The sequence below is a fragment of the Microbacterium sp. NPDC077644 genome (assembly GCF_040702785.1).
Taxonomy (GTDB): domain Bacteria; phylum Actinomycetota; class Actinomycetes; order Actinomycetales; family Microbacteriaceae; genus Microbacterium.
On the sequence record NZ_JBFBME010000002.1, the window covers coordinates 1 to 110893 of the forward strand.

General features: G+C 68.1%; 125 protein-coding genes, 2 tRNA genes and 1 rRNA gene (1 of these 128 cut by a window edge). 27 read left to right on the top strand and 101 right to left on the bottom strand.

What is annotated here, in order from left to right:
- From AB0269_RS06835 to gabT, 14 genes are all read right to left on the bottom strand, one after another.
- Positions 1-92, bottom strand: a 16S ribosomal RNA gene (locus AB0269_RS06835); the annotation flags it as partial.
- A 613-nt stretch (positions 93-705) separates the two neighbouring features.
- Complete coding sequence (gene rplA, locus AB0269_RS06840) at positions 706-1392, bottom strand: 50S ribosomal protein L1 (protein ID WP_366210522.1); 687 nt, start codon at positions 1390-1392, stop codon at positions 706-708.
- Positions 1393-1403: 11 nt separating this feature from the next.
- The gene (gene rplK, locus AB0269_RS06845; protein WP_175985292.1) at positions 1404-1835 is read right to left on the bottom strand and encodes a 50S ribosomal protein L11; all 432 of its coding nucleotides are present in this window, start codon (positions 1833-1835) and stop codon (positions 1404-1406) included.
- A 187-nt stretch (positions 1836-2022) separates the two neighbouring features.
- A complete protein-coding gene (nusG, locus tag AB0269_RS06850; RefSeq protein ID WP_366210523.1) occupies positions 2023-3042 on the bottom strand; it encodes a transcription termination/antitermination protein NusG in 1020 nt (339 codons plus the stop codon).
- A 45-nt stretch (positions 3043-3087) separates the two neighbouring features.
- Positions 3088-3351, bottom strand: a complete 264-nt coding sequence (secE, locus tag AB0269_RS06855; protein WP_175985287.1) for a preprotein translocase subunit SecE — start codon at positions 3349-3351, stop codon at positions 3088-3090.
- 40 nt (positions 3352-3391) lie between these two features.
- Positions 3392-3464: transfer RNA gene (locus tag AB0269_RS06860), tRNA-Trp, on the bottom strand.
- A 127-nt stretch (positions 3465-3591) separates the two neighbouring features.
- On the bottom strand, positions 3592-5316 hold the full coding sequence (poxB, locus tag AB0269_RS06865; RefSeq protein WP_366210524.1) for a ubiquinone-dependent pyruvate dehydrogenase: 1725 nt from the start codon (positions 5314-5316) through the stop codon (positions 3592-3594).
- A gap of 89 nt (positions 5317-5405) precedes the next feature.
- Positions 5406-6827 carry a GntP family transporter gene (locus AB0269_RS06870; protein ID WP_366210525.1) on the bottom strand — a complete coding sequence of 474 codons (1422 nt, stop codon included), beginning with the start codon at positions 6825-6827 and terminating at the stop codon, positions 5406-5408.
- A 60-nt stretch (positions 6828-6887) separates the two neighbouring features.
- A complete protein-coding gene (locus AB0269_RS06875) occupies positions 6888-7778 on the bottom strand; it encodes an NAD(P)-dependent oxidoreductase (protein WP_366210526.1) in 891 nt (296 codons plus the stop codon).
- 17 nt (positions 7779-7795) lie between these two features.
- Positions 7796-9196, bottom strand: a complete 1401-nt coding sequence (locus AB0269_RS06880; protein WP_366210527.1) for a four-carbon acid sugar kinase family protein — start codon at positions 9194-9196, stop codon at positions 7796-7798.
- 104 nt (positions 9197-9300) lie between these two features.
- Positions 9301-10008 (bottom strand): FadR/GntR family transcriptional regulator, encoded by a 708-nt coding sequence (locus AB0269_RS06885; RefSeq protein WP_366210528.1) that lies wholly within the window; start codon positions 10006-10008, stop codon positions 9301-9303.
- Positions 10009-10101: 93 nt separating this feature from the next.
- Positions 10102-11463 carry an NAD-dependent succinate-semialdehyde dehydrogenase gene (locus AB0269_RS06890; protein WP_366210529.1) on the bottom strand — a complete coding sequence of 454 codons (1362 nt, stop codon included), beginning with the start codon at positions 11461-11463 and terminating at the stop codon, positions 10102-10104.
- Positions 11464-11494: 31 nt separating this feature from the next.
- Positions 11495-12964: an NAD-dependent succinate-semialdehyde dehydrogenase gene (locus AB0269_RS06895; protein ID WP_366210530.1), complete on the bottom strand. Its 1470-nt coding sequence runs from the start codon at positions 12962-12964 to the stop codon at positions 11495-11497.
- A gap of 43 nt (positions 12965-13007) precedes the next feature.
- Positions 13008-14357 carry a 4-aminobutyrate--2-oxoglutarate transaminase gene (gene gabT / locus AB0269_RS06900; protein ID WP_366210531.1) on the bottom strand — a complete coding sequence of 450 codons (1350 nt, stop codon included), beginning with the start codon at positions 14355-14357 and terminating at the stop codon, positions 13008-13010.
- Between the two features lie 83 nt (positions 14358-14440).
- On the opposite strand from gabT, the gene AB0269_RS06905 reads away from it, so the two are divergent.
- On the top strand, positions 14441-15916 hold the full coding sequence (locus AB0269_RS06905) for a PucR family transcriptional regulator ligand-binding domain-containing protein (RefSeq protein ID WP_366210532.1): 1476 nt from the start codon (positions 14441-14443) through the stop codon (positions 15914-15916).
- A 67-nt stretch (positions 15917-15983) separates the two neighbouring features.
- On the opposite strand, the gene AB0269_RS06910 is transcribed toward AB0269_RS06905, so the two are convergent.
- Positions 15984-16814 carry a hypothetical protein gene (locus AB0269_RS06910; protein ID WP_366210533.1) on the bottom strand — a complete coding sequence of 277 codons (831 nt, stop codon included), beginning with the start codon at positions 16812-16814 and terminating at the stop codon, positions 15984-15986.
- Positions 16815-16903: 89 nt separating this feature from the next.
- On the opposite strand from AB0269_RS06910, the gene AB0269_RS06915 reads away from it, so the two are divergent.
- A complete protein-coding gene (locus AB0269_RS06915) occupies positions 16904-17326 on the top strand; it encodes a GNAT family N-acetyltransferase (protein WP_366210534.1) in 423 nt (140 codons plus the stop codon).
- Between the two features lie 31 nt (positions 17327-17357).
- Here the strand turns inward: AB0269_RS06915 and AB0269_RS06920 are convergent, their stop codons facing one another.
- Entirely contained in the window at positions 17358-18809 is a 1452-nt protein-coding gene (locus AB0269_RS06920) for a helix-turn-helix domain-containing protein (RefSeq protein ID WP_366210535.1), read from the bottom strand.
- A 173-nt stretch (positions 18810-18982) separates the two neighbouring features.
- Here AB0269_RS06920 and aceB point away from each other — a divergent pair, with 173 nt between their 5' ends.
- Complete coding sequence (gene aceB, locus AB0269_RS06925; protein WP_366210536.1) at positions 18983-20638, top strand: malate synthase A; 1656 nt, start codon at positions 18983-18985, stop codon at positions 20636-20638.
- Positions 20639-20740: 102 nt separating this feature from the next.
- Here the strand turns inward: aceB and AB0269_RS06930 are convergent, their stop codons facing one another.
- The gene (locus tag AB0269_RS06930; protein WP_366210537.1) at positions 20741-22465 is read right to left on the bottom strand and encodes an acyl-CoA dehydrogenase; all 1725 of its coding nucleotides are present in this window, start codon (positions 22463-22465) and stop codon (positions 20741-20743) included.
- Between the two features lie 111 nt (positions 22466-22576).
- Here AB0269_RS06930 and AB0269_RS06935 point away from each other — a divergent pair, with 111 nt between their 5' ends.
- On the top strand, positions 22577-23776 hold the full coding sequence (locus tag AB0269_RS06935) for a pyridoxal phosphate-dependent aminotransferase (RefSeq protein ID WP_366210538.1): 1200 nt from the start codon (positions 22577-22579) through the stop codon (positions 23774-23776).
- Between the two features lie 7 nt (positions 23777-23783).
- On the opposite strand, the gene AB0269_RS06940 is transcribed toward AB0269_RS06935, so the two are convergent.
- The 48 genes from AB0269_RS06940 to AB0269_RS07175 form a co-directional block, all read right to left on the bottom strand.
- Entirely contained in the window at positions 23784-24182 is a 399-nt protein-coding gene (locus AB0269_RS06940; protein ID WP_366210539.1) for a VOC family protein, read from the bottom strand.
- Positions 24183-24197: 15 nt separating this feature from the next.
- Positions 24198-25334 (bottom strand): UDP-N-acetylmuramate dehydrogenase, encoded by a 1137-nt coding sequence (locus tag AB0269_RS06945; RefSeq protein WP_366210540.1) that lies wholly within the window; start codon positions 25332-25334, stop codon positions 24198-24200.
- Positions 25334-25732 carry a MaoC/PaaZ C-terminal domain-containing protein gene (locus tag AB0269_RS06950; RefSeq protein WP_366210541.1) on the bottom strand — a complete coding sequence of 133 codons (399 nt, stop codon included), beginning with the start codon at positions 25730-25732 and terminating at the stop codon, positions 25334-25336. The genes AB0269_RS06945 and AB0269_RS06950 overlap by 1 nt, the downstream gene beginning before the upstream one ends.
- Complete coding sequence (locus AB0269_RS06955) at positions 25729-26190, bottom strand: MaoC family dehydratase N-terminal domain-containing protein (RefSeq protein ID WP_366210542.1); 462 nt, start codon at positions 26188-26190, stop codon at positions 25729-25731. Before AB0269_RS06955 ends, AB0269_RS06950 begins: the two co-directional genes overlap by 4 nt.
- A 28-nt stretch (positions 26191-26218) precedes the next feature.
- Positions 26219-27022: a sulfite exporter TauE/SafE family protein gene (locus AB0269_RS06960; RefSeq protein WP_366210543.1), complete on the bottom strand. Its 804-nt coding sequence runs from the start codon at positions 27020-27022 to the stop codon at positions 26219-26221.
- A 101-nt stretch (positions 27023-27123) separates the two neighbouring features.
- Entirely contained in the window at positions 27124-27825 is a 702-nt protein-coding gene (gene rplQ, locus AB0269_RS06965) for a 50S ribosomal protein L17 (protein WP_366210544.1), read from the bottom strand.
- 34 nt (positions 27826-27859) lie between these two features.
- On the bottom strand, positions 27860-28849 hold the full coding sequence (locus AB0269_RS06970; protein WP_175985241.1) for a DNA-directed RNA polymerase subunit alpha: 990 nt from the start codon (positions 28847-28849) through the stop codon (positions 27860-27862).
- A gap of 139 nt (positions 28850-28988) precedes the next feature.
- Entirely contained in the window at positions 28989-29387 is a 399-nt protein-coding gene (gene rpsK / locus AB0269_RS06975) for a 30S ribosomal protein S11 (protein WP_033106075.1), read from the bottom strand.
- A 30-nt stretch (positions 29388-29417) separates the two neighbouring features.
- Positions 29418-29792, bottom strand: a complete 375-nt coding sequence (gene rpsM, locus AB0269_RS06980; RefSeq protein ID WP_067354346.1) for a 30S ribosomal protein S13 — start codon at positions 29790-29792, stop codon at positions 29418-29420.
- A gap of 134 nt (positions 29793-29926) precedes the next feature.
- Entirely contained in the window at positions 29927-30043 is a 117-nt protein-coding gene (rpmJ, locus tag AB0269_RS06985; protein WP_005050492.1) for a 50S ribosomal protein L36, read from the bottom strand.
- Between the two features lie 65 nt (positions 30044-30108).
- Positions 30109-30330, bottom strand: coding sequence for a translation initiation factor IF-1 (infA, locus tag AB0269_RS06990; RefSeq protein ID WP_028496510.1), 222 nt, complete (start codon positions 30328-30330; stop codon positions 30109-30111).
- Between the two features lie 191 nt (positions 30331-30521).
- Entirely contained in the window at positions 30522-31184 is a 663-nt protein-coding gene (locus tag AB0269_RS06995) for a thioredoxin domain-containing protein (protein ID WP_366210545.1), read from the bottom strand.
- A gap of 176 nt (positions 31185-31360) precedes the next feature.
- Positions 31361-32389, bottom strand: a complete 1029-nt coding sequence (locus tag AB0269_RS07000; protein ID WP_366210546.1) for a hypothetical protein — start codon at positions 32387-32389, stop codon at positions 31361-31363.
- A gap of 158 nt (positions 32390-32547) precedes the next feature.
- Positions 32548-33375, bottom strand: coding sequence for a type I methionyl aminopeptidase (gene map, locus AB0269_RS07005; RefSeq protein WP_366210547.1), 828 nt, complete (start codon positions 33373-33375; stop codon positions 32548-32550).
- 29 nt (positions 33376-33404) lie between these two features.
- Entirely contained in the window at positions 33405-34001 is a 597-nt protein-coding gene (locus AB0269_RS07010) for an adenylate kinase (RefSeq protein WP_366210548.1), read from the bottom strand.
- The gene (secY, locus tag AB0269_RS07015; protein ID WP_175985230.1) at positions 33998-35320 is read right to left on the bottom strand and encodes a preprotein translocase subunit SecY; all 1323 of its coding nucleotides are present in this window, start codon (positions 35318-35320) and stop codon (positions 33998-34000) included. The genes AB0269_RS07010 and secY overlap by 4 nt, the downstream gene beginning before the upstream one ends.
- 102 nt (positions 35321-35422) lie before the next feature.
- Positions 35423-36073 carry a 50S ribosomal protein L15 gene (gene rplO / locus AB0269_RS07020; protein WP_366210549.1) on the bottom strand — a complete coding sequence of 217 codons (651 nt, stop codon included), beginning with the start codon at positions 36071-36073 and terminating at the stop codon, positions 35423-35425.
- Complete coding sequence (gene rpmD / locus AB0269_RS07025; RefSeq protein WP_017201575.1) at positions 36073-36258, bottom strand: 50S ribosomal protein L30; 186 nt, start codon at positions 36256-36258, stop codon at positions 36073-36075. The genes rplO and rpmD overlap by 1 nt, the downstream gene beginning before the upstream one ends.
- Complete coding sequence (gene rpsE, locus AB0269_RS07030; protein WP_175985226.1) at positions 36258-36962, bottom strand: 30S ribosomal protein S5; 705 nt, start codon at positions 36960-36962, stop codon at positions 36258-36260. Before rpsE ends, rpmD begins: the two co-directional genes overlap by 1 nt.
- The gene (gene rplR, locus AB0269_RS07035) at positions 36959-37318 is read right to left on the bottom strand and encodes a 50S ribosomal protein L18 (RefSeq protein ID WP_366210550.1); all 360 of its coding nucleotides are present in this window, start codon (positions 37316-37318) and stop codon (positions 36959-36961) included. Before rplR ends, rpsE begins: the two co-directional genes overlap by 4 nt.
- A gap of 2 nt (positions 37319-37320) precedes the next feature.
- A complete protein-coding gene (rplF, locus tag AB0269_RS07040) occupies positions 37321-37857 on the bottom strand; it encodes a 50S ribosomal protein L6 (protein WP_366210551.1) in 537 nt (178 codons plus the stop codon).
- Between the two features lie 6 nt (positions 37858-37863).
- A complete protein-coding gene (gene rpsH / locus AB0269_RS07045; RefSeq protein WP_366210552.1) occupies positions 37864-38262 on the bottom strand; it encodes a 30S ribosomal protein S8 in 399 nt (132 codons plus the stop codon).
- Positions 38263-38385: 123 nt separating this feature from the next.
- Entirely contained in the window at positions 38386-38976 is a 591-nt protein-coding gene (rplE, locus tag AB0269_RS07050; RefSeq protein ID WP_366210553.1) for a 50S ribosomal protein L5, read from the bottom strand.
- Positions 38976-39335 carry a 50S ribosomal protein L24 gene (gene rplX / locus AB0269_RS07055; protein ID WP_175985216.1) on the bottom strand — a complete coding sequence of 120 codons (360 nt, stop codon included), beginning with the start codon at positions 39333-39335 and terminating at the stop codon, positions 38976-38978. The genes rplE and rplX overlap by 1 nt, the downstream gene beginning before the upstream one ends.
- A gap of 2 nt (positions 39336-39337) precedes the next feature.
- Positions 39338-39706: a 50S ribosomal protein L14 gene (rplN, locus tag AB0269_RS07060; RefSeq protein WP_053097479.1), complete on the bottom strand. Its 369-nt coding sequence runs from the start codon at positions 39704-39706 to the stop codon at positions 39338-39340.
- Positions 39707-39732: 26 nt separating this feature from the next.
- Positions 39733-40041: a 30S ribosomal protein S17 gene (gene rpsQ / locus AB0269_RS07065; RefSeq protein ID WP_230103690.1), complete on the bottom strand. Its 309-nt coding sequence runs from the start codon at positions 40039-40041 to the stop codon at positions 39733-39735.
- Positions 40041-40358, bottom strand: a complete 318-nt coding sequence (gene rpmC, locus AB0269_RS07070) for a 50S ribosomal protein L29 (RefSeq protein ID WP_175985212.1) — start codon at positions 40356-40358, stop codon at positions 40041-40043. Before rpmC ends, rpsQ begins: the two co-directional genes overlap by 1 nt.
- Complete coding sequence (gene rplP, locus AB0269_RS07075) at positions 40358-40777, bottom strand: 50S ribosomal protein L16 (RefSeq protein ID WP_366210554.1); 420 nt, start codon at positions 40775-40777, stop codon at positions 40358-40360. The genes rpmC and rplP overlap by 1 nt, the downstream gene beginning before the upstream one ends.
- Positions 40777-41526 carry a 30S ribosomal protein S3 gene (gene rpsC, locus AB0269_RS07080; RefSeq protein WP_175985208.1) on the bottom strand — a complete coding sequence of 250 codons (750 nt, stop codon included), beginning with the start codon at positions 41524-41526 and terminating at the stop codon, positions 40777-40779. The genes rplP and rpsC overlap by 1 nt, the downstream gene beginning before the upstream one ends.
- The gene (rplV, locus tag AB0269_RS07085; protein ID WP_175985206.1) at positions 41526-41924 is read right to left on the bottom strand and encodes a 50S ribosomal protein L22; all 399 of its coding nucleotides are present in this window, start codon (positions 41922-41924) and stop codon (positions 41526-41528) included. The genes rpsC and rplV overlap by 1 nt, the downstream gene beginning before the upstream one ends.
- A 25-nt stretch (positions 41925-41949) precedes the next feature.
- A complete protein-coding gene (gene rpsS / locus AB0269_RS07090) occupies positions 41950-42231 on the bottom strand; it encodes a 30S ribosomal protein S19 (RefSeq protein ID WP_120229702.1) in 282 nt (93 codons plus the stop codon).
- A gap of 12 nt (positions 42232-42243) precedes the next feature.
- Positions 42244-43083: a 50S ribosomal protein L2 gene (rplB, locus tag AB0269_RS07095; protein ID WP_366210555.1), complete on the bottom strand. Its 840-nt coding sequence runs from the start codon at positions 43081-43083 to the stop codon at positions 42244-42246.
- Positions 43084-43104: 21 nt separating this feature from the next.
- Positions 43105-43428 carry a 50S ribosomal protein L23 gene (rplW, locus tag AB0269_RS07100; RefSeq protein WP_175985201.1) on the bottom strand — a complete coding sequence of 108 codons (324 nt, stop codon included), beginning with the start codon at positions 43426-43428 and terminating at the stop codon, positions 43105-43107.
- Positions 43425-44087: a 50S ribosomal protein L4 gene (rplD, locus tag AB0269_RS07105; RefSeq protein WP_366210556.1), complete on the bottom strand. Its 663-nt coding sequence runs from the start codon at positions 44085-44087 to the stop codon at positions 43425-43427. Before rplD ends, rplW begins: the two co-directional genes overlap by 4 nt.
- A gap of 3 nt (positions 44088-44090) precedes the next feature.
- Positions 44091-44750 carry a 50S ribosomal protein L3 gene (gene rplC / locus AB0269_RS07110; protein WP_366210557.1) on the bottom strand — a complete coding sequence of 220 codons (660 nt, stop codon included), beginning with the start codon at positions 44748-44750 and terminating at the stop codon, positions 44091-44093.
- Between the two features lie 10 nt (positions 44751-44760).
- Entirely contained in the window at positions 44761-45069 is a 309-nt protein-coding gene (gene rpsJ / locus AB0269_RS07115) for a 30S ribosomal protein S10 (RefSeq protein ID WP_085018734.1), read from the bottom strand.
- Positions 45070-45496: 427 nt separating this feature from the next.
- Complete coding sequence (locus tag AB0269_RS07120; protein WP_366210558.1) at positions 45497-45709, bottom strand: hypothetical protein; 213 nt, start codon at positions 45707-45709, stop codon at positions 45497-45499.
- Positions 45710-45860: 151 nt separating this feature from the next.
- Positions 45861-47051 carry an elongation factor Tu gene (gene tuf / locus AB0269_RS07125; protein ID WP_175985187.1) on the bottom strand — a complete coding sequence of 397 codons (1191 nt, stop codon included), beginning with the start codon at positions 47049-47051 and terminating at the stop codon, positions 45861-45863.
- 151 nt (positions 47052-47202) lie between these two features.
- Positions 47203-49317, bottom strand: coding sequence for an elongation factor G (gene fusA, locus AB0269_RS07130; RefSeq protein WP_366210559.1), 2115 nt, complete (start codon positions 49315-49317; stop codon positions 47203-47205).
- A gap of 98 nt (positions 49318-49415) precedes the next feature.
- Positions 49416-49886, bottom strand: a complete 471-nt coding sequence (rpsG, locus tag AB0269_RS07135) for a 30S ribosomal protein S7 (RefSeq protein WP_017201608.1) — start codon at positions 49884-49886, stop codon at positions 49416-49418.
- Positions 49887-49891: 5 nt separating this feature from the next.
- The gene (gene rpsL / locus AB0269_RS07140; protein ID WP_017201609.1) at positions 49892-50260 is read right to left on the bottom strand and encodes a 30S ribosomal protein S12; all 369 of its coding nucleotides are present in this window, start codon (positions 50258-50260) and stop codon (positions 49892-49894) included.
- A 217-nt stretch (positions 50261-50477) separates the two neighbouring features.
- Positions 50478-51125 (bottom strand): spermidine/putrescine ABC transporter substrate-binding protein, encoded by a 648-nt coding sequence (locus AB0269_RS07145; protein ID WP_366210560.1) that lies wholly within the window; start codon positions 51123-51125, stop codon positions 50478-50480.
- A 53-nt stretch (positions 51126-51178) separates the two neighbouring features.
- Positions 51179-51670 carry a hypothetical protein gene (locus AB0269_RS07150; protein ID WP_366210561.1) on the bottom strand — a complete coding sequence of 164 codons (492 nt, stop codon included), beginning with the start codon at positions 51668-51670 and terminating at the stop codon, positions 51179-51181.
- Positions 51671-51676: 6 nt separating this feature from the next.
- Positions 51677-52702 carry an ABC transporter gene (locus tag AB0269_RS07155; RefSeq protein WP_366210562.1) on the bottom strand — a complete coding sequence of 342 codons (1026 nt, stop codon included), beginning with the start codon at positions 52700-52702 and terminating at the stop codon, positions 51677-51679.
- 111 nt (positions 52703-52813) lie between these two features.
- The gene (locus AB0269_RS07160) at positions 52814-52984 is read right to left on the bottom strand and encodes a hypothetical protein (protein ID WP_175985178.1); all 171 of its coding nucleotides are present in this window, start codon (positions 52982-52984) and stop codon (positions 52814-52816) included.
- Positions 52985-53052: 68 nt separating this feature from the next.
- On the bottom strand, positions 53053-53943 hold the full coding sequence (locus AB0269_RS07165; protein WP_175985176.1) for a sugar ABC transporter permease: 891 nt from the start codon (positions 53941-53943) through the stop codon (positions 53053-53055).
- Position 53944: 1 nt separating this feature from the next.
- Positions 53945-55573 (bottom strand): ABC transporter permease subunit, encoded by a 1629-nt coding sequence (locus AB0269_RS07170; protein WP_366210563.1) that lies wholly within the window; start codon positions 55571-55573, stop codon positions 53945-53947.
- A 65-nt stretch (positions 55574-55638) separates the two neighbouring features.
- A complete protein-coding gene (locus AB0269_RS07175; RefSeq protein ID WP_366210564.1) occupies positions 55639-56871 on the bottom strand; it encodes a maltose ABC transporter substrate-binding protein in 1233 nt (410 codons plus the stop codon).
- Between the two features lie 194 nt (positions 56872-57065).
- Here AB0269_RS07175 and AB0269_RS07180 point away from each other — a divergent pair, with 194 nt between their 5' ends.
- Positions 57066-57554, top strand: a complete 489-nt coding sequence (locus AB0269_RS07180) for a YajQ family cyclic di-GMP-binding protein (RefSeq protein ID WP_366210565.1) — start codon at positions 57066-57068, stop codon at positions 57552-57554.
- Here the strand turns inward: AB0269_RS07180 and AB0269_RS07185 are convergent.
- From AB0269_RS07185 to AB0269_RS07205, 5 genes are all read right to left on the bottom strand, one after another.
- Positions 57541-58584, bottom strand: a complete 1044-nt coding sequence (locus AB0269_RS07185; RefSeq protein ID WP_366210566.1) for an alpha/beta hydrolase — start codon at positions 58582-58584, stop codon at positions 57541-57543. The genes AB0269_RS07180 and AB0269_RS07185 overlap by 14 nt on opposite strands.
- A 127-nt stretch (positions 58585-58711) precedes the next feature.
- On the bottom strand, positions 58712-60085 hold the full coding sequence (locus AB0269_RS07190) for an FAD-dependent oxidoreductase (protein ID WP_366210567.1): 1374 nt from the start codon (positions 60083-60085) through the stop codon (positions 58712-58714).
- 31 nt (positions 60086-60116) lie between these two features.
- Positions 60117-61178 carry a polyprenyl synthetase family protein gene (locus AB0269_RS07195; RefSeq protein WP_366210568.1) on the bottom strand — a complete coding sequence of 354 codons (1062 nt, stop codon included), beginning with the start codon at positions 61176-61178 and terminating at the stop codon, positions 60117-60119.
- Between the two features lie 21 nt (positions 61179-61199).
- Positions 61200-61955, bottom strand: coding sequence for a class I SAM-dependent methyltransferase (locus tag AB0269_RS07200; RefSeq protein WP_366210569.1), 756 nt, complete (start codon positions 61953-61955; stop codon positions 61200-61202).
- Positions 61952-62536: a hypothetical protein gene (locus AB0269_RS07205; RefSeq protein ID WP_366210570.1), complete on the bottom strand. Its 585-nt coding sequence runs from the start codon at positions 62534-62536 to the stop codon at positions 61952-61954. Before AB0269_RS07205 ends, AB0269_RS07200 begins: the two co-directional genes overlap by 4 nt.
- Before the next feature lie 58 nt (positions 62537-62594).
- Here AB0269_RS07205 and AB0269_RS07210 point away from each other — a divergent pair, with 58 nt between their 5' ends.
- Entirely contained in the window at positions 62595-63860 is a 1266-nt protein-coding gene (locus tag AB0269_RS07210) for a chorismate-binding protein (protein ID WP_366210571.1), read from the top strand.
- A 50-nt stretch (positions 63861-63910) separates the two neighbouring features.
- On the opposite strand, the gene AB0269_RS07215 is transcribed toward AB0269_RS07210, so the two are convergent.
- From AB0269_RS07215 to AB0269_RS07230, 4 genes are all read right to left on the bottom strand, one after another.
- Positions 63911-64765, bottom strand: coding sequence for a polyphosphate kinase 2 family protein (locus tag AB0269_RS07215; RefSeq protein ID WP_366210572.1), 855 nt, complete (start codon positions 64763-64765; stop codon positions 63911-63913).
- Between the two features lie 106 nt (positions 64766-64871).
- Positions 64872-66542, bottom strand: coding sequence for a 2-succinyl-5-enolpyruvyl-6-hydroxy-3-cyclohexene-1-carboxylic-acid synthase (menD, locus tag AB0269_RS07220; RefSeq protein ID WP_366210573.1), 1671 nt, complete (start codon positions 66540-66542; stop codon positions 64872-64874).
- A complete protein-coding gene (locus AB0269_RS07225) occupies positions 66539-66886 on the bottom strand; it encodes a PLD nuclease N-terminal domain-containing protein (RefSeq protein ID WP_366210574.1) in 348 nt (115 codons plus the stop codon). Before AB0269_RS07225 ends, menD begins: the two co-directional genes overlap by 4 nt.
- A 56-nt stretch (positions 66887-66942) precedes the next feature.
- Positions 66943-67015, bottom strand: a tRNA-Met gene (locus AB0269_RS07230).
- 108 nt (positions 67016-67123) lie between these two features.
- Between AB0269_RS07230 and AB0269_RS07235 the strand changes: the two genes are divergently transcribed.
- Positions 67124-67441 carry a DUF4229 domain-containing protein gene (locus tag AB0269_RS07235; protein ID WP_366210575.1) on the top strand — a complete coding sequence of 106 codons (318 nt, stop codon included), beginning with the start codon at positions 67124-67126 and terminating at the stop codon, positions 67439-67441.
- A gap of 1 nt (position 67442) precedes the next feature.
- Here AB0269_RS07235 and AB0269_RS07240 read toward each other — a convergent pair whose 3' ends face one another.
- Genes AB0269_RS07240 through AB0269_RS07250 form a run of 3 tightly spaced genes read right to left on the bottom strand, consistent with a single transcriptional unit; the run spans position 67443 to position 69122 of the window.
- Positions 67443-68411 (bottom strand): 1,4-dihydroxy-2-naphthoate polyprenyltransferase, encoded by a 969-nt coding sequence (locus AB0269_RS07240; RefSeq protein WP_366210576.1) that lies wholly within the window; start codon positions 68409-68411, stop codon positions 67443-67445.
- A 31-nt stretch (positions 68412-68442) separates the two neighbouring features.
- Positions 68443-68733, bottom strand: a complete 291-nt coding sequence (locus AB0269_RS07245; RefSeq protein ID WP_366210577.1) for a DUF4287 domain-containing protein — start codon at positions 68731-68733, stop codon at positions 68443-68445.
- Positions 68734-68759: 26 nt separating this feature from the next.
- A complete protein-coding gene (locus tag AB0269_RS07250) occupies positions 68760-69122 on the bottom strand; it encodes a cupin domain-containing protein (protein ID WP_366210578.1) in 363 nt (120 codons plus the stop codon).
- 45 nt (positions 69123-69167) lie between these two features.
- On the opposite strand from AB0269_RS07250, the gene AB0269_RS07255 reads away from it, so the two are divergent.
- A complete protein-coding gene (locus AB0269_RS07255) occupies positions 69168-70199 on the top strand; it encodes a DUF5937 family protein (RefSeq protein ID WP_366210579.1) in 1032 nt (343 codons plus the stop codon).
- A 3-nt stretch (positions 70200-70202) separates the two neighbouring features.
- On the opposite strand, the gene AB0269_RS07260 is transcribed toward AB0269_RS07255, so the two are convergent.
- The gene (locus tag AB0269_RS07260; RefSeq protein WP_366210580.1) at positions 70203-70655 is read right to left on the bottom strand and encodes an Lrp/AsnC family transcriptional regulator; all 453 of its coding nucleotides are present in this window, start codon (positions 70653-70655) and stop codon (positions 70203-70205) included.
- Between the two features lie 71 nt (positions 70656-70726).
- Here AB0269_RS07260 and AB0269_RS07265 point away from each other — a divergent pair, with 71 nt between their 5' ends.
- The gene (locus AB0269_RS07265) at positions 70727-72157 is read left to right on the top strand and encodes a DUF6421 family protein (protein ID WP_366210581.1); all 1431 of its coding nucleotides are present in this window, start codon (positions 70727-70729) and stop codon (positions 72155-72157) included.
- Between the two features lie 11 nt (positions 72158-72168).
- The gene (locus AB0269_RS07270) at positions 72169-72807 is read left to right on the top strand and encodes an SDR family oxidoreductase (protein WP_366210582.1); all 639 of its coding nucleotides are present in this window, start codon (positions 72169-72171) and stop codon (positions 72805-72807) included.
- A gap of 12 nt (positions 72808-72819) precedes the next feature.
- Here AB0269_RS07270 and AB0269_RS07275 read toward each other — a convergent pair whose 3' ends face one another.
- Both AB0269_RS07275 and AB0269_RS07280 read right to left on the bottom strand, forming a co-directional pair.
- Positions 72820-73431, bottom strand: coding sequence for a GNAT family N-acetyltransferase (locus AB0269_RS07275; protein ID WP_366210583.1), 612 nt, complete (start codon positions 73429-73431; stop codon positions 72820-72822).
- Positions 73432-73441: 10 nt separating this feature from the next.
- Positions 73442-74881 carry an MFS transporter gene (locus AB0269_RS07280; RefSeq protein ID WP_366210584.1) on the bottom strand — a complete coding sequence of 480 codons (1440 nt, stop codon included), beginning with the start codon at positions 74879-74881 and terminating at the stop codon, positions 73442-73444.
- 71 nt (positions 74882-74952) lie between these two features.
- Between AB0269_RS07280 and AB0269_RS07285 the strand changes: the two genes are divergently transcribed.
- Positions 74953-76023, top strand: a complete 1071-nt coding sequence (locus tag AB0269_RS07285) for a low specificity L-threonine aldolase (protein WP_366210585.1) — start codon at positions 74953-74955, stop codon at positions 76021-76023.
- Between the two features lie 97 nt (positions 76024-76120).
- Here the strand turns inward: AB0269_RS07285 and AB0269_RS07290 are convergent, their stop codons facing one another.
- Positions 76121-76720, bottom strand: a complete 600-nt coding sequence (locus AB0269_RS07290; RefSeq protein ID WP_366210586.1) for an NUDIX hydrolase family protein — start codon at positions 76718-76720, stop codon at positions 76121-76123.
- Between the two features lie 44 nt (positions 76721-76764).
- Between AB0269_RS07290 and AB0269_RS07295 the strand changes: the two genes are divergently transcribed.
- Positions 76765-77418, top strand: a complete 654-nt coding sequence (locus AB0269_RS07295) for an alpha/beta hydrolase-fold protein (RefSeq protein WP_366210587.1) — start codon at positions 76765-76767, stop codon at positions 77416-77418.
- On the opposite strand, the gene AB0269_RS07300 is transcribed toward AB0269_RS07295, so the two are convergent.
- Positions 77407-77742: a hypothetical protein gene (locus AB0269_RS07300; protein ID WP_366210588.1), complete on the bottom strand. Its 336-nt coding sequence runs from the start codon at positions 77740-77742 to the stop codon at positions 77407-77409. The two genes, AB0269_RS07295 and AB0269_RS07300, sit on opposite strands and share 12 nt — an antisense overlap.
- A 206-nt stretch (positions 77743-77948) precedes the next feature.
- Here AB0269_RS07300 and AB0269_RS07305 point away from each other — a divergent pair, with 206 nt between their 5' ends.
- Positions 77949-79559 (top strand): ATP-binding cassette domain-containing protein, encoded by a 1611-nt coding sequence (locus AB0269_RS07305; RefSeq protein WP_366210589.1) that lies wholly within the window; start codon positions 77949-77951, stop codon positions 79557-79559.
- On the opposite strand, the gene AB0269_RS07310 is transcribed toward AB0269_RS07305, so the two are convergent.
- Entirely contained in the window at positions 79552-79965 is a 414-nt protein-coding gene (locus AB0269_RS07310; protein WP_366210590.1) for a DUF6157 family protein, read from the bottom strand. The genes AB0269_RS07305 and AB0269_RS07310 overlap by 8 nt on opposite strands.
- Positions 79966-80035: 70 nt before the next feature.
- On the opposite strand from AB0269_RS07310, the gene AB0269_RS07315 reads away from it, so the two are divergent.
- The 4 genes from AB0269_RS07315 to AB0269_RS07330 all read left to right on the top strand — a co-directional run bounded on the left by AB0269_RS07315 (position 80036) and on the right by AB0269_RS07330 (position 86981).
- Positions 80036-84751, top strand: a complete 4716-nt coding sequence (locus AB0269_RS07315; protein ID WP_366210591.1) for a DEAD/DEAH box helicase — start codon at positions 80036-80038, stop codon at positions 84749-84751.
- A gap of 40 nt (positions 84752-84791) precedes the next feature.
- Complete coding sequence (locus tag AB0269_RS07320) at positions 84792-85706, top strand: EI24 domain-containing protein (RefSeq protein ID WP_366210592.1); 915 nt, start codon at positions 84792-84794, stop codon at positions 85704-85706.
- The gene (locus AB0269_RS07325) at positions 85699-86472 is read left to right on the top strand and encodes a DNA-formamidopyrimidine glycosylase family protein (RefSeq protein ID WP_366210593.1); all 774 of its coding nucleotides are present in this window, start codon (positions 85699-85701) and stop codon (positions 86470-86472) included. The genes AB0269_RS07320 and AB0269_RS07325 overlap by 8 nt, the downstream gene beginning before the upstream one ends.
- Before the next feature lie 101 nt (positions 86473-86573).
- Positions 86574-86981, top strand: a complete 408-nt coding sequence (locus AB0269_RS07330) for a transferase (RefSeq protein WP_227529377.1) — start codon at positions 86574-86576, stop codon at positions 86979-86981.
- Positions 86982-87116: 135 nt separating this feature from the next.
- Here AB0269_RS07330 and AB0269_RS07335 read toward each other — a convergent pair whose 3' ends face one another.
- From AB0269_RS07335 to AB0269_RS07345, 3 genes are read right to left on the bottom strand one after another with little or no spacing between them, the layout of a single operon-like run.
- Positions 87117-88949, bottom strand: coding sequence for an ABC transporter permease subunit (locus tag AB0269_RS07335; protein ID WP_366210594.1), 1833 nt, complete (start codon positions 88947-88949; stop codon positions 87117-87119).
- Entirely contained in the window at positions 88946-89842 is an 897-nt protein-coding gene (gene phnC / locus AB0269_RS07340; protein WP_366210595.1) for a phosphonate ABC transporter ATP-binding protein, read from the bottom strand. The genes AB0269_RS07335 and phnC overlap by 4 nt, the downstream gene beginning before the upstream one ends.
- 42 nt (positions 89843-89884) lie before the next feature.
- On the bottom strand, positions 89885-90826 hold the full coding sequence (locus tag AB0269_RS07345) for a PhnD/SsuA/transferrin family substrate-binding protein (protein WP_366210596.1): 942 nt from the start codon (positions 90824-90826) through the stop codon (positions 89885-89887).
- Positions 90827-90974: 148 nt separating this feature from the next.
- Here AB0269_RS07345 and AB0269_RS07350 point away from each other — a divergent pair, with 148 nt between their 5' ends.
- Positions 90975-91583: a LysR substrate-binding domain-containing protein gene (locus AB0269_RS07350; protein ID WP_366210597.1), complete on the top strand. Its 609-nt coding sequence runs from the start codon at positions 90975-90977 to the stop codon at positions 91581-91583.
- Here AB0269_RS07350 and AB0269_RS07355 read toward each other — a convergent pair.
- Complete coding sequence (locus AB0269_RS07355; RefSeq protein ID WP_366210598.1) at positions 91580-94117, bottom strand: ATP-dependent Clp protease ATP-binding subunit; 2538 nt, start codon at positions 94115-94117, stop codon at positions 91580-91582. The two genes, AB0269_RS07350 and AB0269_RS07355, sit on opposite strands and share 4 nt — an antisense overlap.
- A 116-nt stretch (positions 94118-94233) precedes the next feature.
- Here AB0269_RS07355 and AB0269_RS07360 point away from each other — a divergent pair, with 116 nt between their 5' ends.
- Positions 94234-94974, top strand: coding sequence for a GMP synthase (locus AB0269_RS07360; protein ID WP_366210599.1), 741 nt, complete (start codon positions 94234-94236; stop codon positions 94972-94974).
- Here the strand turns inward: AB0269_RS07360 and AB0269_RS07365 are convergent.
- Positions 94940-95398, bottom strand: a complete 459-nt coding sequence (locus AB0269_RS07365; protein ID WP_366210600.1) for a glutaminase — start codon at positions 95396-95398, stop codon at positions 94940-94942. The genes AB0269_RS07360 and AB0269_RS07365 overlap by 35 nt on opposite strands.
- Before the next feature lie 74 nt (positions 95399-95472).
- Here AB0269_RS07365 and purU point away from each other — a divergent pair, with 74 nt between their 5' ends.
- Positions 95473-96336, top strand: a complete 864-nt coding sequence (gene purU, locus AB0269_RS07370; protein WP_366210601.1) for a formyltetrahydrofolate deformylase — start codon at positions 95473-95475, stop codon at positions 96334-96336.
- Between the two features lie 101 nt (positions 96337-96437).
- Here the strand turns inward: purU and AB0269_RS07375 are convergent, their stop codons facing one another.
- Genes AB0269_RS07375 through AB0269_RS07390 form a run of 4 tightly spaced genes read right to left on the bottom strand, consistent with a single transcriptional unit; the run spans position 96438 to position 99340 of the window.
- Positions 96438-97166 carry an amino acid ABC transporter ATP-binding protein gene (locus AB0269_RS07375; RefSeq protein WP_366210602.1) on the bottom strand — a complete coding sequence of 243 codons (729 nt, stop codon included), beginning with the start codon at positions 97164-97166 and terminating at the stop codon, positions 96438-96440.
- A complete protein-coding gene (locus AB0269_RS07380) occupies positions 97163-98632 on the bottom strand; it encodes an amino acid ABC transporter substrate-binding protein/permease (protein ID WP_366210603.1) in 1470 nt (489 codons plus the stop codon). Before AB0269_RS07380 ends, AB0269_RS07375 begins: the two co-directional genes overlap by 4 nt.
- 55 nt (positions 98633-98687) lie before the next feature.
- The gene (locus tag AB0269_RS07385) at positions 98688-99086 is read right to left on the bottom strand and encodes a type II toxin-antitoxin system VapC family toxin (RefSeq protein ID WP_366210604.1); all 399 of its coding nucleotides are present in this window, start codon (positions 99084-99086) and stop codon (positions 98688-98690) included.
- The gene (locus AB0269_RS07390; RefSeq protein ID WP_366210605.1) at positions 99083-99340 is read right to left on the bottom strand and encodes a type II toxin-antitoxin system prevent-host-death family antitoxin; all 258 of its coding nucleotides are present in this window, start codon (positions 99338-99340) and stop codon (positions 99083-99085) included. Before AB0269_RS07390 ends, AB0269_RS07385 begins: the two co-directional genes overlap by 4 nt.
- Before the next feature lie 100 nt (positions 99341-99440).
- Here AB0269_RS07390 and AB0269_RS07395 point away from each other — a divergent pair, with 100 nt between their 5' ends.
- Positions 99441-100091, top strand: coding sequence for an alpha/beta hydrolase (locus AB0269_RS07395; protein ID WP_366210606.1), 651 nt, complete (start codon positions 99441-99443; stop codon positions 100089-100091).
- Positions 100092-100333: 242 nt separating this feature from the next.
- On the opposite strand, the gene AB0269_RS07400 is transcribed toward AB0269_RS07395, so the two are convergent.
- Entirely contained in the window at positions 100334-100645 is a 312-nt protein-coding gene (locus AB0269_RS07400; RefSeq protein ID WP_366210607.1) for a helix-turn-helix transcriptional regulator, read from the bottom strand.
- Positions 100646-100735: 90 nt separating this feature from the next.
- On the opposite strand from AB0269_RS07400, the gene AB0269_RS07405 reads away from it, so the two are divergent.
- On the top strand, positions 100736-100999 hold the full coding sequence (locus AB0269_RS07405) for a ribbon-helix-helix protein, CopG family (RefSeq protein ID WP_366210608.1): 264 nt from the start codon (positions 100736-100738) through the stop codon (positions 100997-100999).
- On the top strand, positions 100996-101235 hold the full coding sequence (locus AB0269_RS07410; RefSeq protein ID WP_366210609.1) for a toxin: 240 nt from the start codon (positions 100996-100998) through the stop codon (positions 101233-101235). Before AB0269_RS07405 ends, AB0269_RS07410 begins: the two co-directional genes overlap by 4 nt.
- Before the next feature lie 217 nt (positions 101236-101452).
- On the opposite strand, the gene AB0269_RS07415 is transcribed toward AB0269_RS07410, so the two are convergent.
- Together AB0269_RS07415 and AB0269_RS07420 are read right to left on the bottom strand one after the other, a co-directional pair.
- Positions 101453-101875, bottom strand: coding sequence for an NUDIX domain-containing protein (locus AB0269_RS07415; RefSeq protein WP_366210610.1), 423 nt, complete (start codon positions 101873-101875; stop codon positions 101453-101455).
- A 215-nt stretch (positions 101876-102090) separates the two neighbouring features.
- The gene (locus tag AB0269_RS07420) at positions 102091-102504 is read right to left on the bottom strand and encodes a hypothetical protein (protein ID WP_366210611.1); all 414 of its coding nucleotides are present in this window, start codon (positions 102502-102504) and stop codon (positions 102091-102093) included.
- A gap of 159 nt (positions 102505-102663) precedes the next feature.
- Between AB0269_RS07420 and AB0269_RS07425 the strand changes: the two genes are divergently transcribed.
- Positions 102664-103116, top strand: coding sequence for a GNAT family N-acetyltransferase (locus AB0269_RS07425; RefSeq protein ID WP_366210612.1), 453 nt, complete (start codon positions 102664-102666; stop codon positions 103114-103116).
- Between the two features lie 171 nt (positions 103117-103287).
- Here AB0269_RS07425 and AB0269_RS07430 read toward each other — a convergent pair whose 3' ends face one another.
- The 4 genes from AB0269_RS07430 to AB0269_RS07445 form a co-directional block, all read right to left on the bottom strand.
- A complete protein-coding gene (locus AB0269_RS07430; RefSeq protein ID WP_366211442.1) occupies positions 103288-103641 on the bottom strand; it encodes a nuclear transport factor 2 family protein in 354 nt (117 codons plus the stop codon).
- 1403 nt (positions 103642-105044) lie between these two features.
- On the bottom strand, positions 105045-105605 hold the full coding sequence (locus AB0269_RS07435; protein WP_366210613.1) for a hypothetical protein: 561 nt from the start codon (positions 105603-105605) through the stop codon (positions 105045-105047).
- A gap of 47 nt (positions 105606-105652) precedes the next feature.
- Positions 105653-105970, bottom strand: a complete 318-nt coding sequence (locus tag AB0269_RS07440; protein ID WP_366210614.1) for a hypothetical protein — start codon at positions 105968-105970, stop codon at positions 105653-105655.
- Between the two features lie 299 nt (positions 105971-106269).
- Entirely contained in the window at positions 106270-107304 is a 1035-nt protein-coding gene (locus AB0269_RS07445) for a DUF561 domain-containing protein (RefSeq protein WP_366210615.1), read from the bottom strand.
- Positions 107305-107349: 45 nt separating this feature from the next.
- On the opposite strand from AB0269_RS07445, the gene AB0269_RS07450 reads away from it, so the two are divergent.
- Complete coding sequence (locus AB0269_RS07450; RefSeq protein WP_366210616.1) at positions 107350-107637, top strand: DUF6412 domain-containing protein; 288 nt, start codon at positions 107350-107352, stop codon at positions 107635-107637.
- Positions 107638-107701: 64 nt separating this feature from the next.
- Positions 107702-108460, top strand: coding sequence for a membrane protein insertase YidC (gene yidC, locus AB0269_RS07455; protein ID WP_366210617.1), 759 nt, complete (start codon positions 107702-107704; stop codon positions 108458-108460).
- On the opposite strand, the gene AB0269_RS07460 is transcribed toward yidC, so the two are convergent.
- Entirely contained in the window at positions 108438-109346 is a 909-nt protein-coding gene (locus tag AB0269_RS07460; RefSeq protein ID WP_366210618.1) for an EamA family transporter, read from the bottom strand. The genes yidC and AB0269_RS07460 overlap by 23 nt on opposite strands.
- A 71-nt stretch (positions 109347-109417) precedes the next feature.
- Between AB0269_RS07460 and AB0269_RS07465 the strand changes: the two genes are divergently transcribed.
- Entirely contained in the window at positions 109418-110353 is a 936-nt protein-coding gene (locus AB0269_RS07465; RefSeq protein WP_366210619.1) for a LysR family transcriptional regulator, read from the top strand.
- An 87-nt stretch (positions 110354-110440) separates the two neighbouring features.
- On the opposite strand, the gene AB0269_RS07470 is transcribed toward AB0269_RS07465, so the two are convergent.
- Positions 110441-110893, bottom strand: partial view of an alcohol dehydrogenase catalytic domain-containing protein gene (locus AB0269_RS07470; RefSeq protein WP_366210620.1) — the 3' end only. 636 nt of this gene lie beyond the right edge of the window; the window shows 453 of its 1089 coding nt (coding positions 637-1089); the start codon falls outside the window, past its right edge; it ends in the stop codon at positions 110441-110443.

Genomic DNA, 110893 nt, shown 5'->3' on the forward strand with positions numbered 1-110893 from the left:
TCCACCCAGCAAGCTGGGCTTCATCGTTCGACTTGCATGTGTTAAGCACGCCGCCAGCGTTCATCCTGAGCCAGGATCAAACTCTCCGTAAAAAAACAAATAACAACCAAAACCGGAATAAGGTCAAGGCTGCGAGTTTGAAACTGACCAAAGAGATGACATCATTGCTGACTTCATCCGAATGCCAACCCCCGAAAGGGTTGGTCTTTGATCCAAAGGAATCTCACCCTGCCGAAGCAGAGACGAGGTTATTTGGCATTTGACAAGTGCACGCTGTTGAGTTCTCAAGGATCGGACGCACCCACGACCCGGCCATCACAACCAGGCCCGCAGGGCAACTTCTCAATCTTATCCGCCTCATCCGGCCTGTCAAATCGACGCGCCGACCGGATCTGAAATCCGCTGCGCGGTCGAGATGAACCGCAGAAGAGGTGGAAGCTCCCATTCTAGACGCAAGCGTCCAGGACTCTCAAGTGAGAGATTCGGGAGGTGGTTCTCCGCTTGAGGGGGGTGAGGCTCTGGGCCTCTCCGCTTCCCTGTGGGGCGAACAAGTAATAACTTACGCGGGATCCGGAGTCCCGGCAAATCGAGGCCGTTTCCCTGGCGTGTCGCGCTCGGCATCCGCGGATTCCCGGGCCCGCCGGCATCCCCCGGAACGACAACAGGCCCCCACCGGAACGGTGGAGGCCTGTCGTCGTATCAGCGTCAGATGGCGTTGACATCCAGCGGGATGCCGGGGCCGAACGTGGTCGACACGGCGCCCTTCTGGATGTAGCGGCCCTTCGAGCTCGACGGCTTCAGACGCACGATCTCCTCGAGAGCGGCGCCGATGTTCTCGTTCAGCTGCTCAGCCGAGAACGAGGCCTTGCCGACGACGAAGTGCACGTTGGCGTGCTTGTCGACGCGGAACTCGATCTTTCCGCCCTTGATCTCCTCGACGGCCTTGGCCGTGTTCGGGGTCACGGTGCCGGTCTTCGGGTTCGGCATGAGGCCACGGGGACCGAGCACCTTGCCGAGACGACCGACCTGACCCATGAGCTCAGGGGTCGAGACTGCCGAGTCGAAGTCGGTCCAGCCGCCGGCGACCTTCTCGATGAGCTCGGCGCCGCCGACCTCATCAGCGCCGGCGGCGATCGCAGCCTCGGCCGCGGGGCCGGTGGCGAAGACGATGACGCGGGCGGTCTTTCCGGTGCCGTGCGGGAGGATGACGGTGCCGCGCACCATCTGGTCCGCCTTGCGCGGGTCGACGGCGAGCTTCAGCGCGACCTCGACGGTCGAGTCGAACTTCGCCGAGCCGGTCTCCTTCGCGAGGGCGACTGCCTCGGTCGGGGTGTAGTAGCGGTCTGCCTCGATCTTCGCGGCGGCAGCCTGATAAGCCTTGGACTTTGCCATGATTATTCCCCTCAGCCCTCGACCGTGATGCCCATGGAGCGGGCGGTGCCGGCGATGATCTTCGAGGCGGCCTCGATGTCGTTCGCGTTCAGGTCGGCCTGCTTGGTCTCAGCGATCTGACGGACCTGGTCCTTGGTGATCTTGCCGACCTTGACGGTGTGCGGCGTGGCCGAGGCCTTCTGCACGCCTGCGGCCTTCTTGATGAGTTCTGCGGCCGGCGGCGTCTTCAGGATGAACGTGAAGCTGCGGTCCTCGTAGACGGTGATCTCGACGGGGATGACGTTGCCGCGCTGCGACTCGGTCGCGGCGTTGTACGCCTTGCAGAACTCCATGATGTTCACGCCGTGCTGACCGAGCGCGGGGCCGATCGGCGGCGCCGGGTTCGCGGCGCCGGCGTTGATCTGGAGCTTGATCAGGCCGGTCACCTTCTTCTTGGGTGCCATTCTCTGTTCCTTTCATCGAGCGGATGCCGGAGCATCCCTCTCCCGCGGATCCGGCATCTCCGGATCGCGGTGCTGCATGCGGGCGCGCCGAAACGCGCACACAAACCACGCAAGTCTACCTGATCCGGGCAGGATGCCGGAAACGCAGAACGGCCGCCCCGAAGGACGGCCGTTCCGAAAGCGTTGTTCAGATCATCTTCGTGACCTGGTCGAACGACAGCTCGACCGGGGTCTCGCGCTCGAAGAGCGACACGAGCACCGTGAGCTTGCCGCTCTCGGGCTTGATCTCGCTGATCGAACCGGGGAGCCCGGCGAACGAGCCCTCCTTGATCGTGATGGTCTCGCCGATCTCGAAGTCGACCTCGGCGACGGCAGGGCGCGCGACGGCGACCCCGCCCTTGGACTGGACGTTCTTCGCGGTCGGGACGTCCTTGACCTCGACGAGGGCCTTGAGCATGTTGAACGCCTCTTCGAAGCGCAGCGGCGTCGGGTTGTGGGCGTTGCCGACGAAGCCGGTCACACCCGGGGTGTGACGGACGACCGACCAGGTGTCCTCATTGAGCTCCATGCGCACGAGCACGTAACCCGGGATGCGCACGCGAGTGACCATCTTGCGCTGGCCGTTCTTGATCTCGACGACGTCCTCCATCGGGACCTCGACCTGGTAGATGTCGTCCTCGACCTCGAGCGTGGACTTGCGCTGCTCGATGTTGGCTTTCACCTTGCGCTCGAAGCCGGCGTAGGAGTGGATGACGTACCACTTGCCCGGCATCATCCGCAGGTCCATGCGGAAGGCCTCGTACGGGTCCTCTTCGGAGTCCTCCTCCGACGGACGGTCCTCGTCGCCGTTCACGTCGGGGCCGTCGTACGGGCTGACCTCGTCCGCAGCGGCGGCTTCGAGGTCGGCGGCCTCCTCGGCCGTCGAGTCGTTGAGGACTTCGGCGGCAGCTTCGGTTTCTGCCGTCTCGTCCAGGTTGAGAGCGTCGTTCACGATCGCGTCCGCCTCCGGGTCGTCGATGTCGATGTCTTCCGTGCCCTCATCGTCGGCATTCTCGTCGTCGCCCTCGATGTGCACGGCCTCGCGTTCAGCTGCGGAGGACGCCTTCTCCTCGGCGGAGAGGACGTTGCCCTCCTGCGCCTCGTCGTCCTCGCTGGACTGCTCCGCTGCGGTCGCCCAGTCGGCGTCGTCGGAATATCGTTCAGACACGTTGTTTCTTTCCATTCGGTGCGGACGGTGCCGCAGGAGCATCGCTTACTGCGGCACTCCGAAGACCTGTGACGTCAGCCACGAGAACGCGGTGTCCAGACCGTACACGAAGGCCATGACGATCACGACGAACACCAGCACCACCGCAGTGAACTTGAACAGCTCCTTGCGGGTCGGCGTGACGACCTTGCGCAGTTCGCCGATGACCTGGCGGAAGAACAGTGCGATCCGCCCGAAGAAGCCGAGCCTCTTCACACCGGCGGCGCCGCCTGCCGCGACGATCTCGCCGCGCGGTTCGTCCTGATCCATCCTGAATGTACCTTTCGTGTGCCAGCGTGGCGCTGACGCGCAGGGCGGACAGGAATCGAACCTGCAACCTGCGGTTTTGGAGACCGCTGCTCTGCCAATTGAGCTACCGCCCTAGAGCCCCGGGAGGCCCTGGGTCTGCGTCCCCCTCGCGCCCGGAGGCACGGGAAAAGGATGCAGACAACTGCCTGTCCAGTGTACGGCATGGTGCGCGGCCCGGCGAACCGGCGGCGGGTGCACCCCTCAGAACAGCTGCCGCCAGTTGGCCCGCGCGAGGTCGAGCAGCTCATCGCCGCGACCCGACATGACGGTGCGGATCGCGTACAGCGCGAAGCCCTTCACTTGCTCGGCGGTGATCGCCGGCGGCATGGAGAGCTCCTGCCGCTCGGTGACGACGTCCAGCAGGGCCGGCCCGTCGTGCGCGAGCACCTCGGCGACGGCATCCGGCAGATCCTCACTGCGCTCGACGCGCCGCGCGAAGATGCCGAGTGCCTGGGCGACGGCAGCGAAGTCGGGGTTGTCGAGGTCGGTGCCGTAGGTGACGAACCCTGCCGCCTTCATCTCGAGCTCGACGAAGTTCAGGGACGAGTTGTTCACCACGATCGTCTTGACCGGCAGCCTGTTCTGCGTGAGCGTGATGAGCTCTCCGAGCATCATCGCCAGTCCCCCGTCGCCCGCGAGCGCGACCACCTGACGCTCCGGCTGCGCAGCCTGGGCACCGATGCCGTGCATCAGGGCGTTCGCCATCGACCCGTGCGTGAAGGATCCGATCAGCCGGCGGCGGCCGTTCATCGTGAGATAGCGCGCCGCCCAGACGGTGGGAGAACCCACGTCGGCCGTGAAGATCGCATCGTCGGACGCCTGCTCATCGAGCAGGCGGGCGAGGTACTGCGGGTGGATCGAGTTCCTGCCCTTGGCGGGCACGGCCAGCTCGTCCAGCTTCGTGCGCGTCTTGCGGTAGTGGGCGACGGCATCGTCGAGGTGCGAGCGGTCGGACTTCGCCGCGATGCGAGGGAGCAGCGCCTCGGCGGTTGCCCGCACGTCGCCGACCAGACCGAGATCGAGTGGATGCCGCTTGCCGAGCTGCGAACCGCGGATGTCGACCTGGATGGTGGTCGCATCCTCCGGATAGAACTGCGCGTACGGGAAGTCCGATCCGAGCACGAGCAGCGTGTCGGCCGACTCCATCGCCCGGTAGCCGGAGGCGAAGCCGAGCAGACCTGTCATTCCGACGTCGAACGGGTTGTCGTACTCGATGAACTCCTTGCCGCGCAGCGCGTGCACGATGGGAGCTGCGAGCCGGTCGGCGAGCGCGACGACCGCATCGTGCGCCCCCTCGGCCCCTGCGCCGGCGAGGATCGTGATCCTCTTGGACGCGTTCAGCAGCTCCGCCGTATTCTCTAGCTCGGCAGGGCTCGGCACGACGACCGGATGCGCCCGCTCGATGACCACGGCGCGGTCGTCCTCGATCTCGGCGAGGGCGACGTCTCCCGGGATCACGAGCACGGCGACCCCGCGCTCCTCGATCGCCGCGCGCATCGCGATCTCCATCAGACGCGGCATCTGCGCAGGGTCGGCGACGTACTCGGCGTACACGCTGCACTCGCGGAACAGCTCCTGCGGGTGCGTCTCCTGGAAGTAGCCGGTGCCGATCTCGGTGGTCGGGATGTGCGCGGCGATCGCGAGCACGGGCACCCGTGACCGCTGGGCATCGAACAGCCCGTTGATGAGGTGCAGGTTGCCCGGGCCGCAGGAGCCGGCGACGACCGCGAGGTCGCCGGTGATCGCGGCATCCGCTGCGGCGGCGAAAGCGGCCGACTCCTCGTGGCGCACATGCAGCCAGCGGATGATGCCGTCCTTGCGAAGGGCGTCGGTGAATCCGTTGAGCGAATCCCCGGGGATGCCGTAGACCCGGTCGATCCGGTTGGCGCGAAGGGTTCGGACGATGTTCTCTGCGACGGTGGCCATGGCTCCGAGCGTACGCCCGCCTCACGGCGAGAGGGCGGCCCGGCGCCGTGATCGCGCCGAACCGCCCCCTCTCCGCGGGAATCCCCGACCTAGGCCATCGGGATGAGGGCGTAGGTGAGCCAGGTGAGGAGGAACCCGGCGACGCCGAGGACGGTGGTCAGAGGCGTCCAGGTGCGCAGGCCGTCCTTGACCGACAGGCCCAGGTACCGGGTAACCACCCAGAATCCCGAGTCGTTCACGTGGCTGAGGCCGAGCGCGCCGTAGCCGATCGCGACGGCGACGAGCGCGATATGGATCGGGTCCAGGCCGAGCACCGCGACGGTGGGCAGCAGCAGACCGGCCGTCGTCGTAATCGCGACGGTCGCAGACCCCTGGGCCGCGCGCATGGTGAGCGAGATGAGGAACGCGGCCAGGAGCACCGGCATCCCGCTGCCGGCCATGAGCTCGGCGACCGCGCCGCCGATGCCCGTCTCGGTGAGGATCTTGCCGAACGCACCGCCGGCACCGGTGACGAGGATGATGACCGCGGCCGACGGCAGCGCCGATTCCATGACCTCGCCGAGCTTCGCGGGCGACCATCCGCGACGCACGCCGAGGAAGAACATCGCCGCGGCGATCGCGACCATGAGCGCAAAGATCGGCTGGCCGATCATGGCGAGGAACCCGTTCCAGAAGCTGCCGGCCTCGAACGCCGGAGCGACGGTGGTGCCCAGCATGATGAGCACGAGGGGCAGAAGGATGAGGCCGAGGACGGTGAACGCGCTGGGGGCCTTCTCGCCGTCGCGGAGCCCGGCGTTGGCCGACGGCTGTTCGGTGCCGAAGCTGTCGAACATCTCCTTGGTCGCCTCGATCATGGCGAACTCGCGCCGGTTGATGAGCTTGCCGACCCAGAACGACAGTGCCGCCAGCGGGATCGAGATGATCAGCGAGAAGATCAGGACCCAGCCGAGATCTGCGCCGAGGATCGTGGCGCCGCCGACGATGCCCGGGTGCGGCGGCACTGCGACGTGCACGGCGAGCATGATGCCCGCGACGGGAAGCCCGAACTTGATCGGGTTGAGCCCGGCGATCTTCGAGAAGGCGAAGATGATCGGCACGAGGATGATGAAGCCGGCATCGAAGAACACCGGGATCGCCAGGATGCCGGCAGCGATGACCAGCGCGATGCCGACCCGCTTCGGGCCGAGCCACTTCGTGAACTTCCCGGCGAGCGACTCCGCTCCCCCGGACAGCTCGATGATCTTGCCGAGCATCGAGCCGAGCGCCACGAGCACGGCGACCGAACCCAGCGTCCCTCCGACTCCGGCGATGATCGCCTGGATGATGCCGAGCTGCTCCGGGGTGTCGCCGGAGGCCGGGATCGTCGTCATGGGCAGGCCTGCGGCGAGGCCGACGAGGATCGAGACGAGGATGAGGGCGTAGAACGCCTGCATCTTGAAGCGGATGATCAGCAGGAGCAGCAGTGCGAGGCCTGCGACGCCGATGGCGATCAGCGCGGGAAGAGGAAGCATCTCTGGATCTCTTCTTTCGGTTTCATGGGCGCGGGTGCGCCCGAGTGGTGGGGTTCGGTGTCAGGAGAGTCGTTCGGGGGCGATGACGCGGATGACGGCGGAGTCGTCGTGCGCACCGAGGCCCTGGGCCTCGCCGAGCAGGAACAGCTGCTCGGCGGCGTTCGCCACGGGAGTGGACAGGTGTGCGGCGCGGGCGGCGTCTCCGACGATGCCCATGTCCTTGACGAAGATGTCCAGGCGGCTGAGCACCTCGGCGCCCTCGTCGTCGTAGGCCTGCAGGGTGCGCGGGCCGCGGTTGCCGAGCATGAACGAGTTCGCAGCCCCGGCGGTCAGCGCCTCGAGCGTCTTCTCGCGGTCGAGGCCGAGGGCGTCGGCCAGGGCCAGCGCCTCGGCGGCGGCGGCGATGTGCACGCCGCACAGCAGCTGGTTCACGGTCTTCAGCGCCTGGCCGTCACCGGGCTTGTCACCCACGATCGACAGCGTCGAGGCCAACTGGTCGAGAACGGGGCGAGCGACCTCGAGCGCCGAGGGCGCAGCGCCGACGACGATGAGCAGGTCGCCCTCGCCGGCACGGACGGGTCCGCCCGAGAGCGGAGCATCCACGAGCTGTGCACCGTGCTCGGCGAGCTGCTCGGCGATGGCACCGATCCCCTCGGTGCCCACGGTGCTGGTGAGGATCACGACCGCACCGTCCGCGAGGTGCGAGGCGAGCCCGCTCTCGCCGAACAAGAGGTCATTGAGCTGCGCGCCGGTGCGGACGGCGACGAGAACGGCCTGGGCATCGGCGACCGCCTCGGCGGCGGAGCCTGCGGGCTTCACGCCCTGCTCGGCGGCGAGGGCGACACGGGCCTCGGCGATGTCGAAGCCGCGCACCTCGAAGCGCTGCGCGAGGCGGGTGGCCATCGGGAGCCCCATGGCTCCGAGACCGATGACGGCGACGGTGGAGGTCATCTGCGTTCCTTTCGGGTTCATTCTGCGTCGGCGAGCGTCGCGACGACGCGCGCCAGGGAATCGGTGTCGCCGACGTTGCCGGCGAAGACGATGTACGGGATGCCGACGGCGGGGCCGGTCTGCGGCTGCCAGAGCGAGACGATGCCCGGGAGCATCGGTCCGAGCACGGTGGCGCGGCGGATCTCGAGCGCCTCGCTGGCGACATCGCTGGAGGTGATGCCGCCCTTGGCGATGACGAAGCGCGGCGGGGCGATCGCGAGCACGCGGCGCACGAGGTCGACCACGCCGCTGGAGACCTGACGAGCGATCTCGAGGCTGGCGTCTCCGTCTGCACCGGTGACGAGCTCTCGCGTGGTGTGCACGATGACGGAGCCGGATGCCAGCGCCTCGGCGACCGCGTGGGCCTGGGCATCCAGGTGCGCCTTGCGGCGGTCATCGATGAGCTGCCGCACATCGAGCTCGATCGTGACCGTGTCAGGGCGCTGGCGGCGGAGCTCGGCGAGCTGGGCCGTGGTGAGCGGCACGTGACTGCCGACGACGACGAGCCCGCCGCGGTCGTACGCGAACGGGATGTCGGCCGCGGAGACCGGCTCGGCGATCTCCTGGCCGATGTACGCCCGGACGTACGGAGGCCCGACGCGCAGCAGCACGTCGCGATCGAGGCTGTGCAGGGCGAGCGCGAGGACGCGCATGTCGCTCTCCTCCACGACGTCGACCGCGACGACCGAGCCGAGCGGCACCGAGCGCAGGAAGGATCCGACGGATTCGACGCCGGCGCGGATGATCTCGAGCGTGAGGGCTGCGACCTCGCCGGCGGGGATGCGCCCGTCGGTCTTCTCTGCGACCCAATCGCGCAGATCCGAGGAGGCGAAGCCGAATGTCGCGTCCTCCGCGAACGGCGTCTCGCCCACCGGCGTCGCCTCGTCGCCGGTGACCCAGTAGTGCACCGAGTCGACCGTGATGCGTCCGGCGTCCGGGAAGGCGGGGATCACCAGCGTGACGGCCGGGGCCTCCCCGCCGTGCGCGACGATCTCGGCGGCGAGCACGTCGGTCTCGAGGGGGAAGTGGCCGCGGAGGGTGGAGTCGCCCCGCGAGACGAAGGTCACGTGCTTGCCGGCATCCGCTGCGGCTGCGAGCGCGACGGCGACGACCTCGCGATTGCGCCGCGCGGCCTCCGCCTCGTCGAGCGACCTCGTGTTGGTGAGGACGTAGACGGCGGGGGCTCCGGTCGCGAAGGCGCCGGCGAGGTCTTCGCTCTCCCAGCGCGTGAGCACGGGGAGGTTCGCGACCGACTGCGTGCCGGTGGGGTCGTCGTCGAGCACGACGAGGACGCCCTTCGGATCCAGGGATGCACGGACCTCTGCTGCGCTGAGATCGACCGGGGCCGGGATGCCGGCGAGCAGCGCGCCGATGTGCACGAGAACTCCTTCGTTCAGAGGATCTGAGAGATCGGAGCGGGTTATCCGATATCAGATAACGAGGGTACGCCGAACATCTCGCCCGCGCAACCGTGCCCGGCCGCCTACTCCCCGAGCACGTAGTGCAGCAGGTCGTCGCGCGTCTGGCGCATGTGGCTCGCCATGGCCTCGCGGGCGGCATCCGCCGATCGCGTGCGCATGGCCTCGAGGACCGCGGCGTGCTCCACGAGCGCATGCTCGCGGATCTCGAGCACCGCGCTCGTCTCGCTGCGCGAGTCCTGCAGCATCGTGGTCAGCGGACGGACGGATGCCACGAGGATCCTGTTGTCGGCCGCGGCGAAGATCACGTCGTGGAAGGCGAGGTCGGCATCCACGAACCCCGGGACGTCGCCCTGGTCGTGCGCGGTGCGCATCCGCTCGAGCAGGGTCTCGAGCTCGGCGATGTGCTCGGCCGTGGCGCGAGGAGCCGCGAGCTCGGCCGCCCCGGTCTCGAACATCACGCGCATGTCGAGCAGATCCAGCGACGAGCGCCGGCGCGCTCCCCCGCTGCGCGAGTACCGGACGACGGCCTCGAGCCCCGTCCACTCGTCGACGGGCGCGACGCGGTGGCGGCTGCCCGGCACAGGCACGATGACGCCCTGCGCCTGGAGGAGGCGCACCCCCTCGCGCAGCGTCAGCCGGGAGACGCCGAGGAGAGCGGCGAGGTCGGCCTCCGCCGGCAGCGCCTCCCCCGCGACCAGTCGCCCGGCGATGATCTCGTCGAGCAGCCCGTCGACGACGGACTGCGTGCGGGTGATGCGCTCGGGCTTCATCCCTCCAAGGTACTGGGGTCCGACCCCTGATCCTGTCGAAGGGGCCGGATCGACGCTTCGACAGGATCAGCGAGAGATCCTCGCTCCGCCCGCCTACGCCTTGCGGATGAGCTTCTTGTTGACGAACTCGTCCGCGGCGAGCAGGCCGAGCTCGCGCGAGGTGCCGCTGCGCTTGACGCCGCCGAACGGAAGCTCGGGGCTGTCGGCGAGGACGAGGTTGACGTAGACCATGCCCGCCTCGATGCCGTCGGCCACGCGCTCGGCCTGCTCGGCATCCGTCGTGAAGACGTACGAACCGAGTCCGAACGGGGTGCCGTTCGCGATCGCGACCGCGTCCGCCTCATCGACCGCGCGGTAGACGACGGCGGCAGGACCGAACAGCTCCTCCTGATAAGCGTCCATGTCGGCGGTGACATCCGCCAGCACGGTCGGCGCGAAGAAGGCGCCCTCGCGCGTGCCGCCGGTGAGCAGCGTGGCGCCCTGGGCCACGGCGCGATCGACCTGCTCCTGCAGACGCTCGGCAGCGGCCAGCGACGAGAGCGGCCCCAGGACCGTGTCCTCCTGCGTCGGGTCGGTCGCGTCGACGGCGGCGAGCGCGGCGACGAACTTCTCGACGAACTCGTCATACAGATCGTCGGCGATGATGAAGCGCTTGGCGCCGTTGCAGGACTGACCGTTGTTGTCGAGGCGCGCATCGACGGCGTTCTGCACGACGGCATCCAGGTCATCCGTGGAGAGCACGATGAACGGGTCCGAACCGCCGAGCTCGAGCGCGACCTTCTTGAGGTTGCGACCGGCGACCTCGGCGACGGCCGCGCCCGCGCGCTCGGATCCGGTCACCGAGACGCCGTGCACGCGCGGATCGGCGATGATCGTCGCCGCCTGCTCGTTGGTTGCGTACACATTGACGTACGCACCGTCGGGGAGCCCGGCATCCGCATAGATCGCCTCGATCATGGCCGCCGACTCGGGGCACTGCGGGGCGTGCTTGAGGATGATCGTGTTCCCGATCGCCAGGTTGGGAGCCGCGAACCGGGCGACCTGGTACGCCGGGAAGTTCCACGGCATGATGCCCAGCAGTGCTCCCAGCGGCGCGCGGCGGATCACCGCGGTGCCGTCTCCGAGGATGTCGAGCGGCTGGTCGCCCGTGATCCGCTCGATGTTGTCGGCATAGAACTCGATGATGTCCGCGGCGAACTCGACCTCGCCGACCGCAGCGGCGATGGGCTTGCCCATCTCCTTCACGATCACCGCCCCGAGGTCGTCCTTGCGTTCGCGGTGCAGTTCGGCGATGCGGCGGATCACCGCCGCGCGATCGGCCGGGGACGTCGCGCCCCAGACGGATGCCGCGGCGTGAGCGCGGACGACGGTCTCCTCGATCTGGGCGTCCGTCGCGGTCTCATAGGTGGCGACGGTCTCACCGGTGGCGGGGTTGGTCACGGCGTAGTCGGTCATCATCGTCCTCTCGCGGGGTGTGCGGGGTGGTTCAGTTCGGGATCAGGGTGTACTTCGTGGACAGGTACTCGTGGATGCCCTCGAAGCCGCCCTCGCGTCCGACACCGGACTGCTTGACCCCGCCGAACGGAGCCGCGGCGTTGGAGACCACGCCCACGTTCAGACCCATCATGCCCGTCTCGAGGGCGTCGATCATGCGGTGTCCGCGGGCCAGGTCCTCCGTGAAGACATAGGAGACCAGACCGTACTCGGTGTCGTTCGCCAGGCGCACGGCATCCGCCTCGGTCTCGAAGGTCGCGATCGCGAGCACCGGGCCGAAGATCTCCTCGCGGAGGATGTCGCTGCCCGCAGCCACCTCGGTGACGACGGTGGGCTCGTAGAACGTGCCCTCGCCCTCGACTGCGTTGCCGCCGGTGCGGATCGTCGCGCCGCGCTCGACGGCGTCCTCGACGAGCGCGTGGGCCTTGTCGACGGCATCCGCATCGATGAGCGGACCGATCGCGACGCCGTCCTCGGTTCCCCGGCCGATCTTCATGGCCTTCACCCGCTCGGTGATCCGGTCGGCGAACTCGCCGGCGACCGAGGAGTGCACGATGAACCGGTTCGCAGCGGTGCAGGCCTGCCCGATGTTGCGGAACTTCGCGAGCATCGCGCCCTCCACCGCCTTGTCGAGATCGGCGTCCTCGAAGACGACGAACGGCGCGTTGCCGCCGAGCTCCATCGAGACGCGGAGCACGCCGTCGGCGGCCTGCGCGATGAGCTTGCGCCCCACCTCGGTCGACCCGGTGAAGGAGAGCTTGCGCAGCCGGGGGTCGGCGATGATCGGCGCCGAGAGCTTCGACGATGACGAGGTCTGCACGACGTTGACGACGCCTGCCGGCAGGCCCGCCTGCTCGAGGAGCTTCGTGAAGAAGATCGTCGTCAGCGGCGTCAGCGCCGGCGGCTTGATCACGACCGTGCAGCCCGCGGCGAGCGCCGGTGCGATCTTGCGCGTGGCCATCGCGAACGGGAAGTTCCACGGGGTGATGAAGAACGAGGGGCCCACCGGGCGCTGCGACACGATCATGCGCCCTGTGCCCTCGGGGTTCTGTCCGTAGCGGCCGCTGATGCGCACGGCCTCCTCGCTGAACCAGCGCAGGAACTCCCCGCCGTAGGCGACCTCGCCCCGCGCCTCGGCGAGGGGCTTGCCCATCTCCAGGGTCATCAGCAGCGCGAGATCCTCCTTGCGCTCCTGCACGAGGTCGAACGCACGGCGCAGGATGTCGCTGCGGGTGCGGGCGGGCGTCGCCGCCCACTCGTCCTGCGCGGCGGCCGCGGCGTCCAGGGCGCGGATGCCGTCCTCGGCGGTCGCGTCGGCGATCGAGCGGATGACGGCCCCGGTTGCCGGGTCGTGCACGTCGAAGGTGCGGCCGCCGGTCGCGGGCGCCCACTCGCCGCCGATGTACAGGCCGGTGGGGATGCTGTCGAGCAGCGTCTTCTCGTCGGATGCGGTGATGCTCATGGACACTCCTGGTTCTCGGGCGTTGCGGGCGTTGCGGGGCGGATCAGGCGGCGGCGAGGGCGCCGGCGACGACGTCGAGGCCCTCGTTCAGCAGCTCGTCGCCGATGGACAGCGGGGGCAGGAAGCGGATGACGTTGCCGAACGTGCCGCAGGTCAGCACGATCACGCCCTCGGCGATGCACGCCTTGGCCACGGCACCCGCGAGTGCGGCATCCGGCGCCTTCGTGGCCGGGTCGACGAACTCGATCGCCGTCATCGCGCCGCGACCGCGGACGTCGCCGATGCGGGAGTCCGCGGCGGCCAGGGCGTTCAGACGCTCGCGCAGCAGAGCACCGATCTGTTGGGCGCGCTCGACCATCCCGTCGTTCTCGAACACGTCGATCGCGGCGAGGGCTGCGGCGCACGCGATGGGGTTGCCACCGTAGGTGCCGCCGAGGCCTCCGGCGTGCGCGGCATCCATGATCTCGGCGCGGCCGGTGACGGCGGCGAGCGGGAGGCCGGCGGCGATGCCCTTGGCCGTGGTGACGAGGTCGGGCTCGATGTCGAACTGCTCCGAGGCGAACATCGTGCCGGTGCGGGCGAAGCCGGTCTGCACCTCGTCGGCGATGAACACCACGCCGTTCGCGCGGCACCACTCCGCGATCGCGGGCATGAATCCGTCCGCCGGGACGATGAACCCGCCCTCGCCCTGGATCGGCTCGATGATGACGGCCGCGAGGTTGTCGGCGCCGACCTGCTTCTCGATCTGCGTGATGGCGCGGGTCGCGGCATCCGCCCCGGACAGGCCGTCGCGGAACGGGTACGACAGCGGCGCCCGGTAGACCTCGGGGGCGAACGGACCGAATCCGCTCTTGTAGGGCATCGCCTTGGCGGTCAGCGCCATGGTGAGGTTCGTGCGACCGTGATAGCCGTGCTCGAAGGCGACAACCGCCTGACGGCCGGTGTGCTTGCGGGCGATCTTGATCGCGTTCTCGACGGCCTCGGCGCCGGAGTTGAACAGCGCGGTCTTCTTCGCGAAGTCGCCGGGGGTGAGTCGGTTCAGCGCCTCGGCCACCTCGATGTACGACTCGTAGGGCGAGATCATGAAGCAGGTGTGCGTGAACTGGGCGGCCTGCGCGGCGACGGCTGCGGCGACTTTGGGGTGCGCGTTGCCGACCGAGGTGACGGCGATGCCGGAGCCCAGGTCGATGAGGGAGTTGCCGTCGGCATCGACGACGATGCCACCACCGGCCGCGACCGCGGTGATCGGCACCGTGTGCGCGACGCCGGCGGGGACGGCATCCGCCTTGCGGGCGAGGATCTCGGCCGAACGCGGACCCGGCAGTGGAGTGACCAGGCGGCGCTCCTGGGCGAGGGTCGGTCCGCCGGCGGGGATGGTGTCGAGGAGGCTCATATCGCGAGCGTATTCCGAACGATTCCCGGATGCATTCGCCGAATTGTATAATTTCGGCAACCTGTTCACCCGATTGGACATCGATGTCGGACGCCAATCTCCGCAGTCTGCTCGCGACACCCGCTCTTGCCCTGCGCCTCGTCTCCGGGGCCGACGAGGCGGTGGATCGCCCACTGCGGTGGGTGCACTCGACCGATCTGCCCGACCCGACCCCTTTCCTCGCCGATGACCTCGCGCTTCTGACGACGGGTGGCCAGTTCGACGGGCAGACGTCCCCCGAGGAGTACGTCGATCGGCTCGCCGCGCGCGGCGTCGCCGGGCTCGGCTTCGGTACCGGCGTGCGGCATCCCGAGGTGCCGGTTGCCCTTGTCGAGGCATGCGCAAGCGCCGGAATCCCCCTGTTCGAGGTGCCGTACGAGACGCCGTTCATCGCCGTCGCCCGCGCTCACGCCGAGGCGGTCGCCGCCCAGGCGTTCGCCCGCCGCAGCTGGGCGCTCGACACGCAGCGCGCGCTCGCCGCTGCAGCGCTGCGTCCGCACGGACTCGTCGCGATCATCGCCGAGCTCGGCCGACGACTCGACGCCTGGGTGGCGATGTTCGACGCCGCGGGCGCGCTGACGCTGGAGCATCCCCCCGGCGGCATCTCACCCGCCGCCCGCGCCGAGCTCGACGGGCATGTCTCGGACGTCCTCGCCCGGGGGGCGGAAGCCGGCCGGTCCGTCGTGCTCGACGGGCACGCCGTGCAACTGTTCACTCTCGGACGTTCGCGGGGCCTGCGCGGGGCGATCGCGATCGCCGCGCCGGGCCTGGATTCGGAGGCACGCGCCGTCGTCACCTCGGTGATCGCGATGGCCGGCCTCGCGCTGGAGCAGACCGAGGAGCTCGAAGACGCCCGCCGGCGCCTGCACTCCCAGCTGCTGGTGTCGCTCCTCGCTGACGACGACGCCCTCGCCCGGCAGGTGCTCGGAACGCTGCCCGCACTGCCGGTCATCGTCGCCGTCGCGCCGGATGCCGGCCCGGGGGCGCTCGAGGAGTGGTGGGAGCGGCGGCGGGCCGAGCGCGGCTCCCGCGCGTTCCTGGCGAGCTCGCCGGAAGGCGTGGTCGTGTGCCTTCCCGAGACGGATGCCGCGCTGCTCGACGAAGCCGCCGAGCGCTTCGGCATCCGCATCGGCGCGTCGGAGGGTGTCGACTATACGGCGTTCTCGCACGCGCACGGGCAGGCGCTCAGCGCACTGCGCCGCGGCGGGTCTGGCGTGACCCGCTTCGCTGAGGCGTCGGCGTCCGGCATCCTCGCCGCCCTGCGCACGGACGACGCCGGGCTCGTGGCGCAGTCCCGGCTCGCGCCGCTGCGCGCTGCGGACCCCGACCTCGAGCACACGCTTCGCGTCTGGCTCGAGCACGACGCGCGTCTGGATCCGGCGGCATCCGCCCTCGGCATCCATCGCCACACCCTGCGCTCGCGCGTCGCGCAGGCATCGCGCCTCCTCGGCCTCGACCTGTCGGCGTTTCCGGCGCGCGCCGAGCTGTGGGCGCTGCTGCAGGCCTCCCCGACCGCCTGAGAATTGCACTGCGCGGCGAGACGGCGCGTGCCAGCATCCGTCTCCTACGGCAGCGGCATTCTCGCGGTCAGTCTTGCGCGGCGCCGCGGGCGAACAGCACGCGGACGCAGCCCCAGCCCATCAGCCCCACCCCGATCACGACGCACACGACGCCGAGCAGCCACATGCCGTCTTCCCAGTACACATAGCCCTGCTCCATGGTGCGGATGAAGCGCCCGAGATACTCCGGGAAGTCGGCGATGCTGCGCCCCTCTCCGAACACCCACAGGATGATGCCCAGCGTCGTCGCCCCGAGACCGCAGAACACGAACGCCGTGGTCGAGAACTGCTTCGCCCCCTCGACCTTCTCGAGGTGCGAGCCCTGCGCCGCGATCTGCGGAGCACGGATCGAGATCACCGGCAGCGCGATGATGAGGGCGACGGCGAGCGGGATGCACATGCCGATCGCGTAGCCGCCCAACGGCACGAGGAGCAGCTGGGTGGCGAAGCCCTCGTCCCACCAGTAGTGGAACCCGCCGTTGAGACTCTTGGCCTCCGTGATCGTGTCGCGAACGCCGGGGAATGCCACGGCGATCGCCTGGATCACGCCGACGGGGATCGCGACGAGCGCGGGCGCGATGATGCAGGCGGAGATCAGGCGCAGCAGGACGGTGCCGACGTGAGCGAGCCGCTTCCATACGACCTCGAGCATGAACCAGCCCGCATAGATCCCCGGGGAGGCGACGATGAAATTGCCCCAGAACCGGTCCCCGTCGGCATCCGTCATCGAATCGAAGACGCCCCACACAGCGAGCGCGATCGCCGCGATGAGAACCACGAGGCTGACCCCGCTGACCATCGAGCGCAACTCGTCCCTCCACAGGCGCGCATCGGATTCGGCGTCCGGCTCGGCGGTCATGGCATCCCCTCCTGAAGTCACGACGTCGCCAGGTTAGCGCGACGCGCGCGCATCGTTGGGAACGCGCGCGCATCGTTAGGGTTGCATGCGTGAGTTGGACGCTGCGCCCGTGTCGGATCGAGGATGCCGACTGGATCGTCGAGCTGCGCGCGACCGTGCTCCGCGACGACCTCGAACGGCTCGGGCGCTTCGACCCGGTGCGCGTGCGGGAGCGGTTCCGCGCGGCGTTCGCCCCGGCCTCCACCAGCGTGATCGTCGTCGACGGCAGGGATGCCGGATCCATCGCGGTCCGCGTCGCCGAGGACGCCACCTGGATCGAGCATTTCTACCTGGATGCCGCCGTGCAGGGCCGCGGCGTCGGCAGCGGCATCCTCGACGTCATCCTGCGCCAGCCCGGCACGTACCGCCTGAACGTGCTGCAGGGCAGCCCGGCGCGGCGCCTGTACGAGCGGTACGGCTTCGAGCCGTACGAGGAGGACGAGATCGACGTCTACATGGCCCGGCGCGTCTGACGTCCGCCCTGTCCGGCTCCGCGCGCCAGGATCAGCGCGGGGCGTGCGCCTCGAGGAACTCGTACACGTCGGTCGTGTCGACACCGGGGAACGACCCCGTCGGCAGGGTCGCCAGCAGCGTGCGCGGCGTCTTCACGTTCGGCCAGGACTGCTCGCGCCAGCGCTCCTCGAGGTCGGCGGGTGCACGGCGGCAGCAGACCTCCACCGAGTGCTTCGAGACGCCGCGGTGCGGGGTATCCCGGCCGACGAACCACTTGGTGTCGTCGAAGCGCACCCCGACGCTCACCGAGTGCAGGCCTTCGCTGGACGCCTCGACGCGGGCGGTGCACCAGTAGGTGCCGTTGCCCGTGTCGGTGTACTGGTAGTACGGGTTGAAACGGTCGTCCTCATCGAACACGACCCGGCTCGTCCACCGGCGGCAGCACATCTGCCCCTCGATCGCGCCCAGGCGGTCGGTCGGGAAGTTCACGTCGTCGTTCTCATACGCCTTCGTGATCGTGCCCGACTCGTGCACCTTGAGGAAGTGCACCGGGATGTCGAGGTGCCGGGTGGCGAGGTTCGTGAAGCGGTGCGCCGCTGTCTCGTACGAGACCGAGTAGGCGTCGCGGAGGTCCTCGATCGAGATCGCCCTGCGCTCCTTGGCAGCCTTCAGGGACGGCACGACGTGCGACTCGGGGATCATCAGCGCCCCGGTGAGGTAGTTCGTCTCGACCCGCTGGCGCAGGAACTCCGCGTAGCTGTGCGGTTCGGCGTGGCCGAGGATCCGACTCGACAGGGCCTGCAGCACCGAGGTGCGGGCGTCGCCCTTGGCCTGGATGCTGGTGGAGAGGTAGAGCCGCCCGTTCGCCAGATCGGCGACCGAGCGCGTGGTCTGCGGCAGGTCGGGCGCGTAGTGCAGCGTGAATCCGAGATACGCGGCGATCTCGGATGCCGTGCGCTGGGTCAGCGGCCCGCCCGGGTGCCCGACTGCCGTGAGGATGCGCGACGCATGCTCCTCGAGGTCTTCGAAGTAGTTGTCCTGGCTGCGCATGAGATGGCGCAGCTCGACATTCGCGCGGCGGGCCTCCTCCGGCGTCGCCGCGCGCTCGTCCTTCAGCCGATCGATCTCGCCGTGCAGCGCGAGCAGCGCCTTGAGCGCCTCGGTCGGCACCGTCTTCGCGATGCGGAACGGCTCGATGCCCAGCGCCTGGAAGGTCTGCCCCTTCATCGCGCGCTCGAGTGCGATCTCGGCCGCGCTGCGCTCGTCGAGCGGCTCGCCCTCGAGCAGAGCATCGATCGTGACGCCGAGAGCGCGGGCGATCGCCTGCAGCTGCGTGAGCTTCGGCTCGCGCTTGCCCGTCTCGATCATCGACATCTGGCTCGGGGCGCGGTCGACGGCCGATGCCAGGTCGTCGAGCGTCATGCCCCGGGCGGTGCGCAGCTGCCGGATGCGGCGGCCGATCGTGAGGGCGTCGGTGTCTTCTGCAGCGTCGGCGTTGCTCATGCGGCCGATTCTGTCACGAAAGCAGAAGTTTTAAAATTCTTCACCTCGAGATTGGCCTTCGGAGCGCTTGAACTTCACGCAGAGTAGGTGACACGCCTCGATCGCCCACCGCTTCCACCAGAGCATCCGGGCCGACAGACACCAGCAACCGTCTCAACGCAAGGATCCAGATCATGACCACTCCCACCGCTCCTCCGACCACCGCTCCGACCCAGACCATCCAGCAGGGCCCCGCCCTGACGGTCACGGGTCCCGTACGAGACCGGTTCGACGAGATCCTCACGCCGGAGGCGATCGCGTTCCTCACCGAGCTGCACCACCGCTTCGCGAACCGCCGCCACGACCGGATGGCCGATCGTCTGCGCCGCCGCTTCGAGATCGGCAGCGGCCACGACCCGCAGTTCCGCGACGACACCCGGCACATCCGTGAGGACGCCGACTGGCGCGTCGCCGGCGCCGGCCCCGGGCTCGAGGACCGCCGCGTGGAGATCACCGGTCCCACCGACCCGAAGATGACCATCAACGCACTGAACTCCGGCGCCCGCGTCTGGCTCGCCGACCAGGAGGATGCCACCAGCCCCACCTGGCAGAACGTCATCGGCGGCCAGCTGTCGCTGCGCGACGCGATCCGCGGCGAGCTAAGCTTCACCTCCCCCGAGGGCAAGCGCTACGAGGTCACGGCCGAGCGCACCCCGACCATCGTGATGCGCCCGCGCGGGTGGCACCTCGTCGAGAAGCACCTGACGTTCATCGACCGTACGGGCCGCAGCATGGCGGCATCCGGGTCGCTCGTCGACTTCGGGCTGTACTTCTTCCACAACGCCCAGGCGCTCATCGACAGCGGCCGCGGCCCCTACTTCTACATCGCGAAGCTCGAGTCCAGCGAAGAGGCCAAGCTCTGGGACGACGTCTTCACGTTCGCCGAGGAGTACATCGGCATCGAGCACGGCACGATCCGCGCGACGGTGCTGATCGAGACGCTGCCGGCGGCCTTCGAGATGGACGAGATCCTGTACGAGCTGCGCGACCACTGCGCGGGCCTGAACGCCGGACGCTGGGACTACATCTTCTCGATCATCAAGAACTACCGCGGTCGCGGCGCCCGCTTCGTGCTGCCCGACCGCAGCGAGATCACGATGACGGTGCCGTTCATGCGGGCCTACACCGAGCTGCTGGTGCAGACCTGCCACAAGCGCGGAGCGTTCGCGATCGGCGGCATGAGCGCGTTCATCCCGAACCGTCGCGACCCCGAGGTGACGGCCGCGGCTGTCGAGAAGGTCTCCGCCGACAAGAAGCGCGAGGCCGGCGACGGCTTCGACGGCACCTGGGTCGCGCACCCCGATCTGATCCCCACGGCTCAGGCCGAGTTCGACGCCGTGCTCGGCGACCGCCCGAACCAGGTCGACCGTCAGCGCGACGACGTGAACGTGAAGGCATCCGATCTGCTCGACCTGCGCATCGGCCGCCCGATCACCGCCCAGGGCGTGCGCGACAACGTCTCCGTGGCGATCCGCTACATCGAGGCGTGGCTGCGGGGCCTCGGCGCCGTGGCGATCGACAACCTCATGGAGGATGCCGCGACCGCCGAGATCTCGCGTTCGCAGGTGTGGCAGTGGATCCACCAGGACCGGTCGACCGACGACGGCACGCGCATCACCGCCGAGTACGTCGAGGGCCTGATCACCGAGGTGCTCGCGCAGACCACGCGCTCGGCCGGCGACCGCTACGACGAGGCGGCCGACATCTTCCGCGAGGTGTCGCTGGGGACGGAGTTCCCCGCGTTCCTGACGCTGTCGGCGTACTCGAAGCACCTCGTCGAGGAGGACTGAGCGCGCGCATCCAGCTGCTGCGCCCGCGAAACAGGTCTTGCACAGCGAAACAGGTCTTGCCACGACATGTTTCGCGCGGCAAGGCCTGTTTCGCGGGGGCGGTCAGGCGATCTCGCCGACAGCGACGGTCTCGGCGAGCGCGTGCACACGGGCGAGGTGGTGCGCGGCGTAGAAGTCCGCGTCGGTCAGGCGTGCGGCATCCGTCTCGGCAGGCTCAGCATGCGCCGCGACCGCGACCACGGCGAGCGCGTGCATCCAGCCGCCCGAGAGTGTACCGAGCAGCATGAGGTACGGGACGCTGACGGCCGATGCATCGCGTCCCAGGCCGAAGGCGAGCAGGGCGTCGGTGGCACGCCGCGCGGCCTCCACCGCGCGCGCGAGACGGTCCGCGACACGAACCGCCACAGCACCCTCCGTCGCCCGCAGCGCGGCGACGGTCTCGTCGATCTGCGCGAAGAGGGCACCGACGGTCGAGCCGCCGTCGCGCAGCACCTTGCGCCCGATGAGGTCGTTGGACTGGATCGCCGTCGTTCCCTCGTAGATCGGGATGATGCGCGCGTCGCGGTAGTGCTGGGCTGCGCCGGTCTCCTCGACGAAGCCCATGCCGCCGTAGACCTGGATGCCGTCGCTCGTGACGCGCAGCGCCTCTTCGCTCGTCCATCCCTTGAGGATCGGAACGAACAACTCGGCCATGGGCAGCAGATCGGCCTCGTCGTGCGCCCGGTCGAAAAGGTCGCCGACGTGCACGGCGAGTGCCCGCATCGCGAACACCTGGCTCGACATGGAGCGCAGGATGCGGCGCACGTCGGGGTGCTCGGCGATCGGAGCGCCGGCGGGCCTGTCCTGGACCGATCCCTGCAGGCGTCCGGCGGCGTAGTCCGCAGCACCCTGGTAGGCACGGTCGGAGATGCCGGTCGCCTGGTGGCCCATGCCGACGCGGGCCGAGTTCATCATCACGAACATGCCCGCGAGGCCGCCGTGGAGTTCTCCGACGAGGTAGCCGGTGGCGTCCTCGTAGGACAGCACGCAGGTGGGGCTCGCGTGGATGCCGATCTTGTGCTCGATCGCGACGGTCTCGACGCGGTTGCGCTCACCCAGCGAGCCGTCCGCGTTCACGAGCGTGCGCGGTGCGACGAAGAGCGAGAGCCCCTTCGCACCGTCCGGCGCACCAGGGGTCCGGGCGAGGACCAGGTGCACGATGTTCTCGGCCAAGTCGTGGTCGCCCCAGGTGATGAAGATCTTCTGTCCGCTGATCGAGTACGTGCCGTCTTCGCGCGGAGTCGCCGTGGTGCGGATCGCTCCGAGGTCGCTGCCCGCCTCAGGCTCGGTGAGGTTCATCGTCCCGGTCCACTCGCCGCTGACGAGCTTGGTCAGGTACGTCTCGCGCAGTTCATCGGATGCCGCGGCGTCGAGCGCGTGGATCGCCCCTGCGCTCAGCATCCAGCACAGCGCGAACGCCATGTTGGAGCCGTTCCAGATCTCGCCGAGGCCGGCCCCGATGGACTCGGGCAGCCCGTCGCCGCCTGCGGACTCCGGCGCGGTCGCGCTGACCCAGCCCGCCTCCACGAGCGCCTGGTAGGCCTCGGCGAATCCGTCGGGCAGGTGCACCTCGCCGTTCTCGAGACGCGCGCCGATCCGGTCGCCTGCGCGGTCGAGCGGCGCGAGCACCTCGGCTGCGAATTCACCGGCGCCCGCGATGATCTCGACGGCGTCGTCGGCGGTGATCGCTCCGCCGGATGCCGCGGCGACGATGTCGCGGCCGAAGGCCTCACGGTAGAGGAAGGCGTATTCCGCGATCGGGGGGATGTACGGGGTGGCTGCGCTCATCGTTCACTCCTGAGTAGACGGTACGAGACTGAGAATCATTGTAGCTGGGACTCAGTCTCACAACCAGAGCATGTCTCACGGCTTCGGACCAGCCCGAGTAGCATCTGAGGTGTGACCGAACGCGCACCTCTCTCCCGCAAGCTGTCCGCCATCGCCGAGTCGGCGACGCTCAAGGTCGATGCCAAGGCCAAAGCGCTCAAGGCCGAGGGCAAGGCCGTCATCTCCTACGCCGCCGGCGAGCCCGACTTCGCGACGCCGCAGTTCATCGTGGATGCCGCAGCCGAGGCCCTGAAGGATCCCGCGAACTTCCGGTATACCCCCGCCCCGGGCCTCCCGGCGCTGCGTGAGGCGATCGCGGCCAAGACGCTGCGCGACTCGGGGCTCGAGGTCTCCCCCAGCCAGGTGATCGTCACCAACGGCGGCAAGCAGTCGGTCTACCAGGCGTTCCAGGCCGTCGTGAACCCTGGCGACGAGGTGCTCCTGCCCGCTCCGTACTGGACCACCTATCCCGAGGCGATCCGGCTGGCCGACGGCATGCCGGTCGAGGTCTTCGCCGGGGCCGACCAGGACTACAAGGTGACGGTCGAGCAGCTCGAGGCCGCGCGCACCTCACGTACGACGGTCCTGGTGTTCGTCTCGCCGTCGAATCCGACCGGCTCGGTGTACACCGCCGAGGAGACCCGCGCGATCGGCGAGTGGGCGCTCGAGCACGGCATCTGGATCATCTCGGACGAGATCTACCAGAACCTCACCTACGAGGGCGTCAAGGCGACCTCGATCGTCGAGGCGGTGCCGGATGTCGCCGGCCAGACGATCCTCGTCAACGGCGTGGCCAAGACTTACGCGATGACCGGATGGCGCGTCGGCTGGATGGTCGGCCCCGCCGACGCCATCAAGGTCGCCGGCAACCTGCAGTCGCACCTGTCGAGCAATGTCAACAACATCGCGCAGAAGGCGGCGATCGCAGCCCTCAGCGGTCCGCAGACCGAGGCCGAGCAGTTCCGCGAGGCTTTCGACCGCCGCCGGAAGCTCATCGTTTCGGAGCTGTCGAAGATCGACGGCGTCCGGGTTCCGAACCCGCTCGGGGCGTTCTACGTCTACCCGGACGTGCAGGGCCTGATCGGTCGGACGTGGGCGGGCAAGACGCCCACTACGTCGCTCGAGCTCGCCGATCTCATCCTCGACGAGGCCGAGGTCGCCGTGGTCCCGGGCGAGGCGTTCGGCCCGTCCGGATACCTGCGCCTGTCGTACGCCCTCGGCGACGACCAGCTGCTCGAGGGCGTGCAGCGGCTGCAGCGCCTGTTCGCGTAGACCCGCGTCAGGACTCCTGGTACCCGATCAGCCAGCGGATGCCGTAGCGATCCGTGACCTGCCCGTCGTAGTCGCCCCACGGGCGCTTCTGCAGCCCGTCGGTGATCGTGCCGCCCTCACCGAGCGCGGCGAACCACTGCTGCAGCGTCTCAGCATCGGCGGTGCCGAGCAGCGAGAACATCGCACCGACGATGTGCACGGCATCCTCGTCGCCCGCGGCATCCGAGGCGAAGACCTGCACCGCACCGTTCAGCGCACCGTGCGCGATCGCATCGTCCGGACCATCGGTGCGACCGAACTGCTCATACGTGAACAGTTGCAGCTCTCCGCCGAAGACGCCCTGGTAGAAGGTCAGCGCCTCGGCGGCGGTGCCGGGAAAGAAGAGGTATGGGACGAGTCCGCTCATCCCGCCACGCTATCCTTAGAGCTCGACGCCCACCAGCACCGGCTCGGGCTGCAGCAGCAGACCGAACTCCGAATGCACCCGGGCCTGGATGTACCGGGCGAGCTCGGCCAGCTCGCCCGCCGTCGCTCCGCCGCGGTTGGTGAGCGCCAGCGCGTGTTTTGTCGAGATGCCGGCGCGCGAGCGCGGCAGCCGGAATCCCTTGCGGATGCCGGAGTTCTCGATGAGCCACGCGGCGCTGACCTTGACGTCGGGGCGCGTCGTCTTCGCGGGCGGAACGTAGCCGTCGAACGACTCGAGCGGGATCACGGTCGCAGCATCCAGATCGGGTTCGACCGGCCACCGCGGGCACTCCGGCGGGAGCTGGGCGGCGACCGTCTCGGGCACGATGAGGTTCTGGAAGAACGACCCGGCGCTGGCCGTATCGGGGTCGTCGGGGTTCAGCAGCATCCCCTTGGCCGCTCTGGTCGCACGGATCCGCTCCCGGACGTGCGCGAGCGAGACGCGCTCGTCGTCGTCGATGCCGAGGGCGCGCCGCAACTGCTCGCCGCCGATCGGGCGTCCCGCCTCGCCGACCTCCGCGAGGTCGAGCGTCACCGAGAGGATGACGGCTCGGCGGATCGGCGCGCCGCCGTAGTGATGCTTGAGCACCGACGTGCGAAAGCCCAGTCCGAGTTCGGATGCCGGCACGGTCTGCACCTCGCCGGTGGACTCGTCGATGAGGTCGACCTCGACGAGGGTCTCCTGGATCTCCTGCCCGTACGCGCCCACGTTCTGCACGGGAGCAGCGCCGACGGTGCCCGGGATGCCGCTCATCGCCTCGATTCCCGCGAGACCATGGTCGACCGTGTAGGCGACGAGGTCGTCCCAGTTGTGTCCTGCCTGAATCCGGAGCCGCACGCGGCCGGGATGCGGCGACGGGAGCCGCTCGATGCCCGTCGTCAGGATGCGGATCACGGTGCCCTCGAACGGCTCGTCCCCGACGAAGAGGTTCGATCCGCCGCCGAGCACGAACCACTCGTCCCCGCGCGACCACGTGTCGCGGAGCGCCTCGACCAGTTCGTCCGTGGTCGTGGCATCCAGCATCCGTTCGGGCGCGGCGCCGGTGCGCAGCGTCGTGAGGTCCGCGAGGCTTGCGGGCGCGATCTCGGTCATCAGAGGGCGACGCGCAGCTGCGCCTTGACGAGCACCGTGGTGTCGGCGTGCTTCACCGTCAGATCGATGCGCGCGGATGCCTCGTCGACCGCGCCGACCTTCGCGAACACGGACACGTCGGCACCGTCCTCGGGGTCGACGACGACGGGGCGGGTGAACCGCACGCCGTAGTCGGTGATGCGAGCGGTGTCGCCGAGCGCGGCGACGACGACGGACGAGGCCAGCCCCATCGTCAGCATCCCGTGGGCGAGGACGCCGGGCAGTCCGACGGCTGCCGCGACGTCATCGCGGTAGTGGATCGGGTTGAAGTCGCCCGACGCACCCGCGTAGCGGACGAGGGACTCGCGGGTGAGATGGACGGTGCGCTCGGCGATCACGTCTCCGACCTCGTATGTCATGCCGCCGCCTCCTCGTCGTCGGATCCGACCAGCAGCACGCTCGTTGCGGTGACGACGTGGGCGCCGTCGGCATCCGTGATCTCGGCCTCGCTGGTGATCATGGCGTTGCCCGCCATCATGCGGATGCCGGTGACCTTCAGCTGTCCTGTCAGCTCGACGCCCGCGACGATCGGCTGCGAGTAGGCGAAGCGCTGCTCGGCGTGGATGGTGCGGGCCAGGACGATGCCGGAGTCGGGCTCGGACAGCAGCTGCTGGAGCGTGAGGTCCTGGATCACCATCGCGAAGGTCGGCGGCGCGACGACGTCGGCGTAGCCGAGCGCGCGGGCCGCGTCGACATCGGTGTGCAGCGGGGCGTCGGCGAAGACGGCGCGGGCGAACTCGCGCACCTTCTCACGTCCGACCAGATACGGCGGGGTCGGCGGGAACTCCCGGCCGACGAGATCGTTGTTCACAGGCACCGGTCAAGTCTACCGAGCGGATGCCGCGTCAACCGCGGCGGGGACGCGAGCGCAGGGCCTTGATCGCCATCTGGATCGCGATGAACGCCAGATATGCGGCGAAGAGCATGTTGCCGGCGAACGGGTCGATGAGCGTGGCGAGCCAGGCGCCGAGCGCGGTCATCGTGCAGGCGGACAGTCCGATGATCCCGGCTGCGACCAGGTCGACGTTGCGGTGACGGAGGTTGCCGAAGGTCCCCGAGATCGCGGTGGGGATCATCATCAGCAGGGACGTGCCCTTGGCCTCGAGGTCGCTCGTACCGAACGCGAGCATGAGCACGGGGACGACGACCACGCCGCCGCCCACGCCGATGAGACCCGCGATGATGCCGGTGCCGACACCCACCACAACCAGGGCGATGCCGTTGATCCAGCCGAGTTCGAACACCGCGTCGCGCGACGGGATGACGACGAACAGGCTGACGATCACGATCACGAGGAACACGACGAATCCCCAGCGCAGTGCGTTCTGCGAGATCCGTGGAAGCAGACGCGTGCCGATCTGCGCACCGACGACGGCGCCGGCGGCGAGGATCAGCGCGGGGATCCAGGCGACCGATCCACTGGCCGCGTACGAGATGACGCCGACGCTCGCGGTGGGGACGATCGCGGCGAGTGAGGTGCCGGCGGCCAGCCGCTGATCGAAGTGCAGCATGAGGACGAGGAGCGGCACGATGACCGTGCCGCCGCCGACGCCGAACAGACCGGAGAGGAGCCCTGCCAGCATGCCGATGACGATGAAGGTCAGGTATGCGCGGGGGCCGCGCACCCTCGCATCCTGAAGCTCACTCACTCGCGCAAGCCTATCGCTCGAAGCATCCTGGTCCTGCACGCCGGGAGACGCGAGAAGGCCCGCCGCCCCTCAAGGGGATGGCGGGCCTTCTCGGCGGCGTGTTACTTGCCGGCCTCGGTGAAGCCTGCGGCCTCAGCGGCCTCAGCGGTGCGGAACCACACCTCGGCGACGGTCTGCTCGTACCACTGGCCATCGGGACGGTGGAACTTCATGGAGTCCTTGTTGCCCTTGATGTCGAAGCCCTCGGGAGCGGAGCCGTCCTCGAGAGGAGCGGCGGAGTCCGCACCGAACTCACCGTCGACGAGCGCAGCGGCGGCCACGGCCTCAGCGGCTGCGCCCTCCTCCTGCGACTCGGCACCGGCCTCAGCAGCATCCGCAGCCGGCTTCTCGGCCTTGGGGGCGGCCTTCTCAGCCTTCGGAGCGGCCTTCTTCGCCTTCGGCGAGACGGGCTCGAGGACGAGCTCGATCACGGCCATGGGGGCGTTGTCGCCCTTGCGGTTGCCGACCTTCGTGATGCGGGTGTAGCCGCCCTCGCGCTCGGCGACCAGCGGAGCGATCTCGGCGAAGAGGACGTGCACGGCGTCCTTGTTGCCGAGGATCGAGAGCACCCGGCGACGAGCGTGCAGGTCGCCGCGCTTGGCGAACGTGATCATGCGCTCGGCGAGCGGACGCAGGCGCTTGGCCTTGGTCTCGGTCGTCTTGATCGACTTGTGGGTGAACAGCGCCGATGCGAGGTTGGCAAGCAGCAGGCGCTCGTGGGCGGGGCCGCCTCCGAGGCGGGGTCCCTTGTTGGGCTTAGGCATATTCGTCTAACTCCTGGTCAGATATTCGGGAAGGTCAGAAGGACTCGTCTTCGCCTGCGCCGTAGAAGTGGGCGCCGTCGAAACCGGGCACCGAATCCTTGAGCGACAGACCGAGCGAGATGAGCTTGTCGCGCACCTCGTCGACCGACTTCTGGCCGAAGTTGCGGATGTTCATGAGCTGCGTCTCCGACAGCGCCACGAGCTCGGACACCGTGTTGATGCCCTCGCGCTTGAGGCAGTTGTAGGAGCGGACCGACAGGTCGAGGTCCTCGATCGGCATGGACAGCTCGCTGGAGAGCACGGGCTCCACCGGCGCCGGGCCGATCTCGATGCCCTCGGCCTCGACGTTCAGCTCGCGCGCGAGGCCGAACAGCTCGGTCAGGGTCTTCGCAGCCGAGGCGACGGCATCCCGCGGGAGGATGCTGTTCTTCGTCTCGACGTCCAGGACGAGCTTGTCGAAGTCGGTGCGCTCACCGGCACGGGTCGCCTCGACGCGGTAGCTGACCTTGAGAACGGGCGAGTAGATCGAGTCGACGGGGATCTGCCCGGCCTCGGCGTACTCGTTGCGGTTCTGGGTCGCCGACACGTAGCCGCGGCCGCGCTCGATCGTGAGCTCGAGCTCGAACTTGGCGGTGTCGTTGAGCGTCGCGATGACGAGCTCGGGGTTGTGGACCTCGACACCGGCCGGAGCCGAGATGTCAGCGGCGGTCACTTCGCCCGCACCGGTCTTGCGCAGGTAAGCGGTGATGGGCTCGTCGCGCTCGGACGAGACGACCAGCTGCTTGATGTTGAGGATGATCTCGGTGACATCCTCCTTCACGCCGGGGATGGTGCTGAACTCGTGCAGGACACCATCGATGCGGATGCTGGTGACAGCAGCGCCGGGGATCGACGAGAGCAGGCTGCGACGCAGCGCGTTTCCGATGGTGTAGCCGAAGCCGGGCTCGAGCGGCTCGACGATGAACCGGCTGCGGTTCTCGGCGATCTTTTCCTCGGTCAGTGTGGGACGCTGTGCAATGAGCACTCTGTGTTCCTTTCGATCACATGCCCGCTATATGACATGTGGTGGGTGAGGTCTTGAGTTGTGGAAGTCAGTGCCCGCGACGGGCGGAGCGGCGCTCGATCCCTGAGCTTGTCGAGGGGCCGAGCGCCGCTGCAGCGGATCAGACGCGGCGACGCTTCGGCGGGCGGCAGCCGTTGTGCGCCTGCGGGGTGACGTCCTGGATCGAACCGACCTCGAGGCCTGCGGCCGTGAGCGAGCGGATCGCGGTCTCGCGGCCGGAGCCCGGACCCTTCACGAAGACGTCGACCTTCTTGACGCCGTGCTCCTGAGCCTGGCGGGCGGCCGACTCGGCAGCCATGCCGGCGGCGTACGGGGTCGACTTGCGCGAGCCCTTGAAGCCCACGCCACCCGACGATGCCCAGCTGATGACAGCGCCGGACGGGTCGGTGATCGAGACGATGGTGTTGTTGAACGTCGACTTGATGTGGGCCTGGCCCAGCGCGATGTTCTTCTTCTCCTTGCGGCGCGGCTTGCGCGCGGCGGCCTTGGGTGCAGCCATGAAAGTGTTCTCCTATTCCCTGGCCGCTGCTTAGCGGGCCTTCTTCTTGCCGGCGACGGTGCGCTTCGGGCCCTTGCGGGTACGGGCGTTGGTCTTGGTGCGCTGACCGCGGACCGGGAGGCCACGACGGTGGCGGAGGCCCTCGTAGGAGCCGATCTCGACCTTGCGGCGGATGTCTGCGGCGACCTCGCGGCGCAGGTCACCCTCCACCTTGTAGTTGCCTTCGATGTAGTCGCGGAGTGCGACGAGCTGGTCGTCGGTGAGGTCCTTGACGCGGATCGACTCGTCGATCTCGGTGGCCTTGAGGATCTCGACCGAGCGGGTACGGCCGACGCCGTAGATGTAGGTAAGGGCGATCACCACGCGCTTGTCGCGCGGGATGTCAACGCCGGCAAGACGTGCCATGCGGTTCTCCTGAGTTGAGTAGAGGTGTGGAGCAGGATGTGGACCCGGGCCTCTGTCCCGAGGTGTCCGCCGCTCGCGCGGCTTCTTGACCCTGCCTGTTTCGTATTGAGTTGTGAGTCAGATCCGAAGAGTGATCAGCCCTGGCGCTGCTTGTGGCGCGGGTTGCTCTTGCAGATCACCATGACGCGGCCGTGACGGCGGATCACCTTGCAGTGATCGCAGATGGGCTTGACGCTGGGGTTGACCTTCATGATGTTTCCTGTTCGCTGTCTTCACCGGGCAGGCGGGAGCGCCTGGGGTGTTACTTCTCGACCGATCAGCGGTAGCGGTAGACGATGCGGCCGCGAGTCAGGTCGTAGGGGCTGAGCTCCACGACCACGCGGTCCTCGGGGATGATGCGGATGTAGTTCTGCCGCATCTTTCCGGAGATCGTGGCGAGCACCTTGTGTCCGTTGGTGAGCTCAACGCGGAACATCGCGTTGGGCAGAGCCTCGGAGATGACACCCTCGATCTCGATGACACCGTCTTTCTTAGCCATAGCCTCGCTGACGCTTCTGCAGATCGGTCGATCTGCGGTGGATGGATGATTGTGATGCCCGCACTGACGGACACGCCGAAACAGGGCGCAGGGCACCAACGGTCTATCTTATCCGCTGTGGTGCCGCCCGGCAACTCTGGTACGGGAACGGGCCGCCCCGGATGGAGCGGCCCGTCGCGGGATCGTGGATATCAACCGAGGATGTCGGCGAAGCGGGTGCCGATCTCGGAGTTCTCGATGCGCTCCCCGTCGATCTCGACGGTCGGCGTGCCCTGGATGTCGTGCTGGTTCGTCTGCGACGTGACGTAGCGCTTGTACGTGCCGTCGGCGATGCAGTCCGCGGCGGCGCCTGCCCCGACCTGATCGGCGAACGCCGCGAGCTCGTCATCGGTGAGTCCTGCCGTGTTCTCGGCCGGCTGGTTCTCGAACAGCAGGTTGAAATAGTCGAGCGCGGAGTCGGGGGCCTCGGCGGCCACGCAGTACACGGATGCCGCGGCACGCGTCGAGAACTCGGTGTTCTGCGAGTAGCGGTCGAGGATCGAGATGGGGTGCAGGTTCAGCGTGATCTCGTCGTTCGCCGCCGCATCCTGCAGGGCCGCGCCGTACGTGTCCTCGAAGTCGCCGCAGATCGGGCACATGAAGTCGACGAACGTGTCGATCTCGGTGTCGCCCGTGCCGAACGTGATCGCGCCGGTCTCCTCGTTCACGATCGCGCTCTCGGGTGCGGTTCCCGGGGACGTGGCCTGGTTGTTCAGGAACACGACGAGGCCGCCGAGGGCCACGAGGACGATGACGACAGCGGCGGAGATTCCGATCGCGAACCAGTTGGTGTTGCTCTTGGCGGCAGCAGCCATGCTCTTCCGTTCTTCGATGCCCGCGCTGTGAGCGGGTCAGTGCAGGGGATGCTCAATCTTCCCGCGCAATCCTATGCCCCGCTTGTGAGCCCCCTTCCCCGCGCCTCTCCGCCGCCTCTCCCTCCCCCCTGCGAAACAGGTCTTGTTCCGCGGGACAGGGCGTGCCACGTCCTGTTTCAGCGGGCAGGACCCGTTTCGGGCCGGCGTCGACGCGCAGGCAACTGACGTGGCGTGTGATGCAGAGTCGCGAGATATGGGATGTTCGGGGATTCCGCGCGGCGCACGCCGGCCTGTACGAGTGCGCGACAGAGCGGATCGACCCGCCACGCGTCACTGAGATCCCAGCGCGCCATCGGATGTCCGTTGCGGCGCAGCCTGTCCTCCCGCTTCTTCTCCTCACGCAGATGCATCTCCGCTGCCACGGGGTCATCGAGGTCGTACTTTCCCCACCCGTCCGACTCGGCTACTGCTCGAGTGCGCGGGAAGTGGAAGTCGGTGCGGTCATTGCAGCCTTCATAGAAGAAATCGCGTTGCAGGTCCGGAGGCTCGAATCCGCTCCAGAGGATCACCGCCCGGCTCACACTCTCACCGGGCGACTCGGAGCGCGCATCCGCATTGCGCCACACCCAGTGCCGACGCTTCAGTCCGCGCCGGTTCTGCTGGTCGGCCCCGTGAGCACGCAACTCGTCCAACCGGAGCGTTCCCCCCTGCACCGGTGAGATCACCGCATCCACCATCGCCAATGCCTGAGCCGGCGGCACGACGCGCGCGAGGTCGGCAACCGTATCTGTGACAGACGTCACATGGATGCCGGCCACCTCGACGACTTCGCGCTCGTCTGCACTCGCGTGGATGCTGACGTCACCGTGCCGCCACGACGACGTCGCGTCGGGTTCGTAGACGTGCACGTCCTTCGTCTCGCCGAACAGCGGGATGCCGTGGATCAGCGCCGCGGCCTCCAGACACAGAACTGCGCTCGGCTGAACCTTGAGAAGCGCGTGCACCCTTGTGGCGTAACGCTCCCAGGGCTTGAGCGCCGCATAGGCGCTCTGCTCGACGTACACGCCCTTCCTGAGCCGACGCCACCCGCGTTCGCTCGGGTCGGCGCCCGACCCTCTCAGCTCGTCGTACGTGTACAGCCTTTGCGGCGGGGTCAGATGAGCGCGGTCGGCGAGCAGGAGCGGCATCCGCTCATCGTGCCCCACGCGCTCCCTCCTCACCCGCTTTCCACAGGCGTCGCACGCGACCACGGTCTGTGCAGAACAACTCGATCACTGCGAAACAGGTGCTACTGGCTGAAGCAAACCGTGGCACGACCTGTTTCGGAGGAGAAGACCTGTTTCGCGGGGGGCGGACGCGGGGACTACGGGATGGGGGTTGGGGTGACGTTGAAGGGGGCGAGGCCGGCGCGGCCGCCGTCCGCAGCCGTCAGAACCCAGATGCCGTCGGCATGGACGGCGACGGAGTGCTCCCAGTGACTGCCGTCGCTGCCGTCGACGGTGGAGACCGTCCAGTCGTCGTCCTCGACGAACGTCTGATCGGACCCGGCGGTGACCATCGGCTCGATCGCGAGCACGAGCCCGGGCTTCACCTCGGCACCGGGGTCGGGAGTGCGGTAGTTGAACACGCTCGGCGCCTCGTGCATCTTGCGGCCGATGCCGTGCCCGACGTACTCGCGGAGGATGCCGTACTCCCCCTGCGCCTCGATGTAGTCCTGGATCGCCGCGCCGATGTCCCCGAGATGACGAGCCGACGCCATCGCCGCGATCCCGGCCCACATCGAGCCCTCCGTGACCCGCGACAGCTCCGAACGCGCCGCCACGAGATCGGGCCGCGCGGGATCAGGCACGATGAACGTGCGTGCGCTGTCGCCGTTCCAGCCCTGGTACTGCGCACCGGAATCCACCGAGACGATGTCGCCCGGCTCCAGAACCCGAGAACCCGGGATGCCGTGCACGACCTGCTCGTTCACCGAGATGCACGTGGTGTGGTGGTAGCCGCGCACAAGCTTGAAGTTCGACTCGGCTCCGCGCGCGAGCACGGCAGCCGAGGCCGCTTCGTCGACCGCAGCGGTCGTCACGCCGGCCGCGATGGCAGCGCCCGCGGCATCCAGCGACGCCGCGGTGATGAGCCCGGGCTCGACCATCGCCCGCAACTGGGCGGGCGTCTTGTAGATCGAGCGGCGGAACACGTCAGGCGGCGAGCGTCAGATGGTCAGCGTCAGGAGGCGAGCGTCAGGCCGCGCGCGGCGAGCGCCGAGGTGATGCGCTCGGTGATCTCGTCCAGCGAGCCGATGCCGTCGATGCGGTCGACGATCCCGCGCTCGCCGTACACGGCGAGGATCGGGGCGGTCTCGTTCTCGTAGATGTCCAGTCGGTGCGCGATCGCCTCTTCGGTGTCATCCGAACGGCCCTGCTCCTGTGCGCGCAACGACAGCCGCGCGATGCTCTCCTCGCGCGGGACGTCGAGCAGGATGACAGCATCCAGAGCCTCGCCGCGCGCGCCGAGGAACTCGTCGAGATGACCGACCTGCGCCACGTTGCGGGGGTAGCCGTCCAGCAGGAAGCCCGACTGCGCGTCATCCTGCGACAGACGGTCCCGCACGATCTCACCGGTCAGCTCGTCCGGCACGAGGTCGCCGCGATCGAGGATCGCCGTGACCTGCTGGCCGAGCTCGGTTCCGCCCTTGATGTTGGCGCGGAAGATGTCACCGGTCGAGACGACCGGGATGCCGAAGGCCTCAGCGATGCGCACGCCCTGCGTGCCCTTGCCGGAGCCCTGCGGGCCGACGATGAGAAGTCGTGCGGATGCTGTCAACGGAGAAGCCCTTCGTAGTGGCGCTGCTGGAGCTGTGCGTCGATCTGCTTGACCGTCTCGAGACCCACACCGACGATGATGAGGATCGATGCGCCGCCGAACGGGAAGTTCTGGTTGGCGCCGACCGTCGCCAGGGCGACGAGCGGGATGAGTGCGATCAGACCCAGGTAGATCGAACCGGGGAACGTGATGCGGGTGATGACGTAGTCGAGGTACTCGGCCGTCGGACGCCCGGCACGGATGCCGGGGATGAACCCGCCGTACTTCTTCATGTTGTCGGCGACCTCGACGGGGTTGAACGTGATCGCGACGTAGAAGTAGGCGAAGCCGATGATCAGCAGGAAGTACGCGATCATGTACAGCGGGTGATCGCCCGTCGTGAAGTACTGCGAGACCCAGACCACCCATGCGGCCGGCTCCGAGCCGTCCTGCGGAGTGTTGAACTGCGCGACGAGCATCGGGATGTACAGCAGCGACGAGGCGAAGATGATCGGGATGACACCCGCCATGTTCACCTTGATCGGGATGTAGGTGTTCGTGCCGCCGTACGTGCGCCGGCCGACCATGCGCTTGGCGTACTGCACCGGCACACGTCGCTGCGACTGCTCGACGAAGACGACGAGTCCGGTGACGACGATGCCGATTGCGAGGACGAGCAGGAACGTCTCGAACCCGTTGGTCTCGAAGATCGTCCACATCGCGGCCGGGAAGGTCGCGGCGATCGAGGTGAAGATGAGCAGCGACATGCCGTTGCCGATGCCGCGCTCGGTGACGAGCTCGGCGAACCACATGATGAGGCCGGTACCGGCGGTCATGGCGATGATGATGAGCAGCTGCGCCCACCACACGTCGTTCGTGAGCAGCTGCTGGCAGGCCGCGACGTCGGTCGTGCCGAAGAGCTGGCCGCTGCGGGCCACCGTCACCAGGGTCGTCGACTGCAGCAGTGCGAGTGCGATCGTGAGGTAACGGGTGTACTGGGTGAGCTTGGCCTGGCCGGCCTGCCCCTCCTTGTGCAGCGCCTCGAAGTGCGGGATGACCACGCGCAGGAGCTGGGTGATGATGGTCGCCGTGATGTACGGCATCACACCGAGGGCGAAGATCGACAGCTGCAGCAGTGCGCCGCCGGAGAAGAGGTTGACCAGGCTCAGCAGGCCCTCGGTGCCTGCGTTGATGCGGAGGCATTCCTCGACGTTCGGGAAATGCACGAACGGAGCAGGCACGTGCGAGCCGAGCCGGTAGATGGCGATGATCGCCAGAGTGAAACCGATCTTCCGACGCAGGTCGGGGGTGCGGAAGATCCGCGCGATAGCGCTAAACAAGGGCGTTCCTCCAGAAAGGGGTAGCCGGTCCGCGACGGACGGCCGAAAGACCAGCGTAACGCAGAGAGGGGCCGGAGAATCTCCGACCCCTCTCTGACGCGGTTACTTGACGGATCCGCCCGCAGCCACGATCTTCTGCTCGGCAGAACCCGAGACCTTGTCGACCGAGACGGTGAGCTTCACGTCGATGTCGCCGTCACCGAGAACCTTGACCTTCTCGTTCTTGCGAACGGCGCCCTTGGCGACCAGATCGCTGACGGTGACATCGCCGCCCTTGGGGTAGAGTTCCGCGAGCTTGGCCAGGTTCACGACCTGGTACTCGACGCGGAACGGGTTCTTGAACCCGCGCAGCTTCGGGGTGCGCATGTGCAGCGGCATCTGCCCACCCTCGAAGCCGACCCGAACGGTGTTGCGGGCCTTGGTGCCCTTGGTGCCGCGACCGGCGGTCTTGCCCTTCGAGCCCTCACCGCGACCGACACGGGTCTTCGCGGTGTTGGCGCCGGGGACGGGACGCAGGTGGTGGACCTTGAGGACGCCGGGGCGGGATGCCGAAGCATCCGCCGACGGAGCGGCCTTCTTGGCGGCGGGCTCCTTGGCAGCCTCGGCCTTGGGGGCCTTGGCGTCGGCAGCAGCCTTGGCCGGAGCCTTCTTGGCGGCCGGCTTCTTCTCGGCAGCAGCCTTGGGAGCGGCGGCCTTCTTGGCGGGAGCCTTGGTGGCCTTCTCCGCCTCCACGGCCTCGTTCTTCTCAGCCATTAGTCGATCTCCTCAACCTTGACGAGGTGGGCGACGGTCTTGACGTAGCCGCGCGTCTGCGCGTCGTCGGGGCGAACGGTGGTGTCACCGATGCGCTTGAGACCGAGGCTGCGCAGCGTGTCGCGCTGGTTCTGCTTCTCGCTCACCTTGGACTTGATCTGGGTCACCTTCAGACGGGCGGCCATCAGGCACCTACCTTCGCAGCAGCCGCAGCGGCGGCCTTTGCCTCGTTGCGGATGATGATGCCCGGAACGACGGCGTCGTAGTCGAGACCACGACGGGCGGCGACGGCGCGCGGCTCCTCGAGGCTCTTGAGTGCCTCGACGGTCGCGTGCACGATGTTGATCGTGTTCGACGAGCCGAGCGACTTCGACAGGACGTCGTGGACACCGGCGCACTCGAGCACGGCGCGGACGGGACCACCGGCGATGACACCGGTACCGGCAGCGGCCGGACGCAGCAGCACGACGCCGGCAGCGGCCTCGCCCTGCACCGGGTGCGGGATCGTGGTGCCGACGCGGGGCACGCGGAAGAAGTTCCGCTTGGCCTCTTCGACACCCTTGGAGATGGCCAGGGGCACCTCACGGGCCTTGCCGTAGCCGACGCCGACCAGACCGTTGCCGTCACCGACGACCACGAGAGCGGTGAAGCTGAACCGGCGTCCACCCTTCACGACCTTCGAGACACGGTTGATGGTGACGACGCGCTCCAGGAACTGGTTGTCGCCGCGGTCGCGCGAGTTGCGGTCGCGGCCGCCCTGGTTGCGGTCACGGCCGCCGCGGCGGCCTTCGCGCTGCTCGCGAGCGGGCTCTGCTGCCTCGGTGGCAGCGGCCGTCTCGGGAGCCGCAGCAGCCGTTTCGGTCACTTCGTTCTCCTTGTTGTCACTCACAGTGCCAGCCCCCCTTCGCGGGCGCCCTCGGCGATGGCCGCGACGCGACCGGCGTAGCGGTTGCCTCCGCGGTCGAACACGACCTCGGTGACACCGGCGGCCTTCGCACGCTCGGCGACGAGCTCGCCGACCTTGCGGGCCTTGGCGGTCTTGTCACCGTCGAACGAGCGCAGCTCGGTCTCGAGCGTGGATGCCGAGGCGACGGTGTGGCCCTTGCTGTCGTCGACCAGCTGGACGAAGACGTGGCGGGCCGAACGGTTGACGACCAGACGCGGACGCGCCTCGGTGCCCTCGATCTTCTTGCGAAGGCGGGCGTGACGACGCGCGCGGGCGTCGGACTTCGACTTCACAGCCATGATTACTTACCAGCCTTTCCGGCCTTGCGACGCACGACCTCGCCGGCGTAGCGCACGCCCTTGCCCTTGTACGGCTCGGGCTTGCGGATCTTGCGGATGTTCGCAGCTGCCTCGCCGACAGCCTGCTTGTCGATGCCACTGACCGTGAGCTTGTTCGTGCCCTCGACCGTCAGGGTGATGCCCGCGGGCGGGTCGATCAGGACCGGGTGCGAGAAGCCGAGGGCGAACTCGACCGAGCTGCCCTTCTGCTGCACGCGGTAACCGGTGCCGACGACCTCGAGGCCCTTGGTGTAGCCCTGGGTGACGCCGATGATGTTGTTGTTGATGAGCGTGCGGGTCAGGCCGTGGAGCGACCGCGACTCGCGCTCGTCGTCGGGACGGGTGACAACCACCTGGTTGTCCTCGACCGCGACCTCGATGGGGCTGGCCACGTCGAGGGTGAGCTCACCCTTGGGGCCCTTCACCGCGACCGCACGGCCGTCGACCGAAACGGTCACGCCCGCGGGGATCTCGATGGGAAGTCGTCCGATACGCGACATGTCGAATTACCACACGTAGGCGAGAACTTCTCCGCCCACGCCCTTCTGCTCGGCCTGACGGTCCGTGAGGAGACCGGAGGAGGTGGACAGGATGGCCACGCCGAGGCCGCCGAGGACCTTGGGGAGCTCCGTGGACTTCGCGTAGACGCGAAGACCGGGCTTCGAGACGCGCTTGATGCCCGCGATGGAACGCTCACGGTTGGGGCCGTACTTCAGCGTGAGGGTGAGGCTCTGGCCGACGCGGGCGTCGGTGACCTCGTAGCCGGCGATGTAGCCCTCCTGCTGGAGGATGTCGGCGATGTGCGTCTTGAGCTTGCTCGACGGGAGCGACACAGTGTCGTGGTGCGCCGAGTTCGCGTTGCGCAGACGGGTCAGCATGTCTGCGACCGGGTCTGTCATTGTCATATTCTTCTTCTTTCGATCATGAGGTTTCGACGCCCGTTACACAGACGCCGACCTTCGTGAACACACAATCTTCAATTGTAAGGCACGCGGAACCCCCGCCCTGACGGGCGGGGGTTCGAAGCGTCACGCCTTGGCGTCCTCCGACTGGAACGGGAAGCCGAGGTGGCGGAGCAGAGCCCGACCCTCGTCATCCGTCTTCGCCGAGGTGACGACCGTGATGTCGAAGCCGCGAACGCGGTCGATCTTGTCCTGATCGATCTCGTGGAACACGCTCTGCTCCTGGAGACCGAAGGTGTAGTTGCCGTGTCCGTCGAACTGCTTGGCCGACAGCCCGCGGAAGTCGCGGATGCGGGGCAGGGCGAGCGAGACCAGGCGGTCGATGAACTCCCACGCACGGTCGCCGCGGAGGGTGACGTGCGCGCCGATGGCCTGGCCCTCGCGCAGCTTGAACTGCGCGATGGACTTGCGGGCCTTGGTGACGATCGGCTTCTGGCCGGTGATCTTGGTGAGGTCGTCGACCGCGCCATCGATCACCTTGCTGTCACGAGCCGCCTCACCGACACCGGTGTTGACGACGACCTTGACGAGGCCGGGGATCTGCATCACGTTCTCGTAGCCGAACTCGTCCTGCAGCTTCTGCTGGATCTCGGCCTTGTACTTCTGCTTCAGGCGCGGCTGGATCTTGCCAGCCGGCGCGGCAGTGTCGGTGCTCATCAGAGGTCCTTACCTGACTTCTTCGCGTAGCGCACGCGGACGGTGCGCTTGACGCCGTCCTTGGTCTGCTCCTCGACCCGGCGGCCGACACGGGTCGGCTTCTTGGTCTCGGGGTCGACGAGTGCGACGTTCGAGATGTGGATGGGAGCCTCGAGAGTCTCGATGCCGCCCGTCTTGGTGCCACGCTGCGTCTGGCCGACGCGGGTGTGCTTGGTGATGTAGTTCACGCCCTCGACGATGACGCGGTTCTGCTCGGCGAGGACCTCGAGGACCTTGCCCTGCTTGCCGCGGTCGCCGCCGCGCTCCTGCTTGGCGCCGGTGATGACCTGAACCAGGTCACCCTTCTTGATGTTCGCCATGATCAGATAACCTCCGGGGCGAGCGAGACGATCTTCATGAACTTCTTGTCACGAAGCTCACGACCGACCGGGCCGAAGATACGGGTGCCGCGGGGCTCCCCGTCGTTCTTCAGGATGACGGCGGCGTTCTCGTCGAACTTGATGTACGAGCCGTCGGGACGGCGCGTGGACTTCACGGTGCGGACGATGACTGCCTTGACGACATCGCCCTTCTTCACGTTGCCGCCCGGGATCGCGTCCTTGACGGTGGCGACGATGGTGTCACCCAGACCGGCGTAACGGCGGCGCGAACCACCGAGAACGCGGATCGTGAGCAGCTCCTTCGCGCCGGTGTTGTCGGCGACCTTGAGGCGGGATTCCTGCTGAATCACTATTACTCCTTAAGCAAGCCGAGGGCTTACTTGGCCTTCTCGACGATCTCGACCAGACGCCAGCGCTTGGTGGCGCTGAGCGGACGGGTCTCGCTGATGACGACGAGGTCGCCGATGCCGGCCGAGTTGTTCTCGTCGTGCACCTTGCGCTTCTCCGTGCGGCGGATGACCTTGCCGTACAGGGGGTGCTTCACGCGGTCCTCGACCTCGACGACGATGGTCTTGTCCATCTTGTCGCTGACGACGTAGCCGCGCTGCGTCTTGCGGTAACCGCGGGCGTCCTCGTCGCGCACGTCGTGCGAGACGGGAGCTTCAGCTTCCTTCTTGGTGGCCATTACTCAGCCTTCCCTTCGGCGTCGGCCGAGGTGTCCTCGGTCTTCTTCGCCTTCGACTTGGTCGCCTTCTTGGCCGGAGCCTCGACCGGAGCCGGCGTCGCACGGATGCCGAGCTCGCGCTCGCGGATCACCGTGTACAGGCGTGCGATGTCGCGCTTGACGGCGCGGATGCGGCCGTGGCTCTCCAGCTGGCCGGTGGCCGACTGGAAACGGAGGTTGAACAGCTCCTCCTTGGCCTTGCGCAGCTCCTCAACGAGGCGCTGGTCTTCGAACGTGTCGAGCTCTGCCGGAGCGAGCTCCTTGGTGCCGATCGCCATTACGCGTCGCCCTCCTCGCGCTTGATGATGCGTGCCTTGAGCGGCAGCTTGTGAATGGCTCGGGTCAGGGCCTCGCGTGCGAGCTCCTCGTTGACTCCGGCGACCTCGAAGAGGACGCGACCCGGCTTGACGTTTGCGACCCACCACTCCGGGGAACCCTTACCGGAACCCATGCGGGTCTCGGCGGGCTTCTTCGTGAGCGGACGGTCGGGGTAGATGTTGATCCACACCTTTCCACCGCGCTTGATGTGACGGGTCATCGCGATACGAGCAGCCTCGATCTGACGGTTCGTCACGTAAGCGGGGGTGAGGGCCTGGATGCCGAACTCGCCGAAGGAGACCTTCGTGCCGCCGGTAGCCTGACCCGAGCGACCCGGGTGGTGCTGCTTGCGGAACTTGACCTTACGGGGGATGAGCATTATGCCGACGCTCCTTCTGCAACAGGGGCCTCGTTGCGCGGGCCACGACGGCGGTCGCCGCCACGGTCGCGCGAAGGCTTCTGGTTGGCCTGCTCGCGAGCGAGCTCCTTGTTGGTGAGGTCGCCCTTGTAGATCCAGACCTTCACGCCGATGCGGCCGAAGGTGGTCTTCGCCTCGTAGAAGCCATAGTCGATGTTCGCGCGCAGCGTGTGCAGCGGCACACGACCCTCGCGGTAGAACTCCGAGCGGCTCATCTCCGCGCCGCCGAGGCGGCCGGAGACCTGGATGCGGATGCCCTTGGCGCCGGCGCGCTGAGCGCCCTGCAGACCCTTGCGCATCGCACGACGGAACGCCACGCGAGCAGACAGCTGCTCGGCGATGCCCTGTGCGACGAGCTGAGCGTCGGCCTCGGGGTTCTTGACCTCGAGGATGTTCAGCTGGATCTGCTTGCCGGTGAGCTTCTCGAGGTCGCCGCGGATGCGCTCGGCCTCGGCACCACGACGACCGATCACGATGCCCGGACGGGCGGTGTGGATGTCGACGCGGACGCGGTCACGAGTGCGCTCGATCTCGATGCTGGAGACGCCGGCCCGGTCGAGCTGGGTCTTCAGGAGGTTGCGGATCTTGACGTCCTCGGCCACGTAGTCGGCGTAACGCTGGCCCGGCTTCGTCGAGTCCGAGAACCAACGGGACACGTGGTCCGTGGTGATTCCGAGGCGGAAGCCGTACGGGTTTACTTTCTGGCCCATTACTTGCTCGCCTTCTTCTTGCTGTCGCCGTCGGTCGCAGCAGCGGCCTCGGGCGTCGAGAGCACGACCGTGATGTGGCTCGTGCGCTTCTTGATCTGGAAAGCGCGACCCTGAGCGCGGGGGCGGAAACGCTTGAGCGTCGTGCCCTCGTCGACGTACGCGTTGGCCACGTACAGGTCCTGCTCGTCGAGGAACTCGCCGTCGCGATCCGCCTTCACCTGCGCGTTGGCCATGGCCGACGCGACAAGCTTGTAGATCGGCTCACTGGCGCTCTGCGGGGCGAACTTGAGGATCGCCAGAGCTTCCTGGGCCTGCTTGCCCTTGATGAGCGCGACGACACGACGAGCCTTCTGAGGGGTCACGCGGATGTGTCGCACGCGTGCGATGGACTCCACCATTTCTCTCTCCTCTATCGTCCCCGCGTCAGCGGCGACGGCCCTTCTTGTCGTCCTTCTCGTGGCCGCGGAAGGTGCGGGTGGGCGCGAACTCGCCCAGCTTGTGACCGACCATGGTCTCGGTGACAAACACGGGGATGTGCTTGCGACCGTCGTGGACCGCGATCGTGTGACCCAGCATGGCCGGGATGATCATGGACCGGCGCGACCAGGTCTTGATGACGTTCTTGGTACCGGCTTCGTTCTGAACGACGACCTTGCGAAGCAGGTGCTCGTCGACGAAGGGGCCCTTCTTGAGACTCCGTGGCATCTTCTTCTACTCCTACTTGCGCTTCTTGCCGGCGGTGCGACGACGCACGATGTACTTGTCGCTTTCCTTGTTGGCGTGACGGGTACGACCCTCGGCCTGGCCCCAGGGGGTGACGGGGTGACGTCCACCGGACGTCTTGCCCTCACCACCACCGTGCGGGTGGTCGACCGGGTTCATCGCGACACCGCGGACGGTCGGGCGGACGCCCTTCCAGCGCTTGCGGCCGGCCTTGCCCCAGTTGATGTTCGACTGCTCGGCGTTGCCGACCTCGCCGATGGTGGCGCGGCAGCGTGCGTCGACGTTGCGGATCTCACCCGAGGGCAGACGGAGCTGCGCGTACGGGCCGTCCTTCGCGACGAGACGGACGGATGCACCGGCCGAACGCGCGAGCTTGGCACCGCCGCCGGGACGGAGCTCGATCGCGTGGATCACCGTACCGGTCGGGATGTTCTTCAGGGGCAGGTTGTTGCCCGGCTTGATGTCGGCCGAGGCACCCGACTCGACGACGTCGCCCTGCTTCAGCTTGTTCGGGGCGAGGATGTAGCGCTTCTCGCCGTCGAAGTAGTGCAGCAGCGCGATGCGCGCGGTGCGGTTGGGGTCGTACTCGATGTGAGCGACTTTGGCGTCCACGCCGTCCTTGTCATTGCGACGGAAGTCGATGACGCGGTACTGGCGCTTGTGGCCACCACCGATGTGACGGGTCGTGATGCGGCCCTGGTTGTTGCGACCGCCGGTCTTCGAGAGCGGGCGCAGCAGCGACTTCTCGGGCGTCGATCGAGTGATCTCGGCGAAGTCAGCCACCGACGAGCCACGGCGACCCGGGGTCGTGGGCTTGTACTTGCGAATAGCCATGATTGTCCTTTATCCCCCGGATCAGCCGATTGCCGTGAAGATGTCGATGGTGCCCGACTTGAGCGACACGATGGCGCGCTTGGTGTCCTTGCGCTTACCGGTGCCGAAGCGGGTGCGACGGGCCTTGCCGACGCGGTTGATCGTGTTGACCGACGCGACCTTGACATCGAAGATCTTCTCGATGGCGAGCTTGATCTCGGTCTTCGACGCGCGCGGGTCGACGAGGAACGTGTACTTGCCCTCATCGATCAGCGAGTAGCTCTTCTCAGAGACGACCGGCTTCAGGATGATGTCGCGGGGGTCCTTGTTGAACGCCGTCTGGAGGGCGCCGTTCTGCTCGGTCATGCCGAGACCTCCTCGGTTGCGCCGGTCTTGGAGGCGATGAAGCCCTCGAGAGCGGCCTGGGTGAAGACGATGTCGTCGGAGACGAGCACGTCGTAGGCGTTGAGCTGGTCGAAGCTGATCACGTGGAGGTTCGAGAGGTTCCGAATGCTCTTGGTGGTCAGCTCGTCGTTGCGCTCGGTCACGACCAGGATGTTCTTGGACGTGGCGACGGTCGCGAGGAACTTCGCGGCAGCCTTGGTCGACGGGACGCCGTCGATGCCGAACGACTCGATGGCGTGCAGGCGCTCACCGCGGAAGCGGTCGCTGAGCGCGCCCAGGAGGGCGGCGGCGATCATCTTCTTGGGGGTGCGCTGCGAGTAGTCACGCGGCTTGGGGCCGTGGACGATGCCACCGCCGGTCATGTGCGGCGCGCGGATCGAGCCCTGACGGGCGTTACCCGTGCCCTTCTGCTTGAAGGGCTTGCGGCCGGCGCCGGAGACCTCGCCACGACGCTTGGTCGAGTGCGTGCCCTGGCGAGCCGCCGCGAGCTGCGCGACGACGACCTGGTGGATGAGCGGAATGTTCGTCTTGACGTCGAAGAGCGCGGCGGGCAGCTCGATGGAGCCTGCCTTCTTGCCGTCGGCCTTGAAGACGTCGAGCGCGAGAGTCGAGTCAGCCATGGACTAGGCCCCCTTCACTGCGTTGCGGACGTAGACGACGCGGCCACGAGCACCGGGGACGGCGCCCTTGACGAGCAGCAGACCCTTCTCGGCGTCGATGCCGTGCACCGTCAGGTTGAGGACGGTCACGCGCTCGCCACCCATACGGCCGGCCATGCGCATGCCCTTGAAGACGCGGCTCGGGGTCGACGATGCGCCGATCGAACCGGGCTTGCGGTGGTTGCGGTGTGCACCGTGCGATGCCGAGACGCCCTTGAAGTTGTGGCGCTTCATGACACCCGCGGTGCCCTTGCCCTTGCTGGTGCCGACGACGTCGACCAGCTGGCCCGCCTCGAACACGCCGTCGACCGTGATCTCCTGACCGAGTGAGTAGTCAGCAGCATCCGCGGTGCGGATCTCGGTGACGTGGCGGCGCGGCGTGACGCCGGCAGCCTCGAAGTGGGCGGTGAGCGGCTTGTTCACCTTGCGGGGGTCGATCTGGCCGGCAGCGATCTGAACGGCGTTGTAGCCGTCCTTCTCGGGCGTGCGGACCTGGGTGACCACGTTGGGTGCCAGCTCGATGACGGTGACGGGGACGAGCTTGCCGTCCGCGTTCCACACCTGGGTCATGCCGAGCTTGGTGCCCAGCATCCCCTTGGAAATCTTCGAATTGATGTCAACCATTCCAGACCCCTTACAGCTTGATCTCGATGTTGACGTCGGCCGGGAGGTCGAGGCGCATCAGCGAGTCGACAGCCTTCGGCGTCGGGTCGACGATGTCGATCAGACGCTTGTGGGTGCGCATCTCGAAGTGCTCGCGGCTGTCCTTGTACTTGTGGGGAGAACGGATCACGGCGACCACGTTCTTCTCCGTCGGAAGCGGCACGGGGCCGACGACAGTCGCGCCCGCACGGGTCACGGTGTCGACGATCTTGCGCGCCGACGTGTCGATGACCTCGTGGTCATACGACTTCAGGCGAATGCGGATCTTCTGTCCCGCCATTGTCTGCTCACTCTCTTTAAGGCGTCGTACCGGCCTGGATCGGGTGACCCAGGGGCATTGGACGCACGTCGGCGCTGTTCGCGCCAGGCACTCCCCCGACGACATGACTGTCGAAGGGATGCGCACCACTGTTCTTCTGTCAGCCCGCGCACCTCTCGGCGCACGGCAGAACCTCCTGGTGGAGGTGGTGTCGTTCTGCTGCCCGCGGCCTAGAACCCTGCATCCTCGTGTTCGGGAGAACGGATGCCGTCTATGCACTGCCCTGGCAGTGATCCGTCAGGCGCGCACTGCGCACCGCCGGAATGTGGAACCTGTCTATTCTGCCATGCCGGATTTCACTTGCGCAAACCCGGGCGTGTCGCGCGTCGAACCCGCGCGGACACAGCGAAGGCGGCGCACCCGATGGTACGCCGCCTTCGAGGATCTTCTACTCGTTGCCGATCGACTTGTCGGCTGCGTCGCGGATCTCGTCGATCTTCTCGGATGCTCCGGGGGCGATCTTCTTGGCGAAGTCGGCGACGCCGTCGAGGACCTTGTCGCTGACGTCCTCGGCCTGGTCGCTCTTGAGAGCACCGTCGACCTTTTCCTTGTTCTGCTCGTACAGGTCCTTGCCCTTGTTCACCAGGTCATCGATACCCATGAGATTCCCCCTTCAGAGGCCGTGATGCCGACGGGACATTCCCGCGGCTCTCTCATTGTGCACGCCGACATCGCCGGACGGAAGAGACATTCCGGACGCACGACAGCGGGGCCGGGCCCGAAGGCCCGACCCCGCTGCGGAGTAAGAGAACTTACTTGATGATGCTGGTGACCGTACCGGCACCCACGGTGCGTCCACCCTCACGGATGGCGAAGCCGAGGCCCTCCTCCATGGCGATCGGCTGGATGAGCTCGACCGTCATGTCGGTGGTGTCGCCGGGCATGACCATCTCGGTGCCCTCGGGCAGCGTGATGACGCCGGTGACGTCGGTGGTGCGGAAGTAGAACTGCGGACGGTAGTTCGTGTAGAACGGGTTGTGACGGCCGCCCTCTTCCTTCGAGAGGATGTAGGCGGTGCCCTCGAAGTTGGTGTGAGGGGTGACCGAACCCGGCTTCACGACGACCTGGCCGCGCTCGACGTCCTCGCGCTTGAGGCCACGGAGCAGCAGACCACAGTTCTCGCCGGCCCATGCCTCGTCGAGCTGCTTGTGGAACATCTCGATACCGGTGACCGTGGTCTTCTGCGTCGGGCGGATGCCGACGATCTCGACCTCGGAGTTGATGGCGAGGGTTCCACGCTCGGCGCGGCCGGTGACGACCGTTCCACGACCGGTGATCGTGAAGACGTCCTCGATCGGCATGAGGAACGGCTTGTCGCGGTCGCGCTCCGGGTCCGGAACGCTGTCGTCGACGGCCTGCATGAGCTCGAGGATCGAGTCGACCCACTTCTCGTCGCCCTCGAGCGCCTTGAGCGCCGAGACCTTGACGACGGGAGCGTCCTCGTCGAAGCCCTGGCCGGCGAGCAGCTCGCGGACCTCAAGCTCGACGAGCTCCAGGATCTCCTCGTCGTCGACCATGTCGGACTTGTTCAGCGCGACGAGCAGGTACGGAACGCCGACCTGCTTGGCGAGCAGGACGTGCTCGCGGGTCTGAGCCATCGGGCCGTCGGTGGCGGCGACCACGAGGATGGCGCCGTCCATCTGAGCAGCACCGGTGATCATGTTCTTGACGTAGTCGGCGTGGCCGGGGGCGTCAACGTGCGCGTAGTGACGCTTGGGGGTCTCGTACTCGATGTGCGAGATGTTGATCGTGATACCGCGCTGGCGCTCTTCCGGCGCCGAGTCGATGGAAGCGAAGTCACGCTGAACGTTGGTGTCCGACGGGTACTTGTCAGCGAGCACCTTGGAGATGGCTGCGGACAGCGTCGTCTTGCCGTGGTCGACGTGACCGATCGTTCCGATGTTCACGTGCGGCTTGGTCCGCTCGAACTTGGCCTTGGCCACTGGGTCCTCCTCAGGACGTTCGTGTAGAGATTGCCGGGCACTGGATTGTGACCGGTTCTCTACGGGGTTTGATTCTCAGTTTAGTAGAGAGGGCTTTGTGAAGTTGTGTGTTGTCCGACCGGCCCCGCGAAGGGGCCGGTCGGCTAAGGGCTTACTCGCCCTTGGTCTTCTGGATGATCTCGTCCGCGACGGCCTTGGGGACCTCGGAGTACGAGTCGAACTCCATCGAGTAGACCGCGCGACCCGAGGTCTTCGAGCGCAGGTCGCCGATGTAGCCGAACATCTCGGACAGCGGCACCGAGGCGCGCACGATCTTGATGCCGGTGGCGTCCTCCATCGACTGGATCTGGCCACGACGCGAGTTCAGGTCGCCGATGACGTCGCCCATGTACTCCTCGGGAGTACGGACCTCGACGGCCATCAGCGGCTCGAGCAGCACGGGGTTCGCGCGGCGCACGGCCTCCTTGAAGCCCATGGAGCCGGCGATCTTGAACGCCATCTCCGAGGAGTCGACGTCGTGCGACGCACCGTCGATCAGGATCGCCTTGACACCGACCATGGGGTAGCCGGCGAGGGCACCCGTGGCCATGGCGTCCTGGAAGCCCTGGTTCGTCGGCTCGATGTACTCGCGCGGGATGCGGCCACCGGTGACCTTGTTCTCGAACTCGTACGTCTTCTCAGCCGTGACCTCGAGGGGCTCGATCGTGAACTGGATCTTCGCGAACTGACCCGATCCACCGGTCTGCTTCTTGTGCGTGTAGTCGTGCTTCTCGACGGCCTTCTTGATCGTCTCGCGGTATGCCACCTGGGGCTTGCCGACGTTCGCCTCGACGCGGAACTCGCGCTTCATGCGGTCGACGAGGATGTCCAGGTGCAGCTCGCCCATGCCCTTGATGGTCGTCTGACCGGTCTCGGGGTTGAGCTCCGTGCGGAACGTCGGGTCCTCTTCGGCGAGCTTCTGGATGGCGACACCCAGCTTCTCCTGGTCGGCCTTGGTCTTCGGCTCGATCGCGACCTCGATGACGGGCTCGGGGAACGTCATCGACTCGAGGACGACCGGGGCGGCCGGGTCGGCGAGGGTGTCACCGGTGGTGGTGTCCTTCAGGCCGATGACGGCGTAGATGTTGCCCGCGGTGAGCGAGTCGACCGGGTTCTCCTTGTTGGCGTGCATCTGGAAGATCTTTCCGATGCGCTCCTTCTTGCCCTTGGTCGAGTTGACCACGGCGGAACCCGAGTCGAGGTGACCCGAGTACACGCGGACGTAGGTCAGACGACCGAAGAACGGGTGCACGGCGACCTTGAACGCGAGGGCCGAGAACGGGTCGTCCGCGCTGGGGCGACGCTCGATGACCTTCTCCTCGTCCTTCGGGTCGTGAGCCTCGATGGCGCCCACGTCGAGAGGGTTGGGGAGGTAGTCCACGACGGCGTCGAGCATGGGCTGGACACCGCGGTTCTTGAACGCCGAGCCGCAGAGCACGGGGTAGATCTCGTTCGCGACGACCATCTTGCGGATGGCGCCCTTGATCTCGGGGATCGTGAGCTCTTCGCCGCCGAAGAACTTCTCGAGGAGCTCGTCGTCGGTCTCGGCGACGGTCTCGAGCAGCTGCTGACGGTACTCCTCGGCCTTGGCCTGGAGGTCGGCGGGGATCTCCTGCACCTCGTACGAGGCACCCATCGTCACGTCACCCTTGGCGTCACCCGGCCACACCAGCGCGCGCATCTCGATGAGGTCGACGACGCCGACGAAGTCGTTCTCGGCACCGATCGGGAGCTGCAGCACGAGCGGCTTGGCGCCCAGGCGGTTCACGATCGTGTCAACGGTGAAGTAGAAGTCGGCACCGAGCTTGTCCATCTTGTTGACGAAGCAGATGCGCGGAACGCCGTACTTGTCGGCCTGACGCCACACGGTCTCGGACTGGGGCTCGACGCCCTCCTTGCCGTCGAACACGGCGACGGCACCGTCGAGGACGCGCAGCGAGCGCTCGACCTCGACCGTGAAGTCCACGTGACCGGGGGTGTCGATGATGTTGATCTGGTTGTTGTTCCAGAAGCAGGTCACGGCGGCAGACGTGATCGTGATGCCGCGCTCCTTCTCCTGCTCCATCCAGTCGGTGGTCGAGGCGCCGTCGTGCGTCTCGCCCAGCTTGTGGTTCACGCCCGTGTAGAACAGGATGCGCTCGGTGGTGGTGGTCTTGCCGGCATCGATGTGCGCCATGATGCCGATGTTGCGGACCTTGCTCAGGTCGGTGAGCACGTCTTGTGCCACAGGAGTGTCCTTTTCTGTCTAGCAGTGCAACTGCGAAGAGAGGGGGTGCCGGGGTCGAGCCCTTCGACAGGCTCGGGGATCGACCCCGGCGAAGCTGTTTACCAGCGGTAGTGAGCGAACGCGCGGTTCGACTCGGCCATCTTGTGAGTGTCCTCACGACGCTTGACTGCAGCGCCCAGGCCGTTCGACGCGTCGAGGATCTCGTTCTGGAGACGCTCGGTCATCGTCTTCTCGCGACGACCCTTGGCGTAGCTGACGAGCCAGCGCAGCGCGAGGGTGTTGGCGCGGTGAGGCTTGACCTCGACCGGCACCTGGTAGGTCGAGCCACCGACGCGGCGGCTGCGGACCTCAAGGGTGGGGCGCACGTTGTCGAGCGCCTTCTTGAGGGTGGCGACAGCATCCTGGCCGTTCTTCGCCTCGACGCCGCGGAGGGCGCCGTAGACGATCGACTCGGCCAGCGACTTCTTGCCGTCGACGAGAATCTTGTTCACCAGCGAGGTGACGATCGGAGCGCCGTATACGGGGTCGTTGACGACGGGGCGCTTGGGGGCCGGTCCCTTACGAGGCATCTAACTCAACCCTTCTTCGCGCCGTAGCGGGAACGAGCCTGCTTACGGTTCTTGACAGCCTGGGTGTCCAGGGCGCCGCGGACGATCTTGTAACGCACACCGGGGAGGTCCTTAACACGACCACCGCGGACGAGCACGAGCGAGTGCTCCTGCAGGTTGTGGCCCTCACCGGGGATGTAGGCGGTGACCTCGGTGCCGTTGCGGAGCTTCACACGAGCGACCTTGCGCATCGCCGAGTTCGGCTTCTTCGGGGTGGTGGTGTAGACGCGGGTGCAGACCCCGGCCTGCTGGGGGTTCGACTTCAGGGCGGGCGCCTTGGTCTTGGTGACCTTGGGCGAACGACCCTTGCGAACCAACTGCTGAATGGTTGGCACGTTCTCTCCTCATAGTGCTGCACGGTGACAGCATGATGGGTTTCACATCATGACCCACCGGCGCGCCCGATCAGGCGTGCTTTTGGTGTGGTGGGTATGCCGTGGGGGCTGACCGGTATGGACCGGAGCCCGTATGCAGGCACGCCGAGACGTGCACACACCTGATCAAGTGTAATCCCGCGTAACGCAAGCGGTCAAATGACCGCGGATGCTGCTGCTACGGCGTCTCCGGATCGAACGGCGAGTCCAGCGCCTGGGTCAGCTCCGCCAGCAGCGCCTCGATCTGCGGCTCCACGTACTGCGAGATCGCACCCTGCACGGCCAGACGGTGCCGCAGGAGCATCCCGCAGATCTCCCGTCCGATCATGTTCGCGTACTCGTCGGCGAGACCGACCTCCTGACGCAGCGCCGCCTTCGCCTCGTCCGACAGCGGCGGCAGGGGCGGAAGCTCGGCCACGTCGTCGTCGGCGAGAGCGGCGATCGTGAAGAGGAACGGAGCGCCCGGCACAGGATCCGGGTCCAGCGGCATGCCCTCGTACTCGGGATCGAGGTTCTCGGACGGACGGTAGCTGCGCGCGCGGTTGCGAGCAGCCTGCTGGTCGAGCTCGGCCTGGAGCATCGGCAGATTGCGTGCGGTGTACTCGGCGACCGCATGGTCGACGACGGTCTTGATGCGGGTGGAGAGGCCGTGCTGAACACCGTGCGGCACGTTCGACCCGATACCCACGGCCGAGAGGATCGGCGAGCCGAGGCAGCGCCGACACGGCGCGACTCGACCGCGGTGGGTGGCCGGCTCCCAGCGCGGCACCCAGCGCAACCAGGCCTCGACGGCCTGGTCCACCTGCGTCTCCAGCGAGCGCTTCACAGCTCAAGCGTACGGCGGATGAGCGCGAACACCGCAGATTTCCGGCATCCCGTTCAGTCGGCGTCGTCCTTCTCCCACGGCCAACGCGGGCGAGACGCGCGCGTGCGCCGGAGCGCGACCCCGGCCCACCCAGCGACCGCCGCCGCGACGAGGACCACGAGGCTCGCTCCCCCGGTGACCAGGCCCCCCATGACCGCCAGCGCCGTGACGAACTCGCCGGTGACGATGAGGGACGCGATGCCGACGATGATCAGGTGGGCGAGCGCCGATCCCAGGGCGATGGTCCAGACGGAGCGGAACCGGGGATGGGCGATCCGGACGGCGAGCCAGAGGATGCCGGCGAACACGGCGACCGCCGCGACCATGCCCACGATGCCCGGACCCTGCCCGAGCCCGGGGACGGCGATGACGTCGGCGTCCGTCGCGATGCTCAGTGCACCGAGGCCGAACACGGACAGGGCGAAAAATCCGATCGTCGTCATGACCGTCGCCAGAACGGCCGAGACCCCCGCAGGCACGGGGCCGCGGGGGTCTGGCGTGGACATGTTCGATTACCTCGAGAGTTGAGGACCGGCCTCGAGCGTGCGCTCGTACTCGCGCTGCGCCTCGTCATTGAGCTCGGTCTTGCGGGCGCCGCTGCGGGCGACCCAGGCACCGAACCAGATGGTCAGCTCGCGCCCGAGCACGAATGCGGCGAGGGCGAGCGGCGTGAACAGCTGCTGCCCGACGAGCTCCGATGCCTCGGATGCCGTGATCAGCCAGAACGGCGCCTCGAACAGCTGGCCGAGGATGTACCCGAGGTAGGCGGCGACGCCGACGAGCAGGCCGAAGACGACCCACAGGCCCCAGCGGCCGCGGTTGATGATCGCGCCGAGGAGCCAGAAGCCGATGAAGAACACGACGACGGGCGTCCAGAAGCCCCACGTCATCAGCGGCGCGAGGGCGGCATCGGCGAGATTGTCAGCCGTGACGTCGCCGGCGAGCGCACCGAAGCCGAGCTGAGCGGCGAGGTAGAGCACGGCGAACGCGAGCGTCGCCAGCAGACCGATCGCGCCGGCCGTGCCGCGGTTGCCGCGCTCGCGCGGCGGCTCGGGTGCCTGCACGAAGATGGGCTGCTGCTGCACGGGCAGCACCGCGGGAGCCGCTGCGCCGACGACGGGCTCGGACGGCACGACGCGTGTGTCGGTGTCGTCCTGCACGGTCGGTCGGTACGCGGTGTCGGCGATCGAGTCGTCATGAGCGACGGATGCCGCAGGCTCGGCGTCTGCAGGACGGAAACCGCCCTCATCGGATGCCGCGGGAGGCGCCGCGAACGTTCCGGGGTGGTCGCGCTCCGCGGCCTCGAAGGCGGCGAGGTCGGGGTCGACGGCGTCCGCCGTCGTGTCGGCACCCTGCGTCGTGGTGGCGTCCGCGGCATCCGCCGGAACGGCATCCTGCGTGGTGTCGGCGTCTGCGGCCGGCGTTCCGTTCACGTCAGCGCGCGCCGCCTCGGCCTCGGCGAGGCCGGCGTTCGCGCTGTCGACGACGTCGTCGACGTCGGACTTCTGCTCGTGCTGGGGGACCTCGGGGTCACTCATGGGGGCGCCTCTCGTCGGAATGTGCAGTGCGAGAATATCGCCGCGTCGGTGCGCCGAAGCGGAGGCGTGCCGACGTGTCGTCCGACCCGCGACCGCGCGCCGCCGCAACGGTCACGGGGTCTCAGCTGTGCCCGGCGCGACCGAACGGAGCGTGTCGCCGACGAACTGGACCATGACCGGCCCCATCGGTACCGCGAGCCACAGCAGCGCGGCGACGACAGCAGTGCAGATCACGCCCGCTATCCAGCTCAGCGCCATGTTGCTGCCGTCCGCCCGTGCCATGCCTCCACGGTACGACCGGTGCGCCGTCGGCGCCGGGCGGACACGCGCGGGACAGCGCAGCGAGGCGATCAGCCCTTCGTCGCCCCGGCGGTGAGCCCGCCGACGATGTACTTCTGCAGGAACAGGAACAGCACCATCACGGGGATCGCCGCCATCACGGCGCCCGCCGAGAACGCCGACCAGTCCGCATACCGCGGGTTCGAGACGAGCTTGGTCAGACCCACGACGAGCGTCTGCTGCTCGGGGTCGATGAGCATGACGCTCGCGACGACGTACTCGTTGACCGTTCCGATGAAGCTCAGCAGCCCGACCACCGCGAGGATCGGCGCGACCAGGCGCAGGATGATCGTGAAGAAGATGCGCGCGTGGCCGGCGCCGTCGATGCGGGCGGCCTCGTCGAGCTCCTTCGGGATGGTGTTGAAGAAGCCGTACATGAGATACGTGTTCACACCGAGTGCGCCGCCGAGGTAGACGAGGATCAGGCCGGTGTGCGTGTTCAGGCCGATCGCGGGGAACCAGTCCCCCAGCGTCGTCATGAGCAGGAAGATCGCGACGACGGCGAGCAGCTGCGGGAACATCTGCACCACGACGATCGTGACCAGCCCCACGCGGCGCCCGGCGAACCGCATGCGCGAGAAGGCATATGCCGCGCACGCTCCGATGAACACCGTCACGAACCCGGTCACCACGGCGATGATCAGCGTGTTCAGGAACCACTTGGCGTACGGGTTCTGCGGGTCGGTGAGGATGCGCACGTAACTGTCGATGCCGACGGCCGAGAACAGCTGGTTCGATCCAGTGAGGGTGCCCCGCGGGTTGAGAGACGCGGAGAACACGTACAGCAGCGGGAAGATCGCGAAGATGCTGACGACGACGGCGACGAGGTGACGCCATCCGGTGTCGGCGAACCAGGCGCCGAACGAGCGCCGGCGGACCTTCGTGGGGGTCGTGGTGGTCATCTCAGTTCAGCTCCTCGAGCGCCTTGGTCTTGCGGAAGCTGATGATCGAGATCACAGCGACGACGATGAAGATGATGATCGTGAAGGCGGACGCCAGTCCGTAGTCGCGGGTCTGGCCGGTGAAGGCGACCTTGTAGACCATCGAGATCAGGATGTCGGTGTGGCCGACCGGGATCGACACGTCGTCGAACCGCGGGCCGCCGTTGGTGAGCATGTAGATCAGGTTGAAGTTGTTGAAGTTGAACGCGAACGACGAGATCAGCAGCGGCGCGACGGTGACCAGCAGCAGCGGCAGCTTGATCTGGCGGAAGATCTGCCAGGGGTTCGCGCCGTCCATGACACCGGCTTCGTTGACCTCTTCGGGGATGCCCTGCAGAGCGCCCATGCACACCAGGAACATGTACGGGAAGCCGAGCCACAGGTTGACGATGAGCACCGACACCTTGGCGAGGACGGGGTCGGTCAGCCACGGGATGGATGCTCCGCCGAAGATCACCTGGTTGATGAAGCCGAAGCTCTCGTTCATCATGCCCGCCCACACCAGGGCCGACAGGAACGCCGGGAACGCGTAGGGCAGGATCAACAGGATGCGGTAGCCGTTGCGGAAGCGCATCCGGGTGTTGTTGAACACCAGCGCGAGCAGGAGGCCGAGGAAGAAGGTCGACGCCACCGAGATCAGGGCGAAGACGAAGGTCCAGATCGTGACCGAGATGAGCGGCCCGCGGATCGACTCATCGGTCACCGCGCGGACGAAGTTGTCGAAGCCGACGGTGATCTGCCAGCCGGGCAGCAGCTCCTCGCCGTCCGCCGAGGTGAACGCGCCGGTGCCGATGTCTTCGTAGACGGTGCCCGAGTCCGTGTCGGTCATGGTGCCGGCGGCCTCGTCGTACTCGAGCGAGGAGACGTACAGGTAGCCGTTCTGACCGTCGGGCGTGCGGATGGCGCCGTCGTTGGGGTCGTCGCTGAACGGCACCGAGAGCTGCTCGATCTCGTTCGAGCGGGCCAGCACCTGCGCGAAGCTGAGAGAGGTCCATCCGTCGACCGCGGTGGCCTTGCCGCCGTCCATCGTCGCGCCGTCGACGTCTGCGAGCGGCTGGTCGTTCGTTCCGACGCTGACGTCGCCGTCATCCGGGTCGGTGACGAGCAGGCCGAGCGTGCCCAGCTGCTCCACGACTGTGACCGGGTAGACGGGCGAATCCTCGACGCGCTCCTGCGCCGAGCGCATGAGAGCGGCGACGGCCTGATCCTTCGACCCGTTGTGACCGGTTCCGTAGTTCGTGAATCCGATGTAGCCGGTGTACAGCAGCGTGAACACCTGGAAGAGGATCAGGAAGATCACGCCGGGCGTGAGGTACTTCGCGGGGACCGCCTTGCGCGAGAAGTAGATGTAGTTGACGAGCACCGTGACGAGGACGACGAGCGCCAGCACGACCCACTCGTGGTGGGTGAACAGCACGAAGGCCGCGTAGAGGGCGATCGCATCGACGATCGCGAGGAGCACGATCTTCAGCAGCATCCAGCCGATGCGTCCGGACGCCGCCTCGGCGATGCTCGCAGCCTGACGCTGGCGCCGGGTCGGGGGCGGGGTCTGCTCCGCCTCCGCCTTGTCTACAGCTGTGGGGTCGCTCATCTTCATCCCGTCATCACGCTGTCGGGGCGAGCGCAGCTGCGCTCGCCCCGACAGGCTCACTGGTGTTACTTGATCGCTGCCGCGACGTCGTCGGCGAGCTTCTGCCAGGTCGCGGCCGGGTCGGCGCCGTTGATGACGGCGGCCTCGGCCACGCCCCAGAACTCCCACACGGCGCCCATGGCCGGGATGGCCGGCATCGGGACGGCGTCGGCACCGACGGTCTGGAAACCGGCGATGATCGGGTCGGATGCCGCGGTGTCGGCCGCAGCGGTGAGGGCGGGGAGGATGTTGCCCGCCTTGAACAGCTCGAGCTGGACGTCCTCGGTGCCGAGGTAGTTCACGAGGAAGTCGTTCGCCGCGACCTTGTTGTCGGACTCCGAGCTGACGAAGAAGCCCTTGACGCCGGCGAACGGCGAGGCGACCTGGTCGGTCGGGCTCGGGACGGGGTCGATCTCGACATTGATGCCGCCGTCGACCGCGGCGCCGACGTTCCACGGGCCGGTCAGCCAGAAGGCTGCCTTGCCATCGAGGAACTGCTGCTTGGCGATCTCGCCGTCGATGTCGGTGTTCAGCACGCCGGCGGCGCCCTGCTCACCGAGCCACTGAGCGAAGGCCGTGCCGCCCTCGCTGCCGAGCTGCAGGTCGGTGGCGTCGTAGCTGCCGGAGGCGTCGGTGCCGAAGACGGGGGCACCGAAGGCCGTCTGGAACGGGTACAGGTGGTACGGGTTGCCTTCGGCGCCCTGCTCGACGACGAACGGCTGGTCGAGGCCCGCGGCCTTGCCCTTGGCGATCATGTCGGCGAAGTCGGTGGCGGGCTCGGCGACGAGGTCGGCGTTGCGCAGCACGGCGATGTTCTCGACCGCGTACGGGAGCATGTACACGGTGCCGTCGTACGTCGAGGCCTGGAGAGCCACGTCGAGGTAGTCGGATGCCGAGTCGCCGAGCTCGAGCGGAGCCACGACGCCGTTGGTGGACAGCTCGCCCAGCCAGTCGTGTGCGCCCATAGTGATGTCGGGGCCCTTGCCGGTCGGAACCTGCTGGATGAAGTCGTCCTTGATGGTGTCGACGTCCTTGCCGACGATCTCGACCTTTACGCCGGTCTTCTCCTCGTACGCGTCGGCGGCGCCCTGGAGCGCGTCGACGCGCTCCGCATCCACCCAGACCGTGAGCGAGGAATCGGTGGACTCTTCGCCACCTCCCTGGGTGTCCGCGCCGCCGCTCGCGCATCCGGCGAGCGTGAGCGTGGAAATGGCTGCGATCGCGCCGAAGGCGACGATGCCTCTCTTGTTCACCTTCATTGGTGTTGCCTCTCTCGATGCTTGGTTGCTGCGTGCAAGAAACTGCAAGCGCTTACAGTATGCATGGCGCCGGGCCTGTAAAGCAATGTCCGAGAGGGCCGATACCAAGCTGTGACAGAAGCGGGGACCACAGTCGCGATACTGGAAGCGCTTTCAAGATCGTGGGGCGAATCGTGAATCGATAGGATGGCGCCATGGCAGACTCATCGTTCGACATCGTCAGCAAGGTCGACCACCAGGAGGCGGAGAACGCCCTCAACCAGGCCCGCAAGGAGGTCGAGCAGCGCTACGACTTCAAGGGCACCGGCGCCTCGATCGAGTGGAGCGGCGAGTCCGTCCTCATCAAGGCGAACACCGAGGAGCGCGCGAAGGCCGTTCTCGATGTGTTCCAGTCGAAGCTCATCAAGCGCGGCATCTCGCTGAAGAGCCTCGAGTCGGGCGACCCGTTCGCCAGCGGCAAGGAGTTCCGCATCGTCTCGACGCTCAAGGACGGCATCTCGTCCGAGAACGCGAAGAAGATCGGCAAGATCATCCGCGACGAGGGCCCGAAGGGCGTCAAGAGCCAGATCCAGGGCGACGAGCTGCGTGTGCAGTCCAAGAGCCGCGACGACCTGCAGTCCGTGATCGCGCTGCTCAAGGGGTCGGACCTCGACATCGACCTGCAGTTCGTCAACTACCGGTAGCCGCCGCCCACCCGGTGACCCAGCGGTCGAGCCGGGCGTAGGCGTCGTCACGCGCCTGCTTGCGCGACAGGAACACGTCGTGCAGGGCGCCGTCGATGCGCTCGATCGTCACGGAGGATCCGAGCCCGAGCGCCCGTTGCGCTATGCCGTCGACGGCGAGAACGGTGTCGGCCGAGGTCAGTTCGTCCGACCATCTCGTCGGCAGCGCCGAGCGCGCGGAGAGGAGCACGCACACCGGCGCGGTGATCGTCAGGCCCTCGGCGACCGTTCGATGACCGCGCGTGATCGCGCGGAGCCAGCCGGCATGCACCGGCATCGCGGGCACCGGGCGCCACGTCGGATTCGTCTCCATCAGGTCGTCCGGGTCGGCGACCGCCGCCTGCGCACGGGCGTAGAAGCCGAGGTCGATCTGCGGAGCGGCTTCCATCGGGCGCAGCCGCGCCTGCAGCTCGATCATCGGGATGATCGCGGCGCGCAGCGGCGCGAGCTGCAGTTCCAGCCAGGGCGAGTTCAGGATGACGGCATCCGCAGCGTCCGGATGACGCGATGCCCACAGGCTGAGCACCAGACCACCGGTCGAGTGCCCCATGAGCACCAGCCGGCGATCGCCGGCGGCATCGGGGCGCATCTCCTCCAGCGCCGCCGCGATGTCCTCGTCGTACGTCTTCAGATCCGTGACATAGCCGGGCGTCTGGCCGTCGCGGAGGCTCCGACCGTACTTGCGCAGGTCCAGGGCGAAGAATCGGGCGCCCCGAGACGTCCAGAACCGGGCCAGACGCTTCTGGAAGAAGTAGTCCGACCAGCCGTGCACGTACAGCACATCGACCCCGTCCAGCATCGGGGTCGGATCGCTCCGCGGCCTCCCGCGCAGGCGCCGGATGAACCGCTCCCAGCCGCTCGGCGGCTCAGGCAGCGCCAGCGGCAGAGCCCGCACGAGCGTCGCGACGACCTCACCCTCGTGGTCCACTCCGAGCGGCAGCGTGGTCTGCTCGAACTCGTCCCCGAGGACGTCGGGCAGCCAGGCGGTCATGGCGCCAGCCTACGAGAGTCGGCTTCGACTCGCTCAGCGGTTCCTGAGCGAGCAACGCGAGTCGAAGGGCGCTCAGCCCGTTTCGTCTCGCTTCGCTCGCTCAGCCCGCATCGGCACGTGAACGGGCTTACTCCCCGCGCGAGATGCGGACCATCTCGTCGCGCGGAACGACCTTGATGCGGGCGCGCTCGTGGGGCGCCCCGAGGGCGATCTCATGCTCGTCGAGGCGGTGCCAGCCGTCGAGGTCGGTCCACTGCACCCCGCGCGACTCGAGCAGCGCGGGGATCGCCGCCTCGGACGGGTCTGCCGGCTGCCACCATGAACCCTGGTCGTTGACGAGGTGCTGCACGGTCTCCATCGCGTCGGACTTGGTGTGACCGATCAGGCCCACCGGTCCTCGCTTGATCCAGCCGGTCGCGTAGATGCCGGGGACGCGCTGGTTGGAGTCCTTTGCGATGACCTGGCCCTCGCGGTTCGGGATCACGCCGTGCTTCTTGTCGAACGGCACGTCCTTCAGCGGGGAGCCGAAGTAGCCGACCGCACGGTACATCTGGCCGATCGCGATCTCGCGCAGCTCGCCGGTTCCGGTCATGCCGCCCGAGCCGTCGGGCTGCGTGCGCTCGTAGACGATGGCCGCGACCTTGCCGCGTGCATCCTTCTTGATCTCGACGGGCTTGGCCCAGAAGTGCAGGTGGAGGCGTCGGGATGCCTCTCCCCCGGCGTTGTTCACGGACGGGCGCGTGCGCCACTGCTGCAGGATGCGGTCGATGACCTTGACCTGCTTGTTGCTGGCCACGGCATCCTTGGAGGCCTCGTCGTAGTCGAAGTCCTCGTCGTAGACGACCATGTCGACATCGCGCAGCTCGCCGAGCTCGCGCAGCTCGAGCGGGGTGAACTTCACCTGGGCGGGTCCGCGGCGGCCGAACACGTGCACGTCCGTGATCTTCGACGCCTCGAGCCCGGCGTGCACGTTGTCGGGGATCTCGGTGGGCAGCAGATCCTCGGCGTGCTTGGCGAGGATGCGGGCGACGTCGAGCGCGACGTTGCCGTTGCCGAGCACGGCGACGGACTCGGCATCCAGAGTCCACTCGCGCGGCACGTCGGGGTGGCCGTCGAACCAGCTGACGAAGTCCGCGGCACCGAACGACCCCTCGGCGTCGATGCCGGGGATGTCGAGGGCGGAGTCGCGGATGGCGCCGGTGGCGAAGATCACGGCGTTGTAGTGCTTCTTCAGGTCGTCGAGCGTGATGTCCTCGCCGAAGCGCACGTTACCGAAGATGCGGATGTCGCCGCGGTCGAGCACGTCGCGCAGGGCGTTGATCACGCCCTTGATCCGGGGGTGGTCGGGGGCCACGCCGTAGCGGACGAGCCCGTAGGGCGCGGGGAGCTGCTCGAACAGGTCGATGGAGACGTCGAACGAGCGCTCGGTCTTCAGCAGGATGTCTGCGGCGTAGATGCCGGCGGGGCCTGCGCCGACGATGGCCAGCCTGAGCTTGGTCATGGGTGTCCTTCCGGATGCTGCAGCGTGCGGGTCAGCTGCTGCGGTCTGCGAGTGTCTCGGCGAAGCGGACCAGCGCGTCGCGCACCGTGCCCTTGGGCAGCGGGGCGAGCGCCGCGGTCGCGTCGCGGGTCCAGGTGCGGGCGAGCTCGAGCGTCTTCTGCGTGACGGCGTGGTCGCGCAGTTCGGCGAGCGGCTGGTCGAGGACGGCGGGGTCGGCCCCGTCGGAGATCCGCGTGACGCCGTCGTCGATGCGCGCGGCGAGCGCGGCGGATGCGTCATCCGTCTCGGCCTTCAGCAGCAGGTACGGCATGGTCGGCACGCCGGCGCGCAGATCGGTGCCGGGGACCTTCCCGGTCTCGGCGGGGTCGGCGGAGAGATCGATCACGTCGTCGAGGAGCTGGAACGCGACCCCGACCTTCTCGCCGTACACGCGCAGGGGCTCCTCGTACTCGGCCGGAGCGTTCGAGAAGATCGCGCCGCCCTGCGTGGCCGCGGCGATGAGGGATCCGGTCTTGTCGGCGAGCACCTGGATGTAGAACTCGATCGGGTCGTCGCCATCCTGCGCGCCGACGGTCTCGTGCAACTGCCCGAGGACGAGCCGCTCGAACGTGTCGGCCTGCAGGCGGATCGCGCGGTCGCCGTACCTCGACATGAGCTGGCTCGCCCGCGAGAACAGGATGTCGCCGGTGAGGATGGCGACGTTGTTGCCCCAGACCGCGTGCGCGGCCGGGACTCCGCGGCGGCGATCGGCGCCGTCCATGACGTCGTCGTGATACAGCGATCCGAGGTGGGTCATCTCGAGCGCCTTGGCGATGTCGATGACCGCCGGGGTGTTGCCCTCGCCGAGCTGAGCGGTCAGGAGCGTCAGCACGGGACGGATGCGCTTGCCACCGGCCTCGTACAGATACCGCGCGGAGGCGTCGGCGATCGAGTCCGCGACATGCAGCTCGTCGGCCAGCCCGGCCTCGACGAGGTCGAGCCCGTCTTCGATCTGGCGGGCGACACGGCGCGCGGCGGGACCGACGAACACGCGGTCGCTGAAGCCGAGACGGCTCGCGAGGCGCGAACCCGGTGCGGCGGGGCTCGAAGTCACGATCTCCACCCTACCCGCGGCTCAGGCCGCGCTCGTCGCACGAGGCGGCTCGATCGCGCCAGGCGCAGGCGGCTTGATCGCGCGGTGCAGGGCGACGATGCCGAAGGAGAGGTTGCGGTAGTGCACCTCGGTCCATCCCGCCTCGCGGATCCACGCCGACAGCCGCTTCTGGTCGGGCCAGTCGGCGATCGACTCGTTGAGGTAGTCGTAGGCGTCGCCGTTGGTTCCGGCGAGGCGCGCGACGCGCGGGAGGACCTGTGCGTTGTAGAAGCGGTACAGGCCGCGGAAGGTCCTGCCGGGCGGGGTGGAGAACTCGTTGATCACCATGCGTCCGCCCGGCTTGGTCACGCGGTACAGCTCGGCGAGCGCCTTCTTCGGCTCCTGCACGTTGCGCAGTCCGTACGACATCGTGACGGCGTCGAACTCGTCGTCGCCGAAGGGCAGGTTCATCGCATCGGCTTCGACGAACGAGAGGTTGGGCAGGTGACCGTGGCGGCGCTTGCCCTCGGCCAGCATCCCGGGCGAGAAATCGGCGGCGACGACGTCTGCTCCGCTGGCGGCGAGGGATGCCGAGGAGGATGCCGTGCCCGCAGCGAGATCGAGGATCCGCTCGAACCGCTTCGGGGCGACGGCGCGGGTCGTCGCAGCACGCCAGAATGCGTCGTTGCCGAACGTCATGACGGTGTTGGTCCGGTCGTATCCGGGGGCGACCTGATCGAACATACCGCTGACGCGCTTCGGATCCTTGCCGAGGTCGGCGCGGTTGGGCTCGTTCACGCGTCCAGTCTAGATCGGTCGAGCCCGAGCGCTTCCAGGCGGTCGAGCCAGCGGTCGGCTGTCGCATCGTCGAACGGCGCGACCTGACGCCGCACCCGGTCTTCGAGGTCGAGGGCCAGCGCCTCGAGGCGGCTCATGACATCCGCAGGGTAGCCGTATCGGATGCTGTGCTCGGCCCACTCGTCGCGATCGTCCACCCAGGTGCCGCTCGGACCTTCGGCCGGATCCCGCTCCTTCTCGAGGCGGATGACGTCGAGATCCATGTCGATGCCCGTCGCCAGCAGCGGGTCGTCGGTCCAGCGCACGTCCCAGCCGAGGTCGATGTAGACGCGCATCCCGATCGGATGGTCGCGATTGACTGTGAGGGCGAAGTCGCCGGAGGACGGCACGAGGGTGACGTTGGACGCCGCGGCGTAGAACTCCGCACCGGGGCGGATGCTGTGCCATCCGATCGGCTGACCGACCCAGTCTCCCCACTCGTCCGCACCGAGGTACACGCATTCATGGCGCCAGTGCGGCGAGCCGTCCCATTTGCGCCACTGGAAGATCATTTCGGTTCCGGCTGCGGGACGCGTGCTCACTTCCCCCACACTACGCGGCGAGCCCGCCGTGTCGCGGGGCGCGAACTATTCTGGGGATGTGACCCACCGCTTGATCGTGCAGACCCGAGAGTTCGATCCGGTCGACGATCTGCTGGCGTATGCGGACCCCGATCGGCCTCTCGCGTGGCTCCGCCGAGGCGACGGGATCGCCGCCGTCGGGGATGCCGTGCCGGCATCCGTTCGGGTGCCCGCCGGCGAAGGACCGCTGCGCAGCGCGATCATGGCGGATGCCTGGCGGGAGCTCTCCGCGAACGCCGAGGTCGACGACCCCGTCGGACTGCCGGGCACCGGGCTGGTCGGGTTCGGGGCACTGACGTTCGATGAGGGGTCGGATGCCGACAGCATCCTCCTCGTTCCGTCGATCATCCTCGGCAAGCATCAGGGGCGCGGCTGGATCACACGGATCGCGCGGGCCGGCGACGATCTGCCTCAGGACCAGCCCGATGCCACGCTCGAACCGCGTGCGTACGGGCCGCATTGGGCGGGGACCGTCGGGCCGGGTGCCCAGTCGCCCGAGGGGTATCAGCGGTCCGTCCGCACGGCGCTGACCCGGATCGCCGGTGGCGAGGTCAGCAAGATCGTGCTCGCCCGCGACCTGGCGGGGACGATTCCGGCCGGATCGGATCTGCGCCGACTCGTGCGGGCGCTGTCGACGGGGTATCCCGACACGTGGACGTTCGCGGTGGACGGCCTGATCGGTGCGAGCCCCGAGACCCTCGTGACCGTGCAGGATCGCACGGTCACCGCGCGCGTGCTCGCCGGGACGATCGGGCGCGGTGCGGATGCCGACGAGGATGCCGCCGCGTCGGCGCATCTGGCGTCGAGCACGAAGGACATCGACGAGCACGAGTACGCGGTGCAGTCGTTGCTGGAGTCGCTGCGCCCGCACGTGCGGGCGATGGCGGCGAGCGAGCAGCCGTTCCTGCTGAAGCTGCCGAACCTGTTCCACCTCGCCACGGACGTCGAGGGCGAACTCTCCGAAGGCGAATCCGCCCTCGACCTCGTCGGGGCCGTGCATCCGACGGCCGCCGTGGCGGGCACGCCGACGCCGGCCGCCGTGGCGGCGATCCGCGAGATCGAGCCGTTCGACCGCGGCCGGTACGCGGGGCCGGTGGGCTGGATCGACGGCGACGGCAACGGGGAGTGGGCGATCGCGCTGCGCTGCGCGCAGTTCACGGCCGCACCGGAGGCGATCGCGGTGACGGCGTACGCGGGCGCCGGGATCGTCGCCGCGAGCGACCCGGAGACCGAGCTGCTCGAGACCCGGGTGAAGTTCCGCCCGCTCGTGGACGCGCTGGCCTAACTGGGCTTCGACTCGCTCCGCTCGCTCAGCGACGAGTCGATGCCTTGGCATCAGCTGGCGGCGAGCCTCTTCTTCTCGGCCTCCACGTCGAAGTCGGCGGCCGGCCACTGCGGATCGATGTCCTCCACGGCCGACAGCAGCAGCTCCTGCACGGCGAGCCTCGCGTACCACTTACTGTCCGCGGGGACGACGTGCCAGGGCGCCGCCTCGGTCGAGGTCCGCTCGAAGACGGTCTGATACGCCGCCATGTACTGCGGCCACAGCATCCGCTCGTCGACGTCGCCGGGGTTGTACTTCCAGTGCTTGTCGGGGCGCTCGAGGCGCTCCATGAGCCGTGCCTTCTGCTCCTCCGGCGAGATGTGCAGCATGACTTTCACGATGCGCGTGCCGGATGCCGCGACCCGCGCTTCGAAATCGTTGATCGCGCCGTACCGGCGTTCGATCTCGTCCTCCGGCGCGAGCGCGCGGACCTTGCCGACGAGCACGTCCTCATAGTGCGAGCGGTCGAAGACGCCGATGAATCCGGGCTGCGGCAGCCGCTTCTCGATGCGCCAGAGGAAGTCGTGCTCGAGCTCTTCATCGGTCGGCGCCTTGAACGCCGCGAGCTCGACGCCCTGCGGGTCGACCCCGCCGACGACGTGCCGGACGATGCCGCCCTTGCCCGCGGAATCCATCGCCTGCAGCACGAGCAGCACGGCGTCCTTCGCGTCGCCGGTGCGGCTCGCCGCGAACAGGCGCTCCTGCAGCTCGCTGAGTGCCTCGGTCCCGACGGCGAGGTCCTTCTCGGCGCTCTTCTTGTCTCCCGCGTAGCCCGGGTGGTCGCCCGGATCGACGTCCGACAGCCGGAATCCCTCCCCCACGCGCAGGATCTCGGATGCCTCGCCCGTCCAGCCTCGCTTGCCCATCCGCCCATCCTGCCCGAGCACGGCTTCGCGCGCGAGACTGCAAAGCCGCGCCGAGACTGCGCCAAGAACGCGCAGTCTCGGCGCGGCCTTAGGGTATCGAGAAGGGTCAACGCGGCAGCGGCACCTCGATGAGCTGGCGGCCGGCGACCGGAGAGGTCAGTGCCTGGTCGAGGGCCGCGCGGGTCGTGATGCGCTGATAGTCCCATCCGTACGCTGCGGCCAGCTGCTCGAGCTGCGCCGTGTGCGGGGTGTAGAACGCGCGGTCGAGGTCTTCGCGCGGTGCGGATGCCGCGACCTCGAGTCCGTCGAAGATCGTCCCGCCGCCGTCGTTGCCGACGATCACCTGCAGGCGCGGCTCGGCTTCGTCGGGCGGCCGGAGGAGGGCGCCGACGTCGTGCAGGAACGCGAGATCGCCGAGGATCACCCGGGTGACACCGGCGGCACCGTCCGCCTGACTCGCGAGCGCGATGCCGGTGGCGGTCGCGATGGTGCCGTCGATGCCGGCGAGTCCGCGGTTCGCGTGGACGGGGACCTTCTTGCCGCCGAGCACGGCGTCGGCGACCCGGACGAGCCGGGACGAGCCGAACATCAGGCGGTCGTGCGGCCAGGTCGCCCGCCACACGGCATCCACCAGCAGTTCTCGGTCGAGCGGGCGGCGCACGGCTGCGAGCTCGGCGCGCATCGCGTCGCGCCGGGCCGTGAGGTCAGTGGAGTGCAGGCCGTCCTGGTCGGGGGCGTTCTCGCTGAGGTCGACGACGGATGCCGCGGATGCCTGCATCCATGCGCCGAGCCAGGCGCGGTCGGCGTCGCCCCGTGCGACGGTGACGGATGCCGCCGCCCGCGTGCGTCCGTTGAGGTTCAGCGCCTCGCCGCCGCTGCGGACGGCGATGACCTCGACGTCGTCGCGCTTCAGCAGTGCCGCGACCTCGCGGCTGAGAGTCGGGTGGCCGAGTACCACGGCGCGCTCGACGCGTCCGCCGAGGTCAGGATCGCGCAGGTGCTCGCGGTAGCCGTGGACGAGGTACCTGCCGAACCGGGAGCCGCTGACGATCTCGGCGATCAAGGGCCAGGATCCGGCGTGCGGGACGTCTTCCGCCGCTGGTCCGGCGTCCGCACCCGCGATGACGACGGTGCGGGGCCCGTGGTCGAGGACGATCGGCTCGCCGGCGTCCGCCGTCGGGGCGGCGCCGGGTGCTGCCGCGAAGTCGTCCGGCAGTGCGGTCGACAGCGGTTCGCGGGCGGGGAGGTTCAGATGCACGGGGCCCGCGACGCCCGGCAGGCCCACAGGTTCAGCATCAGCACCCATTGCGGCAGCGACGGCACGCGCGCCGAGGCCATCCCACGAACCGTCGCCGGGCACCGGCGCATCGTGCTGCCAGCGCACGAACGCCCCGAACATGCCGGGCTGGATCGTCGCCTGGTTCGCGCCGACGCCGCGCAGTTCGGGCGGCCGGTCAGCGGTCAGCAGGAGCAGTGGGATCCCGGAATGGAACGCCTCCATGGCCGCCGGCAGCAGGTTCGCGGCTGCCGTTCCCGAGGTGCAGACGACCGCGGCCGGCACCCGAGCCTCACGAGCGAGGCCGAGCGCGGTGAACCCCGCGACGCGCTCGTCGATCCGCACGTGCACGCGAACGGAACCCTGCCGGGCGAGATGAGTGGCGGCGAGCGCGAGAGCCTGCGATCGCGAACCCGGCGAGATCACGACGTCGCGGACGCCCTGAGCGACGAGCTCGGCGAGGAGGGATGCCGCGGCATCCGCTGCCGGCGATGAGGTCATGAACGCGAGTCCGCGGCGGGGCCGTCGGTCTCGTCGTCGAGGCGGGCGAGCTCCTCTTCGAGGCGGCGGATGCGCTCGTCCTGCTCGTTCTTGCCGAGGCTCCGGAGGAACTCGGGGTCGTCATCGGGCGCGAGAGAGCGGATGCTCTCCTGATCGCTGCGACGGCGTCGTCCGAGGACGAACCACAGGATGCCGCCGAGTACGGGGATGAGGACGACGATCGCGATCCAGGCGGGCTTGGGCACGCCCCGGTGCCGCGTCGCCGGCTGCACTGCGCAGTCCACGATGCTGAACACCCAGAAGACGAGGGCCAGGAAGCCCCCGACGATCAGTACTCTCGCCACGTCTCCAGTCTAGGCGGGTTCTCCTATGCGGGGTCGGTGAGCCTGGGCGGGCTTCGACGCGACGGCGGGATTCGAACCCGCTGCGCTTCCGGGTATGAGCCGGAGCCCGGAACCACCCGGACCGTCGCGATGTCTTCGACGCTACCGGGCGTGGATGCAGGTGACCAGGTTCGGACGGAAGATCTCGGAAAGCGACACTGAATGTCGCCATGTTTCGCGCCGACCTACACTGGAGGGATGAAGGTGCCGCCGATCCTCGTGTACTCCGTGCTGCGGCTGCTGGCGTTCCTCGTGCCGCTGGCGATCATGTGGTTCTTCTTCCCGATCATGCGCGAGTACTGGTGGCTGACCGCGATCTTCGCGGCTCTGATCGGCATGAGCCTGTCGATCCTGTTCCTCCGCAGGCCGCTGTCGGACACCTCGGCGGAGATCTACGAGCGGCGCGAGGCGCGTGGTCCCGGCCGGCAGAGCGCCGCGGCGCAGGATGCCGACGCCGAGGACGCCGCGCTCGACGGGGCTGGGGCCCCGAGCGAGACGCGCACCAACGAGAGCTGATTCAGCCGACGAACGCCCAGTAGAGCGCACCCGCGTACGCGAGCGCCGTCAGGGACGTCAGCCCGAGCGCGACCACGAGCTCCTTCGGCTGGCGGTACGTCCACACGATGAGGATCGCCGGCAGCCCCGCGAGCAGGGCCAGCAGCGCGAGCCAGGCGATCGGGTAGAGCAGCGCCAGACCGCTCGAGAGCAGGAACGGCACGAGCAGGAACACGGTGTAGACGATCTGGGTCGCGCGGCGTCCGATCAGCACGGTGAGCGTGCGCTTGCCGACCTGGCGGTCCTGATCGATGTCGCGCAGGTTGTTCGCGAGCAGAACGGCGCAGGCCAGCAGTCCCACGGCGACCGCCCCGATCCACGCCTCCTGCGGCAGCTGGAACGCCTGCACCCAGGTGGTGCCGAGCGTGGCCACGAGGCCGAAGAACACGAAGACGAAGACCTCGCCGAGACCGAAGTAGCCGTACGGTCGCTTGCCGCCGGTGTAGAACCACGCCGCGACGATGCAGACGGCACCGACCGCGAGCATCCACCACTGCCCGGTGCGGATGACGATCGCCAGCCCGACGAGGGCGGCGAGTGCGAAGAACGACAGGCCGATGATGAGGACCGTGCGCGGGTCGACACGGCCGGATGCCGTCAACCGGGCCGGCCCGACGCGGTGGGCATCCGTGCCGCGGACGCCGTCGCTGTAGTCATTGGTGAAATTCACGCCGATCTGCAGCAGCACGGCGACCGCGAGGCAGGCCAGCGCGATGACCCAGTGCAGCTCCCGGCCTCCGAGCTGGGCCGCGCCGGTGCCGATGACGACGGGGGCGATGGCCAGCGGCAGCGTGCGCAGACGAGCCGCGCCGATCCAGTCGCGCGCGGTGATCGGAGGGGCCTCGACGATCGGACGCTTGGCGGGGTTGCCGGAGGTGCGGACGGGCTTGCGCCGGGCCTGGGACTTCTTGCGCTTCGAGGATGCTGCCACGAGAAAAAATCCTAGCCGTGGCGCCTATGCCCTACGGGTTCGGGTTGCTGTCCTTGCCGTCAAGCCACAGCACGTCGGTGGCGTCCGCGTGCGTCCCGCCCGACCCGACGTGCTTGGCCGAGATCTGCGGACCCTTGGTGATCACGTGCACGAGCGCCATACCGTGTCCGCGGCCGAGGTCGTAGTCCTCCTTCAGCCAAGCGAGGATCGGTGTCGCCTTCGTGGTCTCGTCGAACCCCTTCTCGTGTGCGAGGTCGACGAGCTGGCGCGGGGTGAGCCCCGTCTTGGTCTCGACGGCGTCGAGATAGGCCTGGAATGACATCTGTGCTCCTTGCGTAGGGTTCCCGGTCAGTCTTCGTCGAGGAACGTCTGGATGATCGTCGCAGATGCGTGGATGCCGATGATCCGCAGCACGCCGTCGCCGATGTTCACGAAGCGGTGCGGCACGAAGGCCGGGCCCGTGGCGGTGTCGCCGGATTCGGCCACGAGCGTCTCGTCGCCGATGGTGATCTGCGCCGTGCCCTCGAGCACGACCCAGGTCTCGGGGTATGGATGCCAATGCATCCCAGGGCCCTGTCCCGGCTGGTTCTCGACGTAGAAGTACGAGACCTCCGCGCCGTGGTCGGCGCCGACGAATCGGCGCGAGCGTCCGGTGCCGATACGGATGTCGGCTGCTGCGACGATGCCTTCGATGAGTGATGAATCGTTCATGACCTCAGTCTCGACAGCGCTGCATCCACTTCGTAGAGTTTCGATGTGGATCGAAAGGTGGAGCAGAAGCCCGTGGAGGGCATCGAGCATCCCGACCACCGCGTCGAATTCGAGCTCAGCCCCGGTGACATCCAGGCCGTCCGCTTCGGCGTCTCACCGGGACATGAGCTCGCACATGCCGTGCGGATACTGCTGCGGCCACAGCAGCATCCTCTGCAGTGGGGGTGGCTGCGGCGGGTGCAGGGCCGACTGCCCAGCGAGAGCTTCGGCGTCCTGGCGACCGTCATCGGCGACGACGGCTACATGCCGGATTTCCTCACCGCGACACCGACCTGGGATCTGACGCCGCAGGCCGAGGCGGACGCGCTTCGCTCCACGGACCTCGATCCGATGCGCGTCGATCTGGGCAAGATGGTGCTGCGATCCTCCGGTGCGCGGCAGCGCGCGCTGCGCAGGATGCAGGAGCACCCCGCACGTGCGCGAGAGATGGTCGCCACCGCGTGGCAGGAGGTCTGGGATGCCGCGCTCGCGCCGGTGTGGCCGCAGATCGAGCGACTGCTGCGGGCGGACATCGCCGTGCGCTCGCGCACCATCGCCGCCTCGGGCATCTCCGGCATGGCCGGCGGGCTGCACTCGAACGTGAGCTGGGGCGAGAGCGCCGTGCGCGTGGGCCTGCGCCGCCACAGCGAGATCGTGGACTGCCGCGGCAGCGGACTCGTTCTCGTGCCGTCTGTCATGTCGTCATGGGGATGCATGGTGCTCACGGAACCTCCCGCGCAGCCGACCCTGTTCTATCCGGCCCGCGGGGTCACGGCCGGATGGGCGCGAGACGCGGCAGAGATCGCGGGAGCCCTCGGAGCACTGCTGGGACCGGCGCGTGCCGACATCCTTCTCGGCGCGGGCGAGGCGCGCTCCACCTCGCAGGTCGCCAGGGATGCCGGACTCGCCGTGTCGACGGCATCCCATCACCTCACGATCCTGCGCGAGGCCGGATTGATCGCCAGCGAGCGCGACGGAGCGCGGATGCTGCACCTGCGCACCCCGCTCGGCGAGGCGATGGTCGGCGCGGTGCTGTAGCCCCTACTCCCCGCCCACCGCTATCGGACGGTTCTCGTAGTACGTCTGCAGTACGACCGTCGTACGGGTGCTGACGTTCGCGACGGTGCGGATGCCGTTGACCAGCTCTTCCAGCGCCCTGGGCGACGCGACGCGCGCGAACAGCATGTAGCTCGCGTTGCCGGCGATCGAGTGGCACGCCTCGATCTCGGGCATCGGCTCGAGGAGCTCAGGGGCGTTGTCGGGCTGGCCCGGGTCCAGGGGGGTGATCTCGATGAACGCGGACAGCGGCTTGCCGACCGCCTCGGCATCGAGGATCGGCCGGTACCCGGTGATCACGCCGCGGGATTCCAGGCGGCGGAGACGGGACTGCACGGCCGACGTCGACAGGCCGACGGCCTCCGACAACTGGGCGAGTGTCGCCCGGGCATCCTGAGAGATCTCGGCGATGATCCGACGGTCGACAGTATCCTCCATGGGTGGAATAATATCGGTACACACGCACTTTCGCCGGATATTTTCCGCCACGCCACGGATCGGAGGTCCCGATGACCACTCCCCTGCAGAACACCGCCATCATCGGCGAGCCCGAGGTCGTCGAGGACGCTGCGCACGCCGAGTCGAGTGCCGCGTGGCGGATGCTGAAGGACGCCGCCGTCGCGATCCGCGAGCTGCAGGTCAAGGACGGGTCGATCCCGGATGCCGCCGACCACGACGCCGCGCGTCGTCACGTCGCCGAGATCACCGCCGGCGTCCGCGCCCTGTCCCCCGCGTTCCCGCACGACGCCGCATACCTGTCCGCACTCGTGACGGACTTCGACCGCTGGGCCGCATCGGGCTTCGATGTTCCCGACTTCCTCGACTCACTCGTGGCGTTCCAGCCGCAGGAGCACCGGGTCGACGGCATCCGGCACCTCGTCGTCTTCCCGATGTACACCCAGAACGGCTCGAGCAACCGGCTCGTCGAGGCGCTGATCGTCGAGACAATCTGGCCGGAGTTCATCGGCGAGCTCGAGGCGGGCGACTACGGCAACAAGCTGTTCGTCTCACTGCGCCTGATCGACTTCACCCCGGGCTACGACACGAACTCGGCCGTGCTGTTCCCCGAGACCGTCGCGATGCGGGAGATCCCGCCGTTCACGTGGGGAGCGATCTTCCAGGACCGGGAAGCCGCCCGGTACCGTCGGGTCGTCCGAGCGGCATCCGAGATCACCAAGCTCGAGCTGCCCGAAGACGCGGCGCGGATGCTGGATGACCAGGACCTCACCGAGAAGACGTTCGTGATGTGGGACATCATCCACGACCGCACGCACATGCGCGGCGACCTGCCCTTCGACCCGTTCATGATCAAGCAGCGGATGCCGTTCTTCCTGTACTCGCTCGAAGAGCTGCGGTGCGACCTCACCGCGTTCCGCGAGTCCGTCGCGATACAGCGCCGCCTTCGGTCCCTGAGCCTGTCGAAGGGCGATGACCTGACCGCCACCGAGCAGGAGATGCTCGAGCACGCGGGCCTCGTGCAGTACGCGGTGATCTTCGACCGGATCTTCCGCTTCGCCATCACCGGGTCGCGCGTGCGCAACTACGACGGCCTCGGCGGGCAGCTGCTGTTCGCCTGGCTGCACCAGCGCGGCGTACTGCACTGGACCGACACCCGACTCGCGTTCGACTGGGACGGGGTTCCGGAGGCCGTGATCGCTCTCGGAGAGGCGATCGATGACCTGTACTGGCGCTCGATCGACCGCCCGAAGACCGCGCATTGGCTGGCCGCATACGAGCTCGTCAGCTCTGTGGTGACGCCGAACCCGGCGTCCGTCTGGGCGCGCGGGCTGTCGGACGAGGTGCTCGCCGGTGCACCCAAGGGCTACACCGACGCGGTGCTGGACGACGAGTTCCCGCTGTCGATGTTCTTCGAGGCGCTGGAGAAGAAGATGCGCGACGTGATCGCGTCGACATCGGGGATCCGCGGCACCGATGGGTGACGAGGGGCACCATGACTGCTGAGGGACGCACGATCGTGCTCGCCGGGGGAACGAGCGCTACGGGGAGAGCGATCACGCGGGCGCTGGTGGATGCCGGTGCCCGCGTGATCGCGACCGGACGATCCGAGTCCGGGCTCGCCGCCGTGCGGGATGCCGGCGCAGAGGCCGTGGTCGCCGATGCGACCTCGCTCGACGACATGACAAGACTTGCTGGGGCGCTCGACGCCGTCGACGGGGTGTTCCCGCTCGTCGGCGGTTGGCGTGGGGGCGGCGGACTCGGAGGACAATCCGACGACGACTTCGCCGCCCTCATGCCGGCTCTCGAGGCCGTGCGCGCCACGTCGCGCGCATTCGACGAGCTGCTGCAGGCGTCGGGTGCCGGACGCTTCGTGATCGTGTCATCCACCGCGGTGGCCCGTCCCCTAGCCGGCGGCGCGAACTACGCGGCGGTCAAGGCAGCGAGCGAGGCATGGGCACGCGCCGTGGCGCACGGGTTCGCGAAGAGCGCGCGGGATGCCGAGACGCCGCTGCGCGCGGCATCCGTCGTCTTCCGCGCGAAGGCGCTCGATGCCGACGCCCTGGCCACCGCCATCACGGGGCTGTGGGATGCCGACGCGGCGGAGCTCAACGACCGCGTGATCGATCTCTGAGGTTCTTCGGCGTCAGAAGTCCAGCCGCATGACGACACGGCGGGTCGTTGGCTGCGCGACCTGGCGGAACCCCGCGGCGAGGAACGGTCCGACAGGGCCCACGTTCATCTCATCCCCGGTGATCTTCGTGCCCTGCGCGAGCATGGGGTACCCCTCGACGGCCGACGCACCGCGTCGACGTGCGTACTCGGCCGCTCCCGCTACGAGCGGATACGTGATCCCCCGCCCCCGGAAGCCTCGACGAACGACCATGCACGCGATCGCCCAGACCGATTCGTCGTCCTTGTCCTCATCGCGGCCCTTCCACGGCACGGGCGAACCGCGCAGCCTGCCGTAGACGCCCCGACGGTCCACCGCGCACCAGCCGATGGGTTCCTCGCCCAGGTAGCCGACGACGCCGATCGTCGCGTCGGCACGTGGATCGGCGCAGCGGGTCTCGCTCTCGAACAGATCCCGTCGCTCGTCGACGGGCATGTACCACCAGTCGTGGTCGCCCAGACGCTGGCGCTCGCACTGGCACCGGTGCGCGGCCCCCGTGAGGATCGACTGCAGGTCGTCCCACGACGCCTCGTTGGCCGGTACGACGCGGATGCCGTCCGTTGCGATGTCGACGTCGTCGCTCACGCTCGAGTGCTCAGCTGTGGGCGTCGGGGAGCCGGGGCGGCTGGCCGGGGACCGTCGGCGGAGCATCCAGAACGGGAGCCTCGTCGACCGTCGCCTGCTCGTCGATGTCGGCCGCGTCGCCGCCGGGAAGCTCCTGCTCCGGAGCCTGCTCGTACAGCAGCGTGAGCTTTCGGTAGGACCGGGTGAAGAACGCGATCCCTGCGGCGACCACCATGATGAGACCTGCGAACAGGCACACCAAAGCGATCCCGCGCGCCTCACCCTCGCCCAGCAGCCAGCCCCACTGGCGCTGACCGGCAGGGCTGTCCATGAACGGGATGATGAGGAACTCGGCGATCGGGGCGATGAGGAACGCCGTGATCGGGGCGGCACTGGCCTCCATCGCCGCAGCCGTGCCGAACACGCGCCCCTGCCGCCGGAACGGCACGACCTTCTGGATCACCGTCTGCTCAGCCGCCTCGACCGGCGGCACGAGCATCATGTAGATCCAGATCCCCACCACGTACAGCGGCCACCACTCCCGCAGCATGAAGACCGCCCCGAGCAGGCCCATCGCGATCACCACGAGCAGCATGGTGCGCACCGGCCGCTTGCCGAGCCCGAACTTGGCAACCAGCGCCCCGCCGATGAGGAAGCCCGTCGAGCCGAAGGCCAGCGCGATGCCCCAGAGCTGCGCGTTGAACAGCGTCAGACCATAGGGGTCCATCAGCGCCATGTAGACGCCGCCGATGAGGTTGTTGAACGTCGAGAAGATGATGAGGGCGAACAACCCCGGCGCCATCCGGATCGCCTGCACGCTGCCGCGGAAGTCGAGCGCGCCGGACGAGTTCGGGTCGGGTTGCGGCTCCTCCTCGGGGATGCGGATGAACAGCAGATGCACGAACGTCACAGCCATGAAGACGATCGCGATCACCAGCGTCCATCCCATGCCGAGGAAGCCGATCGACAGCCCCGAGAAAACGCTCGTCACGAGGAACGCGATGCCCTGCACCGTGCCGACCAGGCCGTTGGCGTTGGCGCGCTTGTCCTCTTCGATGAGCAGCGTCACGGTGGTCGACAGCGCGATGTTGCGAAGCTGCTCGATCACGCCGCCGAACAGGATGACCGCGGCGAACACCCAGAACCACGGGGCGCCGAGATCGAGGATCTGCTCTTCCGTGAAGAAAACGTAGAGAACCCCTGCGACGCCGAACGCGACGGCGGAGACGATGCTCGACAGCAGCATCACGGCGTGCTTGCGGTGCCTGTCGACGACTGTTCCGAACACCATCGCGAAGACGGCGACGAAGAGCATGTACGCACCGCCGATGATGCCCGTGGCGAGCACGGATCTGGTCTCGATGTACACCCAGAACGTGAGCGCGAACCACAGGAAGCTCGTCGTCACGTTCGCGATCAACGTGTTGACGAGGACGCCGACGAATGCTCGCCTCGCGGCTGTGCGTTCCATGCCGAGAACACTAATTCGGGGGACCGACATTGGACAGGGGCTCCCCGAAACTTCGCAAGTAGGCTTGTCCGGTGAGCACACTGCATGACCCCGCGATCCGGGGATTCGCGTCGGACAACTACTCCGGCATCCACCCTGAGGTCCTAGAGGCCATAGCCGCGGCGAACGATGGCCACCAGATCGCCTACGGCGAGGATCAGTACACGGAGCGGCTGCAGGAGGTCTTCCGCGGCCACTTCGGTGACGGCATCCAGGCTTTCCCCGTGTTCAACGGCACGGGCGCGAACGTCGTCGGCCTGCAGTCGATGCTCCCCCGCTGGGGTGCGGTGATCGCGGCATCCACTGCGCACATCAACGTCGACGAGGGCGGTGCCCCCGAGCGCATGGGCGGCATGAAGCTGCTCACCGTCGAGGCCCACGACGGCAAGCTCACCCCCGAACTCGTCGACCGCGAGGCGTGGGGCTGGGGCGACGAGCACCGCGCGCAGCCGCTGGTCGTCTCGATCACGCAGTCCACCGAGCTCGGCACCCTGTACACACCCGACGAGATCCGCGCCCTCGCCGAGCACGCGCACGGCCACGGCATGCGCCTGCACATGGACGGCTCGCGCATCTCCAACGCCGCCGCCGCCCTCGACCTGCCGTTCGCGGCGTTCACGCGCGACGTCGGCGTCGACGTGCTCAGCTTCGGCGGCACGAAGAACGGAGCCATGCTCGGTGAGGCGATCGTCGTGCTGAATCCCGAGGCATCCGACGGGCTCATCTACAGCCGCAAGTACTCGATGCAGCTCTCGTCGAAGATGCGTTTCGTCTCGGCGCAGCTGATCGCCCTGCTCGAGGGCGATCTGTGGAAGCGCAACGCCAGCCACTCCAACGCGATGGCCGCGCGCCTGCGCGCCGGGATCGAGGCGGGTCTCGCCGCCGACACGATCCGCGGTGTCGAGTTCACCCAACCGACCCAGGTCAACGGCGTCTTCGCGACGCTGCCGGCCGGGGTCGCCGACCAGCTGCGCGAGGTCTTCCGGTTCTACGACTGGGATGCCGCTCGCCGCGAGGTCCGCTGGATGTGCAGCTTCGACACGCAGGAGTCCGACGTCGACGCCTTCATCGAGGCGCTGGGGCGGCTGACGACCGGCGCCTGACCGCGAAACGGGCCTTGCGCCACGAAACCGGTCTTGCCACGACGTGTCTCGTGCTGCAGGCCCTGTCTCGATGAGTCGAGCGGGCGATCCGCGGGCGTCAGCGCAGCAGGCCGAGACTCGCGAGGGCGTTGCGGATCAGCGTGCCGCGGCCGCCCTCCATCTCGTCGGAGAGCGCGTCGGACGCCGCCTCCTCCGGCGAGAACCAGGTGACCTCGAGCGCGTCCTGGCGCGGTTCGCACGTCCCCGTCACCGGCACGACATATGCAAGCGAGACCGCGTGCTGCCGATCATCGTGGAACGCGCTCACCCCGGGGATCGGGAAGTACTCGGCGACGGTGAACGGCACCGGCTGCGGCGGCAGGAGCGGGAACGCCATCGGTCCGAGATCGTTCTCGATGTGGCGGAAGAGGGCGTCGCGAACGGTCTCGCCGAACCGCACCCGCCCCGATACGATCGTTCGCGTCATCTCCCCCAACGGGGTCGATCGCAGCAGGATGCCGAGTTCGGTGACCTGCCCGGTGCCGTCGGTCCGCACCGGGATCGCCTCGACGTACAGCATCGGCAGGCGACGTCGCGCCTCGGCGAGCTCGAACTCGCTCAGCCAGGCGGGGTTGCTCGCATCGGCCGGCGGCTCGCTGAACTGCGAGAGGTCGTCGTCCTCGCCGTCGGGGTCTGGATCTGGTGTGCGCACCGCCATGCTCCATTTCTACCAGTGTCGGTCTGCGCTGGCAGGATGGACGCGTGAGCGACTCCCTGATGATCGATGCGGATGCCACGCGCTGGGCGCCGGCGGACCGCGCCGGCCTGCCGCTGCTCGTACTGCTGCACGGGTACGGGTCGGATGAGAACGACCTGTTCGCGCTGCGTCCGTTCCTCCCCGAGGGGATCGCGGTCGCTTCGGTCGCGGCACCCCTCACCCCGCCGTTCCCGATGTCGGGCCGGTCCTGGTATCCCATCGAGGGCCTCGAGGGTCGGAGTCCCGCCGCGACAACATCCGCGGCCGAGGCGCTGCTGCGCTGGCTCGACGACCACGCCGCCGCTGCCCCGAAGATCGCGCTGCTCGGCTTCTCGCAGGGCGCCGCGGTGTCTCTGCAGGCGATGCGGCTGGATGCTGGGCGCTTCGGTGCGATCGTCGCGCTGAGCGGGTACGCGACCCCGGGCGACCTCCCGGGCGACGAGGAAATCCGGACGACGAGGCCGCGCGTCTTCTGGGGTCGCGGCACCCACGACGACGTCATCCCGCAGCCGCTCATCGACCACACGTCGCAGTGGCTCCCCGATCATGCCGAGCTCACCGGCCGCGTTTACCCCGGCCTCACCCACAGCGTCTCGGAGGAAGAACTCGCCGACGTGCGGGTGTTCCTCGAGAAGTGGCGGGACGACTCAGCGAGCTGAGTCCGGTTCGTCGCCGCCGGTCTGATCGTCTTCCGGCTCCTCCGCGTCGGCATCCCCATCGTCATCCGCGGGACGCCGCCGACTCCCGGCTGCACCGAACGCGATGGCGAATGCGATCCCGATGGCGATGCCGATCGCGATCCCCACGCCCATGTTGTCCAGCGCGGAGCCCATCGCGACGCCGACGCCCATGCCGAGAGCGATTCCGATCCCCCAGCTCATCCGCTGACGGACCTCGTGACCGCTCATCTGCTCGTCGCCCATGTCTCCACGGTACGGCGATACGTCGGCGACGGCATCCGCCTCACGGCGGAGATCCGACACGCCCGGGTGTTGCGCGATGCGACACGCCCGGGTAGCATCAACGAGTCCTGTCCGCCGTGTTTGGAAGTTCATTGATCTGAGTCGTCGCTCCCGCGCCCATCTTTCCGCGCGCTGACACGACTCCTTCCCCTGCGGTTCCGCCTCCGCCGTTTCTCGGCGTCAATGGGCGACCGGTGCCAGTGCACCCGCACACCACGGAGACACGCATGCAGACCTCGACCCTTCATTCCTCGGTCACCCTCGACCGACTCACCTTCACCTGGCCGGACGGATCCACGGCCCTCGCCGGCGTGGACGGTTCGTTCGGCGCCGGGCGCACAGGACTCGTGGGCCGCAACGGCTCCGGCAAGTCCACGCTGCTGCGCCTGATCGCCGGTGACCTGGCACCGACGTCCGGGGCGCTCACGACCTCGGGCGACGTCGCCTACCTGCCGCAGCGACTAACGCTCGACACCGGTCGGCGGGTGGCCGATCTGCTCGGCATCGCTGAGGCGCTCGACGCCGTCCGCGCCATCGCGGGTGGCGACGTGGATGCCGCGCACTTCGACGCCGTCGGAGACGACTGGGACATCGAGGCGCGCGCGCAGGCGGCGCTGGCCGAAGCAGGACTCGATCCGACGTTCCTCGATCGTCGGGTCGGGGAGCTGTCAGGCGGCGAGGCGGTACTCGTCGCGATCGCCGGCATCCGCCTGCGCCGCGCGCCGATCACGCTGCTCGACGAGCCGACGAACAACCTCGACCGGGACGCCAGGGCGAAGCTCGCGGCGATGGTGCGCTCCTGGAAGGGCACGCTCATCGTCGTCAGTCACGACGTGGCGCTTCTCGAGCTGATGGATGCGACCGCCGAGCTGTACGCGCACGAGCTGACGGTGTTCGGCGGACCGTATTCGGAATGGCGGGCCTGGCTGGATGCCGAGCAGGGCGCCGCCGTGCAGGCCGAACGCGACGCGAAGCAGGCGTTCAAGAAGGAGAAGCGGCAGCGCATCGAGGCGGAGACCAAACTCGCCGGACGCGCCAGGGTCGCGAACAAGGCCTATGTGGAGAAGCGGGTGCCCAAGATCATCGCCAACGGGCGGAAGATGGCCGCGCAGGTGTCGGCCGGAAGGCTGCGCACCGAGGTCGCCGAGAAGGAGAGCATCGCGCGCGACGCGCTCGATGCGGCAGGGCGGCGGGTGCGCGGCGACGCTTCGATGAAGATCGAGCTCCCCGATCCCGAGGTGTCGCGCAGCCGCCGCATCGCGACGATCGGCGACGCCGAGAGATCCTGGGTCATCCAGGGTCCGGAGCGCGTCGCACTCATCGGCGGCAACGGCGTCGGCAAGACCACGCTCCTGCAGCGGCTGGTGGCGGGCGGCGGAGACGGGAGCGTCGAAGCGACGGCGCACACCGACCGCATCGGCTACCTGCCGCAGAGGATCGACGGGCTCGACGAGTCGCGATCGGTGATCGAGAACGTGGCGCTGGCCGCACCGGACATCCCCGAGAAGGACCTGCGCAACAGGCTCGCCCGGTTCCTCATCCGAGGTGATGCGACCGACCGACCGGTGGACACCCTGTCAGGCGGCGAGCGCTTCCGCACGGCTCTGGCGACGCTGCTTCTCGCCGACCCTGCTCCGCACCTCGTCGTCCTGGACGAGCCGACGAACAACCTCGACCTCGACACGGTCGACCAGGTCGTCGAGGCGCTGCGCGCCTACCGCGGCGCCGTGCTCGTCGTCAGTCATGACGACGCGTTCCTCGCCCGGCTCGACCTCGATCTCACCCTTGAGCTCGATGCCGACGGGCGCCTGACCGAGGTCGTGGCGCCGACTACTTAGCGCGGCTGCTGCGCATCGCCCTGGTGTGTGCGAGAGCGGGGTCGGCGGCGAGCGCCGCGTACTCCTCGGAATCCCGCGGCACCAGGGCGACGCGCCCCTCCGCGTCGTGATGCGTGCCCCAGCCGTACCGCTTGCCGAGCGGTGAGGACCGCAGGCACGGCTGACCCTTCGAGAAGAACTCAGCCCTGGCGTCGACGTCGTCGGGATCGATGCCCTTGCGCAGCGCATGCGTCTCGAAGATGACGTCGTCGGAGGTGCGGCCGTAGGGCTTCTCGGAGATGAGCCGGTAGTGCAGCGCGGCGATCGACAGGTTCTCTGCGATCGGCGGCTCGGCTCCGTGCTCGATCGGGCAGTCGTCGGAGACCTCGATGAAGGTGCCCCGGTAGTTGGTCGTGTGCTCCGCCATGACACCACCATCCACCAGGCCGCGGACATTGTCGAGAGCGCATGTCGGACGCCTGCACGAAGATGGACATGTGGGTGACTCTTCGACAGGCTCAGCGCACCGCGTTCTCGATCGCTTCACCCCGGCGACGCAGGACTGGTTCCGGGGTGCGTTCGCCGCGCCCACGAACGCGCAGGCCGGTGCGTGGGACGCGATCTCGGCCGGCAAGCACGCTCTCGTCGTGGCCCCGACCGGTTCTGGCAAGACTCTGTCGGCGTTCCTCTGGGCGATCGACAGTGTCTTCCGCGAGAAGGCGGATGCCGCAGACAGCACAGGCACCCGCATCCTCTACATCTCTCCCCTCAAGGCGCTCGGCGTCGACGTCGAGCGCAACCTCCGCTCGCCGCTGGTCGGCATCGGCCAGTCGGCTCGCCGCCTCGGCATCCACGCCCCCGGCGTCACCGTAGGCGTCCGCTCGGGAGACACGACCTCGAGCGACCGGCGCAAGCTCGTCGCGAACCCGCCGGACATCCTCATCACGACGCCCGAGTCGCTGTATCTGATGCTCACGAGCCGGGCGGGCGACACCCTGCGCGGCGTGCACACCGTGATCATCGACGAAGTGCACGCGGTCGCCGCCACAAAGCGCGGCGCGCATCTCGCCGTGAGCCTCGAGCGCCTCGACGCGCTACGGCGCGCAGCAGGGGCGGATGCCCCGGCTCAGCGCATCGGGCTGTCGGCGACCGTCCGTCCCATCGACGAGGTCGCCCGATTCCTGGGCGGGTCGGCGCCGGTCGAGATCGTGGCGCCGACGGCCTCGAAGACGTTCGAGCTGTCGGTGTCCGTCCCCATGGACGACATGACGAATCCGCCTCCGCCCCCGGGCGCACCGTCGGCAGATGGCGAAGCGGCCGAGTACACCGAAGTCACCGGATCGGTCTGGCCGCACGTCGAAGAGGCGATCGTCGACCGCATCCTCGAGAACAACTCCACGATCGTGTTCTCGAACTCCCGCCGCCTCGCCGAGCGCCTCACCGGCAGGCTCAACGAGATCTACTCCGAACGCATCGGGGTTCCCCTCCCCGACGCATCGGCGCCTCCGGCCGCCATGATGGCCCAGGCCGGCTCCACGGCCGGCGCCGATCCCGTGCTCGCCAAGGCGCACCACGGATCGGTCTCGAAGGAGCAGCGGGCCCTCGTCGAGGAGGAGCTCAAGTCCGGCGTCCTGCGCTGCGTCGTCGCGACGAGCAGCCTCGAGCTCGGCATCGACATGGGCGCTGTCGATCTCGTGATCCAGGTCGAGGCGCCGCCGTCCGCGGCATCCGGTCTGCAGCGCGTCGGTCGGGCAGGCCACCAGGTCGGCGAAGTGAGTCGCGCCGCGCTCTTCCCGAAGCACCGCGGAGACGTGCTGCACACCGCGATCGTCACGGAGCGGATGCTGGCGGGCAAGATCGAGGCGATCGCCGTGCCGCGCAATCCGCTCGACATCCTCGCGCAGCAGACCGTCGCCGCCTGCGCGCAGGGCGCCATCAGCGTCGAGGACTGGTTCGAGACGGTTCGGCGGTCTGCACCGTTCCAGTCGCTTCCGCGGTCCGCGTTCGAAGCGACCCTCGACCTGCTGGCGGGCCGGTTCCCGTCCGACGAGTTCGCCGAGCTCCGCCCGCGCCTCGTGTGGGACCGGGATGCCGGCACACTGACGGGCCGCCCCGGCGCGCAGCGGATCGCGGTCACGAGCGGCGGCACGATCCCCGACCGCGGGCTCTTCGGCGTCTTCGTCGCAGGCGAGGGTGCCGGCCGCCGGGTCGGCGAGCTCGACGAGGAGATGGTCTACGAATCCCGCGTCGGCGATGTCTTCACTCTCGGCACGACGAGTTGGCGGATCGCCGAGATCACGCACGATCGTGTGAACGTGCTGCCCGCGTACGGGCAGCCGGGCAAGGTGCCGTTCTGGCACGGCGACGGCATCGGCCGCCCGTACGAGCTCGGTGAGGCGCTCGGCGCTTTCTCCCGCGAAGTGGATGCCGCGCCTGCGGAGAAGGCCGCGCAGCGCCTGATCGACGCTGGGCTCGACGAGCAGGCCCGCACCAATCTACTGGCGCATCTGAAGGAGCAGCGCGAGGCCACCGGCACGCTGCCGACCGACCGTAACCTGACCGTCGAGCGCGGGCGCGACGAGGTCGGCGACTGGCGGGTCATCCTGCATTCCCCCTACGGCATGAAGGTGCACGCGCCATGGGCGCTGGCCATCAACGCCCGCGTCCGCGAGCGCCTGGGTGTCGACGGTTCGGCTGTCGCGAGCGACGACGGCATCATCGTCCGGATTCCGGATGCCGACGCCGAGCCGCCCGGCGCCGAGCTGTTCGTGTTCGACGCCGACGAGCTGGAGCAGATCGTCACGGACGAGGTCGGCGGGTCGGCGCTGTTCGCCTCACGGTTCCGAGAGTGCGCCGCGCGAGCGCTGCTCATGCCGCGGATGAATCCGAACAAGCGGACGCCCCTGTGGCAGCAGCGGCAGCGGTCGGCGCAGCTGCTCGAGGTCGCGCGGCGGCATCCGACGTTCCCGGTGATCCTGGAGACCCTGCGCGAGGTGTTGCAGGACGTCTACGATCTGCCGTCGCTGCGCAGGCTCACCACCGCGATCGCCGAGCGCCGCGTGCGACTGGTCGAGACCGAACCCGCGCAGCCCTCGCCATACGCGCGCGATCTGCTGTTCGGCTACGTCGGCGCGTTCATGTACGAGGGCGACTCGCCGCTCGCCGAGCGCCGGGCCGCCGCGCTGTCGGTGGACCCGGCGCTGCTGGGCGAGCTGCTCGGCACCGTCGAGATGCGCGAACTGCTCGATCCCGAGGTCATCGCGCAGTTCGAGCGCGAGGCCCAGCGGCTCGATCCGTCGCGTCGTGCCCGCGGACTCGAGGGTGTCGCCGATCTGCTCCGCACGCTCGGTCCGCTCGACGCCGCCGAGGTCGCCGCGCGCCTCGAGCCGGACGGTCCCGAATCCCAGACAAGCTCGGTCGCTGACGGCGTGTCGGGGCCTCAGCACGCCGCACAAGACTCGGATCGTCTGGGATCGGGGACGGCCTCCGCCCACCTCGACGCCCTGATCTCCGCCCGCCGCGCGATCCCCGTCACGATCGCCGGCGCATCCCGCATCGCCGCGATCGAAGACGCGGGGCGCCTGCGCGACGCCCTCGGCGCGGCCCTGCCCACCGGCATCCCCGTCGCGTTCCTCGAGCCCGTCGCCGATCCGCTCGGCGACCTCGTCTCGCGTCACGCGCGCACGCACGGCCCCTTCACGACGAACGCCGTCGCCACGCGTTTCGGTCTCGGAGCCGCCGTCGCGCGGCACACGCTGCAGCGGCTCGAGCAGGCCGGGCGCATCACGAGCGGCTACTTCCTGCCCGACGCCGCAGGCAGTGCGACGGAGAACGAGTGGTGCGACACCGAGGTGCTGCGACGCCTCCGGATGCGCTCGCTCGCAGCGATCCGCGGCAGCGTCGAGCCCGTGGCCCCCGAGGCGTACGCCCGATTCCTGCCCGACTGGCAGCATCTGGCACGTCCGCTCGAGGGCGTAGACGGCGTGCTTGCCGTGGTCGAGCAGCTCGCCGGCGTGCCGATCCCGGCAAGCGCGTGGGAGTCACTCGTGCTGCCGTCGCGGGTCCGGGACTACTCCCCCGCGATGCTCGATGAACTGACCTCCAGCGGCGAAGTCGTCTGGGCCGGACACGGCACGCTGCCGGGACGCGACGGCTGGGTGTCGCTGCATCCCGCCGATCTGGCGCCGTTCACCCTGCCGATCCCGGAGACTCCCGACGACTCTGCATCGGGCGCGGGCGGCGACCTGGAGCGCGCTCTGTTGGAGGCACTCGGCCATGGCGGTGCGTACTTCGCCGCGCAGCTCAAGGAGATGGCAGGGGCGGAGAACGAGCAGTCCGCGCTCGAGGCGCTGTGGAATCTGACATGGGCGGGACGGGTGACCAACGACACCTTCGCGCCGGTGCGCACTCTGCTCGCCGGCGGATCGCAGGCGCACAAGTCCGTCCGACGAGCACCGCGCACGCGAACGTTCCGCGGGGTGTCGCTGGGGAGCGTGTCGTTCAGCGGCGGGTCGACCGCGCCCCCGCGACCGACCGCGACGGGCGGGCGGTGGTCGCTGCTGACGACCGACCGGGCAGACAGCGGCGCGGCGGCGAACCGCAGGGCGACCGTCTCGGCAGGGCTCCTCCTCGACCGCTACGGGGTCGTCACTCGCGGCGCCGTGCAGTCCGAGGGGACTCCGGGCGGCTTCGCCCAGGCCTACCGCATCCTCGCCGGCTTCGAGGAGGCTGGTCACTGCCGCCGCGGCTACGTCATCGAGAAGCTGGGCGCCGCGCAGTTCGCGGCATCCACGACGGTCGACCGTCTGCGCACCTTCGCGAACCTGCCCGACCCCGCCCCGCAGCGCGCGATCACCCTCGCGGCGACGGATCCCGCGAACCCGTATGGCGCGGCGCTCGCGTGGCCCCGGCGCGAGGGCGTGTCGCATCGCCCCGGCCGCAAGGCCGGCGGGCTCGTCGTCCTCGTCGACGGCGCGCTCGTGCTCTACCTCGAACGCGGCGGTCGTACGGTGCTCGCGTTCGCTGACGACCCGGAGGCGCTGCGTGCCGCGGCATCCGATCTCGTCACCACCGCACGCGCCAGGCGCCTCGACACCCTCACCGTCGAGAAGATCAACGGCGAGCCGATCTACGGCACCCCGTTCGCGACGGCCCTGCAGGAGGCCGGCTTCGTCGCGACCCCGCGCGGCTTCACCCTGCGCAAGGCGCTGTAGGCAGGGCGATGTCCGACATCGGCACGCCTACGCTGGACTCATGATGCGCGAGTTCGCCGCCGGAGTCGGCACGCTGCTGCGCGGGTTCCGCATGTGGAAGTCGCACACGAGGCTCCTGGCTCTCGGCCTCATCCCCGCGTTCATCGCCTGGGCGGTTCTGCTGGCCGCGATCATTCCGCTGCTGATCTGGCTCGGCGACATCACCGACTGGATGACGCCGTTCGCCGATCGCTGGGTCGAGCCGTGGCAAGGCATCCTGCGGTTCGGCCTCGGCGCCGTGATCGTCGTCGCGGCTCTCGCGCTCTCGGCCGCGGTCTTCACGGCCCTCACCCTGACGATCGGCGACCCGTTCTACCAGCGGATCTGGAAGGGCGTCGAGCGCTCGCTCGGCGAGGAGCCGACCGGCGAGTCGGGCTTCTGGTCGACCGTCGGCGAGGGCGTCCGGCTCATCACGATGGGACTCCTCGTCGCCCTGCTCACCCTCGTGATCGGGTTCATCCCGGTGGTCGGCGGGGTGACGGCATCCGTCATCGGCGTCATCCTCAACGGTCGCCTGCTCGCCCGCGAGCTCACCGGCCGCGCGTTCGACGCGCGCGGCGTGACGGGACATTCGCGATCCGGGATGCTGCGCACGGGCCGAGCCCGTGTCATCGGCTTCGGCGTGGCGACGCAGCTGTGCTTCCTCGTGCCGTTCGGAGCGATCGTCACGATGCCCGCCGCGGTCGCGGGCTCGACGCTGCTCGCACACGATCTGCGTCGACGCGCCGCCGCCGGCGGTCAGGGGTCGCAAACGGTGGCCGAGACGCCGCGAACCCAACCATCTACGCCCCCTCCGGCGGAGGCCAGCGCTGATACCCCCGGCCAGGGGTCGCAAGCGGCCGGCGTCCCAGCAGGAACGCAGCCGAATGCGACCCCGCCCGCACCACCTCCGCCCCCAGCGAGTCCGCGTGCCTGAGGGCGACACCGTCTTCCGCACCGCACGGCGTCTCGACGACGCGCTCGCGGGGCAGGAGGTCACCCGTTTCGACCTCCGCGTTCCGAAGGCAGCGACCGCCGACCTCACCGGCGAGATGATCCACGGCTGCGTCCCACGCGGCAAGCACCTCCTCCTGCGCGTCGGCGAGTACACGCTGCATTCGCATCTGCGCATGGACGGCGCCTGGTTCGTCTACCGTCCCGGTGAGAGGTGGCGGCATCCGGCCTTCAAGGTTCGCGCGATCGTCGGCACCGCCGAGCGCGAAGCCGTCGGCGTCGACATCGCCGACATCGAGCTCGTGCGCACGAGCGACGAGGACGAGGTCGTGGGACATCTTGGCCCCGACCCGCTCGGAAAGGACTGGGATGCCGCGGAAGCAGCCGCACGCGTGAGCCGCGACGCCCGCAGCATCCACGTCGCCCTGCTCGATCAGCGCAACGTCGCGGGTTTCGGCAACGAATACGCCGCTGAGCTGCTGTTCCTGCGCGGAATCCTGCCGACGACACCGGCTGCCGAGGTCGACACGGCCGCACTCATCACCCTCGGCGCGCGCACGATCCGCGCCAACCGCGACCGGCCGGATCGCACGTTCACCGGAGTGAACAGGCCCGGTCGGACGACGTGGGTCTACGGCCGGGCGGATCGTCCCTGCCGCCGTTGCGGAACCCTTATCAGACGCGGCGCGCAGGGGGCCGATCCGACCCGCGAACGCGTCACCTTCTGGTGCCCGAACTGCCAGCGCTGAGCCTGCGACAAGGCTCAACGACCGCTCATCCCCGTCAGGGAATGAAAAGCGCACTCCCGTGGTTGTTGATATATCCGGGAAGTTCCGGACTGGGAGGAATCTTGGGTAAGAACTACATCGATATCGAGGACGACCAGGGCACGACGCTGCGTTACCGCAAGCACGTCAACGGCCGCGGTCTCGTCGCGCATGGCGCGAAGGTGCATCCGAAGGCCGTTGTCGAGGTCGGCGCCTATATCGAACCGGGAGCCCGCGTCGGCGCGGGAGCCCGAGTGGTCCGCGGGGCGTGGATCGAACCGGATGCCGTGATCGGCGAGAACGCGTACATCGACGCCCATGCGCACATCGGCCAGGGCGCCGCAGTCGGAGACGGGGCGCACATCGGCGTCCGCACCGACATCGGCGCGGGGGCGCGCATCGCGCGTGGAGCGAAGATCGGCGACGACGAGACGGTCGCTGCGGGGCTCCGCATCGCCACCGACCGCAAGGGGCTGTGGCTGGCGGCCTGATCGCGAACGCAGGCCCCACACGCGTCAGCGTGGATCACAGTTGTCAGCCCAGAAACACTATTAGACGCCAACAACTGTGATCCAGGCTGACAAGTGTCAGCTCGCACACACACCGGGCGCTCCCCACCCGCGTCTCTACTTCAGTGCGCGGCGGATGAGGATCGACGCGCTCTCGACGAGCACGACCATGCCGATGATCACGAGCACGTAGGCGAGCACCTCGTCGAAGTGACGCCCCTGCAGCGCGTTCAGCAGCAGGAAGCCGATACCGCCGGCTCCGACGATGCCGAGCAGCGTCGCCGAGCGGATGTTCTGCTCGAGCAGGTACATGAGGTGGCTGACCATCGCGGGCACCGACATCGGCATCGTCGAGGAGAAGAGCACCTGGGTGCGGGTGCTTCCGCCGGCGGCCAGGGCGCGTTCCGGGCCGTTCGGCACCTCTTCCATCGAATCGCCGATGAGCTTGGCGAGCAGGCCCACGCCTCCGATGCCGAGCGCCAGGGCGCCGGCCTGCGGTCCGATGCCGGCCGCGATGATGAACAGGATGGCGACGACGAGATCCGGAATCGCACGGATCACGAGCGCGACGCCGCGGAAGAAGTTGCGCACCCAGCTGTTCGGGGCGACGTTGCGTGCCGAGAGAGGCCCGACAACGGCTGAGATGATCGCGCCCATGAGCGTCGCGGCGAACGCGATCTGGATGGTCGTGATGACGGCTGCCATGACGTCCGCCCAGCTGCGGCTGCCGAAGTGCGGCGGCCAGATCGCACGATCGCGCTCCGGGTCGACGAGTTCGTTCCACGACGGCGCGAGCATCTTCGTCACGTCGGGCGCGGTGTACACGAACGCCGCGACGACCACGAGCACGCCGATCCAGATCCACAGCGTGTTGCCGAGGCGGTTGCGGTCCCAGGGCCGGTGCATGGCCGCCTCGATACGGGCGTTGGGGTCGAGCGTCCGGATCGTGGCCGCGCTCACGGCATCCGCCTCGCCCGCCTGGCGACGCGAGACGGCCCGCGCGACCGTGTCGCCGAGTCCCCTGCCGGTGGGCTGGACGCCGAGAAGACGCGTACGCAGCAGCGACGACACGATCTCGAACAGCACGCACAGCACGATGATGATGACCACGAGCGGGATGACGCGGCGCATGCCCGCCGGTCCGCCGTGCAGGGCCTCGTCGAGCTCGTAGCCGATGCCGACGACGCCCACGACACCGAGGATGACGGTGCCGCGCAGATTGATGTCGGCGCGGTGCAGCGTGACGGCGACCCAGGCGGGCAGCACCTGCGGCACGACACCCGACCAGAACTCCTGCGACTTCGAGCCGCCGGCCGACCGGATCGCGAGCCGCGGGCCCTCGTCGATCTGCTCGATGGCGTCCGCGAACATCTTCGAGATCATGCCGACGGAGTGCAGGCCGATCGCGGCGATCGCCGGCAGGGTTCCCGAGTTGAACCACAGGAACGCGAAGATCACGACGAACACGATGTCGGGGACGGCTCGGGCGATGACGCCGATGCCGCGGCACACCGCCAGCACGAGCGCGTGCGGCGTCGTGTTGCGGGCCGCGCCGTACGCGACGGGCACCGAGAGGACGGCGGCGAGCGCGGTACCGGCGATGACGAGCGCGAGAGTGATGACGATCGTGAGGAACATCTCCCAGATCGGCTCGAAGCCGACCCAGGTCGTCACGTACGCCGTCGTCCCGTCGGCGAGGCGCTCACCGGTGACCTCCCAGCCCGGCCACTGCATGGGCGTTGCCATGCCGAGGAACCGGGCGATGTTCTTGCCGGTCGTGTCGAGGCTCTTCAGGCTGTAGTCGAGGCCGATGAACGACCAGACGCCGAAGGCGAGGATCGCGATGATGACCCCGTACGAGACGACGGTCGACAGGCGCGGTGCCGGGCGCGGCACGTTCGCGATGCGTTCGGCGAGCGCGGGCGCCGGGCGCGAGGCGACGGTGGTCACGCGGGCTCCTCGTTCGCGAAGTCCTCGGCGAGGCGCTCGCGTGCGGCGGTGCGCTCGGCCTCGCGTTCGCGGATCTGCTCGCGGGCCTCGGCGAGTTCCTCCTCGAGGGCCTCGATCTCGCCAGTCGTGGTCGCGACGCGACCGTAGATCTCCATGACCTGCTCGCGGCTGAGGCCTTCGGTGCGGGTGTCGAGCACGACCTCGCCGGCGCGGAGGCCGACGATGCGATCGCCCCAGCTGAGGGCGAGGTCGACCTGGTGCAGCGAGCAGATGACCGTCAGCGACCGCTCGGCGGCGATCTCGCGGATGAGCGACATGACCTGGCCGCTCGACTCCGGGTCGAGCGAGGCGACGGGTTCGTCGGCGAGCAGGATCTCGGGGTCCTGCATCAGGGCGCGCGCGATCGCCACGCGCTGCTGCTGGCCGCCGGAGAGCTGGTCGGCACGCTGGTAGGCGAACTCGAGGAGCCCGACGCGGTCGAGGTGCCCGAGCGCCTTCTCCCGCATGGCGCCCGGGTAGGTGAAGATGCCCACGCGCGGGCCGCGCAGCGACGACAGCCCGCCCGTGAGCACGTTCTCGAGCACCGTGAGCGCGCCCACGAGCTCGAACTGCTGGAAGATGAAGCCGATCCGGCCGCGGAGCGCGCGCAGGTCGCGGCCGCGCAGGGCCGAGACGCGCTCGCCGAGCGAGACCACCGAACCCGCCGTCGGAGCTTCGAGTCCGTTCACGTGACGCAGGAGCGTCGACTTGCCCGAGCCCGAGAGCCCGAGCAGGACGACGATCTCCCCCGGTTCGACGGACAGCGACACCCCCGTGAGCGCCGGGGCCTTGGCTCCGGGGTAGGTCTTGCCCAGATCGGCGATCCGGACGGCGGGGGTGTCGCTGTTCGTCATGTCAGTGGCTCCTGGCTCTGTCTACGTGGTCGGAGAGCGGGGTCAGGCCCGGCAGGCCTCGACCTCGTCGGCGATCTCGGAGCACAGCGTGCGGATCAGGTCGTAGTACGCGTCGTCGACCTTGCCGAAGCCGAACCAGCCGTCGGTGAGGAACTCGTTGAGCTCGATGCCGGCGTCGGTCAGGTCGGACTGCGTGCTGTCGGCGAGGGCCTCGGTCAGCTGGTCCTTGACGTCCTGCGGGAGCGCGGCCTGCATGACGATGGGAGCTGCGGGCACGAGCACGCGGGTGACCTCTTCGAGCTCACCGGACTCGATAAGCGGGTCGGCGTCGATGTCCTGGGCGAAGCCGACCTGGCAGTCGGTGCCCTCGGCGACCTTGCGGGCGTTGAGGTCGTGCTCCTCGCCGAAGAAGCGGTTGTCCTCCGAGACGGTGACGCCTGCTTCGAGCAGTCCACCCATGGGAACGGCGAAGCCCGAGGTCGAGGTCGGGTTGACGAAGCAGACCGGACGGTCGGCGAAGTCCTCGAGGGAGGAGACATCGGTCGCGGCCGGGTTCTTCACGGCGACGGAGTAGTAGCCGGGCTCAGCGCCCTCCTGCGTGATCTGCGCGCCGATCGGCTCGATCTCGGCGCCGGCGTTCTGCGACTGGAAGTAGGTGAATGCCGAGATCTGAGCGATGTCGATCTGGTCGGCGGCGAGGCCCTGCACGACGGCGGTGTAGTCGGTCGCCTGGAAGAACTCGACGTTCTTGCCGGTGATCTCGGCGATCCAGTCGGCGATGGGCTGGGCGTCCTGGTCGGCGCCCTCGTGGTCGGGGAGGACGGCGAAGACGAGGGTGTCCTCGTTGCCGGAGGCGAACGTTCCGGCCGCCTCGTCGGAGCCGTCGGTGGCGGAGTCCGCGGTGCCGGCGGCACAGGCCGAGAGACCGAAGGCGAGGGTTAGACCGGCGGCGATCGCGAGACCGCGCTTGAGGGTGGACTGCATGGGGGAACCTTTCGAAGGTGCGGGCGCAGGGTGAGGTGGTCGGCAGAGCGGCCGACGTGACGATCAAAGACAGGCCCGGCGACGTGCGCGCAGAGAGAATCTGTCTGCCCCGTGAACTCGGTGTGAACGTCCGAGTAGCCTGAAACACATGGCATCCGACGCTCCCCCGCCCCGCACCTTCCGCCTCGGGGCAGTTCCGGGGGCGACACCCGGCAAGTGGATCGACACGTGGAAGCAGCGGATGCCACGGGTCCCGCTCGAGCTCGTGCCGATCGAGGCAGCCTCGCAGCGCGCGGCGCTGGAGGGGCTGGATGCCGCGCTCGTCCGCCGCCCTGTCGATGACCCCGACGAGTTGCACGTGATCCCGCTGTACGAGGAGGTCACGGTGGTCGTGGCATCCGCCGAATCGCACCTGATGGCCGCCGACGAGCTGACAGCCGACGACCTCGCCGGGGAGGTTCTGATCACGCCGGCCGACGACGTTCTCGGGCCGCTGGGGCTCGCGACGGTCGAGCCGAAGTTTCCCCAGCTGTCGACGACCGCCGACGCGATCGCGACGGCCGCGTCGGGCGTCGGCATCGTCGTCGTGCCGATGTCGCTCGCGCGCCTGCACCAGCGCAAAGATGCCGGGTACCGGCCGCTCCTGGATGCGCCGACGTCCTCCGTCGGTCTCGCGTGGTTGCGAGATCGTACGACGGAGGACGTCGAGACGTTCATCGGGATCGTCCGCGGCCGCACCGCGAACTCCTCCCGCTAACCGACCAGCACCGGCACCTCGACGCGGAGCTCGTCGCCTGCGGCATCCACCCGCACGGCTCCGCCGTCGGCGAGCTGCCCCGACACGAGCAGGTCGGCGATGCGGTCGTCGACCTCGCGCTGGATCAGGCGGCGCAGCGGCCGCGCCCCGTACTCGGGCTCGTAGCCGTGCTCGCCGAGCCACTCGACCGCGGCATCCGTCACCTCGACGGCGATCTGCCGCGATGCGAGCCGCGCCGTCGTCGCGCCCAGCATCAGGCGGACGATCTCCCCGAGCTCGTCACGCGAGAGCTTCTGGAACAGCACGATTTCGTCGATGCGGTTCAGGAACTCCGGACGCATCGCCTCACGGAGCTTGCCCATGACGCGGGCCTTCAGGTCGGCCGCGGACGCGAAGCCGTTCGCCGAGGCATCCGAGCTCGACACGAACCCGAGGGCGCCCGAGCGCGAGGCGAGGAACTCCGAGCCGATGTTCGAGGTCATCACGATCACCGTGTTGCGGAAGTCGACCGTGCGACCCTGGCCGTCGGTGAGACGCCCGTCGTCGAGCACCTGCAGCAGCAGGTTGAACACGTCGGGGTGCGCCTTCTCGATCTCGTCGAACAGCACGATCGAGTACGGGTTGCGCCGCACGCGCTCGGTGAGCTGCCCCGCCTCGTCGAAGCCGACGTATCCGGGAGGAGCGCCGACGAGCCGCGAGACGGTGTGCCGCTCGCCGAACTCGCTCATGTCGAAGCGGGTCACGGCGTTCTCGTCGTCGAACAGGCGGTCGGCGAGAGCCTTGGCGAGCTCGGTCTTGCCGACGCCGGTCGGGCCGAGGAACAGGAATGATCCGACCGGACGGCGGGCATCGCCCATGCCGGTGCGGCTGCGACGGACGGCGCGGGCCACAGCCGCGACGGCGTCGTCCTGCCCGATCACGCGGGCGTGCAGCTCGGTCTCGAGATCGGCGAGGCGCTCGCGCTCGCCCTCGGTCAGGCGGCTGGCCGGGATGCCGGTCGCACGCGAGATCACCTCGGCGATCTCGCGCTCGTCGACGATCGCCTCGGCGTCGTCGGTGCGCCCGGTGGATGCTGCGTCGATGCGCGCCTGGACCGCCGAGATCTCGTCGCGCAGGTGAGACGCCTCCTCGTACTTCTCCGCGGAGACGGCGGCGTTCTTGCGCGCCTCGAGGTCGGCGAGCTCGGCGAAGAGGTCCGACGTGTCGACGGGCACTCCGAGCTTCAGACGCAGCCGTGCCCCGGCCTGGTCGATCAGGTCGATCGCCTTGTCGGGCAGCACGCGGTCGGGCAGATAGCGGGCGCTCATCGTCACGGCGGCGCGGAGCGCGGCATCCGTGTACTCGACCTTGTGGTGGTCTTCGTACGCACCGCGGAGACCCTCGAGGATCAGAACGGCATCCGAGGCCGACGGCTCCTCGACCTTGACCGGCTGGAAGCGACGCTCGAGCGCCGGATCCTTCTCGATCTGGCGGTACTCCTTGAGCGTGGTCGCACCGACCATGTGCAGGTCGCCGCGGGCGAGGCGGGGCTTGAGGATGTTCCCGGCATCCATCGCACCGTCACCGGCGCCGCCCGCGCCCACGACCGTGTGCACCTCGTCGATGAAGACGATGATCTCGTCCTTGCGGGCGGCGATCTCGTCCATCGTCTTGGTCAGACGCTCTTCGAAGTCGCCGCGGTAGCGGGTTCCGGCGAGCATGGCGGGCAGGTCGAGCGCGACGACGCGGCGATCCTTCAACTGCGCCGGCACCGTGCCGTCGACGATCGCCTGGGCGAGGCCGTCGACGATCGCGGTCTTGCCGACGCCGGCCTCGCCGATGAGCACCGGGTTGTTCTTGGTGCGCCGGCTGAGGATCTCGATGGTCTGCTCGATCTCGTCGGCGCGGCCGATGACGGGGTCGAGGGCGCCCTCCCGGGCGCGGGCGGTCAGGTCGAGACCGTAGGTGTCGAGCATCGGCGAGTCGGAGGCCGGCGCCTCTGCCCCGGCCTCGTCGCCGCCGACGGGAGCTGTGACATGGTCGCGCACGCCCTGGGTGAGCGCCTCGGCCGTGACGCCGGCGCGGGCGAGGATCTGCCCCGCGGGCACGTCCTGCCCGAGTACGAGGGCGAAGAAGACGTGCTCGGGGTCGATGTACGTGGCGCCGGAGGAGCGGGCGACCTGGTACGCGTGGAAGAGCGCGCGGCTGGCGCTCGAGGTGATCGTCGCGGCCTCGACGCCGGCGGGCTCTCCGGGCAGCGGCAGCCGGGACTCGACAGCCTGGATGATCTGCGCCGGATCTGCGCCGATGTTCTCGATCGCACGCGCGACGGCGTCGTCCTCCACGATCATGCGCAGCACGTGCAGCGCGTCGAGCTCGGTCTGGCCGCGCTCGAGGGCGAAGCGGCCGGCACGCTGCAGGATGCGCTGCGTGCGCGCGGTGAGGAACCGGCTGAGGTCGATCGACCGGGACTGCCGGGCCTGCTCGCCCGCGAGATACCGGGCCAGGAACTCGTCGAACGAGCCGGCACCGGTGTCGCTGAAGTCGTTTGCCACGAGGGCCTCCTGAAAGTTGAGTCCTGTTCACTCAGATACGGGACTTGAGTGTACTACGCTCAACTTCAACGCGGGGCCGCGTCGGGTATTCCCACAGCGCCGAATAGAATTCTCTGGTGGCCTCGATCCTGTACGTCTGCGTGAGGCCGGAGCAGGGTGCGGCGGACGCCGAGCACCGGTCGTTCCGGCGCGCTCTCGGCGTACCCGGGCTCGACCGCTGGGATCTGCTGGACCGGCCCCTGGACGAGTCGGTCGCGGGTCGCTACGACGGCGTCGTCATCGGCGGATCGCCGTTCAACGTGGTCGCCGAGGAGCGCGACGATCTGCAGCGTCGCGTCGAGAACGACCTCGAGGCGCTCGCGCAGGATGCCGTCGACGGAAAGCTCTCGGCGATGTTCACCTGCTACAGCATCGGCGTCGCCACGAGGATGCTGGACGGCACCGTCGGCACGGCCGTCTCGGAATCGACGCGCGCGACGGGCATCCACATCACGGCTGCCGCCGCGGATGACCCGGTGTTCGGACCGTCGGCGCCTTCGATGACCGTGCTGACGGCGCACAAGGAGGGCTCGATCGAGCCGCCGCCCGGAACCGTCCTGCTCGCCACGAACGAGGACTGCCCCGTGCAGGCATACCGTGCAGGATCGGGGCTGTACGCGACGCAGTTCCACCCCGAGGTCACGCCGCAGGACTTCGTCGACCGCATGGCGTACTACCGCACGACGGGCTACTTCGACCCGCACGAATACGACCTGACGGCCGAGCGCGTGCTCGCCTCGGCACCCACGGGCACCGACCTGCTGCGCCGCTTCGCGGAAACGCTCAACGACCGAGCAGCAGCTCGACCTGCTCGCTGAGATACCCCTCCAGCGGTCGCCACGACTCCCCCGACCAGCGCACCGAGACCACGCCGTCGCGCATCGCCAGCGGGCCGGACGAGCCGCCGGCATCCACGGCATCCGGATCGATGACCGACCACCCGACGTGCACGACCTCGCCCTCACGGAACCCACCGCGCAGCGCCATCTGACGCCGCGCCGCGCGCTCGCGCGCCGACTCCGCGGTGTAACCGCGCCGGCCCGGGTCGGCCGCACGGAGGATCTCCTCCGTCGCCAGCACGCGGTCGTCCGTGAGCAGCAGCACGCCCACGTGCCAGGCCTCGCCGATCCGCACGATGCGCTCGCCGCGCCAGCGCGAGGAGCGCTCCTCGCCGAGGCCCTCCTTCGCGACGCCCGCGAGCGCCGTGCGGGCGTCGGCGAGCAGCGAGGTGGCAGAGGTCATCCGCCCAGGCTACCGATTCGCCGACTCAGCCACCGACGCGGCAGAATCGATGCACACCCCTGCAAGGAGCATCCATGCCTCAGACCGATACCGCACGTCTGCTCATCGCCTGCGATGACCAGCCCGGAATCGTCGCCGCCGTCGCGAACGTCCTCGCTCAGCACGGCGCGAACATCATCTCGCTCGACCAGCATTCGACGGATGCCGAGGGCGGGCGCTTCTTCCAGCGCACGGTGATCCACCTGCCAGGGCTCGCCGCGGCCCGCCCGGCCCTCGAAGCGTCGATCGACGAGGTCGCCGAGAGGTTCGGCATGGAGTGGTCGCTGCACGACACGTCGCGCCGCAAGCGCGTCGCGATCTTCGTGTCGAAGTACGACCACTGCCTCATGGAGCTGCTGTGGCGCCAGCAGCGCGGCCAGCTCGACGTCGACATCACGATGGTCGTCTCCAACCACCCCGACCTCGCCGAGGCCGTCCGCGGGTTCGGCGTGCCGTTCGTGCACATCCCGCGCGGCACCGGAGAGGACGCCAAGGAGGCGATGGAGGCCCGCCAGCTCGACCTGCTGCAGGGCAACGTCGACCTCGTCGTCCTCGCCCGCTATATGCAGATCCTCACGGACGACTTCATCGAGAAGGTCGGCGCCCCGGTGATCAACATCCACCATTCGTTCCTGCCGGCGTTCATCGGCGCGAACCCGTACGCGCGCGCCAAGGAGCGCGGCGTGAAGCTCATCGGCGCGACCGCCCATTACGCGACGGCCGACCTCGACGAGGGCCCGATCATCGAGCAGGACGTCACGCGCGTCACGCATTCCGAGTCGGCCGCCGAGCTGCAGAGCCGCGGCGCCGACGTCGAGCGTCTGGTGCTCGCGCGCGCCGTGCAGTGGCACGCGGAGGATCGCGTGATCGTGCACGGCCGCTCGACCGTCATCCTGTAGCGCGCCGAGCCGTCCCGAATTCAGGACAAGGCCCCGGGATCAGGAGCATCTTGCGGCGATCGTCCTGATCTCGGGCGCTCGTCCTGATCTGGGACCGGCCGTCACAGCACCTTCGCGAGGAAGTCCTTCAGCCGGTCGCTCTTCGGCGACCCGAACAGCTCGGTGGGCGCAGCCTCTTCGACGACGACACCGCCGTCCATGAACACGGTGCGGTCCGAGACCTCGCGCGCGAAACCCATCTCGTGGGTGACGAGCACCATGGTCATGCCGCCCTCGGCGAGGTCGCGGATGACCTGCAGCACCTCGCCGACCATCTCGGGGTCGAGGGCGCTGGTGGCCTCGTCGAAGAGCATGATCTCGGGGTCCATCGCGAGCGCGCGGGCGATCGCCACACGCTGCTTCTGACCACCGGAGAGGGATGCCGGCTTCGCGTCCGCCTTGTCCGAGAGGCCGACCCGCTCCAGCAGTGACAGCGCACGGGTGCGCGCATCCGCCTTGGAGAGCCGCCCGAGCTCGACAGGGGCGAGGGTGATGTTCTCGAGCACGGTCATGTGCGGGAACAGGTTGAAGTGCTGGAACACCATGCCGATGCGCTGGCGCACCTCATCGAGCTTGACGCTCTTGTCGGTGAGGTCGACGCCGTCGATGATCACCTGGCCGCTGGTGGGCTCCTCGAGCTTGTTCAGGCAGCGCAGCAGCGTGGACTTGCCCGACCCGGACGGCCCGATGACCGCGACGACCTCGCCATCGGCGACGGTCAGGTCGATCCCCTGGAGGACCTCGTTGCTTCCGAAGGACTTGTGCAGGTCTCGGACGTCGATCTTGCTCATGCGTTGAACTTCCTCTCCAGGCGGTTCGCGAGCAGCGTCAGCAGCGTGATCACGACGAAGTAGATGATGGCGACGATGGTCAGCACCTGGGCCGACAGGTAGGTCGAGGCGATGATCTGCCGCGACTGGAACGTCAGCTCGGCGAGGCCGATGACGCTGATGAGCGAGGTGTCCTTCAGGGTGATGATGCCCTGGTTCACGAACGACGGGATCATGATGCGGAACGCCTGCGGCAGGACGACCTTCTGCATCGTCTTCCAGTGGCCGAGGCCGAGCGAGCGGGATGCCTCGTTCTGACCGGGGTCGACGGCCTGGATGCCGCCGCGGATGATCTCGGTCATGTACGCACCGGTGTTCAGCGACAGCGTGATGGCACCGGCGACGAACGGGTTGAACGTGATGCCGGGGAACAGCTGCGGGATGGCGAAGAACACGAAGAACGCCTGCACGAGGATCGGCGTGCCGCGGAACACGTACACATACGCGGTGGCGAGCCAGCGGAACGGCAGGAACTTCGACAGCCGCCCGAACCCGAACACGATGCCGAGGATGAACGCGGCGACGATCGCGATGATCGTGGAGAGGATCGTCAGCCACAGACCCTCCATGAGGGCGGGCCAGTACTTGACGGCGACGGAGATGATGTCGGTGGGCTGGGTGGACTCCTCGCCGCCGGAGAGGTAGCGGTCGACGATCTCGTCGTACTCGCCGGACTCGGTGACGTTCGCGAGGCCCGTGTTGAACATCTCGAGCAGTTCGGCGTTCATGCCCTTGTTGACCGCGAAGCCGTACTCGCCGCCGAGCTCGGGTTCGCCGACGAGGCGGAAGCCGGATCCCTGCTGGATGCCGTAGGCGAGCACCGGGAAGTCCTCGAAGTAGCCGACGGCCTGACCGGCCTTGACGGCATCCACCATGTCGGTGGTGTCGGTGTACGGGGTGACGCGGAAGCCGTACTCGTCCTTGTTGTCCTCGGCGAAGGTCTGACCCTGGGTGCCGGTCTTGACGGCGACGGTCTGGCCGTCGAGGTCGTCCAGGGACTGGATGTCGCTGGCGTCGAGGACGCCGAGCTGGATGCCGCTGGTGAAGTACGGGTCGCTGAAGTCGAAGACCTTCTTGCGCTCGTCGGTGATCGACATGCCGGCCATGACCGCGTCGACCTGGTTCGACTGCAGGGCCTGGACGGCGGCGTCGAACCCGAGCTGACGGATCTCGACTTCGAAGCCCTGGTCTTCGGCGATCGCGCGGAGCAGGTCCATGTCGATGCCGACGAGGTCGCCGTTCTCGTCGGTGAACTCGAACGGCGCGAACGTCGTGTCGGTGCCGATGACGAAGGTCTCGCCGCTGTCGTCGGCGGTGGCGGGGGCTGCGACGCCCAGCATCACGCCTGCCGCGACGAGCGCGGTCATCGCGAGGGCGGCGATCCTGCGCCCGAGCGGACGCGCGGATTCGGAAAGGTTTCGGATCACGACGGATGCTCCTCGGATCGGTTGTCACGACCGGACGGCCGCACGATCCTCCAGCCTAGAGCAGGGGGTCGCCGACGATGTCGACGGCCAGTCCGCGGGAAGCCTTCGCCAGCCGCTTGTCATTCGTCCACAGCTGTTCGGCCTCGGAGAGCTGCGCGGCAGCGAGATGCAGTGCATCGGGCGTCTTCAACCCATGATCTGCGCGCAGCTCGGCCGCGCGCAGGTAGGCCTCGGTATTGAGCTCGACGATCTCCAGCTGCTCGTAAACCGCGAGGTAGCTGTCGCGCAGCGCGTGGTTGCGCGTACGCAACGGCATCGCGAGGCACTCAGGCAGCACCAGCGGACTCGTTGCCAGCGGCACCCGAGCCGACGCCATGGCACGGCGAACCGCATCTCCCGGATCACCGTCGTCTTCCAGTGCGTAGATGAGGATGCAGGCGTCGAGATAGATCAATCCCAGGAGCCCCGTTCCTCAGCGATCTGAGCCTCGATCTCGGCGGAGCTGCGACGGCGATGACGACGGCGCGGATCGCCCTCAAGCCATTCCACGATGGCGGGCCCGTTCAGGACCACGTCGGGCGCACCGATCGGGACGACTTTGACGACCGGGACGCCACGATTTGTGATCACCACCTCGTTCCCGGAGCGCGCGTCAGCGATCAACCGTGAGAGGTTGTTCCGCGCGTCGAGGACACTGTACTGGGTCATGCATCCATCTTAGCCATCTATCTGGCTAAGTTCCACAGGGACCCCCAGGCCACGTGGTGATGCCGGCAGCGGGCCGAGCACGCGCGTCTACGCTGGGCAGATGCGAGTGTACGTTCACGGCGCGGGCCGTCACGGACGCGATGCCTGGCCGTCGGTTCAGGACGAGGAGTCGCGTTTCGCGAGTCTCGACTTCACCGGCCCGATGGAGCAGAACGTTGCGTCACTCACGTCGCTCACTCCCCCGGATTCGATCGTGTTCGCTCACTCTGCCGGCGCCGTTCCCGTCTTCCTCGCCCTGCAGGCGCAGGATCTCACGCTGCGCGCGCTCGTGCTTCTTGAGCCCGGACTCTACGACATCGCCAGAGGCACCCCGGCGATCGAACGTCACATCGAGGCGATCACCCGCGCCCGCACCCTGTCCGCCACCGGCGACCTGTTCGGCTGGTGGTCGATCGTGCGTCCGCTGATGTTCGGAGGACCAGCCGAGCGCTCGAAATGGGATGCCGAACGGGACGCGGCGGCGAGGTTCGAAGCCAAGCAGCCTCCCTGGGGCTATGGCGTTGAGGCGTCGGCGATCACCGATGTTCCGACGCTCGTCATCACTGGCGGATGGAATTCGGAGTACGAAGCGATCGCCGATGTTCTGACGGAGCAGGGCGCCGAGCATGTCCAGTTGCACGGGAACGAGCACCGGCCCCAGGATCATCCCGAGTTCGCGGCAACGGTCGAGGTCTTCCTCGGCGATCGATGAGCTGACCCGCTCATCACCTGCCAATACGGTGCCGTGCGGATCGTCGGCATCGAGAGTCCGGGGCACGCTGAGCCGTCGACTCGGGGCATCTACCCACTCGGGGGCGGGGAGTCCTTCTTCGCTGAGGCGAAGATCGACGAGAGCGGCAAGAGCGGCATCCCAGGCGCGATCGCCGGTCGGCTCCGGCTCGGCGAGGCCGAGAACCCCGCGTACGAGACCGTGCTCGGCGGCGAGGTTGTCGCTCAGTTGGGCTCACGAAGAGCGCTGTACTTATCGCCCGCGCGTAGGGCTCGACGGATCGCTGCCGCGACGGTGGCCGCGTCATCCCGCCGCGTGGGTGCGGAGTACAGGCGATGACCAGTGCTGCTGAGAAGTCGTTCGACGGTGGTGAACTCAGCCTCGCGACCACTTTCAAGGCGCGAAACTCGCCCTTGGTCGATCTTCGTTCGTCGAGCGAGATCCTTCTGGGTCAGGCCACGACTCTTTCGTGCAGCGCGCACAAGCGCCGCAGGATTGGTCATCGGGTCACATCCCAAAAATGTTCCCTGAGACATATTCAACTCGAGTTCGCAGACCGGCGTCGCCCCTATTCGCGAACCGGAAAATCTCTTGCCGCCGCGAGCTTTTCGTATTACATTAAACCTATGAGCGCAGGCGAAACGATCAACGGAGTCGCGATCACCGACGAACAGATCAAGCGATGGGCCGAAGAAGCCGAAGCAGGTTACGACGTCCAAGCCCTCAAGCGGCGTGGTCGAGGTCGGCCCGGTCGCGGCGCGGAGCCCTCGCAGGTCGTCGCACTGCGACTCACTGCGGAGGAACTGGCAAGCATCGACGCAGCGGCGGCACGCGAGCACAAGACCCGTTCAGAGCTCATCCGCGAAGCGCTCGCAAAGTACGCCGTGTGAAAGTACACGCCTCCGCGCTCAAGCACGGAGTGCGCCCCGAGGACGCGATACTCGCGGCCTCCTGGCCGATCTGGATCGAGGATCTCGACGACGATTCTCCCGCTCGCCAGCTCCGACTCGGCTTTGCTGCTCAAAGCATCCTCCTAGAGACAGTCGTGCTCGTTTTCGACAGCGGAAACGAGTTGATCATCCACGCCATGAAGGCCAGGCCACAGATGATCGACCTGTTGCCATAGCGCGCTTGTCTGCTCGGCCTTGCCTGCTCGGCTGCCGGAAACGATCGTTTACGGTACTGCCGCACCGCGTTGGCGGTACAGGCTGCCGTAAAGGCTCTCCAGAACCCGCTTTCGGCAACAGGTTTCGGTGCGACGAACTACCGCTCTTAGATGAGGAGGATCGCCCCCATTGGGCAGGTGCTCAGCGAGCATACACACAGCACCTCGCGATCAGGTTCTACGAGTTGGTCGGCGCAGCCGATCCGGCGAGGTCGCGAATAAGCTCTCTGATCGAGGCGGGTTGGAGGTTTTCCAGATCCAATTCCGAGACTCTTATCCAGCAGGGCTCATAGGTGTTCTCCGTCGACATGCGGTATTGCTCCGGGCCCAACATCGCCACGGGCGACACTGGTACCGCAACCAAGAAGTAGTCCGCCTGACGGTCTGCATGCTCGAGCGACCACAGGGGCCGCACCACTTTCCCACACAGCCCGGTCTCTTCAGCCAGCTCGCGAAGCGCTGCGTCTTCAGCGCTCTCGTTCAATTCGACCCCGCCACCGGGGAGGACGGCGTAGCGCCGGCCGTGTTTCACGCGCCTGATTACGAGCAATCGCTCGTCCCGAAGCGCGACTACCGCAGCCCGGTGTTTCGTGACTTCCATGGCGACATGATGTCAGAACCGGTGTCCGTCCATCGACGACTGATTGGCGGCATGGGCCGAACCGGCCTGCCGAATACGATCGTTTGCGGCGCATCTCTCGTTTGGTGCCCGGTTGCCACGCCGGTAACGTTCTCCGGAACGTGCTTCTGGCAGACGTTATTGGCGGGTCTATGGGCGCTGCGACGAGCACGGTGGCGACCGGACGACGTGGACCTTCATGGCGTGATCGCGTACACGTTCTCTGAGATTTTCATCGCGTTGTCAGGGACAGGCACACCGTCGGGAATGACAGCGAAGCTACCAGCTGGCCCTTGTGATGCAACCCCGGAGGTGCCTCCACACGCGATGGAGCCCTCGGAGTCTCCAACCAAGGCGACGAGGCAGACGGACGACGCCTCAATACCTTCAGCTATCCACAACGACGTTCCCTTGTGCTCGCCAACATAACGGGCCGTAGAAAAGTTGATCGTCTCGATCGGGTCTTCGTCGAGCGCGGGCAGCTTGTCTTGAGACGTGTGCGGTTTCCGAAGGTCGGCAAAGTCATCTTTCACTGAAGTCGAGCACCCGGAAAATACTAGGATCCCGCTCGCAACGAGCGTGATGACAAGCAGTCCACGTGCCTTAAACATGGCTACAGTATGTCGGAACGTGCGCGTCGGCGTCGCCGTAAACGATCGTTTTCGGCGTGAGCCACCCGTATGCGCCAAGACCATCGCCGCTAACGCTCCCCAGAACTGCCATTCGGCAGACGGTTTCGGCGCTCGGTGTCTGCTCCATAAGCTGTATTTATGTTCCGCCTGCGCCGCCGAACCGCGACCGACTGTGAATCAGTTGTCAGATGGATCCCCGATGTAGACGCCTTGTATTTGTTCACAGGTCCCCGACTGCGTTGGCCTCTCGACGCCGTGCAGCTGTCCGGAATGGAAGATGAGGGGTACAGCGGATGGACGCTTGTCGAGGACGAATCAGGCGAGGCGCTCGGACATTTCGATCTGGCAGTCGATGGTAAGGTCGCTCGCTTAGGTCGCGTCTGCATCGATCCGATGCGCAGAGGGCAGGGTCTCGCGCACGTGCTCGTCGGCTTTGCGATAGACCGGGCGAGATCGCTCGGTGCGTCAGAAATGCGACTGAACGTGATCGTCGGCAACGACGCCGCGATACGAACCTACGAGCGTGCGGGGTTCACGACCAGTCCACGATCGGATCGGCCAGACGTGCGCGTGATGTCCCGCGCGCTGTAGCGCTCGGGAACGAAGGGTCCGGGCGCTGAGCGAAGCTGCCTCGAGGCGCCTGCCGAAATCGATCGTTTTCGGCGGGCACCATCATCGAAATAAGCACCGCCCCCTACCGCCTCGCCCACACCCGGTAGGCAGGCCCGGCTGCTCAACTCGAGGCGGCGGAGGACCACTCAGTCAGGCAGACGGCGTTGAGTCTGGCCGGCTGCCGGCAGGCGCGGCCTGAGAGACGTCCGTCCAGACCTCGGTCATCTCACAAATCAGCCCGTCCCTTACTCGGACGAACGTCGCACACTCGAAGTGATCCACGCCTTCACGACCTCGCCCCGTGACATGGGAGCGACAGGCCGCTCGGCCCGAATCTCCGACAATCTCTTCGACACGCAAGTGCTCGAATCCTGGATACTCCGCGTTCAGCCGAATCCAGGACGCTCGATCGAAGGACTCCCCAGTGTGAACGTATCGGCACGAGAAATCGTCATGAAGAAACGCGCCCAAGTCTCCCCAGCGGTGATCATCAATCGCGGACATCAGGCCACCCAGCAACTCAACAGCAATCACGCCCCCAGGCTACCGACCCTGGCCGACACCCACCGGCCGCTGAATCTGTCGGCCCAAAGCTCGTTCTGAACATCATCTGCGCGGGCGTCAGAGAGGGCGCTATTCGCTCATGCCGGCACCGATCGTTCTCGGCGAGTGCAGATGGCCCGTGCGGCGGCGCCGACTGTGCCGGAGCCGACGGCTCGGGTGCGGACTGCTCGGTTGCCAATGAGATGCCACACTTCCGCGTCACCCGTCCAAAAGCCTCGTCAATCCGTGGTTACGCCGGACGTTTGCGGTAGGCGTGCCGAGCTGGGCGCAGCGACCCCGCCGTAAACGATCGTTTCCGGTGAGGTCAGGTGTCGAGCGCTTCAACGGGTGCCACTAACGTTCGCCGGAAGCGTGTTTCGGCAGGCGCTTTCGGCAACTCCTGTCGCTCGCCGGGGAACGGAAGCAGTCGATGCCTATCCGTCGAACACCTCACCACTAGCAAATGCGGCATCCTCGGCTAAGAGTTCTACGAGGGGCGTTGGACACTTCGTAGAGATCACTCGTTCTGCTGACGGCATTGGCTGCGAGCGAAAATCGGCCCTCACGTCGTAGCAGGTATATACCTCGCTTGGCCCGTTGTAGGCATGGCCATCATCGGTCGGGATGGCCGGTCGTGGTCCTGAGGCGATGAACACCGACACGTGAGCGGAGGCTTCCGTCGACGAGATGTTGTAAAGGACGATTCCGCCCTGCTCGATCTCGAACTCAGCCGCTGAGCGGGCGTCGCCATCCCACCGTGCGCCCGGCAGAGTGTCGAGGTAAGCCGTCGGACCATCAACCGGGGGACTGTAGAGACGCTGGGATAAAGGATCTTCGAAGGATGCGACTTGTCGCCAGAGCACACCATCTATTGCGCTGGGATAACCATGGTATTCGACAGCGCATCCTGTGAATGTTGATGCCGCCACGATTGCGCAGAGGAGGATCGCGCCCGCTCTGCCGTTTCGCCTCATCTCCACTCTCTCACTCTCTCACTCCGAAGCTCGGGATCTGTCGGAGATGTGGTTCAAAGAGATTTGTGGAGAATTGCAGGTGCGAGGTTGGACCGGACACCGACCCATCGATGCGTGCCTTGAAGCAACACCGGCCGCCGACAGAGAAGCGCACCTGGTTGTATCACCCGTGGAGGTCAAGCGGGCACGTTAGCGGCGATAGCTCCTGGTGCGAGGCGCGAACGCCGCCGAAAACGATCGTTTACGGCTCATGGCCGGTCAGCCTCGTTTCCCGGTCGCCGCAAACGTGAACCAGAACCGGCTTTCGGCGGACGTTTTCGGCAGGTCTAGACCGATAGATTCTTGGCTACTGCTATTTCTGCCCCAACGGCGTCAAGTTTGGGTTCTCCGTCAGAGCTCTTGAACGTGCGCGTCAACTTCCGCAGCGACATCGGAATGGAGCTGCATTGATGTCCGCCAATCGTCGTGGAGCAGTGCATGATCGACGTCGTCGAGTGTGATCAGCTTGGCGTTCGTTCCTTGCACGGTCTCCGGTATCCAGTGGCGATCCTTCGTCCCGCCGATCGCGAGGTGCCTGCGGTCCGCCGAGAGCAGCGCAGTCGCGACTTCAGTCATATTGAGCAAGGGCGTCAGCCACACGCCGGCGATGCCTCTGCTTATGCAGCGCGGCAATGCGAGAGTGCCAAGAGACTTGGCGACCACCAGATCGGGCTGGGCCGACGCTTCCGATGCGTGAAGCTCGAACGTGCGATCGATCAGCTCGTATGGATTCGCGAACTCTCGATCACTGTCTTCCCATTCCGCCGCGCCGACTCGCCACCCGGCAGACAGGAGGACCGCGACGGACCAGTACAGCAACGGCGCCTGCGCGGTGTAACCGGCACCGGGTAGTAACAAGGCTGAACGTCCATTCGTGGTTGTTACGTTGTCCAACCACTTGATGCGCACCATGCCCCGAGACTAGGGCGTGTTGATCGGGCGCCGCACCTGGGGTCGGATTACTGGTTGAGCAGATTCGTTTCGGCAACGAGGTCGAGGCGGGACAGCAGCAGGTCGCCCGCGGACATGCTCACTCCGAACGCGCCAGCGACGATTGCGACGGCGATCGCAATCAGGAAGGCAATGTACGGGACGCTATACCGCCGCTTCATCGCGATTCCGACGGCCACGAATCCACTCAGAATGGCGATAACCTGACCCGCGACGGTGGCGAACGCCATACGAATCGCGCTTTCCTCGGTCAATGGTCCGTAGCTATTGAACGCTGCCGCGAACACAATAGGGACGACAATAACGCCCAGGACAAGAATCGCCACTGGTCTTATCTGAGAGCGACGGTGCGTAGCGACTGCATCCTGAGCAGTGAGGGGTGCGGTCATACGAGCGACCGTAGCAGGGGCGAGATCTTCAAGCTAGATCCCGCAACCTGGATGGATCACGACCCACTCGATCACCAGCCGTAAACGATCGTTTCCGGCAACTTCGCCGGCGACAACGACCAGCCGCGCAACACGCCGAGACCCGCCCCGCCGAAACCCCCTGCCGAAACCGCATCCCGCCAGAACGCTGAATCACCGTTTTCGGCGGAGCCTCACGACACCCAGAAGGACGCGTCTCACAGCCCAGCGATGAGCTCCGCGAACACCTCGTCCGCGGTGTCGAGCCGCGACAGCCCGGCAGCCTGACCCATCCAGAGCGACTGCAGCTCGCCGAGGTTCTGCTCCCCTGCCGCTGCGCGGAACGTGCCCGTGAGCCAGTTCTGCATCGGGAACGGCGCGATCGTGCCGCTCGCCTCGATCGCCCGAACAGCGCGATTGCGGGCTCCGCGCGCGAGGCGTCCGCTCATCGCGCGCGTCAGCACCGTCTCGTCCGCGGCCGCCTGACGGATCGCCGCCCGATGCGCCTCGGTCGCCGCCGACTCGCGTGTCGCGAGGAACGCCGTGCCCACCTGCACCCCGGATGCCCCGAGCGCCAGCGCCGCCGCGACACCGCGCCGGTCGGCGATGCCGCCTGCGGCCACGACGGGGATGCCGACGGCATCCGCCACCTGCGGCACGAGCGCGAACGTGCCCACCAGCGAGTCATCCGCCGGCCGCAGGAATGACACCCGGTGTCCCGCCGCCTCGGCACCGGAGGCGACGACCGCATCCACGCCGCCTTCCTCCAGCGCGACCGCCTCGGCGACGGTGGTGGCCGTGCCGATCACCCGGATGCCGCGGTCGTGCGCCTCGGCGACGAGATCCGCCGGCGGCACCCCGTAGACGACGCTGAGCGCAGCGGGCGCGGCATGCCAGATCGCCTCGAGCTGCTCGTCGAGCGCGGGCAGGTACTGCGCAGGGCGCGCCGGCACCTCGACGCCGACCGCCTCGTAGAACGGCTCGAGCGCCTGCGCGAACACGGCGTGCTGCGGCCCGGGCTCCACCTCATCTCCGGTCGGCAGCCAGATGTTCACGGCGAACGGCTTGTCCGTCGCCCCGCGAAGCTCCGCAGCCGTCGAGCGGATCCGCGCTCCGTCGTACCCGTACAGCCCGTACGCGCCGAGCCCGCCTCCCTCGCTCACCGCCGCGGTCAGCCCGACGGACGACAGCCCGCCGAATGCACCGAGAAAGATCGGATGCCGGATGCCCAGGACCTCGCGCAGATCGCTCATGCTCCCCAAGCTACGCCCCAGCCACGCGCTGGTACCCTCTGTGACATGACGGACGGGATCGAGCAGCTGCTGCAGCTGATCCTGTCTGCGCTCGGACTGGTCGCGATGCCCGATCTCGCATCGCTCGATCTCGCCGGCCTCACCCTCGCCGTGGCGCTCCTGGCCGTCACCGCCCTCGTCGCGGCGATCACGCTCGGGCTCGTGCCGACCGGCCAGGGATCCGCACCGCATCCGCTCCGCGCCATCGGAGCATCCGTCCTGCTCGCGCAGAGCGATCCGAATGCCGACGGCCACCCGCGTCCCAGGGCGCCGGGAGTCGCGCGCGCCGTGTGACCGTCCGTTCGAGTCGGGAGCACGGCATCCGCCGACCATCCCGACTCACTGAACGGACACTCCCTTGGACATCTATGCCTTCCCGCCCATCGCGGCGATCCTCGACGCCGCCTACGGCGCCCTGACCGCGCTCTCCGCAGCGCTCGAACCCCTCGCCGGTACCGCGGCATCCGCAGCCGCCGTCATCCTCGTCACGCTCCTCATCCGCGCCCTCCTCATCCCCGTCGGCATCTCGCAGGCGAAGGCCGAGCAGACCCGCGCCCGCCTCGCCCCGAAGCTGCGCGAGATCCAGAAGCGCCACAAGAAGAACCCCGAGCGGCTGCAGCGCGAGACGATGCAGCTCTACAAGGACGAGAACACCTCCCCCTTCGCCGGATGCCTGCCCGTGCTGCTGCAGGCTCCCGTCGTCGGCATCCTCTACACGCTGTTCCTGCACGCCGAGATCGCCGGCCATGCGAACGATCTGCTCGCCCACGACCTCTTCGGCGCGTCACTGGGCACCAGCCTCGTGCACATGCTGTTCACCGGGCCCTTCTCACTGCCGACCCTGCTCGTCTACCTGGCGCTCATCGCGATCATGATCGCGGTCGCCGAGGTCACGCGCCGGGTCTTCCGCCCCGCGCCGGTCGACGATTCGCCGCTCTCCTCCCCCGGGATGCTGCGCATGATGAACGCCCTGCACTACCTGACCGCGGTCTTCGCGATCTTCGTGCCGCTGGCCGCATCGCTGTATCTGACGGTCACCGTGTCGTGGACGCTCGTGCAGCGGATGATCCTGCGGCGGCGCTACCCGCTGCCGGTCACGGCGTCGCAGGCTCGCTGAGCGGGGCGTCCTCAGGCTCGATCCGGCGGCGGGGACGCACCAGACTCACCCCGACGCTGGCTGCGATCACCAGCGCGATCGCAGCGAGGCGCAGCGGACTCGCCTTCTGCCCGAGCAGCAGCCAGCCGGCGAGGGTCGCCGTCGCGGGCTCCAGGCTGAGCAGGATGCCGAACACTCGCTGCGGCAACAGCCGCAGTGCGCTGAACTCCAGCGTGTACGGGATCACCGATCCGAGCAGCGCCGTGCCGATCGCGAGCAGCACGAGCATCGGATCGGCGACCGCGACGACCGCCGCCGGCACGCCGAACGGGAGCATGAGGACGGATGCCACGACGAACGCGACCGCGAGCGCGCCGCGCCCGGGGATCACCGCACCCGCGTGCGCCGAGGCCCGGATGTAGAACGCCCAGAACGCGGCGGCGATCAGCGCGAAGCCGATCCCGACCGGGTCGAGCGCGTCGCTGCCGATCAGCCCGTCTACGCCCAGCAGCGCGATACCCGACACCGCGAGGACGAGCCAGGCCGTGTCGGCGAGGCGCCTCGTCAGGATCGCCGACAGCACGAGCGGGCCGAGGAACTCGATCGCCACGGCCGGCCCGAGCGGGATGCGGTCGATAGCCGCGTAGAAGGCGGCGTTCATGCCGCCGAGCGCGACACCGAACGTGATCGCCGCCTTCCACTGACGCCGATCCCACCCGCGCACCGCGGGCCGGATCACCAGGAGCAGGATGACGGCGGCGATGCCGAGACGCATCGCCGTCACGCCCCACGCTCCGAGCGTCGGGAACAGCTCGGTGGCCAGCGCAGCACCGAACGACAGCGACACGCACGAGCCGAGCACCAGAGCCGCGCCGGTCGGTGTGCGTGTGGTGGTCGCCGAAGTCATGCATCCAGTCTGATCCTGAACAATCATTCAATCCAGCAACGGTTTCTAACGTGGACTCGTAAGCTGTGCTTGTGCTCAGTGTTCCCCGTCTGCGCCTGCTCCGCGAGCTCCACGTGCGCGGCACGATCGCCGCCGCCGCCCAGGCCCTGTCGTACACGCCGTCGGCGGTGTCGCAGCAGCTGGCGCAGCTCGAACGCGAGAGCGGCGTCGCACTGCTCGAGCGCATCGGCCGCGGCGTGACGCTGACACCGGCGGCGATCGCTCTCGTCGAGCACGCCGAGGCCGTGTTCGACCGCCTCGAGCTCGCCGAATCGGAGCTCGCGGCCGCCCAGCCCGAGATCACCGGGACCCTGCGCGTAGCCTCGTTCCAGAGCGTCGTGCTGGCCGTGCTCCCCGGCACCCTGCAGCTCATGGCCGACCGGCATCCGCAGCTGCAGATCGACGTCACCCAGCGCGAGGTCGGCGACGCCTACGACGGCCTCCGCTCCACCGCCTTCGACCTCATCGTCGGCGAGGAGTACCCCGACGAGACTCCGGCGATCCGAGCCGGGATCGACCGTGCGGATCTTCTCGTCGACCCGATCTGCCTCGCGCTGCCCTCGCACGGCCCGCACGCGATCCGGCCGCGCACCCTGGCCGACCTCGCGGACACGCCGTGGGCGCTCGACCCCGTCTCGGCCCCGACCGGAGTCTGGGCCCGGACACTCTGCCGACGGGCCGGATTCGAACCGCACGTGCGCTTCGACTCCCCCGACCCGCTCGTGCACGCGCACCTCGTGCGCTCCGGGCTCGCCGCCGCCTTCATGCCCGCGCTGCTCGCACCGGATCACCTGTCCGGCATCGACCTCATCGGGCTTCCGGGGCAGCCGCACCGTGTGCTCCAGACGGCCGCGCGCACCGGGCGGTCGGCGCATCCCGCCGTGGTCGCGTTCCGCTCGGCCCTCAGCGATGCGATCGCCGCACAGGCGCCGTCCGGTCCGCCGTGGACGCGCGCGCTGGCCGGGTGAGACACCATGTTCATGTAACGCGAATGACCCGATCGCTGGGCGATATCGGGTCATTTGCGTTACTTGAACGGAGAGGGGGCGACGACCTCAGCGCGGGTTGATCGCTACGCGTAGCGGGGCGCCGGGAGCTGATGCCGCGGTGATCGCGGCATCCACGTCCGCCAATGGGAAGACCTCTCCGACAGCCTCGGCGAACGGGTAGGCCCGTCCGGTTCCGGCGAGGAATCCTGCTGCCGCTGCGAGGTCGCGGCCGGTGTAGTTGTGCACTCCGGTGATGGTCAGCAGGCGGCGCACGGCATCCTCGGCATCCACCGGCACGGGGTCGGCGGGGAACACGCTCCCGACCAGAACCACGGTGCCGCCGACGTCCGCCGCGGCGATCGCGTCGACGACAGCATGACCGGATGCCTCGATCACGATGTCGGCCGGCTCGGATGCGGTGGTCGCCGCGGTCCCCCCGAACCGCTCGGCGAATGCCCGGCGCGCGGGCGACGGATCGACGACCGTCACCTCGGCTCCGGCATCCGCCGCGATGGCGAC

What these genes read in the sequence shown, in the direction of transcription:
- AB0269_RS07265 (WP_366210581.1), top strand. Translation starts at nt 70,727, where the DNA reads ATGACCACTCCCCTGCAGAACACCGCCATCATCGGCGAGCCCGAGGTC.
- AB0269_RS06885 (WP_366210528.1), bottom strand. Translation starts at nt 10,008, where the DNA reads ATGAAGCCCGAGCGCATCACCCGCACGCAGTCCGTCGTCGACGGGCTG.
- menD (WP_366210573.1), bottom strand. Translation starts at nt 66,542, where the DNA reads ATGACCTCATCGCCGGCAGCGGATGCCGCGGCATCCCTCCTCGCCGAG.
- rpsC (WP_175985208.1), bottom strand. Translation starts at nt 41,526, where the DNA reads ATGGGCCAGAAAGTAAACCCGTACGGCTTCCGCCTCGGAATCACCACG.
- secE (WP_175985287.1), bottom strand. Translation starts at nt 3,351, where the DNA reads ATGGATCAGGACGAACCGCGCGGCGAGATCGTCGCGGCAGGCGGCGCC.
- rpsG (WP_017201608.1), bottom strand. Translation starts at nt 49,886, where the DNA reads ATGCCTCGTAAGGGACCGGCCCCCAAGCGCCCCGTCGTCAACGACCCC.
- rplK (WP_175985292.1), bottom strand. Translation starts at nt 1,835, where the DNA reads ATGGCACCCAAGAAGAAGGTGACCGGCCTGATCAAGCTCCAGATCAAC.
- AB0269_RS06875 (WP_366210526.1), bottom strand. Translation starts at nt 7,778, where the DNA reads ATGACCTCCACCGTCGCCGTCATCGGTCTCGGAGCCATGGGGCTCCCG.
- AB0269_RS07450 (WP_366210616.1), top strand. Translation starts at nt 107,350, where the DNA reads ATGACGGACGGGATCGAGCAGCTGCTGCAGCTGATCCTGTCTGCGCTC.
- AB0269_RS06950 (WP_366210541.1), bottom strand. Translation starts at nt 25,732, where the DNA reads ATGACATACGAGGTCGGAGACGTGATCGCCGAGCGCACCGTCCATCTC.
- AB0269_RS06930 (WP_366210537.1), bottom strand. Translation starts at nt 22,465, where the DNA reads ATGAGCGCAGCCACCCCGTACATCCCCCCGATCGCGGAATACGCCTTC.
- poxB (WP_366210524.1), bottom strand. Translation starts at nt 5,316, where the DNA reads ATGGCCACCGTCGCAGAGAACATCGTCCGAACCCTTCGCGCCAACCGG.
- AB0269_RS07165 (WP_175985176.1), bottom strand. Translation starts at nt 53,943, where the DNA reads ATGACCACCACGACCCCCACGAAGGTCCGCCGGCGCTCGTTCGGCGCC.
- rpsQ (WP_230103690.1), bottom strand. Translation starts at nt 40,041, where the DNA reads ATGGCCACCAAGAAGGAAGCTGAAGCTCCCGTCTCGCACGACGTGCGC.
- AB0269_RS07155 (WP_366210562.1), bottom strand. Translation starts at nt 52,702, where the DNA reads ATGAGTGACCCCGAGGTCCCCCAGCACGAGCAGAAGTCCGACGTCGAC.
- infA (WP_028496510.1), bottom strand. Translation starts at nt 30,330, where the DNA reads ATGGCTAAGAAAGACGGTGTCATCGAGATCGAGGGTGTCATCTCCGAG.
- rplA (WP_366210522.1), bottom strand. Translation starts at nt 1,392, where the DNA reads ATGGCAAAGTCCAAGGCTTATCAGGCTGCCGCCGCGAAGATCGAGGCA.
- AB0269_RS07160 (WP_175985178.1), bottom strand. Translation starts at nt 52,984, where the DNA reads ATGGCACGGGCGGACGGCAGCAACATGGCGCTGAGCTGGATAGCGGGC.
- AB0269_RS06870 (WP_366210525.1), bottom strand. Translation starts at nt 6,827, where the DNA reads ATGCTTCCTCTTCCCGCGCTGATCGCCATCGGCGTCGCAGGCCTCGCA.
- rplQ (WP_366210544.1), bottom strand. Translation starts at nt 27,825, where the DNA reads ATGCCTAAGCCCAACAAGGGACCCCGCCTCGGAGGCGGCCCCGCCCAC.
- AB0269_RS07395 (WP_366210606.1), top strand. Translation starts at nt 99,441, where the DNA reads ATGCGAGTGTACGTTCACGGCGCGGGCCGTCACGGACGCGATGCCTGG.
- rpmD (WP_017201575.1), bottom strand. Translation starts at nt 36,258, where the DNA reads ATGGCCGCCCGTCTGAAGGTGACCCAGATCAAGTCCAAGGTGAGCGAG.
- AB0269_RS07180 (WP_366210565.1), top strand. Translation starts at nt 57,066, where the DNA reads ATGGCAGACTCATCGTTCGACATCGTCAGCAAGGTCGACCACCAGGAG.
- AB0269_RS07375 (WP_366210602.1), bottom strand. Translation starts at nt 97,166, where the DNA reads ATGAGCAAGATCGACGTCCGAGACCTGCACAAGTCCTTCGGAAGCAAC.
- AB0269_RS07290 (WP_366210586.1), bottom strand. Translation starts at nt 76,720, where the DNA reads ATGGCGGTGCGCACACCAGATCCAGACCCCGACGGCGAGGACGACGAC.
- AB0269_RS07215 (WP_366210572.1), bottom strand. Translation starts at nt 64,765, where the DNA reads ATGGGCAAGCGAGGCTGGACGGGCGAGGCATCCGAGATCCTGCGCGTG.
- rpsH (WP_366210552.1), bottom strand. Translation starts at nt 38,262, where the DNA reads ATGACAATGACAGACCCGGTCGCAGACATGCTGACCCGTCTGCGCAAC.
- phnC (WP_366210595.1), bottom strand. Translation starts at nt 89,842, where the DNA reads ATGACGAACAGCGACACCCCCGCCGTCCGGATCGCCGATCTGGGCAAG.
- rplP (WP_366210554.1), bottom strand. Translation starts at nt 40,777, where the DNA reads ATGCTCATCCCCCGTAAGGTCAAGTTCCGCAAGCAGCACCACCCGGGT.
- AB0269_RS07270 (WP_366210582.1), top strand. Translation starts at nt 72,169, where the DNA reads ATGACTGCTGAGGGACGCACGATCGTGCTCGCCGGGGGAACGAGCGCT.
- AB0269_RS06905 (WP_366210532.1), top strand. Translation starts at nt 14,441, where the DNA reads ATGTCGGACGCCAATCTCCGCAGTCTGCTCGCGACACCCGCTCTTGCC.
- AB0269_RS07460 (WP_366210618.1), bottom strand. Translation starts at nt 109,346, where the DNA reads ATGACTTCGGCGACCACCACACGCACACCGACCGGCGCGGCTCTGGTG.
- AB0269_RS07445 (WP_366210615.1), bottom strand. Translation starts at nt 107,304, where the DNA reads ATGAGCGATCTGCGCGAGGTCCTGGGCATCCGGCATCCGATCTTTCTC.
- AB0269_RS07390 (WP_366210605.1), bottom strand. Translation starts at nt 99,340, where the DNA reads ATGACCCAGTACAGTGTCCTCGACGCGCGGAACAACCTCTCACGGTTG.
- AB0269_RS07170 (WP_366210563.1), bottom strand. Translation starts at nt 55,573, where the DNA reads ATGAGCGACCCCACAGCTGTAGACAAGGCGGAGGCGGAGCAGACCCCG.
- AB0269_RS07425 (WP_366210612.1), top strand. Translation starts at nt 102,664, where the DNA reads ATGTTCCGCCTGCGCCGCCGAACCGCGACCGACTGTGAATCAGTTGTC.
- AB0269_RS06945 (WP_366210540.1), bottom strand. Translation starts at nt 25,334, where the DNA reads ATGACCGAGATCGCGCCCGCAAGCCTCGCGGACCTCACGACGCTGCGC.
- AB0269_RS06890 (WP_366210529.1), bottom strand. Translation starts at nt 11,463, where the DNA reads ATGACCGACTACGCCGTGACCAACCCCGCCACCGGTGAGACCGTCGCC.
- rpsS (WP_120229702.1), bottom strand. Translation starts at nt 42,231, where the DNA reads ATGCCACGGAGTCTCAAGAAGGGCCCCTTCGTCGACGAGCACCTGCTT.
- AB0269_RS07420 (WP_366210611.1), bottom strand. Translation starts at nt 102,504, where the DNA reads ATGTTTAAGGCACGTGGACTGCTTGTCATCACGCTCGTTGCGAGCGGG.
- rplC (WP_366210557.1), bottom strand. Translation starts at nt 44,750, where the DNA reads ATGGTTGACATCAATTCGAAGATTTCCAAGGGGATGCTGGGCACCAAG.
- gabT (WP_366210531.1), bottom strand. Translation starts at nt 14,357, where the DNA reads ATGAGCCTCCTCGACACCATCCCCGCCGGCGGACCGACCCTCGCCCAG.
- AB0269_RS07260 (WP_366210580.1), bottom strand. Translation starts at nt 70,655, where the DNA reads ATGGAGGATACTGTCGACCGTCGGATCATCGCCGAGATCTCTCAGGAT.
- AB0269_RS06895 (WP_366210530.1), bottom strand. Translation starts at nt 12,964, where the DNA reads ATGAGCATCACCGCATCCGACGAGAAGACGCTGCTCGACAGCATCCCC.
- rpsM (WP_067354346.1), bottom strand. Translation starts at nt 29,792, where the DNA reads ATGGCACGTCTTGCCGGCGTTGACATCCCGCGCGACAAGCGCGTGGTG.
- purU (WP_366210601.1), top strand. Translation starts at nt 95,473, where the DNA reads ATGCCTCAGACCGATACCGCACGTCTGCTCATCGCCTGCGATGACCAG.
- AB0269_RS07310 (WP_366210590.1), bottom strand. Translation starts at nt 79,965, where the DNA reads ATGGCGGAGCACACGACCAACTACCGGGGCACCTTCATCGAGGTCTCC.
- AB0269_RS06995 (WP_366210545.1), bottom strand. Translation starts at nt 31,184, where the DNA reads ATGGCTGCTGCCGCCAAGAGCAACACCAACTGGTTCGCGATCGGAATC.
- rplR (WP_366210550.1), bottom strand. Translation starts at nt 37,318, where the DNA reads ATGGCTGTGAAGTCGAAGTCCGACGCCCGCGCGCGTCGTCACGCCCGC.
- AB0269_RS07120 (WP_366210558.1), bottom strand. Translation starts at nt 45,709, where the DNA reads ATGGGTATCGATGACCTGGTGAACAAGGGCAAGGACCTGTACGAGCAG.
- rplF (WP_366210551.1), bottom strand. Translation starts at nt 37,857, where the DNA reads ATGTCGCGTATCGGACGACTTCCCATCGAGATCCCCGCGGGCGTGACC.
- aceB (WP_366210536.1), top strand. Translation starts at nt 18,983, where the DNA reads ATGACCACTCCCACCGCTCCTCCGACCACCGCTCCGACCCAGACCATC.
- rplW (WP_175985201.1), bottom strand. Translation starts at nt 43,428, where the DNA reads ATGACCGAGCAGAACGGCGCCCTCCAGACGGCGTTCAACAAGGACCCC.
- rplD (WP_366210556.1), bottom strand. Translation starts at nt 44,087, where the DNA reads ATGGCTGACTCGACTCTCGCGCTCGACGTCTTCAAGGCCGACGGCAAG.
- rplB (WP_366210555.1), bottom strand. Translation starts at nt 43,083, where the DNA reads ATGGCTATTCGCAAGTACAAGCCCACGACCCCGGGTCGCCGTGGCTCG.
- rplX (WP_175985216.1), bottom strand. Translation starts at nt 39,335, where the DNA reads ATGGCGAACATCAAGAAGGGTGACCTGGTTCAGGTCATCACCGGCGCC.
- rpmJ (WP_005050492.1), bottom strand. Translation starts at nt 30,043, where the DNA reads ATGAAGGTCAACCCCAGCGTCAAGCCCATCTGCGATCACTGCAAGGTG.
- rplO (WP_366210549.1), bottom strand. Translation starts at nt 36,073, where the DNA reads ATGGCTGAGAAGAACGAGGCCGTGGAGGCGGAGAAGGCCACCAAGGCT.
- AB0269_RS06920 (WP_366210535.1), bottom strand. Translation starts at nt 18,809, where the DNA reads ATGAGCAACGCCGACGCTGCAGAAGACACCGACGCCCTCACGATCGGC.
- AB0269_RS07150 (WP_366210561.1), bottom strand. Translation starts at nt 51,670, where the DNA reads ATGTCCACGCCAGACCCCCGCGGCCCCGTGCCTGCGGGGGTCTCGGCC.
- rpsK (WP_033106075.1), bottom strand. Translation starts at nt 29,387, where the DNA reads ATGGCTGCACCCAAGGCCGCCGCGCGCAAGCCGCGCCGCAAGGAGAAG.
- AB0269_RS07400 (WP_366210607.1), bottom strand. Translation starts at nt 100,645, where the DNA reads ATGTCTCAGGGAACATTTTTGGGATGTGACCCGATGACCAATCCTGCG.
- AB0269_RS07305 (WP_366210589.1), top strand. Translation starts at nt 77,949, where the DNA reads ATGCAGACCTCGACCCTTCATTCCTCGGTCACCCTCGACCGACTCACC.
- AB0269_RS07235 (WP_366210575.1), top strand. Translation starts at nt 67,124, where the DNA reads ATGAAGGTGCCGCCGATCCTCGTGTACTCCGTGCTGCGGCTGCTGGCG.
- AB0269_RS07435 (WP_366210613.1), bottom strand. Translation starts at nt 105,605, where the DNA reads ATGGTGCGCATCAAGTGGTTGGACAACGTAACAACCACGAATGGACGT.
- AB0269_RS07175 (WP_366210564.1), bottom strand. Translation starts at nt 56,871, where the DNA reads ATGAAGGTGAACAAGAGAGGCATCGTCGCCTTCGGCGCGATCGCAGCC.
- rpsJ (WP_085018734.1), bottom strand. Translation starts at nt 45,069, where the DNA reads ATGGCGGGACAGAAGATCCGCATTCGCCTGAAGTCGTATGACCACGAG.
- AB0269_RS07345 (WP_366210596.1), bottom strand. Translation starts at nt 90,826, where the DNA reads ATGCAGTCCACCCTCAAGCGCGGTCTCGCGATCGCCGCCGGTCTAACC.
- AB0269_RS07350 (WP_366210597.1), top strand. Translation starts at nt 90,975, where the DNA reads ATGGCATCCGACGCTCCCCCGCCCCGCACCTTCCGCCTCGGGGCAGTT.
- AB0269_RS06910 (WP_366210533.1), bottom strand. Translation starts at nt 16,814, where the DNA reads ATGACCGCCGAGCCGGACGCCGAATCCGATGCGCGCCTGTGGAGGGAC.
- rplV (WP_175985206.1), bottom strand. Translation starts at nt 41,924, where the DNA reads ATGGTGGAGTCCATCGCACGCGTGCGACACATCCGCGTGACCCCTCAG.
- AB0269_RS07430 (WP_366211442.1), bottom strand. Translation starts at nt 103,641, where the DNA reads ATGTCCGCGATTGATGATCACCGCTGGGGAGACTTGGGCGCGTTTCTT.
- AB0269_RS07190 (WP_366210567.1), bottom strand. Translation starts at nt 60,085, where the DNA reads ATGACCAAGCTCAGGCTGGCCATCGTCGGCGCAGGCCCCGCCGGCATC.
- AB0269_RS07365 (WP_366210600.1), bottom strand. Translation starts at nt 95,398, where the DNA reads ATGACCTCTGCCACCTCGCTGCTCGCCGACGCCCGCACGGCGCTCGCG.
- AB0269_RS06940 (WP_366210539.1), bottom strand. Translation starts at nt 24,182, where the DNA reads ATGAGCGGACTCGTCCCATACCTCTTCTTTCCCGGCACCGCCGCCGAG.
- AB0269_RS07245 (WP_366210577.1), bottom strand. Translation starts at nt 68,733, where the DNA reads ATGTCATTCCAGGCCTATCTCGACGCCGTCGAGACCAAGACGGGGCTC.
- AB0269_RS07185 (WP_366210566.1), bottom strand. Translation starts at nt 58,584, where the DNA reads ATGACCGCCTGGCTGCCCGACGTCCTCGGGGACGAGTTCGAGCAGACC.
- AB0269_RS07250 (WP_366210578.1), bottom strand. Translation starts at nt 69,122, where the DNA reads ATGAACGATTCATCACTCATCGAAGGCATCGTCGCAGCAGCCGACATC.
- AB0269_RS07320 (WP_366210592.1), top strand. Translation starts at nt 84,792, where the DNA reads ATGATGCGCGAGTTCGCCGCCGGAGTCGGCACGCTGCTGCGCGGGTTC.
- AB0269_RS07280 (WP_366210584.1), bottom strand. Translation starts at nt 74,881, where the DNA reads ATGGAACGCACAGCCGCGAGGCGAGCATTCGTCGGCGTCCTCGTCAAC.
- AB0269_RS07405 (WP_366210608.1), top strand. Translation starts at nt 100,736, where the DNA reads ATGAGCGCAGGCGAAACGATCAACGGAGTCGCGATCACCGACGAACAG.
- AB0269_RS07415 (WP_366210610.1), bottom strand. Translation starts at nt 101,875, where the DNA reads ATGGAAGTCACGAAACACCGGGCTGCGGTAGTCGCGCTTCGGGACGAG.
- rplE (WP_366210553.1), bottom strand. Translation starts at nt 38,976, where the DNA reads ATGAGCACCGACACTGCCGCGCCGGCTGGCAAGATCCAGCCGCGCCTG.
- rpmC (WP_175985212.1), bottom strand. Translation starts at nt 40,358, where the DNA reads ATGGCGATCGGCACCAAGGAGCTCGCTCCGGCAGAGCTCGACACGTTC.